Genomic DNA, 113,861 nt, shown 5'->3' with positions numbered 1-113,861 from the left:
AGCTGGACCAGATGTTCGACGACAACGGCGTGACCTACGACAAGGAAGCCGCCAACAAGATCCGCGAAGCCAACGCCTAAGCATTCTTTCGCATGATTTGGAAAAGCCCGCCAATTAGGCGGGCTTTTGTCTTTTCAGGGTTAGCTAGCTGGCGCGGTCGGCATCCGTTCGAAATGGGGGATACCGTCGTGCTTCAGGTGCCACGCAGGCGCGGAGGCTGTGAAAATTTCCATCTGGGGCTCATAGTCAGACCGATCATCCAGCGTGCCTACTTTGACCGTGAAGAAGGGTTCATGTGTCGGCTCGCCCCACAGATGGGTGCCGCAATCGCCGCAAAAGGCCCGTGACACCACTCCGCCGCTGTCACCGGTTTTCCGGTAGTGGGCCAAGTCGCCCTTGGTGACCGTCAGACCGTCCTTCGGCACCAGCACTACATAGTTTGCAGCACCGCCCGTGATCTTCTGGCAATCGGTGCAATGGCACGCCCCCGACGCCATAAAGGGCTGGGTAATTTCAAAATGAATGGCGCCGCAGGCGCATTGACCGGTTCTGTGCATCTCTCGATTCCTTCGTGTCAGAAACAACTGACACCTTCTCTAGACCTGCTATGCTGACAGCGTTCTGTCAGCAGTATGGCAGCAGGAGTCCCAAAAATGCGCCGCACCGATCGCTTGTTTCAAATCATCCAGATTCTGCGCAGCGCCCGCCGTCCCGTCACGGGACGTGAGTTGGCCGATGAGCTAGAGATTTCCCTGCGCACCCTTTACCGCGACATGGCCGAACTGATTGCCCAACGCGTCCCTGTGCAAGGCGAGGCTGGCACTGGCTATGTCCTGCGCGACGGATATGACATGCCGCCCCTGATGCTGACACCGGATGAATTAGAGGCCGCCGCCCTTGGGGCCGCTTGGGTTGCAGCGCGGTGTGATCCAGCGCTGGCGGCTGCGGCCCGTGATCTGGTGGCGAAACTCTCAGAGGCAATACCCGAAGAGCTGCGCCCTTATATTCTGGAAAGCGGAGCGCGAACGGTGTCCTTCCGTCCGAACCCGACCGAGGCGTTTGATACCTCTGACTTGCGGCTTGCGATCCGCGAGCGGCTGCGGTTGACCTTCGATTATTCTGATGCAGACAACCGACAGTCCCGCCGCACGATCTGGCCCTTGTTTATCGCCTATCTTGAAGAAGTGCGTATCGTGGTTGCGTGGTGCGAGACGCGGCAGGACTTTCGACATTTCCGAACAGACCGCATTGCCGCGCTAGAGGTGCACGATACACCCTACCCCGCCAAGCGCAGCGCCCTGATCCGCCGGTGGGAAGGCATGCAAAAGGCGTCCGGTTATCGTGCGAGAGAAATCGCACACCGGACGCCTTCCAACATTTAAGCACCCTTTAGCGGGTTGCGATGTCTTCGACCTGATCGGCCAGCGCCTCGGCCTGTTCGGCAAGATCGGACAGCGCTTTGGTGACGTCTTCAGGGATCACCGCGACCTCGACGGTTTTGGCTGGCGCGGCGCGGGCGGCGTTCAGTTCGGCCTCCAACGCTTTGATCCGGTCAGTCAAGGCGCGGACCTGATCGTTATGGCCACCGGTTTTGTCCGCAAGGATCAAGCCGGCCATCAGTAGCATACGAGCTTCGGTAATGCGGCCCACCTGCGCGACCAATGCGCTTGCCTCTACATCAAGGGCTGCTGCGGCGTTGCGCAGGTATTGCTCTTCACCGGGCTGACAGGCCACGGTGAAATTGCGGCCACCGATCATCACATCAACTTCGGGCATCAGTTTGCCTCCTGCGGGGTTTTACCATCCGCTACATCCTGCACGGCCCCTAGAAGCACCTGCATCTCTGCCGCTTCCGAGGCGCGCTCGGCCCGTAGGGATTCCAACTCGGCCTTCAAGGACGCGTCCAGGTCCACGTCCTTGCCCGCCTGTACCGCTTCGCGCAGGGTCGCGTTGTTTTCACGCAGCGCAACATTCGCCGCTTTAAGGCGTGCCACCTGCTGTTCCAGTTCTGCGGCGGCGTCCACATCGATCATCGGCGCTTCGGGAACGGCCTCTGCCGCCTCTTTCGCGGCGGCCTCTGCGGCTTTGGCAGCGCTCAGGTCCGCTTCCAGAGAAACAATGCGCGCCTCTGCGTCTTTCAAAGCCGATTGCAGACGGGTCACTTCTGCTTGGGTTTCAAGGTCGGGTGCTGCGGCGGCAGCGGGTGCTGGCGCCTTGTCCAACCCCTCAACGCCTTTGCCGATCCGGTCAAGCGCATACGCAAGTCTGCGCTGGATCTCCTCGATATCATTCATTGCGTGGTGCCTTTCTAAGAGACATTCCTGCTCTGACAGGGGCGACGAATCGCTTCTGCCGATTTCAGCGACCACTCTAACGGGTCGTGCGCGGAAATGCGCCCCCTTGCCCGTCAATAGGTTACATCCAATGCCGCAAGGATGTTGCACTCTGGCCTTGGGGTGTTATTGAGCGCAGATACGCTTCTGACAGAGGATAAGGCACGTGGATATCGAAGCCCTGCGCACAGCCAACCCCGAACACTGGATGAAGGCCACCGCCATCCGCACACTCACGCTGGATGCGGTTGCTGCCGCGAACTCGGGTCACTCGGGTATGCCGATGGGCATGGCGGATGTGGCAACCGTCCTGTTCGAAAAGCACCTGAAATTCGACGCGAAGAACCCCGACTGGTTCGACCGCGACCGTTTCATCCTGTCGGCCGGTCACGGCTCGATGCTGATGTACAGCCTGCTGTACCTCACCGGCTACGAGGATATGACCCTTGAGCAGGTGAAGAACTTCCGCCAGTGGGGCGCGATCACCGCAGGTCACCCCGAATACGGCCACGCCAAAGGCATCGAGACCACCACCGGCCCGCTGGGTCAGGGCATCTCGAACGCGGTTGGTTTCGCCATGGCCGAAGCATCGCTGCGCGGTCGCTACGGCAAGAAGATCGTTGACCACTACACCTATGTCATCGCCGGTGACGGCTGCCTCATGGAGGGCGTCAGCCAGGAAGCCATCGCACTGGCCGGTCGTCAGGAACTGGGCAAGCTGATCGTCCTGTGGGACAACAACAACATCACCATCGACGGCACCGTTGATCTGACCGACCGCACCAACCAGGTTGCACGCTTCAAGGCGTCGGGCTGGCATGTGATCGAAATCGACGGCCACGACCCCGCGCAGATCGACGACGCGATCAGCAAGGCGAAAGTCACCAAGAAGCCGTCGATGATCGCCTGCAAAACCCACATCGCACTGGGTCACGCAGCACAGGACACCAGCAAAGGCCACGGCGCCCTGACCAATGCGGACCAACTGGCCGCTGCGAAGGCGCTATATGGCTGGAACTTCGGTCCGTTTGAGATCCCCGCAGACGTGAAGGCCCAGTGGGAAGCCATCGGCACCCGCGGTCAGGCAGAGCGCGCCGCTTGGGAAGCCCGCTTTGCCGAAGCATCCGCAAGCCGTCAGGCGGAATTCACCCGCATGATGACCGGCGAGGCCCCCAAGAAGCTGTCGGCGACTATCAAGGCGCTGAAAAAGCAGATTTCGGAAGACGCGCCCAAGGTTGCGACCCGCAAAGCGTCGGAAATGGCGCTGGAAGTCATCAACCCCATCGCGCCCGAGACCATCGGTGGCTCGGCGGACCTGACCGGCTCGAACAACACCAAGACCGGTGATCTGGGTGTCTTCAGCCCCGAGGATCGCAAAGGCCGTTACGTTTACTACGGTATCCGTGAGCACGGCATGGCCGCTGCCATGAACGGTATGGCGCTGCACGGCGGCGTGCGCCCCTACGGCGGCACCTTTCTGTGCTTTGCCGACTACGCCCGTGGCTCGATGCGCCTGTCGGCGCTGATGGGCGTTCCGGTGACCTACGTCATGACCCACGACAGCATCGGTCTTGGCGAAGATGGCCCGACTCACCAGCCGGTCGAGCATCTGGCCTACTGCCGCGCGACCCCGAACACCTACCTGATCCGCCCTGCAGATGCGGTAGAGACTGCGGAAGCGTGGGAGATTGCCCTGTCGTCGAAGTCGACCCCGACCGTGATGGCATTGTCGCGCCAGAACCTGCCCACCGTCCGGACCGAGCACAAGCTGAAGAACCTGACCGCTCAGGGCGGCTATGTTCTGGCCGAAGCGGAAGGCAAGCGTCAGGCGATCATCATGGCGACCGGCTCGGAAGTCGAAATCGCGATGGAAGCCAAGAAGCTGCTGGAAGCCGAAGGCATCGGCACCCGCGTTGTTTCGATGCCCTGTATGGAGCTCTTCGACGCGCAGGACGAAGCCTACCGCAAGCGCGTGCTGCCCGCAGGCCCTGTTCGCGTGGCTGTCGAAGCTGCCGTCCGTCAGCCTTGGGACAAGTACCTGCTGGGTGAGCGCGGCCGCGAGAACAAGGCTGCATTCGTCGGGATGGAAGGCTTTGGTGCATCGGCCCCTGCCGAGACCCTCTATGAGAAGTTCGGTATCACTGCGGCCAATGTGGCCCAGAAGGTCAAAGACCTGCTCTGATCTTAGAGAACACGGTATTCGGAGAGGGCGTCCTACGGGGCGCCCTTTTCTTTTGCGCCTGCTTGCGTGGCGAGTACGAGAATCGAGTATTTGGGCAATAAGGAAGCCGGTTGCGTTGACGCAGCGGCAGATGCCGCATTGCGGCAATGTTAGCGCAGGACCGTTAGCGCAAACCTGTGCGCGCGGCATGGTTTATCGCTAACATATTGGAAATCTTAGCGATTTTCTTTTGCCCCCGAGAGAGGCTTGCGGCATATAGCGAGGCAAGATTGCTACACCTTGTCGCCTCAGGAGACCCTCCATGACCATCACCGTTGGCATCAATGGCTTTGGCCGCATCGGCCGCTGCACTCTGGCTCATATCGCTGAAAGCGCACGCAACGACGTGCAGGTTGTGAAGATCAACGCAACCGGCCCGATTGAGACCAACGCGCACCTGCTGAAGTATGACAGCGTGCATGGCCGTTTCGGCGGTGTGGTGAAGGTGGATGGCAACACGCTGGATCTGGGCCGTGGCCCGATTGACGTGATGTCGACCTACGAGCCCAAGGAACTGGACTGGGACGGCTGTGACGTGGTTCTGGAATGCACCGGAAAGTTCAACGACGGTGTGAAATCCTCGGTCCATCTGGAGCGCGGTGCCAAGTCGGTTCTGATCTCGGCGCCTGCGACCAACGTGGACAAGACCATCGTTTACGGCGTGAACCACCGCAGCCTGGTGGAAGGCGACCGTCTGATTTCGAACGGATCGTGCACCACCAACTGTCTGGCGCCGCTGGCGAAGGTTCTGAACGACGCGATCGGCATCGAGCGCGGCATCATGACCACCATCCACAGCTACACTGGCGACCAGCCCACGCTGGACCGTCGCCACAAGGACCTGTACCGCGCCCGCGCTGCGGCGATGGCAATGATCCCCACCTCGACCGGTGCGGCGAAGGCCCTGAAAGAAGTTCTGCCCGAGCTGGAAGGCCGTCTGGACGGCACCGCCATGCGCGTGCCCACCCCCAACGTCTCTTGCGTTGACCTGACCTTTGAAGCTGGCAAAGATGTGACCGTTGCCGACGTGAACGAGATCGTTCGTGAGGCAGCCGCAGGCCACATGGGCCACGTTCTGGGCTACGACCCCGAGCCCAAGGTTTCGATCGACTTCAACCACACCAGCCATTCGTCGATTTTTGCACCCGATCAAACCAAGGTTGTGGGTGGCCGGACCGTGCGCGTTCTGGCATGGTACGACAACGAATGGGGCTTCTCGTGCCGCATGGCCGATGTGGCCGCAGCCATGGGACGCCTCCTGCACTAAGGAGCGCGGCCCCGGCCATGACCAACAAACTGTCGTTGATTCTAGGCGCCCTCATCTTGGGCGCCTTTTGTTTTGACTGGATCGTGCAAGACGGCGCGGCCACTATCTTCCTTGGGAAGAAGGGAATTTTGCTTCTCGAAAAGCTGATCTTCTGGCGCTGAGGCCAGCGCGCGTCTCTTTGGTTGACTTCTCGCGTTAAATCGCCATGTTAGCGTTAACTTTGTTAGCGTTATCATACGACACTTCGCGGGAGGATACTTTTATGACCGTCAAAGTCGCCATCAACGGGTTTGGCCGCATTGGCCGCAATGTTCTGCGTGGAATCATCGAGTCGGGCCGTACCGATATCGAAGTCGTGGCCATCAACGATTTGGGCCCCGTCGAAACCAACGCCCACCTGCTGAAATACGACAGCGTCCATGGCCGCTTCCCCAGCCCTGTCAGCGTCGGTGACGGCGTGATCGATGCAGGCCGTGGCCCCATTAAGGTTACCGCGATCCGCGACCCCAAAGAGCTGCCTTGGGAAGGCGTGGACATCGCGCTGGAATGCACCGGCATCTTTACCGACCGTGACAAGGCCGCGTTCCACCTGTCGAACGGCTCCAAGCGGGTTCTGGTCTCGGCCCCTGCTTCGGGTGCGGACAAGACCATCGTTTACGGTGTGAACCACAACACCCTGACCGCAGAAGATCTGGTTGTCTCGAACGCGTCGTGCACCACCAACTGCCTGTCGCCCGTGGCAAAGGTGCTGAACGACAAGATCGGCATCACCCGTGGCTTCATGACCACCATCCACAGCTACACCGGCGACCAGCCGACTCTGGACACCATGCACAAGGACCTCTACCGCGCGCGCGCAGCGGCCCTGTCGATGATCCCGACCTCGACCGGTGCGGCGAAGGCTGTGGGTCTGGTTCTGCCCGAGCTGAACGGCAAGCTGGACGGTGTGGCCATCCGCGTTCCCACCCCGAACGTGTCGGTCGTTGACCTGACCTTCGAAGCGGCCCGCGCGACCACTGCCGAAGAGATCAACGCCGCCATCCACGAAGCTGCCGCTGGCGAGCTGAAAGGCATTCTGGGCGTCACCGACGAGAAGCTGGTGTCGATGGACTTTAACCACGACGCGCACAGCTCGATCTTCGCGACGGATCAAACCAAGGTGATGGAAGGAACCATGTGCCGTATCCTGAGTTGGTACGACAACGAGTGGGGCTTCTCGAACCGTATGGCGGATACCGCGGTCGCAATGGCCAAGTTTATCTGATCCGCTAAGGACATATATTGCTCACGACCCAAGCTATCCTTCAGGAACTGATCACGCTTTGGGTCGTGATCGACCCCATCGGCACCCTGCCCGTCTTTCTGGCTGTCACGGCCGGAATGAACCCCGAACAACGCCGCAGCACCGCATTTCGCGCCATCGCGATTTCCTTTGCCGTGCTGCTGCTGTTCATCCTTATCGGACAAATCGTACTTGAGGCTTTGGGCCTTAGCCTTGCCTCTTTTCAGATCGCAGGCGGTTTGGTGTTGTTGCTGTTTGCCCTGACCATGATCTTTGGCGACAGCAAACCCGAATCCGAGATGGCCAGTATCGACACCACCCAGACAGCGATCTTTCCGCTCGCCATGCCGTCTATCGCCTCGCCGGGCGCAATGTTGGCGGTGGTGGTCCTGACCGACAATGACCGCAACTCGATCGCCCATCAGGCGATGACAACCGGCATCATGGCAGTTGTCATGCTGGCGGCCTTGGGCATCCTTTTGGCCGCCAACCCGATTCACCGTGTAATCGGCAATGGCGGTGCATCGATCATCAGCCGGATTATGGGCATGATCCTTGCCGCCGTCGCCGTTGACGCCATGCTAAACGGGATGGTCGCAGTGGGGGCCCTAGCCCCCTTTGAGTGAGGTCAGCGGCGCAGGCGCGCAGCCAATTTCTGCTGCACGTTCGGCGTTACAAATTTGCTGACATCCCCACCCAGTCGGGCGATTTCTTTCACCAGCTTGGAGGCAATCGCCTGATGCTGCGCTTCGGCCATCAGGAAGACGGTCTCGATACTATCATCCAGCTGACGATTCATACCGACCATCTGGTATTCGTACTCAAAGTCCGAGACTGCCCGCAGACCGCGAATGATCAACTGTGCGCCCACATCATTGGCGCAATCGATCAGCAGATTCTCGAAGGGATGAGCGACGATTTCGGTGTCAGTCTCTTGGGACAGGATAGCGCATTCGGCGTCAATCATCGCCACACGTTCTTCCAGCGAGAACAATGGCCCCTTATCGCGGTTGATGGCCACACCAATGACCAATCGGTCCACTAATGCGGCTGCCCGCCGGATAATATCCACATGCCCAAGTGTAATCGGGTCAAACGTTCCGGGATAAAGTCCGATCCGCATGGCCAAGTCCCCCTTATTCATTCTGCGCCGAAGCAATATTATTGCGGCGCAGAATGCAAGGGCTCAGATCATTGGCCCATGATCATTCCTTCAAGGGCCTCTTTCTCCATCTCCAGATGTGAAAGCTGAGCTTTCACAGTGTCCCCCAGAGAGATGACGCCAATCAACTCGCCATCTTCGACCACAGGCATGTGACGGAAGCGACCATCTGTCATCGTTCTCATGACCTCATGGGTGCGCGCATCGCGACCGCAGGTTTTGAGGTTCTTGGTCATCAAGCTGTCAACGCGCGCGTCCAGAACCGACGCCCCGTTTCTGGCCAGATGACGTACAATGTCCCGCTCGGACAGGATGCCTTCGGGCTTTTTACCGTCGGACGAAACAAGCACCGTACCGATCCCGTACTTGGCAAGCACCGCTGCCGCTTCTGCGACTGTGCTTTCCGGCAAAACCGTGACGACGCTTTGATCCCCTTTGCTCTTAAGAATCTGCTGGACCAGCATTATCCCCTCCTCGAAATAATGTTTCGTTTCCACCAGCGTCCGCGCAATACGAGCGACTGTCAAGCCATCCCTTCTAATCGGCTGATCTCAGTTCGGATGCCTTCAGCCACCAATTTTGCAAAGCGATTCATGCGTTCAAGTCGCCTGTCATCTGCATGACGGATCAAATAAAAACTTCGGGTAAGACTAATGTCTGGTGCCAGAATACGCTTTATTCCCGTGGCCGAGGGAATTGCAAAGTCATGCACCACCCCCAAACCGCCGCCCGAGCGGACCCAGTTGAACTGCACAGAGACCGAATTAGAGGCCAGATTCACCCTCTCGACCCCCAATTCGGTCAGGTAATCCAGTTCTTTGTCAAAGATCATATCGGGAATGTAGCCCACCATCCGATGGCCTTGCAGATCCGCAAGACTGGTGATTTCCGGATGGCTGGCCAGATAATCCTCGGACGCGGCAAGATGCAGATGGTAGTCACTAATCTTTTGGACAGTCAGGCGCCCCGCGGTCGGACGGCTGACCCCTACAGCCATGTCGGCCTCGCGGCGGGACAGGTTGAAGACCCGCGGCAAGGCCACGATCTGCACCTCAAGGTCGGGATTATCCTCAACGATCCGGGCGCAAACCTGTGGCAGCACATAGTTCGCGCAACCATCAGGCGCCCCGATCCGGATCTGACCCGATAGCCCACCTGAGGCATTCTCGGCCGTCTCGAACGCCGCCTCCATCGCCTGCTCAACGGCAACCGCCTGTGGCAATAGACGCTGGCCCGCCTCGGTCAGGGCATAGCCCTGCGGCGAACGGGCAAAAAGCGGCGCGCCAAAGTCCTCTTCCAACCGCGTGATGCGCCGCCCCACTGTTGCAGGGTCCACACGCAACCGCTGCCCTGCGGGCGTCAGCCCCCCTGCCCGCGCCACGGCTAGAAACACCCGCAAATCATCCCACTGTGCTGCCATCGCCACGTACCTGCATTTGCGCAAAATGAATTTGGCAAACTTCCTCTTCTTGGCCGATAAATGCAAGACTATGTTCTGGGCAGAATTCAAACTCCGGGAGGATGCGATGCAAGAGCTGACCCACTACATCAACGGCGAAATGGTCAAAGGGACCTCGGGCCGTTTCACAGATGTCTACAACCCCGCCACCGGCGAAGTGCAGGCAAAAGTACCGCTGGCCACTGTTGAAGAGCTGAACAAAGCCATCGCAGATGCCGCTGAAGCACAGGTTGCATGGGCTGCCACCAACCCCCAGCGTCGCGCCCGCGTGATGATGAAGTTCGGTGCCCTGATCAACGAGCACATGGAAGAACTGGCCGAGCTGGTCAGCCGTGAGCACGGCAAAACCATCCCCGACGCCAAAGGCGACGTTCAGCGTGGTCTGGAAGTGGTCGAAGTCTGCATGGGCGCCCCCAGCCTGCTGAAGGGCGAATACATGGACGACGGCGGCCCGGGCATCGACCTTTACGCCATGCGTCAGGCGCTGGGTGTTGTGGCCGGCATCACGCCCTTCAACTTCCCCGCAATGATCCCCCTGTGGAAAATGGCCCCCGCAATCGTCTGCGGCAACGCCATGATCCTCAAGCCCTCCGAGCGCTGCCCCTCGACCTCACTGCGTCTGGCTGAACTGCTGACCGAAGCAGGCCTGCCCAAGGGCGTTCTGCAGGTGGTCAACGGTGACAAAGAAGTCGTTGACGGCATTTTGGACAACGAGACCATCCAGGCTGTTGGCTTTGTAGGCTCGACCCCGATCGCCCAGTACATCTACGGCCGCGCCGCAACCAACGGCAAGCGCGCCCAGTGCTTTGGCGGTGCCAAGAACCACATGATCATCATGCCCGACGCGGACATGGACAAAGCTGCTGACGCCCTGATCGGCGCTGGCTACGGCGCCGCAGGCGAGCGTTGCATGGCGATCTCGGTTGCTGTTCCTGTTGGTCAGGAGACCGCAGACAAGCTGATCGAAAAGCTGGTCCCCCGCGTTGAGGCGCTGAAAGTCGGGCCCTACACCGCAGGCGACGACGTGGACTACGGCCCGGTCATCACCGCTGCTTCGAAAGAGCGTATCAACAAACTGATCACCTCGGGTGTCGAGCAAGGCGCGGATCTGGTCATCGACGGTCGTGATTTCAGCCTGCAAGGCTACGAGAACGGATTCTTCTGTGGCCCGTCGCTGTTCGACAACGTGACCCCGGACATGGACATCTACAAAGAAGAGATCTTCGGCCCCGTGCTGTCGACCGTCCGCACCTCGAACTACGAAGAGGCGCTGGATCTGATCATGACCAACAACTACGGCAACGGCACCGCGATCTACACCGCAGACGGCGACACCGCCCGTGACTTTGCGCACCGCGTGAATGTGGGCATGGTCGGCATCAACTTCCCGATCCCGGTCCCGCTGTCCTACTTCAGCTTCGGCGGCTGGAAGAAATCGGCCTTCGGCGACCTGAACCAATACGGCCCCGACGCGTTCAAGTTCTACACCAAGACCAAAACCGTCACCGCCCGCTGGTTCTCCGGCATCAAAGACGGCGCCGCGCTGAACTTCAAAGCGATGGACTAAGGTTTATAAACTCTAAAAAAGAAAGGCTCCCAATATTTTGGGAGCCTTTCTCTATTTTATTGCTAAGTTAGAGTTCCCATTGAGGTTCGCCTATGGAGAAATCTGACCTCTTAAGGGTCAAGTTTGCGTTATAAGCGGGATCCCTAAATTTGTCGGTTGCCCAGGTGTCAATCATATAACGCTTCTCTCGATTGAATCTCGTAAGCTTTTCAGGCGTGTCTTCATATCCGCGAGAAATCGACTCGTAATGATACAACTCTGCGTACGGGGTCCAAACGTTTCGATAGCCAGCTGCGCCGACTTTCAGGCAAAAATCGACGTCATTGAAAGCAACAGTCAGTTCGTTTTCGTTTAGGCCGCCGACTTCCTGATAAATATCCTTCTCTACTAGCAAACATGCGGCTGTTACCGCGCTATATTCTTGTCGATTGCAAAGGCGTGTAAAGTAGCCATGGTCGCCTCGTTTACAACGTAAGTGGGTATGACCTGCAACCCCCCCCATCCCAATCACAACACCAGCATGTTGGACGGTATCGTCGGGATAATAGAGTTTTGCGCCTACACAGCCAACATCATCGCGAATTGTGAGTGAAACCATTTCAGTCAACCAGTCAGGTGAAATAACCTCAACGTCATTATTGACCAAGCCCAATACTTCACCCTTTGCCATCCGCACAGCGCGATTATTAAGCCTCGAGTAGTTAAATGGGCTGCTGTCACTCACCACTCGCACGCGGGTGTCAAAAGCCTGAATTTCTCTAAACCAGCTCAAAGTCTCTGCTTTTTGGGATCCATTATCGACAATGATTATTTCATAGTTTTCGTAGGTAGTTTTCTCCAAAATACTCTCAACAGCCACCCGAAGAACATTCACCATATCCCGCGTCGGGATGATAAGCGAAACCAAGGGAGCCTCGGTTATCGGCCAATCTACTCGGTAAGTGAATGGAAATGCGCCCTCACGGACACCAACCTTCACGCCATTTTGCCGCGTTAGGTGCTCTTCGAGTGCCAATCGCCCCGCTTCAACTGCGTATTTTTTTTCAGACCTTTCGCTGGCTTTACTTCCAGGAGAGGTGCGCCAAGAATAAAGGACTTTAGGTATGTGTCGCACCTGCTTCTCGGAGCAGTGTTCGAGGACACGCAGAAGCAAGTCGTAATCCTGCGCACCCTCAAACCCTACGCGAAAACCACCAACTTTCTCTACTATCTCCTTTCGGTACATCCCGAAATGAGAAATATGATTACACGAATATAAAAACTCTCAATTGAAATCAGGCTTAAAATGGGGGTCAAATCTTTGCCCCCCAACATCAACTTTATCTTCATCGCTATACAGAATGACCGCGTCTCGATGGCTTTGTAGTTCCCGAACAAAATAGAAGAGTGCGTCGCGATCGAGAACATCATCATGATCCAGAAGAGCTATGAAGTCTCCTGAAGCAATCTCTAGCGCAGAATTTGCAGCTCGAGAGATATGCCCATTCTGAGAACGAAACACTACTTTGATGTTTCCATTCTCTGCGAGACAATCGTCTAGAACCTTACGAACCTAAGGGTCCGTAGAGCAATCATCGACGATGCACAGCTCCCAATTAGAATAACTTTGCTCGAGAACTGAGTGAATTGCCTTCTGCAAGAGTTCAGGGTCAGGATTGTAGACCGGAACAAGAATTGAAATGCACGGATTATGGTTAAAACCTCGCATACACTTTGCTTTTTCTTCTTCTTTACTCTTGCGCAAAATCTCCCAGCGTTCAACCATAGCGCTGTACGTGAAAAGTTTTTCGGATTTCATGGGCGCGGCCAACTCATCGCGTTCAGGATCACGTTTCTTGGCAGACAGTGCAAATCTGTGTCGCATATCTTCGGGAAGCCAAGACCCACGTTTACTCAACGCTTTCAGAATCTTGAATTCAATTTTACGCTTCAGATTTTTCAAAGGACGTCTACGCGCATCACGCAACGCCTTATGCAAAGTAACAATGTCTTTATTGCGCTGAGCCAATTCGAGCTCAAGGCGATTGGCACGAGCTCGAAGGGCGTGGTTATAATTACGGAAGCGCGAAATTTCGCTGACATCGTCTATCATGGCGCTACTTTTCAATGAACTTTCAGAGCACAACCCTTGCGGAAGTGTAATCGGTAATGTCACGATGGATATCCCATGTACACCCGAAATAACACGGGCAGCCACCCGTTTCGATAACTCCACTCTACATCAGACTCGACAACGACTTAAGTGGCATCACCTAGAATTGCAGACTACCTTGCCAAAGCTACAAGCAAATCGGCCACTTTATGCCCAAAATTTGCGCTACTCCAGCGCCGTTTAGCATGCTGCGCCAATCGATCCGCGTGCGCAGCACCACGATTCTCGGCGAGATAAGCAACGGAACGACCTAATGCGGTCAACCAATTGCCGTCTCGTACAATGTGCCCCAATTCGCTCGCGGGTATAGCCTGCTCAAAACAACAGCTGTTAGAAACACAACTAAATGTACCTACGACAGCCGCTTCAAAATATTTGAGCTCACTTTTCGAGAAGGCGAACGCATTACTTTGCAATGGTGCAATATTCAGATCAACTTCAGATATCTCTGACTGCAACTCAAGCCAATTAACATATGGTTTGTGCGTGATCCGGTCGCCGAATTTCATCAAACCAACTGTAAGCTCAACATATCCAACCAATTTCAACCTCAATTCATGGTCTTCAGACATCATTTCTGAAAGAGCATCCGCCACCATCAGAAAATCATTCTGATGTGTCTTAGAGCCGCTGAAATATCCAATTGTGACCACATCTTTAGGGACATGGCCCCTGCCGAGCTTCTTCTCTAGCAATACCTCTGAGACGTCCTCCTGCGCTTTGTTCAAAAAATTCCCCAGAACATGCACCGGCCCACAAACCACTGCGGCTAGTTTCTCAGCGAGAAAACTGTTTGTCGCCATTCCTGCGTCACAATGCTGAGCGGTTGCATTCAACCGCGACACATAAGCGAACCAGCGATCCAACTCGACAGGATCATCAACCGGCAGGTTATTGTTCACAGCCGCCAAAAATGCGTACTTTGGATCAAAAACCAAATCGTCACAGTCGAAAATCAATTTCACTCCAAACAATCGAGCTTTCGCGATTAGATCTGCGACTTGTAGATCAATTGGAGTGCGAACAAGAACAAGAACATCAAGTCGAGGAAGGACTGTCAGAAGCGAACGCAATTCTTCCATTGAGAACCATGATGCGACGACATCTTCTCTCGCCGATCTCTCTATCGCTTCGATCATGTTGAATACGCGATAACGAAAGGTACTGGGCGTTGGCTTCGGATAAAAATATGCGACACGCAGTACGTTGTCGGAGGCGTGTACCGATATCCTATTCTCAAGGCTCTGTAGCCACCAAGGGTCTGTTTGGACCTTATTCATCGGCTTCACCCTAGCCCAATTGGAGCCGGCAACGTGGAGAGTTGTTCGCATTGCCGATCAATGTCCAACCCACCTGTCAAATTTCTCCAAGCTATCTGCTGACCGTCAATAAAACGGTCTTCATCGCCCAGCGTGACCACAGTCAAATGTCCATCGACTAACGTGACAATTTCAACCCCGATAAGCGCGGTAGCACTCACCGCGACCCGCGAAAGGATCCAATCCGACGAAAATGAACATTTATTTCCGAACACTCTCAACACGCAACTGCGCTTTTCAGCATGCATGCAGGCGAACTGCAAATTTCTCTCATCTAAACTTAAGCATTCTGCTGTGCCAGAAGTAGCGCTGAGGATCAAATTCAAGCGCCGAACATCACCAAACTCGGGAAAGAACCTAATCTGCCCCATTGAGCGATCAAAACTGGCCGCTCTCTTCGACGTGTCCAACTCTCTTAACCACACAGAGTATTCGGAACGTGGTGTGCCATTCTTCTTATAAAACAAGCGACGGAATAACGGCCGCACAGCGCAATCTCTGCTGACCAGAATAGGTTGAAGCATTTTCCGAGGCGCAACACCGTCTGATCGTAGAATCAGATTCTTAATTCTAACCATTTGAATGCCCGTTTAGATCGTCGAAATGCACCATAATCTATGTTTCAACCCATGGCGACTGTCAGACCTAGGTCCCCCCTAGCAAACGCTTACCACGCTCCCAAAGCGATTTTTTCTGTTTCAAATACTCCGGCTTCAGCTTTGCAAGGGCAGGCATTTCCACCAAACCATCAAAGCCTTCGGAAAATCGCCGTTCGAATGTCTCCCGATCTTCCACATGGAAGTTCGACGCGCCGTCTTCTTTGCTTCGAAACGGCTTTTCAAAATCGACTTCGACCAGAAGGGACCGCGGATCAAAAGAAAAACAGTCCTGTCCACGAGCAATAACCGTCAATTCATTATCTGCTCGGTGAGAGATATAGTTTGGATAAAAGAAATCACCAGCGTAAAGCTGGCGCACCCACGACGTGCGCGCGCATCCGAATGCGGCAATGCGGCCATTCCATTTTCCGCAGTTGTAAGCTGCAAAATTGACTTTTGCACTTTGAAACTGGGCTTCCATATAGGCAAGCCACTCTACCCCGGCAAATGCGTCCTGTGCGACATAAGAGACAAGGTCTGCATCAGCATCCTTGAATGCCGAATTGATCGTCTTGATAAAACCCTGCCGTTCAACATCCTTCAAAGCGACAAAGGCTACATCTTCAACACCTGATCGTACGGACATTAGTCGCAGCGCCTTGAATGCAGCGGTATCATCAATTGCAGGGCATAGAACCAAATGTCGACGCGCTGGCAACCGCACGATCTGCCTGCTGCGAACGTCAACGCTGATCGGCTCGATCATGGTCATGCAACACCTTGTTTTTTTGCTGCTTCGTCCTGTTCGTGTTGATAGAGGTTAAACAAATTTCGGTACTGCGCATTACCAGCCTGAAGCGCGGCATGCGTATCGAACCCAACAATGGCACCAGCCTCCAGCATGAGGACACGGTCCACATATTCCAATGTCGAAGGTCGGTGCGTTACATAGATGACGGTGACGTCGCTCAGGGCCTCAGAGACACCTGAGAGCATGCGACGTTCGGTGTTTTGGTCCAACGCACTCGTGGCCTCATCGAAAATGTAGATGCGCGAGCCTTTGAGCAGCGCGCGAGCAACACCGACCCGTTGGCGCTGACCGCCAGAAAGCGTGTTCCCGTTTGGTCCGACGATCGAGTCCAAACCATTCGGCAGGACAGATAGAACGCGGTCCAACTGCGAAAGGCGAATTGCTTCTTCCAAATCCTGTTCGGTCGCACCAGGACGAGCAGACAGGATATTTTCGCGAATTGTGCCTTGGAACAGGAAAACATCTTGGGAAATAAGTGCAATCGACGATCGAAGGCTGGCCGCAGAGACATCATGCAGGTTCTCGCCAGAAATACGCACTGCGCCCGACGTAGGCTCGACGAATTTCAGCAGAAGGTCCAGAATTGTACTTTTCCCAGCGCCGGACTGCCCGACCAACGCAATGCTCTCTCCGGCCTTAATGTCAAAGGATAGACCTTTCAGGACTTCCTCATTTTGACCGTATGCAAAGCGTACCTGATCAAAAGAAATCGTAGGAGAATTAACCTCAAGAGGCTTCAACTCACCAGGCCGCTCCTCAGGTTCAGCATCCAGCGCGTCAAACATCAATTTGGTCTGGACCAGATCATTTTGTAGCGCAACCCAAGCGTTTGAAACCCGCTCGGCGGGTTGATAAGCCATCAGGAAGGCCGTGATCAGGGCAGTGAATTCGCCAGCCGTGCGACCGTTTTCGACCACCTGCCAAGCAGCATAGACGACGAACAGGCCGATCACGAGACCCGCGATGAATTCCATCAACGGGATCGTCGCCGATTTGGTCTTTGCCATGGACATAATGCGATTTTCCATGGTCTCGACGCTTTCATTGAAACGTCCAGTGACCTTGTCTTCCAGCGAATAGCTTTTCACCGTCTTGATGCCACCGAAGGCTTCGGCACCAATCGAAATGAAGGCGGCAGTCATTCCGGCTTCTGCCGTGGCCACTTGGCGGATCCGCTTTGAAAGATGCGCGACAAGCATAGAAATCAAGGGCGTAAGAACGAGAGCGACCAATAGCATCACCCAGTCCTGCATCAACATAACGACAAACAGACCAATCAGGGTCAGCACATCGGTCAACAATTTGTTGGAGATGTTGGTTACTGCGCGGCCAGCCGCCTGCCCGTACATACGTACCAGCGTCATGAGTGATGATGGCTGATCTTGTGTCGTGTGCGCCACACTCATTTGCAGTGTCTTCTCAAACAGTTGACGCTGGTAATCAACTGCAATCGTGCGATTGAACGTGAAGGCAATAACCTGATTAAAATACTGGAAAAAGCTTTTTCCGAACGATATCCCGATCACCAGAAAGCAGACCTGCATCGCAGCTTTGTAGTCCGATGCGGAAAACACGTCGTTTACGATTTTCTTGGTCACCGCGGCCAAATTCGCTGTGAAAAACGCCACGCCGACCATGCAGACGAGCGAGATCAGATAGAGCTTCAAATTCGGTCTGATCGTTTCTTTCAAAACGCGGGTAGTGACCCGGACCGCTTCCTTGTGTTCCACGTTCTCACTCCTTAAGTCAGGTGCGTACTTTTGCGTTAGATCGCGCAAGCACCTAGCGGCCAACCCTAGTTTATTGCTGGGAAAGGCCGAAATCCGTTTTGATCTTCATTAGGGCGTCTGCTGGCAAGCCTGCGTTCCGTACGAACTTCAACTTGCCCCCCAGATTATTGCGTCTTTCCTGCATGTTCTCGCCGTGGGCAAGCGTGTAAACGCAGCCGAACATCGGCAGAGGCGCAAGGGATAGGCCGAAACCTGCGGCTTCTTCGACAACCTTGGTGTGAGACGTACGCTTCAGCAACGGAAGAGTTGATCGCAGACCCTTCGCAAAAGCAACCCTGATCAGAGCCGACGATCCACACAGCTTATAAAATGGCACCCGCCGCGCCTCAATCGTGTCGTCAGGATCTAGAAATGACATCCGGTCTTCCGATGCATCCCATAGATATCCCTTGTCCATGTAGTACCCATGACCGTTGTTATCGGTGACCACATAGGCCACCAGCTCGGCAGCCAAGACGTCGTCCGCATCAAGTAGGAAGACATATGCGTCCTTGCAAGACGCAGCCTCGGGCGAGGACAACATATACTCCAGCTTCTTGCGCTTGTCGTAGGACTTTCCGCTGCCAACGGGAAAAGGCAGGAACATGGTTTGATCGGTTTCTTCAAAAAACGCTGGCCGGTCCTGACCGCAGACAATCGCTTTCCACTCACCGGATGTCTGCGCATCAAGTGAACGCAACGTCATCGCCAGATTGTCACAGACAGTCTCCCAGTTCTTGGTTTTCTGCTTGGCAATCAGTGGAATGATGAACAGGACCATCGGTTGCTGGGGCGGCGGCAAGTCAGCAAACTTCGCACGCCAGCCATCTGCGCTGGCCAGTTTCAGCACCTGACACCACGCATATCTGAAAGTTCTCCAGACAACAGACTGTCGCAACTGGGCAAGCATGCGGGGTTCCTTGACTACTCGGCGCCTTACTAACCGTATCTTTTCCATACCGCAACGTGGTCAAACTGTCGAAACTGTGGCAACAGGACGAACAAACCGCTGCGGAAGGCAAGAAGGCGCCCAAGAATGGCAAGCACACAAGACACTCCCCTCGCCTCGACCCCATGGACCGAAACCCCCACTGTCTACTTTATCATACCGCTTTACGGGCGTGAAATGGCCCATGACTGGGATCAGGTTCTCCGCAATCTGGATGACACTTTGCAAAGCCTGCTGCGGCAAACATCGGGCGCGTGGAAGGCAATGATCTGTAGCCAGACCCGTCCCGACACCCTACCCGACGATCCCCGTATTATGTTCGAACCTTTCGACGGCCCAGAGGCCGAGCGGGCCAAAACCGAAGAGGGCTTTGACAACGCTGGCAAAAAGCAACGGATGATTGCGCGCCTGTGCCGCGAGGAAACCGGCCAAGGCTATCTGTTCCAACTGGATGCTGATGACATTCTTCATCCCGATCTGGTCGAATATATCTGCAGCGACAACAACAGCAGCGGCTACGTGATCCGAGACGGCTATATCTGCCACGCCCACACCTTCCGAATGGGCCATCTGCGCCAGCAGTCCTTGCTCCACCCCTTTGCCAAGCCGTTCTACAAGCAATGCGGATCCTGCGCCGCCCTGCGCTTTGACCCCAAAGCGGATGAGGCGGGCATGACCCATATCCAGAACCGCGGCGCTCATAAAAACCTACCTGAAACGATGGCCAGCTTTGGCTATCCGCTTGCTCCAGTCCCATTTCCTGCAGCGCTCTACATGATCGCTCACGGGGAAAACATGCGCCAGCGGCGGGGCAAGCTGGGGGGCAAGCTGCGCTATCTGCGACTGAACCGTCTTGGCAAACGAAAATCGGCGCAGATCGCGCAGAGTTTTGGGGTTAGCGCATGACCACCTCTGTCGCCATTGCCATTGCCACGCGCGGGCGGCCCAAGATGTTTCGCGACTGCCTGCAAAGCCTTGCGCGGATGCAGCTGCCTGCGGATACGGCTCTGACCTTCTTGCTGGTTGAGAATGACAAGACCCTGACCATCGCGCCTTTGGCTGAAGAGCTTGCCAGTCTGATGGGGGACGCGCACCGTGTTGAGGCGCTGCTGGAACCCGAGGCAGGCATCCCGTTCGCCCGCAACAAGGCGCTGGACCGTGCTCAGGATCTGAACTGCGATTGGCTGATCTACATCGATGACGACGAAGAGGTCGACGCCGACTGGCTTGTCGCCCTGATGCGCGGCGCGGCGCAGCAGCAGTTCGATCTGGCCGCCGGTCCCGTCGAGCAGCTTGCCCCCGACGGCACGCTTTCGAAATCCGAACAGGCGGTTTTTGACTATTTTATCGCCGAGGGCCAAAGACGCCGCAAAATTCGCGAATCGCGTTTGCATTCCGGACAGGCCGACCGGAACGATATCGCCACCAACAACTGGATCGGGCGGCTTTCTGCCTTTCGTTCGGCAAATCTGCGCTTTGATGAAGGCATGCGCTACACAGGCGGATCGGACACCGATCTGTCGCGCCGCGCCAAGGCTGCGGGCCTGAAAATCGGCTGGGTTCCCGACGCGATTGTGCGCGAAGTGATCCCCCAAAGCCGCCTGACCTATCGCTACGTCTATGACCGCTCGCGCAGTCAGACTTTGGCGAAATACCACATTCGTTATCGCAAACAGGGCCGTCATCCGGTGGTCAAACCCCTGCTTGATGCTTTCGTGAAAGCTCTCGTCGGCAGCGTCAGATTGCTGATCGGTCTGACCGGCAACACCCGCATGCGGATCAAGGCGATGCGCACCCTCGGGGTGGCGATGGGCTGGACCCAAGGGGCTCTTGGAGCAAAAAGCCAACTGTATCGGAAAATCCAAGGAGGCTGATCCCCTCTTGCATTCCGCGCGATTGCGGGCGACCATCTGAACGCTTGTTCAATTCAGGCGAACGGAGGGGAGGCCGTAGCATGGATTTTTCACTGACCGAGGAACAACAGGCCATTTTTGATATGGCCCGCGCCTTTGGCGAAGACCGCATTGCGCCCAACGCGCAGGCTTGGGAAAAGGCGGGAACGATCCCGCGCGATCTATGGGATGAGCTGTCCGAACTGGGGTTCGGCGGCCTTTATGTCAGCGAAGAGAACGGCGGCGCCGGTCTTGGCAGGCTGGATGCAACGCTGGTCTTTGAGGCCCTTTCGATGGCCTGCCCGCCCACCGCGGCGTTCCTGTCGATCCACAACATGTGCGCCCGTATGCTGGATGCCTACGCCAGCGACGATCTACGCGACCGCTACCTGCCGGACGCCCTGACCATGGCGAACTTCATGTCCTACTGCCTGACCGAGCCTGGCTCGGGCAGTGACGCGGCAGCCTTGCGCACCACTGCCAAGCTGACCGACAAAGGTTATGTGCTGAACGGCACCAAGGCGTTTATCTCGGGCGGCGGTTATTCCGACAGCTATATCGTCATGGCCCGCACGGGCGAGGATGGCCCCAAGGGCGTTTCGGCCTTTGTGGTCCCCAGCGATGCGCCAGGCCTCAGCTTTGGTGGCCTTGAAGACAAGATGGGCTGGAAGGCACAGCCCACCCGTCAGGTCCAGATGGATGACTGCCTGATCCCTGCCGCGAACCTTCTGGGCACCGAAGGCCAAGGCTTCAAATACGCAATGGCAGGCCTTGATGGCGGTCGTCTGAACATTGCCGCCTGCTCGCTTGGCGGCGCACAGACCGCCCTGAACGCAACGCTCACCTATATGGCCGAGCGTAAAGCCTTCGGCAAAACGCTGGACCAGTTCCAAGCTTTGCAGTTCCGCATTGCCGATATGGAGATCGAGCTACAAGCCGCCCGCACATTCCTGCGGCAGGCTGCTTGGAAACTGGACAATAAAACCCCCGATGCCTCGCGCTATTGTGCCATGGCCAAGAAACTGGTCACCGAAACCGGCAGCCGCGTGGCAGACCAGTGCCTGCAACTTCATGGGGGCTACGGCTATCTGGCGGACTACGGGATCGAGAAACTGGTCCGCGACCTGCGCGTCCACCAGATCCTTGAAGGCACCAATGAAATCATGCGCGTGATCGTGGCGCGCCAAATGACGGCGGGCCAATGACCGAAGACGTCCACATTCGCATCGAAGGCCGCGCGGGTCGGATCACTCTGACCCGCCCCAAAGCATTGAACGCCCTAAGCCACGAAATGGCGCAGGTCATCGCGCAAGCCCTTAAAGACTGGCAGGATGATCCGACCGTCGCTCTGGTTATGATCGATAGCGAAGGGGAACGTGCCTTCTGCGCCGGCGGCGATATCGCCGAGCTTTACCGGCAAGGAACCGAAGGCATTTTCGGCCCCGCCCGCCAGTTCTGGTCCGACGAATACCGGATGAACGCCCATTTCGCCGAATACCCCAAACCGGTGGTAAGCTTTCTGCATGGCTTCGTCATGGGCGGCGGCGTGGGCCTTGGCTGCCACGGCAGCCACCGCATCGTAGGCGACAGCAGCCGTATCGCCATGCCAGAATGCGGCATCGGCCTGATCCCCGATGTGGGCGGCACCTACCTACTTTCCAAAGCGCCCGGCCAGTTGGGGGCCTACTTCGGCCTCACAGGCGCGCGGATGACTGCACCTGACGCCGTCGCCGCAGGCTTTGCCGATGCCTATATCCCCGAAGACCGCTGGGACGCGCTCAAGACGCTGCTGTCGCAGACCGGCGACATCACCGCGATTGACAGCCACATCGCGCCCTTGCCCGATAGCCCTGTTGCACCACTGCAAGACCAGATCGACCAGCATTTCAGCGCCGCTGATGTTCCCGCGATACTGGACGGCCTCGCCGCGGCAACCAGCGACTTTGCGCAGGACACTTTGAAAACCCTCGGACACCACGCGCCGATGGCCATGTGCGCCACGCTCGCTCTTATCCGCATGGCACCCAAAGACATTCGCGAAGCCCTGACCAACGAATATCGCTACACCTACCGCGCACCGGAAGAAGGCGATTTCCTAGAAGGCATCCGCGCCCAAATCATCGAAAAGGACCGAAACCCCAAATGGCACCACGCCAGCGCCGCCGAGGTTCCGCCCGAACAGCTACAGGCCATGCTTTCCCCCCTCGGAGACAATGACCTGACCTTTTCTTCTTGATTTAAATACTCATCATCTCGCCACCCACCACGGGCGGCGCTTCAGAATAGCACTCCACCGGCTCTCAGAGAGGAGACCCACATGCGGATCGGATTTATCGGCCTCGGAAACATGGGCGCACCAATGGCACTGAATCTCATTAAGGGTGGCCATGACGTGCTTGGCTATGACGCTGCAGGCCACATCGACGCTGACATTCCTCAGGCTGACAGCGTGACCGCGGCTGTCAAAGACGCAGATGTCGTCATCACCATGCTTCCCAACGGTGCGATCTTGCGTCAGGTGACCGACCAGATTTTCGGCATCATGCAGCCGGGCGCGGTGCATCTGGATTGCTCGACCGTTGATGTGGAAAGCGCCCGCCTTGTGGCGCAGCAGGCCAACGCCAAGGGCCTCGGCGCGCTGGATGCCCCTGTTTCGGGCGGCGTCGGCGGCGCTGCGGCTGGCACGCTGACCTTCATGGTCGGCGGCTCGGACGAGGCCTTTGCCACCGCCAAATCGCTCTTTGACATCATGGGCCAGAAGGCCGTGCATTGCGGCCCATCGGGTAACGGTCAGGCGGCGAAAATCTGCAACAACATGATCCTTGGTGTCACCATGATCGCCACCTGCGAAGCCTTTGCCCTTGCGGACAAACTGGGGTTGGACCGGCAGGCGATGTTTGATGTGGTCTCGACCTCGTCGGGCGCCAGCTGGTCGATCAACGCCTACTGCCCTGCCCCCGGTGTTGGCCCGCAGTCCCCTGCGGACAACGACTACAAGCCCGGCTTTGCCGCAGACCTGATGCTGAAAGATCTGCGCCTTAGCCAGATCGCCGCACAGGACGTGGACGCGGACACCCCCATGGGTCAACTGGCCCGCGATCTTTATACCCAGTTCGTCGAAGAAGAAGACGGCAAGGGCCGCGACTTCAGCGCCATGCTGCCGCGCTTCTCGGGCCGCAGCCGCCCGTAAGCGCCGCTCACCTTTGCGCGAGGCGGGAACTGACCGCCCCGCGTGCCGCGTTGTATCCTTGAGAAATGGAAAGGATACGACCATGAAAGCCACGTCCCTTGCCCTGATTGCCGCACTGGCCGCCCTGCCCCTTGGCTCTGCCGCATGGGCGGGGCCGCGAAACGCTGGCGGCTGCCCACCCGGTCTGGCCAAAAAATCGCCCGCTTGCGTGCCCCCCGGTCAGGCGAAGAAGCACGATGATCATGTCCAGCACTATCAACGCGGCGACCGGATCGTGGTCTACCAGCGTCTAGAGCGCCCTACCCGCTACGGCCTAGATGGTCATGACGACTACGTTGTCTCGGACGGAAACGTTTATCGCATGAACCAAGAAACCGGAGAGGTGCTGGCCTTCATCGGGGCGCTTGCCAACCTGATGAACTAAGTCATCACGAAGCTGTCATCGCGGGTCTCTTGAGGCCACTGTACAAAAGCAACTCCTTCATATACATTCCAATTCAAGAATATTATGTAGGAGTCGTTCATGTTTTCCAAGAATGTTGGCGGCCTTGACCGCATCGCACGCATCGTCGTTGGCCTCGCTCTGCTGGCGGGCTTCATGCTGAATGCGGATGCCGAATACCGTTGGCTCTACCTGATCGGGATCATCCCGCTGGCAACCGGACTGATGTCCAGCTGCCCGCTGTATTCGATATTCGGCCTGAACACCTGCCCGCGCAAGTAAGGCGCTATTTGTCGAAGGGTGTGCGCCCATCCACACCCAGATGATCGGCAAATTTAAAGCAGTAGGTCCACCACTCTCCGAGTTCTTGCCGGTTGGCGGGGTTATCCCATTGACCGGCATCCCAACGCTCATGCCAAAGCTGGCGCTTATCTGCATCAGTCTTTTCGACATAAGCCGCATTCGTGCGCCGCAGCGCCTCGGCCCGCATATTCTTCGCTGTTCCGACAAAGAAATCCATCTCAGCGCTATCGCCGGGCATCGGTGTCTGCTCGCCTGTCAGCAATTCGATCAGCACCGCGCATTCCACCAGACTTTCCTCAAAGGGCTGCCCTGCTGTGGCCACCACGGGCGTCAGGCACATTGCCGCAATCAAACCAATCCGCGTCTTCATAGAAGTCTCCTTCCAGTCAATTGAAAGAAGAAATGACGTTTTGAATTGGCGAGGGTTAGGCACAAAAAGGCGGAACCGTGACAGTTCCGCCCGTATCCGTTATTCGGCTGCGACCCGTTTCTTGGGTTTGAGCATATCCACCAGATAATGCCCCGTGTGGCTGCGCGGCTCTTTCGCGACGGCCTCGGGCGTGCCACTGGCCACGACCTCACCGCCGCCATCGCCGCCTTCAGGACCGATATCGATGATCCAGTCAGCGGTTTTGATGACATCGAGGTTATGCTCGATCACCACCACGCTGTTGCCTTGCTCAACCAGTTCATGCAGCACTTCCAACAGCTTACGCACGTCTTCAAAGTGCAGACCGGTGGTCGGCTCATCCAGAATATACAGGGTGCGCCCCGTGGACCGCTTGGCCAGTTCCTTGGACAGTTTCACCCGCTGCGCCTCGCCCCCCGATAGGGTCGTCGCCTGCTGGCCGACCTTGATGTAACCAAGGCCCACCCGCATCAGCGCATCCATCTTTTCGCGGATACTGGGCACGGCGCTAAAGAACTCCTGCGCATCCTCAACGGTCATATCCAGCACATCGGCAATGGATTTGCCCTTGAAAGTGACCTCCAGCGTCTCGCGGTTATAGCGTTTCCCCTTACAGGTTTCACAGGTCACATAGACGTCGGGCAAGAAGTGCATCTCAATCTTGATGACACCATCGCCCTGACAGGCCTCACAGCGGCCACCCTTGACGTTAAAGCTGAATCGGCCGGGCTTATAGCCCCGCGCCTTAGCCTCAGGCAGACCGGCGAACCAGTCGCGGATCGGCGTGAACGCCCCCGTATAGGTCGCAGGGTTGGACCGAGGCGTCCGCCCGATGGGCCGCTGATCAATGTCGATCACCTTATCCAGATGCTCCAGCCCCTTGATGGTCTGGCACGGCGCAGGCACCTGCTTGGCCCCGTTCAACCGCATCGAGGCGGTCTTGAACAGCGTCTCAATCGTCAGGGTCGATTTTCCCCCGCCCGAGACACCGCTGACGCAGACAAACTTGCCTAGCGGGAAGTCCACCGTCACATCTTTCAGGTTGTTGCCCGTGGCCTTGACCACCTGCACCTTCTTGCCGTTCCCCTCGCGCCGCTCGGTCGGTACCGCGATCTCACGCGCGCCACTCAGGTACTGCCCCGTGACCGAGGCCGGATCCGCCGCCAGTTCCGCTGGGGTCCCTTTGGCGACCACCTGACCACCGTGGACACCTGCGCCTGGTCCAATGTCAAAAACGTAATCCGCCTCACGGATCGCATCCTCGTCATGCTCGACCACGATCACCGTGTTCCCCTGATCGCGCAGGTTCTTCAGGGTGGTCAGCAGACGGTCATTATCCCGCTGGTGCAACCCGATCGAAGGTTCGTCCAGCACATAAAGCACCCCTGTCAGACCGCTACCGATCTGGCTGGCCAGACGAATACGCTGGCTTTCGCCACCTGACAGAGTGCCCGCATTCCGCGACAGGGTAAGATACTCCAGCCCCACGTTATTAAGGAAACCCAGACGTTCGCGGATTTCCTTCAGAATAGCACTAGCGATTTCATTCTTCTGCTTCGACAGCGCCTCAGGCACAGTCAGGCACCATTCATAGGCCTGACGAATGGACATCTGCACCACCTGACCGATGTGCAGACCGCCGATCTTCACCGCCAATGCTTCATCCCGCAGACGGTAGCCGTCACAAGTCCCGCAAGAGCGGTTGTTCTGATACCGCTCGAATTCCTCGCGGATCCAGTTGGAATCCGTCTCGCGATAGCGCCGCTCCATATTCGGAATTACGCCCTCAAAGACGCGGCTTACCTGATAGACGCGGCCGCCTTCGTCATAACGGAACTCGATTTCGTCATCACCCGAGCCATAGAGGAACACCTGCTTCACATGGGCAGGCAGGTCCTTCCACTTGGTGTTCTTGTTAAACTCATAGTGCTTGGCGATGGCCTCGATGGTCTGAAGGAAATACGGCGATTTCCCTTTGCGCCAAGGGGCCAGCGCCCCGTCATAGACCTTCAGGTCCTCATCCGGCACCACCAGCTTTTCATCAAAGAACAACTCTACCCCAAGGCCGTCACACTCGGGACAGGCCCCGAAAGGCGCGTTGAATGAAAAAAGGCGCGGCTCGATCTCGGGGATGGTAAAACCGCTGACCGGACAGGCGAAATTCTCGCTGAAAGTAATGCGTTCCGGCTCGCCTTCACTGGGGGCAGTCTCAAGAATGGCAATGCCATCGGCCAAATCCAAAGCGGTGCGGAAACTGTCGGCCAAACGGGTCTCCATCCCGTCGCGCACGACAATCCGGTCTACGACCACATCAATGTCATGACGGAATTTCTTGTCCAGCGCCGGTGGCTCGTCCAACTCATAGAAGGCACCATCCACCTTCACACGCTGGAAACCCTGCTTGCGCAGCTCCAGAAATTCCTTGCGATACTCGCCCTTCCGGTCCCGCACGATGGGCGCCAACAGATAGGCACGGGTGCCCTCTTCCATGCCCATCACGCGGTCGACCATATCCTGCACCTGCTGCGCCTCAATGGGCAGGCCGGTCGCGGGGCTGTACGGAGTCCCCGCCCGCGCGAACAACAAACGCATATAGTCGTAAATCTCGGTCACCGTCCCGACCGTGGATCGGGGGTTCTTGCTGGTGGTCTTCTGCTCAATAGAAATCGCAGGGCTGAGGCCGCTGATGTGATCCACATCGGGCTTTTCCATCATATCAAGGAACTGCCGCGCATAGGCGCTCAGACTCTCGACATAACGGCGCTGGCCTTCCGCATAGATCGTATCGAACGCCAGCGAAGACTTCCCAGAGCCCGACAAACCGGTGATCACCACCAGCTGATCGCGCGGGATATCCACGTCGATGTTCTTCAAGTTATGCTCGCGCGCGCCGCGAACTTCGATGTGCTTCAACTCGGCCATTCTCGATCCCCACAAGGTGACCCACATCAAATAGGCCAGCTTGGCCGAGTCTCCAACACTTCATTAAGAACTTTTTAAGAACATCCGCACCAGAACGCCCTTTTCCTAGGGGCTTCGCAGCCGAAACAGACGCACTTCACATCGCACAACCAACTTCTTTATTGCCTAAATACTCACAATCCCGCCCGCATCACCTGCGCAAACGAAAAAGGCTCAGAGACATCCCTGCCCCTGAGCCCCGAATTCAAATCTGACTGCAAATCAAATGTGGATCGCGCGATCCCACGCATCCAGCACGCTTTCGTGCATCATCTCCGACAAGGTCGGGTGCGGGAAAACGGTTTCCATCAGATCCGCTTCGGTGGTCTCCAGCTTCTGGCCAACCACATAGCCTTGGATCAACTCGGTCACTTCCGCGCCAACCATGTGCGCGCCCAGCAGCTCGCCGGTCTTTTCATCAAAGACCGTCTTGATCATGCCTTCGGGCTCGCCCAGAGCGATTGCCTTACCGTTACCGATGAACGGGAAGCGGCCCACTTTGATCTTGTAGCCAGCCTCTTTCGCCTTCGCTTCGGTCAAACCGACGCTGGCGATCTGCGGATGGCAGTAGGTGCAGCCAGCGATGGTCTCGGGCTTCACGGGATGCGGATGACCGCCCGCGATGAACTCGGCAACCATGACCCCTTCATGCGAGGCTTTGTGCGCCAGCCACGGACCTTGGGTCGCGTCACCGATGACAAAGAGACCCTCGATGCCGGTACGGCAGTATTCATCGGTCACAGCAAAGCTGCGGTCGATCTTCACACCCAGTTCTTCCAGACCGATGCCGCCGGTGTTGGCAACGATGCCCACGGCCGAGATTACAGTGTCGAACTCTTCGGTCTCGGTCTTGCCGCCCATTTCGATGTGCGCGACGACCTTGCCGTTGCCACGGTCCAGCTTCTTGACCATGGCCTTTTCTTTGATCTTGATGCCCTGCTTCACGAAGGACTTCTTGGCGAAGGCCGCGATTTCCGCGTCCTCGACAGGCAGGATACGATCCTGCACTTCGACCACAGTCGTGTCGGCGCCAAGGGTGTTGTAGAAGCTGGCAAATTCGATGCCGATCGCTCCCGAGCCGATGACCAGCAGTTTCTTGGGCATCTTCTTGGGGGTCAGGGCGTGCTTGTAGGTCCAGACCAGATCGCCGTCGGCCTCAAGACCGGGCAGCTCTCGGGCGCGGGCGCCGGTGGCGACGATGATGTTCTTGGCAACCAGTTCTTCGGTGCCTTTGTCAGTCTTGACGCTAACCTTGCCCTTTGCGGGGATGGTCGCGCTGCCCATGATGACAGTGACTTTGTTCTTCTTCAGCAGGTGACCCACGCCACCATTCAGCTGCTTGGCCACGCCGCGCGAACGGGCGACAACCGCGTCCAGATCAAAGCCGATCTTTTCTGCCGACAGGCCGAACTCTTTGGCGCGGTGCATCAGGTGGAACACCTCGGACGAGCGCAGCAGCGCCTTGGTCGGGATACAGCCCCAGTTCAGGCAGATTCCACCCATATGCTCACGCTCGACCACGGCGGTCTTGAGACCCAGCTGCGCCGCCCGAATTGCGGCTACGTATCCGCCGGGGCCCGCCCCGATCACGACTACATCGAATTCCTTGGCGGCCATAGGCTCTCCTCCGATTCCAGAATTAGTTTGACGTTAAACTATCTGGAAAGAGGTCGCAATGAAACCGTCAGGAAACCGCCTCAGGAACCTTATTCTGGTGCTTTTCCTGCAACTCTTTCAGCAACTGGGCATAGCCGCCGTTTTCCAGAAATGCCTTTTCTGCTGCTGTGCTGCTGCGGCCAAGTGCTTCATTTCTGTAGGGAAAGCGGCCGAACTTGCGAATGATTTCACGGTGAACTTTCGCGTGCAGCAGGTTGCTCTCGCCTTCAGCGCCCATACGCTCGTGCATCAATCGGACGCAGCGGTCCTGATCGGTCTGACATTCAGAGTGCATCAAAGGCAGATAGAAGAACTGGCGCGCGGGTATGTCGATGCGCAGATCATAGCCGTAATCAATGCTCAGCTTGGCCGCCGCATGGCCCTGCACATCGCTGGTGAACGCTTTCGCCTGATTGCGGAACATGTTCCGCGGAAACTGGTCCTGAAGAATGATATAGGCCAGCGCCCCCGATGGGTACGTCAGCCACAGACCGAACGCGCCATCCTGTGCCTCTTCCCACATGGGCAGAAAGCGGTCGCGGATCTTCTGATCCAGTTCTTCGCTGCTGTTGTACCAGTCACTTGGCTTCAGTTCATCCAACCAGAATGAAAGTACGTCCTCGGGCTTCATTGTTCTATCTCCTGCTCGTATCCTACCCGAAAGGGTGTCATTCCGACGAAGCAGTGGAAAGTCACAAATTACAACAAGGATTTCAGTTCCGGATGTCGGAATCAGCCTGTTCCTGCGCCTCATGGGCGGCCTCGAACGACACCTCAACGCCCACGGCAGTCGCCGTCGGACTAAAGGGCGTGTAGGTCATAGTATCCTGCGCAGGGGGCGACGAACGCTGGGTCATCCGGTATCCCGCATATGCAGCAAGCGCATAGAAAAGAACCAGAATAATCAGGAAGAAGCCCGCCGGACCGGCTGTGTTCATCACCCAACCGGTGACCACGGGGCCGGCGATCGCGCCGAAGCCGTTGATGAAGATCATCCCAGACGAGGCCGCCGCCATATCGTCGAACTCCAGATAGTCATTCGTGTAAGCCAGCAGCAGCGCATAAAGCGGGTTCAGCATTCCGCCGATTGTGACTGCCGCCACCAGCAAAATGGTGAAATTTGAGGCAAACAACAGCCCGACAAGGCCACCAGTCCCGCCGCCCACGCAAAGCGCCAGGATCAGCACGCGGCGATCCATGCGGTCCGACAGCCAACCGATAGGGTATTGCAGCACCAATGCGCCCACAAAGAACGATGAGATAAAGATCGAAATCTCGGCGGTAGTCAGGCCCATCATGGTCCCAAAGACCGAGGCCATCCCGAACTGCGCCGCAAACAACCCGCCCGACAACAACATCCCCACGCAGCCAAGAGGCGAGATGCCGTAAAGCTTGCGCAGGGTCATCGGCTTGGTCGTCTCAAACGCCGGTGTTGGGCTGATCGACAGCAGAATGGGAGTGAAGGACACAGAAACCAGAATCGACGGGATCACAAACAGCAGATAGCCGCTAATATCGCCCACGTTCACCAGAAGCTGCGCGATGATGATGCCCACGGTCTGGACGATCATATAAAGCGACATCGCCTGACCGCGTGTCTCATTCGAGGCGGTGTTGTTCAGCCAGCTTTCCGCAGTCACATAAACCGCCGAGAAGCAAAAGCCGATCGCCACCCGCCCCAACATCCACGCCCAAGGGGTAGTGATGGCAGGATACAGGATCAGAACGCCGGAGATCAGGCTGGCCAGCGCGGCGAATACGCGCACATGGCCCACACGGCGGATCATCTCTGGCGCCAGACGCGAACCGCCAAGGAAGCCAACGAAATAGGCCGACATGACCAGCGACATGTTGAAGGTAGAAAACCCTTCATAGGCTCCGCGCAGACCGAGCAGAGTGCCCTGCATCCCGTTGCCGACCATCAGCAGCATAAGACCCAGCAATAGCGCCCATGCACTGCCCAAAACCTGAAGCATTCTGTTTCCTTCCGTCTTGTTCCTTGCGGCGTTTGCACCTCACCGGGCTACAGCAACCATATTCACACTTGATAGCACCCCGTGGATGACACGGGGCTTATGGGAACAGCAATGACGCGTCCCCATAAGAAAAGAAACGATATTCTTGCGATATTGCATGTTCGTAAACGTCCAATATCCGGTCATGCCCGACCAATGCGGCCACCAGCATCATCAGGGTAGATTTGGGCAGGTGAAAGTTCGTCATCAAGGCATCGGCCACTTTGAATTCAAAGCCGGGATAGATGAAGATATCGGTCTCGCCCTGCCATGGCGCAATAGCGCCTGTGTCGCGGGCAGCGGTCTCGATCAGGCGCAGGGCGGTGGTGCCCACGGGGATCACACGGCCACCGGCGGCTTTGGTTGCGGCGATCTCGGCGGCGGCTTCTTCGCTGACATGTCCCCATTCGGCGTGCATCTTGTGGGTGGTTACATCCTCGACCTTCACGGGCAGAAAGGTGCCTGCCCCCACGTGCAAGGTCACATGGGTGAACTGAACACCCTTGGCCCGCAGCGCCGAAAGCAGCGCATCATCAAAGTGCAGTGACGCCGTCGGGGCAGCCACCGCACCGGAATTGCGTGCCCAGACGGTCTGGTAATCCTCTTTGTCCTGCGCATCGGCTTGACGCTTGGCCGCGATGTAGGGCGGCAAGGGCATGGCCCCCGCTTCGGCCAGTGCGGCATCGAAATCATCGCCCGACAGGTTGAACTCTAGTACCGCCTGCCCCTCTTCGCGGGCCACAAGCTGCGCACTCAGTGCATCCGAAAACACAATCCACTCGCCTTCGTTCACCTTGCGCAGCGGCTTGATCAAGGCTGCCCATTGTCCATTGGGGCGCGGCTCTAGCAGCGTGACCTCGATCTTGGCACTGACGCGGCCCTGCGCACTGTCGCGCCAGCGCAACCCGAACAGGCGCGCTGGGATCACTTTAGTGTCGTTCAACACCAGCCGGTCACCGGCCTGCAACTGGTCCACCAGATCGGTCACGCGCAGATCGGAAATCCCGCTAGGACGGCTGACCAAGAGCCGCGCCGAACTGCGCGGCTTGGCGGGGCGCGTGGCAATCAGGGTCTCGGGCAGGTGGAAGTCGAAGTCGCTAAGTTTCACTGTCTGTCTTTCACTGGGTCACGCTGGGGGGCGGGCGGCGGAAAATCTCTCTGAACATGCCCGGGGTCAAGACCGAAAGCGGGTTCACCCCGACCTGCGGGGCCTCCGTCGGCCCTTGTAACGTAAAGTTAAAGCCGAACAGCCCCTCGCCCTGCCGCGACGAGAAGATATTGCCGATGCCATTGAGCATATAGATCGGCGACAGCACCCCTTGCAGGTCCAGCCGCTTGGATGCCAGATCAATGACCCCATCCAGCGACAACCCCATCGAAGGGCCAATCGCGCTGGCTTGCTGCAAGATCAACCGCTTGGGCATAAGCCGGAATTTCGCATCCACGCTTGAGAAATAGATGCCGCCGTTCGCCATCTGATCCAGCAGCCCCACCACGCTCATGGCGTTCAGCAAGGCGGTCACCGTGGGCGCGTCATAGACCCGCGTCTCTGAAATCGAGAGGACCCCGTCATAGGTGCCCGCATCATCCACCGGTGTCATGGTCAGTTGCATTACGCCGCCGTTCGCATGGGCCAGAATGCCCGCGTCGCGCATCACATCACCGCCATCGCGGCTGGTGACGTTCAGCGCCGTGCCCGGCCCGCTCGGTGCGATCCGCACGCTGAGAGGCGCGTTGCCGTTCATCTTTGCCTCGATCGTGCCGCGCGCGCCGCCCGTGGTGGCCAGATCGCCATTGGCCGAGCCAAGCCACATGGTATCGGCGAACTGAAGCCGCATGTTGCTTAGGCGGATCGGGCTGGTCTCTTTCTTCGAGGGCTTGCTCTTCGGCATTTTGCGGATATCGACCTTGCCGTCCGACAAAGAAATCAGCGGTGGCGCGCTGCCCGAATTCATCGTCAGGGTCACCGGCGAATCCAGCCAGTTTCCCGCCCGCACCCGATCAAAGACCACCTTGTTCACCTTGCCCGCCGCATCCGTATCAACCCGCCCGTTCAGCAGCAGCCCCGCCGCATCGAAAGACAGGCGCGGCACGCGCACAGGGTTGATCGTGCCCGACACAGCCAGAGTGCCCGCAGTGTCTTTGCCCTTGGACCAGCCCAAGGACTCCAGCCCCATGGACAGTCCTTTGAGGTTGCTTTTCAGCCCGAACTCGACCGGCGCGCCCTTTGGCAGGGCCAGATCCAGTTGCACCAGCCCCTGCCCCGTGATGCGCACATCCCCCAAATCGATGTTCAGTTCATCCAGTGTGCGCTCGCTCAGTTCGACCTGAGCGTTGACCCTAGGGATCTTGCCCTCGGCCAAGGTAAACGTCCCGTCAAAGGGCACCGCGCCAAAGCGACCCTTGCCATTGATCACGACCGAACCCGGGGTTGCGTGGACCTTCAGGCTTGGGGCGGCCAATGTGCGGCCCGGCACCAGCTTGGTGGTCCGCACGTCCCGCGTCAGGCCGATGATGTCATAACGCAGATCCTCTTTCGGCAGGTTCTTCATCAGCTTGAGGTCAATGCGCCCCGTCACACTGGCCTGACCATCGGCCAAGGTGACCGGCAGGTTGGCTTTGCTCATGACCTCCAGCTTGGGCGAATCCAAAAGCGAAAGCATTGAGGTCACCGTGCCTTCAAGGTTCAAATCCACAAAGGCTTCGGGATCGCGCGGCTTCAAAAGCGGTATCTCAAACCGCGTGCCTGCCGCGTCCACAGGACCACCGACCGAAGGGGTCACCGTCCCCTGATCCAGCCGGACGGCAAAGCGTTTGTCCGCCAGCGTCGCGCGGCCATAACCTTCGGTGATCGGTGGCATGGTGCCCAGAAACCGGACAGTGGCGTCCTCATAGGAAAATTCCAGATGGGGCTGCGGCTTTTGGCCGGGCGCGGCGGTCAGGTAGAACTGCACGTCCTCAAGCGTACCGCCCAAGACATTGGCCGCCACCCATTCCCGCGTCTTCGGCACCGCCCGTTCGGGCCAGTGGGCCATGACCGTTTCGACCGTCAGATCACTGCCCTCGGCCAGAATCCCGACGGACCACCCTTCAGGCAGGGCCTTCACATCCCCCCGCAATGAGATCGGCTGACCATCGACCACCAGTTCAAGCTGCCCGATCTGCAAGGCAAAGGGACGCATGTGGAACCGCAGCGCCGCATTGGCCCGCGCGATGGATACTGGCTGCGGCAACAGATCTGCAGTCTCGACCGACAGGGCCGAGATAGTGAACTGCGTCTCAAGCCCCGAGGGCCAGTTCGCCCCCTCCGGCCAGACCAACAGGGCCGAGCCCTCGACACTGCCGGAAATCCACGCGCTTTTAACCGACAACTCGTCAAAGGTCAGAACCTGCGCCTTGGGATCATAGGTGAAATAGGTGCGTGCGCTGTCGAAAGGCAACGGCACCGTGTTGTTGTTCGGGCGCAAAGCCCCTGCCCCGATCACAAGCGAGGCGCTCAGCGCGTCCAGATTGCCTCGCGCATCCACCTGCCCCCGCATCGAGCCGCTCAGCGGCGCTTCAAGCGCGCCAAGGAAGGCCGTCGCAGGCAATTGCGTTGCGATATCTTGCGCCAGCAAATCACTGATGTTGATGCCGAATTCTGCATCGTGCTGCCCTAAGGTCCGTTCATAAAACGCCTCAAGCGTGGCCGCATCCGCACCGCCCGTCAGCAGGGTCAGCGCCGTGTCTATCCGCAGGCTTTCACCCTTGCGCACAACGGTCACGCGGCCGCCATCCATAGTCCAGCTGCGCTCTGCCCGCAGGTCGGAATAGCGCAGGGTCATGGCCCGTGCCTCAACCGTGCGCAGGGCCGACAGTTCCGGCGTGGCCAGCGCAAGATCCATATTTTTCATCAGATCGGTGAATGAGATCGACCGCTCGACCGGCACATCACCCGCGCTGAAGGCCAGATCAAAAGCCCCTTCGCGGTTGCGCGTCAGGTCAACCACGATTCCGGTGACTTCGATGTGTTCGGCTGCAACCACCCGCCGCAGCAGGCTGCGCCCCGAAAGGTTCACCCGCATCTGGCCCACACGGGCCAAAACCGCGCCTTCCTTGTCCTGAATGGCAGTATCGCGCAACTCGACCCACGGGCGCAGACTGTGATCCACGGTTAGGTAAATCTCGCCCAAGGCAACACGGGCTCCGGTCCCCTGCCGCGCCAACGCCCCTTCCAGACGGGCCTCGGCCCAATCTGGCAGACGGATCTGACGGTCCAGCAAGGTCAATGCCCCGCCGACGGGGATCAGCACCAGCAGCACAAAGACCACGACCAGTGCCGTCAGCAAAGGACGGCGGCGTTTGTCTTCGCGGGCCTCGGCCTTTGGCGCATCCTGCGCAATCGCCTTTTCGGACGCCTTTATAGAGACCTGTTCCGCCTGCTCGGCGCCAGAGGCCTTGTCCCCCACGGCGGGCTTTTCGCCCTCGGTCTCTTTCTTTTCGTTCATCACGCCCTAGAGTGCCAGCAAACGGAATAACTGCAAGGTGTATGCACATGCTTGAGATCGGCACGAAAGCCCCCTCTTTTACACTCCCCCGTGATGGTGGCGAAGAAGTCGCGCTGGACAGCCTGCGCGGGCAGAAAGTTGTCCTCTACTTCTACCCCAAAGATGACACCCCCGGCTGCACAAAACAGGCCATCGCCTTTACCGAACACGCCGAGGCTTTTGCTGCGGCCAATGCGGTGGTCCTTGGCGTCTCGAAGGACACGGTTGCCAAGCACGACAAGTTCCGCGACAAGCACGGCCTGAGTGTCATCCTGCTCTCGGACGAGACCAGCGATGTGTGCGAACGCTACGGCGTTTGGAAGGAAAAGAACATGTACGGGCGCACCTACATGGGGATCGAGCGGACCACCGTTCTGATCGACGAGACCGGCAACATCGCCCGCGTCTGGCCCAAGGTCAAAGTGCCCGGACATGTGGAAGAGGTACTGGAGGCGGTGAAAGCGCTGTGACCAAAACGCTGACGGAAATGGCCACCGAGGTGCTGACCTGCGGTGATGGACGTGCAAAGACCGAGCTGTCGCGCAAGCACGCCAAAACTTGGTTTGACGCCCGCAAAGCCGGAGAGGTCATTCCCGTCGGCACCGCCAACCCGCCCCTGCAGCCAGCCCGCCCTGAAAAGCCCGAATTGCTGGACCCGCGCGATGTGCCGCGCCGCCGTCCCGGCAGTCTTCAGGGGCGGATCGCCCTACTACATGCCGTGGCCCACATCGAATTGAACGCCGTGGACCTGCACTGGGATATCATTGCCCGCTTTGGTCACGTACCCTTTCCTATCGGCTTCTATGATGACTGGGTAAAATCGGCGGATGAAGAGTCCAAACACTTCAACCTGATCTGCGACTGTCTGGAGCGTCTTGGCAGCCATTATGGCGCGATGCCCGCCCATGCCGGCATGTGGCGCGCTGCAGAGGATACCGCCGAAGACATCATGGGCCGTCTGGCCGTCGTGCCGATGGTTCTGGAGGCCCGCGGTCTGGACGTGACCCCCGGCATGATCGAGATCTTTCGCAAGGCCAAAGACGATGATGCCGTCGCTGCCCTAGAAGTGATTTATGGCGAGGAAGTCGGCCATGTGGCCTTCGGCTCCAAGTGGTTCCATTTCCTGTGCGGACGGGAAAATCTGGACCCCAAGGATGTCTTCCACGAACTGGTGCGCAAATACTTCCATGGGGCGCTAAAGCCTCCGTTTAACGAAGAAAAACGCGCCGAAGCCGGGATTCCGCCCGATTTCTACTGGCCCCTGACCGAAACCGGCGCCGTCGCGGATTAAGGTTCCGAATCCGGAACACTCCGCGCGCGGATCGGCAAAATCACGCCGAAACGGCAAGATACGGCGCTTAGGTCAAAGAACTTTCCCTAAAACTGTTGCGTGAAAAACGCGCAATGGTCTATCCCCTCAGTACTTCGTGCCTACCCGCCTGGGTAGGAGGCCGAAACGAAATGAGGGGCTTTACCAGTGAAGACCAGGGTAATGCGCGGCATTAACGCGTTGCTAGAAAACAAGGTTCCGGAACGCCGTGTCTTTCTTCGTTCGGACAACGAAACCCGATTCATCCGACTCAGCCCGTTAACCCAGATCACCGTTGCCCTTGGCAGCGCGGGTGTTCTGGCGTGGGCTGCGATTGCCACCTCGATCCTGCTGATGGACAGCATCGGTTCGGGCAACGTGCGTGCGCAGGCGCAACGGGAACAGCAAACCTATGAGATGCGCCTGAACGGCATGGCCGCCGAACGGGACAAGCGCGCAGATGAAGCCATCGCCGCGCAAGAGCGTTTCAACAAGGCACTCGAACAAATCTCGGTCATGCAGACCCAGCTCTTGGCTTCTGAAGACCGCCGCCGCGAACTTGAGACCGGCCTGAATGTGGTTCAGAACACCCTGCGTCGCACCATGAAGGAACGCGACAACGCGCGTGGCGATGCGCAGACGCTGCAAGCTTCGCTGAGCAGCGAAGGCGGCTCGGCGGCAGCCCTGCCCACCTCGTCCGAAGTGATCGGCACCGTAGACGCCCTGAGCCTCGCGCTGACCGAAACCGCCGCCGAGCGTGACAACATGGCCCAAGAGGCGCAAGTCGCCCTGCGTCAAGCCGATGAGATCGCCATGCAGCTGCAATTGCTGCGCGATCAGAATGATCAGGTCTTCCGCCAACTGGAAGACGCGATGACCGTCTCGGTCGAGCCGCTGAACAAGATGTTCCGCGCCGCAGGCATGGACCCCGACACGATCATCAAGCAAGTCCGCCGCACTTACTCGGGTCAGGGCGGACCGCTAACCCCCCTGTCCTTCGCGACCGAAGAAACCGAAGAGACCGCCGAAGTGCTGCGCGCCAACCGTCTGCTGGAACAGATGGACCGGCTGAACATCTACCGCATCGCCGCTGAAAAGGCGCCCTTCGCGATCCCTGTGAAGAACGCCTATCGTTTCACAAGTCCCTACGGAACGCGCAGCGATCCGAAGAATGGCAGCCGCCGGATGCACTTTGGTGTGGATTTCGCCGCGGCCTATGGAACGCCTCTTTACGCAACCGGTGACGGCGTAGTAATTCATGCAGGGTGGTCTTCGGGCTACGGACGTTTGGTAAAGATTCAACATGATTTTGGAATTGAGACACGGTTCGCCCACCTGTCGAAAATTAACGTGACCAAAGGACAAAGGGTATCGCGTGGTGATCGTATCGGTGATATGGGAGCCTCTGGACGCGTGACTGGCACGCACCTTCATTATGAGGTCCGTGTCGGGGGCAAACCCGTAAATCCGATGGTATATATCAAGGCTGCTAACGATGTTTTCTAAGAGCAAGATCAACGAGCCCGGCCCCAAGGCCGCCGAGACCCCGGCACCCGCACCTGCTGCGACCGCTGACAAGTCGAACGAGTTCAAGGCTCCCACCACCACCAAGGCAAAGCCCCCCGCTTCGGTTCTTTCTTCGGACCTGCATGTGGAAGGCAACATCCGCACCACTGGTGATGTACAAGTAGAAGGTACTGTCGAAGGCGATATCCGTGCCCACCTGCTGACCATTGGCGAAACCGCGACCATCAAGGGCGAAGTTGTTGCCGATGACGTGGTGATCAACGGTCGCATCGTTGGCCGTGTCCGCGGCCTGAAAGTTCGTCTGACCTCGTCGGCGCGTGTTGAGGGTGACATCATCCACAAGACCATCGCGATCGAGAGCGGCGCGCACTTCGAAGGTTCGGTTCAGCGTCAGGACGATCCCCTGTCGGCTGCTGGCGCAAAGCGCATCACCGGCCCCGAGTCGGCGGAATAATCACAGCATCGCGGATCACTCACATTTCCGCAGCGCAAATTCAAAAAGGCACCGCTTGGCGGTGCCTTTTTTCGTTTTGACCATCAACGGGGAAGCGTTATTCCGCACGCTGTTCCAGAATGCGGTAAAGGTGCCATGTGGCATGCCCCAGAATGGGCAGCACGACGAACAGACCCAGAAAGCCCGGTAGCAGCCCGATCAGCGTCACAACACCCACTGTCGCGGCCCACACCAGCATCGTCAGCGGCGCGCGCGTAACGGCGCTGACACTGGCGATCATGGCGCTGACAAAGTCGACCTCACGATCCACCACCATCGGCATTCCGACCACGGTGATCGAGAAGATCAGGAACGCGAAACCGCCCCCCACTGCAGAGCCAACCGCCAGCATCATCAGCCCGTTAGAACTAAGCAGCACGCCATATGAACTGGAGATATTGGTCATCGTCGAAAGACCCAAGAACAGCGCAAAGATCATATGGGCCAGAAAGAACCAGAACAGGATCATTATGATGATGACCGCGCTCATCCAAGGCAACTGCCGCCCGCCCTCGCCCTTTACCGCGCCGAAAATCCGGTGCCAGTCCAGCGGCCGCCCCTGTTCGATCCGGCGAGAGGTCTCATAAAGCCCCACAGCCGCGAAACTGCCAAGCAGGGGAAAGCTGATCACAGCCAGCACCAGCCAATAGGTTTGCCCCGTCCAGACGGTGATCAAAGCCATCAGCCAGCCGGTCAGCACATAGACCCCTGCAAACAGGAATCCGAAGACTGGTGCCTTGCGGAAATCGCGACACCCCCTGCCCAATGCTGTCCTGATATCCTCAAGCCTCGCGGTCCCCATCTCGGGGGCACCCAACCGCTTTTCCAGAGGCACTGCATCCATAAAACAATCTCCCCTCTCTCCTCATCAGAGAGAGGCTAGCTTAGTCCGCTACCTTACGCGAAGATGTATTTATGGATCAGCTTAAGCGCCAACAGACCAACAAGGATTAGTCCGTGGCCGAAGCCTCGGCGCGGCTCTTGCCGCTGACGTCCATCGCCAGCGTGGCGGCCATAAAGGCATCCAGATCGCCGTCCAGAACCCCTTGCGTGTCCGAGGTCTCATGCCCCGTCCGCAGGTCTTTCACCATCTGGTAGGGCTGCAGAACGTAAGAACGGATCTGGTTGCCCCAACCCGCATCACCCTTGGCTTCGTGGGCGGCGTTGATGTCGGCGTTCCGGCGATCCAGTTCCATCTGGTACAGACGCGATTTCAGGGCCTTCATGGCGATGTCACGGTTCTGGTGCTGCGACTTTTCCGAAGACGTCACAACAATGCCCGTGGGAATGTGCGTAATCCGCACCGCCGAGTCCGTGGTGTTCACGTGCTGACCACCGGCACCGGACGAACGGTATGTGTCGATCCGGATTTCGGACTGGTTCACTTCGATCTCGATGTTGTCGTCGACCACGGGATAGACCCAAACCGAGCTGAACGAGGTGTGACGACGCGCCGCCGAGTCATAGGGCGAAATCCGCACAAGACGATGCACGCCGCTTTCTGTTTTCAGCCAGCCATAGGCATTGTGACCGCTGATCTTGTAGGTCACCGACTTGATGCCCGCTTCTTCACCGGGGCTCATGGATTGCAGCTCAACCTTGTAGCCTGCCTTCTCGGCCCAACGGACATACATCCGCGCCAGAATAGAGGCCCAGTCACAGCTTTCCGTACCACCCGCGCCCGAGTTGATTTCAAGGAAGGTGTCGTTGCTGTCGGCCTCGCCGTTCAGCAGCGCTTCCAGTTCCTTCTGGGCGGCTTTCTTGGCCAGTTCCTTCAGCGAGGCTTCGGCGTCCTTGACGACATCGGCGTCGTCTTCCATCTCGCCCAATTCGATCAGCTCGATGTTATCGGCCAGCTCTTGCTGGATTTCCTTGACCGCATCAATGGCATCCACCAACGACTGACGCTCGCGCATCAGCTTTTGCGCCGCTTCGGGATCGTCCCACAGATTGGGGTCCTCGACGCGGGCGTTGAATTCTTCCAACCGGTGCGAAGCCGTCTCCCAGTCCATCCGCTGGCGCAGAAGCTCCAGAGATTTCTCGATTTCGTTGACGGTATTCTGAGTATCGGCGCGCACGAGGGTATCTCCCAGACTTGTAGGAAACCGCCCATGGGCGGATCGCCCTTTCATATGGGCGTAGGTGTCAAGAAACAAGAGGGCGCGGCGCAGGAACCCGATGGGATGCGCCGTGCCCTTCTAGATGGCTTAGATCAGTAAAGACCGCCCGCGCTGAGGGTGCCAAAATTTGCCTTCGGGCCAACGGTTGCCGTGCCACCGGACGAGTTTGTCACCTGCTTCGCCTCATCGGGCCCTTCACCACGATCAAACAGCGGCAGGTTGCTACCCATCGCAAAACCACCGTCGTAGGTCAGACCGAAGATCGGTTCTTCCCCATCGCGGAAATACTCAGCCACCACGAAATCGCCGCTGGCGTCATCAGGCAAACGCGCACCGGTAAAGCGGTCGATCTTGATAAAGTGGCCGCCGGGCGGCACGTCGAACTTGCTGCCACCGTATTTGGCCGTCGCTGCTTTCATCAACTCGGTGAAGACAGGGCCACAAAGGGTGCCGCCATAGGCGCCACGCCCCATCGGGCGCGGACTGTCATAGCCCATGTAGCAGCCCGCCACGATGTTGCTGGTAAAGCCTACGAACCAGACGTCTTTGGATTCGTTGGTGGTGCCCGTCTTACCTGCGGTAGGCACTGGCAGGTTAACCGTGCCGGATGCGGTACCGCGGGTCACGACCCCCTCCATCATCGAGGTCAGCTGATAGGCGGTGATCGGGTCCATCACCCGTTCGCGGTTGGATTCGATCCGCGGGCCATACCCGACATTGATGGCGGGGCTTACGCAATCGGGGCACGTCCGCTGTTCGTGGGTATAAATGGTGCGCCCGTAACGGTCCTGCACACGGTCCACTAGCGTCGGTTCAACCCGCTCGCCGCCATTGGCGAACATGGCGTAGGCGGCGGTCATCTTGTAAAGGGTGGTCTCTTCCGAGCCCAGCGAGTTCGCAAGGAAGCGCCCCATGTTGTCGTAGACGCCAAAACGCTCGGCGTAGCTGGCAACAACATCCATGCCCACCTCTTGCGCCAGACGCACGGTCATCAGGTTCCGCGACTGTTCAATCCCCGTCCGCAGCGGCGTGGGGCCGTAGTATTTGTTCGACGAGTTCTTGGGACGCCACAGACCCTGCGGCGTATTCAGTTCAATCGGGGCGTCGATCACGATGGTCGCAGGCGAATAGCCACTGTCCAGCGCTGCCGCATAAACGAAGGGCTTAAAGCTAGAACCCGGCTGACGCTGCGCCTGTGTCACGCGGTTGAAGACCGAGTGCTGATAGCTGAAGCCACCCTGCATCGCCAGAACACGGCCGTTCTCCACGTCCATCGCCATCAGACCGCCCTGCACTTCGGGCACCTGACGCAGGGTCCAGCGGATAAAGCTGCCGTCAGCGTCACTGGTCATCGCACGGACCAGCACCACATCCCCGACCGAGACCAGATCACCGGCCACATTGGCCTTATTGGCCAGCTTGCCATCGTCCAGACGCTTGCGGGCCCACTGCACATCCTTGGCCACGATCCAGTGACCGTCATCGTCCTCAGGGACGTCCTCGATGCCGATGCGGGCGTTTTCGCCGCTGACCGACAGAACCACCGCCGGATACCAGCGGCCGTTCAGCTCAATGTCGCGGGGGGCTTTGGTCGCGGCCAGCGCGGCGCGCCATTTCTCTTCGGTTTCAAGCTCGGCCGCATCAATGGTCAGGCGAGTGCCACGCCAGATGCCGTTACCACGGTCGTAGTCTTCCAGACCGCGACGCAAGGCGACCTCGGCCACCTGTTGCAGTTCGGGGTCAACGGTCGCACGGACCGACAGACCGCCGGTAAAGAATTCGCCCTCACCAAAGTTCTCGCTCAGCTGGCGGCGGATCTCATCGGTGAAGTAGTCACGCGGCGGCAGGGCAACGCGGAAATCCTCATAATCGCCATTCTGGACCGAGCGCAGTGGCTGGTCGCGCTCTGCATCGCGGGTGGCGGCATCAATATAGCCGTTCTCGAACATCTCGCGCAGCACATAGTTCCGGCGCTGGATCGCGTCATCATAGTCGCGCACGGGGTGCAGTTCGGCAGGCTTTTTCGGAAGGGCCGCTAGATAAGCAGCCTCACCGGGCGACAACTCGCTCAGGGATTTGTTGAAATAGGTCTGCGCCGCAGCAGCCACCCCGTAAGAGTTCGCACCCAGATAAATTTCGTTCAGGTAGAGCTCAAGGATTTCATCCTTGGACAAGGTGCCTTCGATGCGGGTCGCTAGGATCAGTTCCTTGATCTTGCGTTCAGCCTGCCGGTCGCCCGACAGCAGGAAGTTCTTCATCACCTGCTGCGTGATGGTCGAGGCACCACGCACGTTCTTGCCGCGCGAAAGCACCGCATCCCGCGCCGCCGAGGCGATGCCCATCAGGTCATAGCCCGAGTGCTTGTAAAAGTTCTTGTCTTCCGCCGAGACAAACGCAGCTTTCACCAGATCGGGGATCTCTTCAGCGGGCACGAACAGACGGCGCTCTTTGGCGAATTCGTCGATGATCTGGCCTTCGCCGGAATAAATGCGGCTGATGGTGGGCGGCTCATAATTCGCCAGCGCCTCATGGCTGGGAAGGTCGCGCCCGTACATCCAGAACACAGCACCAATCGACAGGGCAACCATGAAGATGCCCAGTGTGATAGCGCTGAAGATTGCTCCGAAGAAGGAAAAGATGAATCTCAACAAGTCGCGGCCCCCGGCTAAACGTGCCCCCTCATATAAGGCCTTGCCCTGCGGGTCAAAACACAAACGGGACAGGTTTTGTTCCTGCGCAGCCTATTGCCGGATCAGATGCCCTTCGGCAGCGTCCGCGATGGCCCATTCCAGCACAGCAGCGGTGATCGCCTGCGCTGCCATATCCCGCCATGCCGGATTGGTCAGGTTCTCTCGGTCACGGCCCGAGGACAGGAACCCAAGCTCCAGTAGGATCGAGGGGATATCGGGGGCCTTCAGCACCGAAAAGCCCGCCTCGCGGCGCGGATGTTTATAAAGGGGCGCACCCGCCTCTTTCAGGGCATCCTTCACATGATCCGCAATGCGCGTTGATCGGGGCATGGTGTCAGCGCGGGCCAGATCCATCAGCACATGGGCAACCACATCATCCTGATTGCTCAGGTCCACACCGGCCAGCAGGTCGGCACGGTTATGGCGCTCTGCCAGCTTGCGACTGGCCTCGTCCGAGGCCTCATCCGCCAGCGTATAGATCGTGGCCCCACGCGCGCCGCCCGCCTCTAGCGCATCAGCGTGCAGCGAGATGAACAGATCGGCGCGGGCCTCATGGGCGATGGTCACGCGGCTTTCCAGCGGCACAAAGTCGTCATTGTCGCGGGTCAGCACCACTTTGACCTGCCCCGTCCGCACCAGCGTATCGCGCAATTCACGGGCAAAGGTTAGCATCAGGTCTTTTTCCTCAACTCCGCCCCGCTGTGCACCGGGATCAAGCCCGCCATGGCCGGGGTCCAGCACCACGGTTAGGGGGCCCTCGCCCGTCTGGCGGCGGCGGGCCTCTTCCTGCGCCTGGACTGGCGGCTGTCCCCAATCGGGATCAGCAGGCGCACCCGATGCCTTGGCGAACGCATCCCCCGTCGTCGCCAGAAGCGAGATGATCAGCTTGGCCGTGCCCCGTTCACGATCAATGCGCAGGTCAGCGGCCTCAAGCGCCATGGGGCGGGACAGATCAAGGATCAGGCGGCTCCAACCCGGGCGATAGCCGCCGAAATGGGCCGCAGACACCGTATCAGGCGCGGTCAGACGCTCAGACGACAAGCCGGTCCAATCCACCTCACGGAAATCGACCACAAGACGGCGCGGTTCGTCCAAAGTGAAGATGCGATACGGCACCCCTTGGGACAGCCCCAGTTGCAGGTCCAACCGCTCTGGCCCGCTGTTCAGAAACGTTTGATCAGGCAGCACACGCGCACGGGCAGAGAAGTCCGCGCTCCACGCGGGCTGCAACAGCACACATAGCCCCAGAAGGGCTGCACCTAAAATTCGGATCATCTGCCCGGCCTCTGACCGATTTATTTTGCGGCAGTCTACACGGCGCGGGCTGTCGGGAAAAGCAAGTCTTGGTCACTTTTTCCTTAGAGGTATTTAGCCCTGACGCGCAGCCATAAAGGCGGTCAGACGGGCCAGCCCTTCGACCATATCTTCGGTCGAGCGGGCATAGGAAAAGCGGATGAAATGGCCGCCCCGCTCGGGGTCAAAATCCAGACCGGGTGTGACAGCGACCCCAGCTTTTTCTAGGATTTCAGCGGCGAAAGCGAGGCTGTCATCGGTGATGTCGCTGACATCGGCATAGATATAGAAGGCCCCGTCCGGCGGTGCGATCTTGTCAAAGCCCGCCTTCGGCAAGCCCTCCATCAGAAGGCGGCGGTTCTCGGTGTAGACCTGCAAGTTTGCCTGTAGCTCTTCTTCGCAATCCAGCGCGCCAAGGGCAGCCACCTGACTGGCATGGGGGGCGCAGATGAACATGTTCTGGGCAAGACGTTCAATCCGGCGCACGTGATCAGGCGGCACCACCATCCAGCCAATCCGCCAGCCGGTCATGCTGAAATACTTGGAAAAGCTGTTGATCACATAGACATCGTCGCTGATCTCCAGCGCTGTGACCGCTTTGGCGTCATATTCGATGCCGTGATAAATCTCATCGCTGATAAAGGCGATATCTTCAGCCTGCGCCGCATGGATCAGGTCGGCCAGCGCCTCTTTCCCCAGCATCGTCCCCGATGGGTTCGCGGGCGAGGCCACCATCAAACCCGCCAGCCCCTTGCCCGTGAAATCGGACGGCACCGGCTGGTAGCGGTTTTCAGGCGCAGTCTCCAGCATAACAGGCTGACAGCTCATGGCTTTCAGGATCTGGCGATAGCTGGGATAGCCCGGCGCACCGATCCCCACCTTGTCACCCGCATCAAAAAGAGCGGTGAACGCCAACAAGAACCCCGCTGATGACCCCGAGGTGATCACCACCCGCGCAGGGTCCAGATCAACCCCATACCAATCCATATAAAGCTTGGCGATGCGGGCACGAAGAGCAGGCAACCCCAAAGCCACAGTGTAGCCCAAGCTGCCGCTCTCCATGGCCGCACTCAGAGCCGTGCGGGCACCTTCAGGCGCTGCGGTGCTAGGCTGGCCAACCTCCATGTGGATGATATGGCGCCCCGCCTCTTCGGCTTTGCGGGCGGCCTCCATCACATCCATCACGATAAAGGGATCGACATCGCTTCGGGTTGAATTACGCATAGGGACCTCTCTAGGGTGAGGCCCAAGTCTTTTCAGGCGTTGAAAGGAACGTCAATGCGCCATGCCGCCCGACTGGTCATGCTATCGGTGATCCTGTCGATCTGTGCCAGCCTGCCCGCACGGGCCGTGGGCTTGCTTCGCGATCCCGATATCGAGCACGCCCTGACCCAACTGGGCACCCCTGTCCTGAACGCCGCAGGCCTTAGCCCGTCACGGGTGCAAATCCTGCTGGTGGATGATCAAAGCCTGAACGCTTTTGTCGTGGACGCGAACCACATCTTTATCCACGCAGGCCTACTGGCCCGCCTCGACAGTGCCGCGCAGCTACAATCCGTGATTGCCCACGAGGCCGCCCATATCGCCAACGGCCACATGGCCCGCCGCCTTGGCAACCTGCGCACCGCCCGCACCGCTGCGGGGCTTGGGGTTGCGCTGGCCGTGGCCGCCGCCGCATCGGGCGCAGGCAGCGCCGCCGCAGGTCTGGCCGTGGGCACCCAATCCAGCGCACAGCGTGTCCTCTTTTCCCACACCCGCGCCGAGGAAAGCAGCGCCGATCAGTCCGGCGTCCGCTATCTGGTCTCGGCCGGTGTGGACCCTGCCGCCGCATCCGAAGTGCTAGACATCTTTCGCGGACAAGAGGCCCTGAGCGTCAGCAACCAAGACCCCTACGCACGCACGCACCCCTTGACCCGAGACCGCCAGCGGGCGCTGGATGGCTATGCCGCCGCTTACGCAGACCGGCCTAAGACCGACCCGACAACCGCCAACTATTTCTTCGCCCGCGCCCAAGGCAAACTGACCGCCTTCACCCGCGCCCCCAGCTGGACCCTGCGCCGCGCCAAATCCAGCGCGACCGAGGACATCCGCCTCATGCGCGAAGCCGTGGCCCACCACCGCAAGCCGGACCCGAAAAAGGCGATTGCCACGATCGACAAACTGATCGCCTTGCGCCCCGATGATCCTTTCGTGCATGAACTTCGTGGCCAGATCCTGCTGGAAAGCCGCAACTTTGCCGCCGCTGCGAATGCCTATGGCAAAGCAGTCTCACTGGCCCCCAACAACGCACTGATCCTTGGTGGCTATGGCCGCGCCCTACTGGCGCTGGGTCAGGCGCAATATGACCGCAAAGCCCAAGAGGTGCTGGAACGGGCCCGCAGTCGCGACAGCGCCGACGCTCGCATCCTGCGCGATCTGGGGCAGGCTTATGCACGGGTCGGCCAACCCGGCCTGGCCTCGCTTGCCACCGCCGAACGTTATGCCCTGTCTGGCCGCCTGCAAGACGCGGCCATCCACGCAAACAGGGCCAGCGGGCTTTTAGCCAGGGGCTCTTCCCCTTGGCAAAGAGCCCAAGATGTGTTGACTGCTGCTAAAGCCGCGCCGAAATGAAAGGACGCCACCTGATGCTTCGCCACCTGATCTCTGCCAGTGCCCTGACGCTTGCCCTGACTGCGCCTGTTGTTGCCGAAACCGACCTATCGAACCTCACCGATGCGCAGCGCGAAGCCTTCCGCGCCGAAGTCCGCGCCTACCTGCTGGACAACCCCGACATCATCATGGAAGCGGTTGCTGTTCTGGAACAGCGCCAGCAAGCAAATGAGGCCGCAACCGACCGTGATCTGGTCCAAAGCAACGCGGACGCCATCTTCAACGACGGCTACAGCTGGGTCGGTGGCAATCTCGACGGTGATATTACTCTGGTCGAATTTCTGGACTACCGCTGCGGCTACTGCCGGAAAGCCGCTGCCGAGGTGGACCAGCTGATCGAGACAGATGGCAACATCCGCTTTATCGTGAAGGAGTTCCCGATCCTCGGAGAAGACTCGGTCACCGCCTCGCGCTTTGCCCTCTCGGTCCGAAAAGTGGGCGGCGATGACGCCTATAAAAACGCCCATGACGCGCTCATCACTTACCAAGGCTCTTTCGAAGAACCCGCCCTGCGCCGCATCGCCGAAGGCCTTGGCGTTGACGCAGACGCGGTGATCGCGGGGATGAACGCCCCCGAGATCAACAAAGTGCTGCAGGATACCCGCACGCTGGCAGGCACACTGCAAATCAGCGGAACACCCACCTTCGTGATGGACGAACAACTGCTGCGCGGCTACGTGCCGCTTGCCGCGATGCAAGAAATCGCCGCAGAGATCCGCGCCGACTGAGCCAAGTCACCTGATTAGCAAAAGACAAAGGCCAGCGCCCTCACCGGCACTGGCCTTCTTCTTGATATAAATACTCATTCACAACATCACGGCCTGCGCGATACGGATGCGGACTCATGTGTCCAGCAATGCTGCTGCGTTCTGCGCCATCGCCTTTTGCACGCGGGTTTTCGAGTATTTGGGTCAAGAAGAAGCCCTTCTTTATCGCCTAAATACTCACTTCCCACCGCAGACAAAAAAGCAGGTCTCCCCTTACTCGGCCGCCTCGGACGCCGCAGCCGCATCAATCTCGGCGGCACGCTTTTCGACTTGCTCAACGATGTGATCGACCATCTGGTCATTCGACATCTTATGACTTTGCTGACCGGCCAGATAAACCATGCCGCTACCAGCGCCGCCGCCGGTAAAGCCAACGTCGGTCATCAGCGCCTCACCGGGACCGTTGACGACGCAGCCGATGATCGAAAGGCTCATGGGTGTTTTGATGTGCTCAAGGCGCTTTTCCAGCGTCTCGACAGTCTTGATGACATCAAAGCCCTGACGGGCACAGCTGGGGCAGCTGATGATGTTCACGCCGCGATGACGCAGGCCGAGGGATTTCAGGATCTCATAGCCTACTTTCACCTCTTCCACCGGATCGGCCGAGAGGCTGACGCGGATCGTGTCGCCAATGCCCATCCACAGCAGGTTGCCAAGGCCGATGGCCGATTTGATGGTGCCCGACATCAGGCCGCCCGCTTCGGTGATGCCCAGATGGATCGGCGCGTCGGTGGCCTCGGCGATCCCCTGATAGGCGGCGGCGGCAAGGAAGACGTCGCTGGCCTTCACGCTGATCTTGAATTCGTGAAAGTCGTTGTCCTGCAGGATGCGGATATGCTCCAGCCCGCTTTCGACCATCGCGTCAGGGCAAGGCTCGCCGTATTTCTCTAGCAGATGCTTTTCCAAGCTACCTGCATTCACCCCGATCCGGATCGAGCAATTATGATCGCGCGCGGCCTTGATGACCTCTTTAACGCGGCTTTCATCGCCGATGTTGCCCGGGTTGATCCGGAGGCAGGCCGCGCCTGCCTCGGCAGCTTCGATCCCGCGTTTGTAGTGGAAATGGATGTCCGCCACGATTGGAACAGGGCTTTCCTTGACGATCTCTTTCAGGGCGATGGCGCTTTCGCGGTCGGGGACCGAGATGCGTACGATATCCGCGCCCGCTTCCGCGGCGGCCAGAACCTGCCCGATGGTGCCTTTGATGTCCGTCGTCACCGTGTTGGTCATGGTCTGGACCGAGATCGGCGCGTCCCCGCCGACGGGGACATTGCCCACCATGATCTGGCGGCTCTTGCGGCGGTAGATGTTGCGCCAAGGGCGGACGTGGTTCAGGGACATGGAACGCGGTCTCCGTAGTTCGGACATTTCACCATCAGATAAGCGCCGAAGGCCGCAGGTGCAATCACCCGCGGCCTTCGTACAAAAACTTCATAGATCAGCTGTGCCGTTATTCCGGCATCGCCTCGGGTGCCAGCACCTGCGAGGCTTCGGCCACGATACGGGCCAGATCGGTGTCGTCTTCCAGATTGGCAACCGAATAGGTTTCCGACAAGGACTGAGCATCCAGAGCCAGATTCTTGGTCACAACACCGCGTGCGCCCACGGGGCCATGGTGGGTGCCGTTGATGTCGAAATAGACTGCACCGGATTCGCCAACGCGGATCACCGGCGCCTCTTCGGTTTGCGGAACCTCGAAGGTTTCGCCGCCGTTCATGATGCCTTCGTAGATGACCGAGCCATCAACCGCGCTGACGCGCACCCATGCGGGACGCACAGCGACCACAGCCAGTTTGGGCGGGCCATCGGCCACAACCTGCGGGGTCGCAGGCGCACCAGCGGGCAGCGTATCCACGACGGGCGCAGCTGAGGCCACCATCTGGGGCAGTTCCGGCTTGGCGAAGCGGCCCACGGTCGAGGGGTCCAGCGTCGCGATAGGTGCATCGCGGGCCACCAGAACGGGCACATCCAGTGCCTCGGGACGGTAGAGGCGGTCCAGCGCTTCGGCGGGCGGGTTAAACACACCGGCTGCGTCAGCCGAGGTGATGGTCTCGGTCGCCGGATTGTTCAGGGGATCCAGATCGGACACCAGCACCGGCGTCTGTTCGACGGGCGATAGCTGCACTCGCTGAATCTCGTTGAAGACGGTCCAGCCGCCAAAACCAAGCATGCCGATCACCGCCAGCAGGGCAACGGACGAGCCGATCGCCCCGGGCTCGATCCCGGCAAAGAAGCTTTCGCGTCCGGGGACAAACGGGGTCCCGGAGGCAAGCAAAGGGTCTGTGTTCATAGCACGTGTTTTCGGTTGTGGGGCAGAGCGGGTCTTCAGTGAAGAAGCCTCGGGCGCCATGCCATGAGCGGTCGAAAATCCGCTCTCCACGCAAAAATGTCTAAAAATCGCGTCAGGATCCAAGTTCAGATAGCGCGCGTAGGAACGCACGTATCCGGCGATGAACCCGGGCGTGTCAAATACGGTCGGGTCGCAATTTTCAATTGCAGCGATATAGGACGCTTTGATGCGCAGCTCTCGCTGCACATCCAATAGGGATTTGCCGAGGGTCGCACGCTCGCCTCGTAGCATATCACCAAGGCGCAGATCGTAATCGTCAAAGCCCTTAGGGCCTTCGACCACGTCAACGTCCTCTTTACGGGTTTTTCTAAGGATACCCATCAAACTGCCCTGTAACCGCCCCAACATGGCACTCGACTCGCCTTTTGGCGAATCGAAGTACCTACTTAATAGGGCAATTATAACACAGTGCTATCGCGATCTTGTGATTCTACGCCTCAGGCGCTCATTTCGGCACGATTTAGCGCACAGTGTGACCACAGATCATCCATAGCGCGAACCAACGCGTCCATCTCGCGCGGGCCGTGTACCGGCGACGGGGTGAAGCGCAGACGCTCGGTGCCGCGGGGCACGGTCGGGAAGTTGATCGGCTGCACGTAAATGCCGTGCTTTTCCAGCAGCATATCGGACAGCATCTTGCATTTCACCGGATTGCCCACGTGGACGGGAACAATGTGGCTGCCATGGTCGATCAGCGGCAGACCCATGCCCTTCAGGCGGGTTTTCAGGATCTTTGCCTGTGTCTGATGCTGTTCGCGAATGGTTGCATCCGCTTTCAGATGGGCAATGCTGGCCGCCGCCCCTGCCGCCACAACCGGAGGCAGCGAGGTGGTGAAAATAAATCCCGGAGCGTAAGAACGGATTGCATCACACATCTTGGCGCTGGCGGCGATATAGCCCCCATGCACACCGAAGGCTTTGCCCAGAGTGCCGTTGATGATGTCCATACGATGGGTCAGGTGGTCACGCTCGGAAACGCCGCCACCGCGGGGACCGTACATGCCGACAGCGTGTACTTCGTCCAGATAGGTCAGTGCACCGAATTCTTCGGCAGCATCGCACAACTCGGCCAGCGGGCCGAAATCACCGTCCATCGAATAGACCGATTCAAAGGCCACCAACTTGGGGGCTTTGGGATCATCGGCGGCCATCAGCTCGCGCAGGTGCTGCACGTCGTTGTGACGGAACACGCGCTTGGCGCCACCGTTGCGGCGGATGCCTTCGATCATCGAGGCGTGGTTCAGCTCATCGGAATAGATGATCAGACCGGGGAATAGCTTGGGCAAGGTCGAAAGGGTCGCGTCATTCGCGATGTATGCGCTGGTGAACAGCAGCGCTGCCTCTTTCTGGTGCAGATCGGCCAGTTCGGCCTCAAGACGGTTGTGATAGACCGTGGTGCCCGAGATATTGCGGGTGCCGCCCGAGCCCGCGCCAGTGGCGTCCAGAGCTTCGTGCATAGCGGCCAAAACGACAGGGTGCTGACCCATGCCGAGGTAATCGTTGCCACACCACACAGTGATTTGCTGTTCGGTGCCGTCGGGCTTACGCCATACCGCGTGGGGGAAATTACCTTTCCGACGCTCGATATCGATAAAGGTCCTATAGCGGCCTTCTTCATGCAGACGGTTCAAAGCTGTATCGAGCTGCTGGGTGTATTCCACCGGTCTCTCCTATGTCTGGTCGTCCCTATACCGTTCAAGCAAGGGGCGTGCCTACCTGGGCCTACCGCTAATTTAGAACGGATATAGGTTACTGTTCGCGTAGGCAACAGGCTACAAGGTGCCGCACCTATTAGACTTTGATCTGTGTCAACGGCAGCGACTGGACTTCGCTTAGACCCCTGTTAGGGTCGCGGCAGACAATTCTGGAGGTAAAGATGTCTCTGTCATCCGTACTGGAAAAGATCGATCAGGACCTTGATGGGGCGCTGGAGCGCCTGATGGACCTGCTGCGCATCCAGTCGATTTCCACCGATCCCGCCTATGCCCAAAACTGTCAGGACGCCGCCGACTGGCTGGTCGCAGACCTTAAAAGCTTTGGGATAAATGCAGAAAAACGCCAAACACCCGGCCATCCGATGGTTGTCGGCCACGTAGAGGGCGACGGCCCTCATGTACTGTTCTACGGCCACTATGATGTGCAGCCCGTCGACCCGCTGAACCTGTGGCACCGCGATCCCTTCGATCCAGCAATCGAGGATGCGGACGGCGTCAAAGTGATCCGTGGCCGTGGCGCATCGGACGATAAAGGCCAGCTTATGACCTTTGTCGAAGCCTGCCGCGCGTGGAAATCGGTGCATGGCACCCTGCCCTGCCGCATCACATTCTTCTTTGAGGGCGAAGAAGAAAGCGGCAGCCCCTCACTGATTCCCTTCATGAAAGAGAACGCGGCAGAACTTGGCGCGGATATCGCGCTGATTTGCGACACGTCGATGGTCGCCCCTGGTGTGCCCTCGATCGCCAGCCAGCTGCGCGGGATGCTGAAGGAAGAGTTCACCTTGATCGGCCCCAAGATGGATCTGCATTCGGGTCACTATGGCGGCACCGCCCTGAACCCGCTGCATGCGATTTCCGCTATCGTCTCGTCCCTTCATGACGAGACCGGCCGCGTGTCGGTCGAAGGTTTCTATGAAGGTGTCCACGAGGTTTCCGACGAGTTGAAGCGCCAGTGGGAGACCTGCGGCTTTGACGAGGACGACTATCTGGGCAGCGTCGGCATGAGCAAAGCCCACGGCGAGGCGGGCTATTCCACGCTGGAACTACAGTGGGCGCGGCCTACGCTGGAAGTGAACGGCCTGTGGGGCGGCTATAATGGCGCGGGCAGCAAAACCGTGATCCCGTCGGAGGCGCACTGCAAAATCACGTGCCGTCTGGTGGGAGATATGGACCCCGTTCACGTGCGAAGCGTTGTGCGCAAGCATATCGAGGCACGCTTGCCACAGGACGCGAGCATCAAGTGGGACAATGACATTGATGGAGCCAAGGCCTCGGTCATGAACATCAACCGTCCCGAGTTCGAGGCCGCCCGTCAGGCCCTGTCTGACGAGTGGGACCGCGAGGCGGTATTTGTGGGTATGGGCGGATCGATCCCGATTGCGGGTCTGTTCAAGGACATCCTTGGTATGGACGCCATGCTGATCGGTTTTGCCCAAGACGACGACCGCATCCATTCGCCCAACGAGAAGTATAATGTGGAAAGCTTCCACAAGGGCATGCGCTCTTGGGCACGGGTGCTTGAGGCCTTGTCGCGGTAATTTGCTTGAATCGCTTGTGTGGGGCTCTGCCCCGCTCGGGCAAGCCCTCGCCCCCCGAGGTATTTGTGCCAAGATGAAAGAGGCAGCTATAGGCTGTGAGAGGTCGCCTTCGGGCGGCCTTTTATTTCGCGCCGAAGATCGTTTCTGCGTGATCGGCCATGTAGATCTGCATCCAAGGGGTGAAGTCTTGGGGGGCGGCGGCGATTTCTTGGGCGAGGTGTTCGAGGGGAACCCAGCGGGTGTCCATGACCTCATCCGGGTGCGGGGCGATTGTCAGGGGGGTCGCGCAATGGGCGATGTAGATATCGACCAATTCATGTTCGGTCAGGCCCTGCCCCACATCCGCGCGATATTCGACGGTCTGGCGAAGTTCGAGGGTCACACCGGTGATGCCCAGTTCCTCATCAAGGCGGCGCAGGGCGCAGGTTTCAGAGGGTTCCTGCCAGAGAGGATGCGTGCAGCAGGTGTTCGCCCAGAGACCCGGCGTGTGGTACTTGGAAAGGGCCCGCTGTTGCAGCAGAACCTGACCATCCCGCACCAAAAATACCGAGATCGCCGGATGGCGGAGCCCGCGCTGGTGAACCTCCAGCTTTTCGACCGGCGTCAGCACGCCGTCCACCCATGCGGGAATCATCTGTGCCATTGCATTCTCATCCGAGGCCCTTTGCATCGGGGGCGGGCATAGACGCGGGACAGCACAGGTTCAAGGGATCAGGGCGTCGCGGGGCGTTTCAATGCTGTTGGGTTCAGGCGCCAAATGCCCGCATTCAGCGCGGCAGCGACAGTAACCCACGCCAGATAGGGCACAAGCAGCATCCCTGCCAACCAATCGATCCGCCACATCACCACCATGTCCGCCGCAACCAGAAGCCACAGAAAGATGATGATTGCCATGCCCAGGCGAATGCGATGCGCACCGAAGAACACAGGGGTCCAAAGCGTGTTGAAAGCAATCTGCGCGGCCCAGAGGGCCATCCCGAGACCAAGCAAAGGGCCACCAGCCGCGACCGCTCGTCCGCCCGCCAGTGCCATCAGTATATAGAGAGAGGTCCAAACCACCGGAAAGGTCCAGTTCGGCGGCGTGAAACCGGGCTTTTGCAACGACAGATACCAATCACCGGGTTTGAAAATCACCCCGGTGGCGCCTGCTGCAAAACAAGCCAGTAGAAGCAGTGAGAAAGCGATCCAATCCATGTGGTATAAACTATATCAGACCGCAGCTGTTTCCAGCGCGATCTTGATAATAACCACATTTTCCTAAGAGGAAAAATGGCGCGGTTGACGGGGCTCGAACCCGCGACCCCCGGCGTGACAGGCCGGTACTCTAACCAACTGAGCTACAACCGCGCTATAACGCTTGCCTCGGGTCTTTTAATCAGCAGTGGCGCGGTTGACGGGGCTCGAACCCGCGACCCCCGGCGTGACAGGCCGGTACTCTAACCAACTGAGCTACAACCGCAGCTGCTGTTTGCTTGACCCTTATCAAGCGTGTGGGCGGTGTTTATGCCGAGCCACCGGTGGCGTCAAGCGAGTCTGAACAACTTTTCCGAAAAAAATTCAAACCCCTGTCACAATGGGATTTTTTCGCTTGCCACACGTAAAGAGGCACCATGCGGAGGGCGCGGTGCAGCCCCTTTATATGGGACCGTCTCAGAGGAAATGGATTTGCAGGGAAGTTCCCGCGTGCGAAACAATCGCTAGCCTATCCATGCGCGCGGGTTAAACCAGAGCGCGAATGATGATAACATTTCGGGAATTGTCAGGAAGAGAGGGGGCGACAGGCCGTAGGCATACCAAAAAACCTAGTTAAGCCGCTCACCAAACCGACGGCCTATCGCAAACTCGCACCAAATCACTGGCTAACAAACACGAGCGCCAAAGGTTAAACACCGTCCAATGACGCACAAGTAACTCTTAATCGGTATGAAGATGATCAAACAAGCCTTCTGTCGTGAAATGCACGCATTTGACGCTTTATGGCACGAAATACACCTCACGCTTCGTGAAATACCTCGCATATTCGCGAGCCGCGAAGCCGTTGTTTTCCTTATATTAACTGCCCTTACACTTCTTTTTCTCGATCCACACGGTTTTTTGGACTACGTTTCACTGCCTGTGGCGGCAATGGTGTGGATTTATGCAGAGGCAGCATTTGCGCTGGTGTATTTCACGCTATTGCTGCTGACAGTGATGCTTTGGCGCGGCCAGAAGTGTGTCATCTATCTTCCGATCTACAGCGGTATCGCGTTCTTTTTCGCGACCCTGATCATCGAAGGCTCGATCAGCATCATCTCGAAGGGGGCGTATGAGTTCCGCTTCCAGATGGACCTTTTGTTGTTCGCAATTGTCGCACAGTTGTTCGAATTCCTTTTTGTCCGCTACGTGTTGCCGGACGTGATGGCCAAGCTGAAGCAGGAAGATGCCGAGCGGGAATCCCGTCGCGCTCAGTTCAAATTGGGAGACTGGGCCTGCGCCATTGAAGAGGTCGAAACGATTGCCTCGAACCAGCACTACCTGCATTTCCAGATGCTATCGGGGGAAACCCAGATTGTACGGGCACGAATCTCGGATGCGATCGACCAGGCAGCCCCGGAACACGGCATTCAACCGCATCGGTCCTGGTGGGTCTCAGCCGAGGCCAAACCCAGTTTCCTGACCGAGGGCCGCCAGAAATCGCTGTTGACCGCCTCTGGCAAGCGTGTTCCCGTGGCAAGAGGGCGGATTGAGGCAGTGGAGGAATGGTTGCAGTCCAGCGGACCGTCGACAAATGAACGCGGGTACAAAGACGAATGATTTCGGCACTCTCGCGCGCACTTGATCGGGAATTCACGATCTACGACATTTTGGGTCGTGGCCACCACATCCAACTGCGATGGACATACCCCGCATTGATTACGCGGACCTCCATTACTTTTATCTTAACCATTACGACGATCCTCACACTCCTGGATCCCGAAGAATATCTTCAGTTCCTGAGCCTGCCCTTGTCGTTCGTGATCTGGATTTCGGGGCTAGTGATATTCGTTGCGGGCTATATGGTGCAGCTCACGCTCTGGAGCGCCCTGCCCGTTAGGACTCTGCCCTCGGTGCCGGTCTTCTTTTTTGGATTTCCGGGCTTTGTGCTGTCCACCCTCTACCATGTTGCCATGGCCGAATATCTGACCGACGGCGCGTGGAAACTGACCCTCTGGCCCCATCACATATTTCTACTGATTGCTCAGCAAGGGTTCGAAGCGATTTTCCTACGCTACGCCATGCCCGGCGCTGTCCGTGAGGTCCGCGCAAGATATGAGAACAAAGAAGACCCGCAACCAACCTCCGAGGCCCGCAGCTTTCCCATCTTGATAACGCCTCCCAGCTCTATTGAGTTTGGCGAGTTCACCCTCAGCACGGACAGGATTCTGTTTGCGCGGGCGCAGGAGCATTATCTTGAGATCCAGATGACCGATGAGACGATCACCATACGCGCCCGCATGACTGACTTTCTGGACAAAGTTGGCGATCTGGATGGCATCCAGCCGCACCGCTCTTGGTGGGTGTCCCGCAATGCGGCGCCGCTTTTGATGACGAAAGAAGGCAAGCGCGTGCTTCACGTCGCGCACCACACGGATATCCCGATTGCACGGGGACGGATCGAAAAAGTGGAATGCTGGCTGGGTTAACAGCGGCATTTCATTCGGTCTCTGTAGGGGAAGTGGTGGGTGATGAGAGACTCGAACTCCCGACATCTTCGGTGTAAACGAAGCGCTCTACCAACTGAGCTAATCACCCGATGACGGGGTATCTACAAGCAGCATTCGAGGATGGCAAGAGCAGTTGATACAAAAATTTCACTTATTTTATCACGCGCTCTTTGCCCGCGTGAAAATGAAAGATGACCCCCTGCCCATCGGGCACCTCTGACAGACGATCCATCCCGCGCCCACGCACCTGCGTACGTAAGAATCGTGAGGTAAATCCGTGTGTTATGATGACTGCAGGGCGCTGCAAACCACTTAGGAAATCAGAGGTTCTGGCCCAGAGACTGTCGAAACTCTCAGCTTCAGGGGCGCGGGCATAGAACTGTAAACTGCTTTCCGGCGTGACCGGCGCAGGCCAGCGGGTGGCGATTTCCGACAAAAGCAAACCGGCCCATAGGCCCATCCCGATTTCAGCGATCCGCGCATCTTCAGTGATCGGGCAGCCCGTCGCCTTGGAAATAGGGGATGCGGTCTGCATCGCCCTGCCTTGCGGGCTGGAAATCAGGTCAAATCTGGTGGGCGAGACACCGCAGTCCGCCAGCAGCTGCGCCATCTTATCGGCCTGCGCCAGCCCCTTTTCCGTAAGAGGGGAATCAATGCCACCCTGCATCCGCCCCTCGGCGTTTGCCTCGGTTTCTCCATGGCGCAGAATGTATAGCTCTGGCAGGGACATGGGGCCTCGGGTGATACGAAACGGGCGCGCCCTTTGCAGGGTGCGCCCTAGAATTCTGGTGGGTGATAAGAGATTTGAACTCCTGACATCTTCGATGTGAACGAAGCGCTCTACCACTGAGCTAATCACCCGTGGCGGCGGGTTTATTCGTCTTCGCCACCCTCTGCAAGACCCTTTCGGCCACCTTTTTCCACATTCTGCGGGACGCGCACTTTGCAGGTGACGACGGTGGCTTTACCGCCGGATTTGGTCCGCTTTGGCATGATGCGGCCCATTGGCGCGAGGTTCAATTCGCGCCCTTCGACCAGCTTTTCACCGATCAGTTGCAATGCCGCCTCAAGCACCTTTTTCACATCGGGACGCTTAACGTCGACCATCTCATTCACCGCATCCAGCAGGTCCTTTTTGCTGAACACAGGGCCTGCAACAGAGAGGTCGGCATCGGAAACAGTCGCAACAGTCGGAGCGGGCATAGCGGCGTCAATATCGCCGACGCGGTCTTGGTCGTAAGTGTCGTCTCTCATAATACAATCCTGTAGAAAGAAGCGTTATTTCCACCATGACGCGAACAAATCTAAAAGAAAAGGCGCAGCCACGGGGGCCACGCCTTTTCGGATCAACTTCGCGATCAACGCTTAGTGAGCAATCGCACTTGCGGCTTGCTGCTCGCTCAGACGTTTGGCAGCGGCGGCCTCTTCGGCAGCCTCATCCCATTCCACGGGCTCGGGCTGACGCACCAGCGCCTGCTCTAGCACCTGACTGACGTGAGTCACGGGGATGATTTGCAGACCCGCTTTCACGTTGTCCGGAATCTCCGGCAGATCCTTTTCGTTCTCTTGCGGGATGAACACCGTGGTGATGCCCCCGCGCAGAGCTGCCAGCAGCTTCTCTTTCAGACCACCGATCGCCAGCGCATTACCACGCAGGGTAACTTCGCCGGTCATGGCGATATCCTTGCGCACCGGAATACCCGTCAGCACAGACACGATCGAGGTCACCATCGCCAGACCAGCCGAGGGGCCGTCTTTCGGGGTGGCCCCTTCGGGCACGTGGACGTGAATATCCCAAGTGTCAAACTTGGGAGGCTTCACGCCGATCTGCGGGCTGATCGAGCGGACATAGCTGGACGCCGCGTCAATCGATTCCTTCATCACGTCGCCAAGCTTACCGGTGGTCTTCATCCGGCCCTTACCGGGCAGACGCAGGGCTTCGATCTGCAGCAGATCGCCCCCGACCGAGGTATAGGCCAGACCGGTGACTACACCCACCTGATCCTCTTTTTCGGCCAGACCATGACGGTAGCGCTTCACACCAAGGAAATCCTCAAGGTTTTCGGGGGTGACGGTAACGGTCTCCACCTCTTTCTTGATGATCTTGGTCACGGCTTTCCGCGCCAATTTGGCAATCTCACGCTCAAGGTTCCGGACGCCAGCCTCACGGGTGTAGTAGCGCACTACATCCAGTAAACCTTCGTCGGTGACCGCGAATTCGCCTTTCTTCAGACCATGACCCGCAATCTGTTTGGGGATCAGGTGACGACGGGCAATCTCGGTCTTTTCTTCCTCGGTGTAGCCGGACAGCGGGATGATCTCCATCCGGTCCAGCAGCGGCCCAGGCATGTTGTAGCTGTTCGATGTGGTCAGGAACATCACGTCGCTCAGGTCGTATTCCACCTCAAGATAGTGGTCCACGAAGGTCGAGTTCTGTTCAGGGTCCAGCACCTCCAGCATCGCCGATGCCGGATCGCCACGCATGTCCTGCCCCATCTTGTCGATCTCATCGAGCAGGATCAGCGGGTTGGTGGTTTTCGCCTTCTTCAGCGCCTGAATGATCTTGCCGGGCATCGAGCCGATGTAGGTCCGGCGGTGACCGCGGATCTCGGATTCGTCACGCACGCCGCCAAGGCTGATGCGGATAAACTCACGACCCGTGGCCTTTGCCACCGACTTACCCAGCGAGGTTTTACCCACGCCCGGAGGGCCGACGAGGCACATGATCGGGCCTTTCAGCTTTTTGCTGCGGCTTTGCACGGCCAGATATTCGACGATCCGCTCTTTGACCTTTTCCAGACCATAGTGATCGGTATCCAGAATCTCTTCGGCGCGGCCCAGATCCTTTTTGACGCGCGAACGCACGCCCCACGGGATCGACAGCATCCAGTCCAGATAGTTGCGCACAACGGTCGCTTCGGCGGACATCGGGCTCATGTTCTTGAGCTTTTTGATCTCGGCCTCGGCCTTTTCACGGGCCTCTTTCGACAGCTTGGTGTTGGCAACCTTTTCTTCCAGCTCGGCGACTTCGTTCTGTTCGTCGCCATCCCCCAGCTCGCGCTGGATCGCCTTCATTTGTTCGTTCAGATAGTATTCGCGCTGTGTGCGCTCCATCTGGGTCTTAACGCGGCTCTTGATCTTTTTCTCGACCTGAAGAACCGACATCTCGCCCTGCATCAGGCCATAGACATGCTCAAGACGGTCCGAGACCACCAGCATTTCCAGCAGCTCTTGCTTCTGCTTCACGTCGATGCCCAGATGACCGGCCACAAGGTCGGTCAGCTTGCCCGCGTCCTCGGTCTCCGAGACACTGGCCAGCGCTTCTTCAGGGATGTTTTTCTTGATCTTGGCGTAACGCTCGAACTCTTCGGCGACCGAATGCTCTAGGGCAGCAACCGCGGCTTCGTCGCCAAGGTCCTCTTCCAGCAGTTCAGCGCGGGCCTCAAAGAAGGCCTCGTTCGGCAGGTATTCCATGATTTTGACACGCGCGATGCCTTCGACCAGCACCTTCACGGTGCCATCGGGCAGCTTGAGCAGTTGCAGGACATTGGCCAGCACGCCGACCTTGTAGATGCCCTCTGTGCCCGGATCATCGATGCTGGCGTCAATCTGGCTGGACAGCAGGATCTGCTTGTCGTCCGCCATGACCTCTTCCAGCGCGCGCACCGACTTTTCACGGCCTACGAACAGCGGAACGATCATGTGTGGGAACACCACGATGTCACGCAGCGGCAGGACCGGATAAGAGGTGTTGAGAGGTTCTTGCATAATGCGTCCTTCTTCCTGGCAAGATGGCATCGGCCCCTAAGTCGGCAGCGCGTACCATCTCCACGTTTCCGACTGCTTAATTTGGGTGTTCAGAACACTCATTACAACCGGCTTTTGCTCACAATGCCCCCATGCTGCGGGAACGGCAAGGGCACAACAACCGCAGAAGGCGTAACTCTACCGCACCTTCTGCAGTATAGCACTACGACCCTTCGAACGTAGTAACTGTGCAAGCCGCGCACCAAACGCGCGGCCAAGGGATAAAAATCCGTAAAAACCTCATAAAACTGTGGTTTTTATTGCGGAAACAGGGGGCACGCCGATGGGTCTTCGGGCCTGCCCCAAGCTGTTTTATTCAGCAACCAAGCGGCCTTACAAGGTCGGGTAATCCGTATAGCCCTTGGCCCCACCGCCGTAGTAGGTACTTTGGTCGCCCGCGTTCAGGGGCGCGTCCTGATGCCAGCGCAGAACCAGGTCGGGATTGGCAATGAAGGGGCGGCCCACGGCCACCAGATCAACCCCGTCCGCCAGACGTTTGTTTGCCAGCGCTTTGTCATAGCCGTTGTTGCCCATGTAGGTGCCCTTGTAGAGGGCGCGCAGCTTTTCGAACTCGCCATCACGGGCGCCGCCCGTTTGGCCTTCGACCACGTGCAGGTAGGCCAGCTTGTATTCGTTCAGGCGTTCAAAGACCGGCGTGAAGGTGGCCAGCGGATCGCTGTCACTGACCCCGTTGGCATTCGCAAACGGCGACAGGCGCAGGCCCACATGTTCCGCGTCCCAAGCGGCGATGACCGCGTCCAGAACCTCAAACAACAGACGAGTGCGGTTGGCAACGCTGCCGCCATAACGGTCGGTCCGCTTGTTCGCGCCGTCTTTCATGAACTGGTCCAGTAGATAGCCGTTGGCCCCATGCACCTCGACCCCGTCAAAGCCCGCCTCTTTGGCGCAGCGGGTGGCGTGGGCGTAATCCTCGATCACGCGGGTTAGTTCCTCAGTGCCAAGCGCACGGGGAACCGAGGTTTCTTCAAACCCGTTTTTGGTAAAGGTCTTCACCCCTGCCCCGATGGCGCTGGGGGCCACTGGCGGCTCATTATTCGGCTGGATCGAGGTGTGCGAGATCCGCCCCACGTGCCAAAGCTGCACGACGATCTTGCCGCCTTCAGCGTGGACTGCATCAGTCACCTTTTTCCATGCGGCCACTTGGCCATTGGTGAAGATTCCGGGGGTCTGGATATAGCCTTTGCCTTCGGGGCTGATATTGGTGGCCTCGGTGATCAGCAGACCCGCCGTTGCACGCTGGCGATAATATTCCACATGCAGATCATTCACTTCGCCAGTCTCATCATCTGCACGGTTGCGGGTCAACGGCGCCATTACGATGCGGTTCGCCATCTTGATCTTGCCAGCGGTGAAGGGGGTAAAAACGGTGTCGGTCATCACAGAACTCCTGAAATCATGCACCCAGCGCGGGGCGTCTGCTTTGACCTATGAACGTAACGAGGCGCTGCAAGTTCCCCTACAGCGCCTCATTGAACACGTTGTTGTGCGAATGTGCGGCAGTGAGCGCTATTTCTTGTCCTCAGCTTCGCACTGAGCCGCCTCTGGCCAGTCGCAGACCTGAAGGTCCGCGTTGAAGTGCAGTTCTCCGGGGCACGAGAATTCATAGGCCTGCCCCCAGTCGCATTTGCAAAACTTCGTGCAATCGGACGGATGCGGCAGGTGCAGAGCAAACTCGCCGTTGTCCGCAGGGCACATCGCATCGGCGCAGGTCTTTTCTTGGGCAAAGGCAGGGCCAGACAGCGCCAGAAAAACAATCAAGAAACGCATGATCTCTCCATATTTCAGAAATACGGAGAGATTATCGCAATGACCCTGCTTCGATTAGCGCAAAACGCCTAACCTTTTAGCGCAAATCATCAAAGCGGCTCGATATCCCCTTCGGCGCGTTTGGCGTGGAAATCGGCCTCCCATGCGGCAAAGGTGCCTGCGGAGATGGCGTCGCGCATGCCCTGCATTAGGTCCTGATAGTAATGCAGGTTGTGCCATGTCAGCAGCATGGACTGGATGATTTCCTTGGCGCGGAAAGTGTGGTGGAAATAGGCGCGACTGTAGTTCCGGCAAGCGGGGCAGCCGCATTCCTCATCTAAGGGACGCGGGTCATCCTGATGGCGGGCGTTCTTGATGTTCAGCACACCGCGACGGGTAAAGACCTGCCCCGTCCGGCCCGAGCGGGACGGCAGCACGCAGTCCATCATATCAATGCCCCGCTTCACGGCGCCCACGATATCATCAGGCTTGCCGACACCCATCAGATAACGCGGCTTGTCCACGGGCAGCATGTCGGGCGCATATTCCAGCACGTCGAACATCATGTCCTGCCCTTCGCCCACGGCCAGACCGCCGACGGCGTAGCCGTCAAAGCCGATCTTCTGTAGCGCCTCGGCGCTTTCCTCGCGCTGGTCGCGGAAGACGCTGCCCTGCTGGATGCCGAACAGCGCGTGACCGGGCCGATCCCCGAAAGCATCGCGCGACCGCTGCGCCCACCGCATAGACAGACGCATCGATTCCAGTGCCTGCGCTTCGGTGGCTGGGAACGGAGTGCATTCGTCGAAACACATAACAATATCGGACCCCAGCAGGCGCTGGATCTCCATGCTGCGCTCAGGCGTGATTTCGTGCTTAGACCCGTCCACATGGCTTTTGAAGGTCACGCCTTTTTCGGTCAGCTTGCGCAGTCCGGCCAGCGACATGACCTGAAACCCGCCCGAATCCGTCAGGATGGGACGGTCCCAGTTCATGAACTTGTGCAGGCCGCCCAAACGGTCGATCCGTTCCGCCGTGGGGCGCAGCATCAGGTGATAGGTATTGCCAAGCAGGATATCAGCACCGGTCGCCCGAACGCTTTCGGGCAGCATCGCCTTGACCGTCGCCGCCGTGCCTACTGGCATGAATGCAGGCGTCCGAATTTCCCCCCGCGGCGTTTCAATCACGCCAGTGCGGGCTTTCCCATCTGTAGCCTTGAGATCAAAGCGAAAACCTGTTGCCATGGTCATACTCTCGTTTTATCGCGCCCCCAGTATAAGTCGAACCTTATGGTCCGACGACAAGGAGCCCCCTTAAATGACCGAACCCCATGACATTGCAGAAGCCGCCCCGCTGCCCCTTACGCTTGGCTGGGAAGAGTGGGTAAGTCTGCCTGATCTGGGTCTGCCGGCCTTGCGCGCCAAAGTCGACACCGGAGCGCGCACCAGTGCTTTGCACGCCTTTGACATTGAATCCTTCGGCAGTGCAACCCGTCCGCGCGTGCGCTTTACCGTGCATCCCATCCCCGGACGCGAAGATCTGGTCATCCCTTGCTCGGCCGAGATCATCGACCGCCGCGAGGTCACCAGCTCGAACGGTGAGACCGAGTTGCGGTATGTGATCCAGTCCAAACTGCTGATCAATGGAGTCGACTGGCCCGTTGAGCTGACCCTGACCGACCGCCGCACCATGGCGGCCCGCATGCTGCTGGGGCGTCAAGCTTTGGGTGAACGGGTGACCGTGGCCCCCGCTGAACGGTTCTGCCAGCCCAAGCTGAATTACGACGTCTATCACACCACCAAGATCGCCCAATCGGCCCCCCGCCGCGCCCTGCGCGTGGCTGTGCTAAGCCGCGAGACCAACTTCTCGACGGGCCGTCTGGTGGAAGAAGGCGAAGCCCGCGGCCACTCGGTGGAGGTGATCGACACCGCCCGCTGCTACATGGCGATCAATGCGCTTGCGCCCGAAGTTTACTACGACGGCAAACGCCTGCCCCGCTATGACGCGGTGATCCCGCGCATCGGTGCCAGCATCACCAGCTATGGCACAGCGATCATGCGCCAGTTCGAAACCATTGGCACCTATTGCGTGAACGGCAGCCAAGGCATCACCGCCAGCCGTGACAAACTATATGCGCACCAGTTGATGGCCAAGGCCAAGATCGGCATGCCCGTCACGGCCTTTGCCAGCTCGCCCAAGGACACCAGCAACCTGATCGGTCTGGTGGGCAGTGCGCCCCTGATCGTCAAGCTGCTGGAATCGACCCAAGGCAAAGGCGTGGTTCTGGCCGAAACCAAGAAAGCCGCCGAGTCGGTGATCGACGCGTTCCGCGGCCTGAAAGCCAACTTTCTTGTGCAACAGTTCGTGAAAGAAGCCGCAGGCGAGGATATCCGCTGCCTGGTGATCGACGGCAAAGTCGTCGCCTCGATGAAGCGCACCGGCGCCGAAGGGGATTTCCGCAGCAACCTGCATCGGGGCGGCAGCGCCACCGCAATTCGCATCACCAAGGAAGAGCGTGACACCGCCATCCGCGCCGCCAAAACCTTTGGCCTTGGCTTGGCGGGCGTGGACCTGCTGCGCTCGGACGATGGCCCGAAGGTGCTAGAGGTAAACTCGTCCCCCGGCCTTGAGGGAATCGAGAAAGCCAGCAAGAAAAACATCGCTGGCATGCTGTTCGACGCAATCGAACTGAAAGTGCGCCCTGCGCCTGTGCGCCGCAGAAAGGCTGATTCAGGCGCCGAAAGCTAAGGCACCGGCCCCTGCAATACCTCAGACTCATCGCCTCCCACTTTACGGGAGGCGGGGCATTCCCTATATGAATGCTCAGGAAATAGAACAGGACAGATGATGACCCAGGCGAATGAACAGCTGGAAGGCACGCCCCTGATCGCACCTTCGTCGACCGATCACCCCCTGCATGAGGCGATCGTCGAGGCGTGTCGCACCGTGTTTGACCCGGAAATTCCGGTGAACATCTACGACTTGGGCCTGATCTACACGATCAACATCTCGCCCGAAAACGAGGTTCATGTCATCATGACCCTAACCGCGCCCGGCTGCCCCGTTGCAGGCGACATGCCCGGCTGGATTCAGGATGCGATCGAACCGGTCCCCGGCGTGAAAAGCGCCACGGTCGAGCTGGTCTTCGACCCGCCCTGGGGCATGGAAATGATGAGCGACGAAGCCCGGCTGGAATTGGGCTTTATGTAACCCTCTTTGCGCCCTGCGCAGAAAGGACACGACATGTTCGCAATCCCCGGAAAACAGGCCGTCAGCATCTCGGATGCGGCGGCAAAGCAGATCACCAAACTGATGGCACGCGACGGCTCGCAAGGGCTGCGGATCGGCATCAAGAAAGGTGGCTGCGCCGGTATGGAATACACGATGGAGTATGTCTCCGAAGTTGATCCCAACGACGAAGTGGTCGAACAGAACGGCGCCCGCGTGATGATCGCGCCTATGGCCCAGATGTTCCTGTTCGGCACCGAAATCGACTATGAAACCAGCCTGCTGGAATCGGGGTTTAAATTCCGTAACCCCAACGTGGTGGACGCCTGCGGCTGCGGGGAATCCATCAAATTCAAAGACATCGAAGAGCTGAAGGCTGAACAGGGTCAATAAGCCCGCTTGACGCTTCCCGCCCCCTCCGCGATTGTTCGCGCAAACACAACGCGAGGGGGACGGAATGCGTCGCAAATTTGCCGCTGGCAACTGGAAGATGAACGGAACGGGCGAGGCCCTTTCGGAACTCAACGAACTCACCAACACTTATCAGAGCGCCGATATCGATATCGCGATCTGCCCGCCCGCAACGCTTGTGGACCGCGCCTCCGAGGCAGCCTCAGGCAGCGCCGTAGCCATTGGCGGTCAGGACTGCCACGCAAACACCTCTGGTGCGCACACCGGTGACATCAGCGCCGACATGCTGCGTGATGCAGGTGCAACCTATGTGATCGTCGGCCACTCGGAACGCCGCGAAGATCATGGCGAAAGCTCGGACAATGTGGCCGACAAAGCCACCGCAGCCTATGACGCGGGCCTGATTGCAATCGTCTGCATCGGCGAAAGCCTCGACACCCGCAACGCCGGCGACACCCTCGCCCTGATTGGCGAGCAACTGGCCGAAAGCCTGCCCGACAGCGCCACAGGCACCAACACCGTGATCGCTTATGAGCCGATCTGGGCCATCGGCACCGGCCTGACACCCACCCTCGACCAGATCGCCGAAGTCCACGATTTCATGCGGGACACCCTAGCCAAGCGCTTCGGCACCGAGGCCGCAGACGCCTTCCGTTTGCTCTATGGTGGTTCGGTCAAACCCGGCAACGCCGCCGAAATCTTTGCCACCTCAAACGTCGACGGCGCTTTGGTTGGCGGTGCAAGCCTGAAGGCAAGCGACTTCTCTGACATAATCGACGCGCTTGCGGGCGCCTGAGCGACATTGAGTATTTAAGCAATAAGGAAGTCATAATTTTTCACACTTCCTTATTGTAAAAATACTCGAAAAACTCCGCGCAAAGAAAAGGCGCCGTTCCAGATTGGAGCGGCGCCTTTTGCAGTGGAGGGGAACCGGGCGTTGAACCGCCCGGCATTTGTTATTTGGTTATGATTTCCGGACCCATGAAGGTTGTCGGCAGATAGGTCGACAGCCACGGGATGTAGGTCACCATGATCAGGAACACGAACAGCACGGCTAGGAAGGGCAGCGCGGCGCGCACCACCGACATCATCGGCATACCGGCCACACCGGAGGTCACGAAGAGGTTCAGACCTACGGGCGGGGTGATCATACCGATCTCCATGTTCACCACCATGATGATGCCCAGATGGATCGGATCGATGCCAAGTTCGATGGCAATCGGGAACACCAGCGGTGCGACGATCACGATGAGGCCCGAGGGCTCCATGAACTGGCCGCCGATCAGCAGGATCACGTTGACGATGACCAGGAACATGATCGGGCCAAAGCCTGCGTCCAGCATCATGCCAGCGATGTGCTGGGGGATCTGCTCGTCGGTCAGCACGTGCTTCAGGATCAGCGCGTTGGCGATGATGAACATCAGCGTCACGGTCAGCTTGCCCGCATCGAACAAGGTGTTCTTGGTGTCCTTGTGGAAGAACGCGGTAACGATGGCTTTGGGCTGCTGGATCAGCGAGAGGTTCCGCTCGCCTTCAGGACGGGCCAGCGGGCCCATGTCGCGGTAAACGAAGGTTGCGATCAGGAACGAATAGACGGCTGCCACAGCTGCGGCTTCGGTCGGGGTGAAGATACCGCCGTAGATACCGCCCAGAATGATCACGATCAGGAAGAGGCCCCAGCCGGCTTCGCGACCCGAGGTCATGACCTCGCCCCAGCCCTGCCATTCGCCTTTGGGCAAGTTGCGGACTTTGGCGATGATATAGATCGTCAGCATCAGCATGGTGCCAGCCATCAGGCCGGGGATCACGCCTGCAAGGAACATGCGGCCGACCGACACGTCGGTTGCCGACGCATAGACCACCATCACGATCGAGGGCGGGATCAGGATGCCCAAGGTACCTGCGTTGGCGATGACGCCTGCGGCAAAGTCCTTGCTATAGCCCACCTGACGCATACCAGCGATCACGATCGAGCCGATGGCCACAACGGTCGCGGGAGATGAGCCCGACAGGGCGGCGAACAGCATACAGGCAAAGACACCCGCAATCGCCAGACCACCGGGGAAGTGCCCCACCAGCGCGATAGAGAAGCGGATGATCCGCCGCGCCACGCCGCCCGTGGACATGAAGGACGAGGCCAGAATGAAGAAGGGGATCGCCAGCAGGGTGTAGTGACCAGCCATCGCTTGGAAAAAGCTTTGGGCAATCGACGACAGCGAGGTTTCCGACAGCACCAGCAGGAATACAACGGACGAGAAGCCAAGGCTGACCGCGATCGGTACGCCGACCAGCATCAGGCCGACGATCATGGCAAAGAGAATTGCGACTTCCATCGGATTATTCCTCGTAGTTCATGTGGCGCACGTCATCGACGGCGTCTTCAGCTTCGTGGCTGACGATCAGGCTGTCTGTCTGGCCGCGCATCACCTGAATGAAGGCTTGGATGAAGCGGAACAGCAGCAGGCCCATGCCGATCGGCAGCATGGCGTAGGGGATGAAACGGGGCAGCTTTTCATAGTGATCGCCGTCATTCATCAGAGGTTCGATCCAGCGCAGCCACTCGGGCATCGGCAGTTCAAGAACCTCGTACCACGCGCGGTAGCTGGTACGTTTCATCTCTTCCAGACCAGTGGGGAACCAGTGGCCGTTAGTCTGGGGCAGGTTGGCAAAGTTGGCCCAGTAGTCCCATGCGCCCTTGAACAGAAGGAATGCATAGGCGACGCAGATCGCCGCGGCGACGATCGCCAACAGACGGCGTACGGGCGCCGAGAACATGCTGGTCAGGGCGTCGACCCCGAGGTGTGCAGTGACCTTGACCGCGTAGCTGATCCCGAACAGCACCAGCCAAGCGAAAAGGAATGTGGTCGCTTCCAGACCCCAGCTGAGGCTGGCGTTGAAACCGTAGCGCAACACGACGTTCATGAAGGTGACGAGGGTCATCAGGCCCAGAAGGATCGCAATGATCGTTTCTTCCAGTGAATTGATGAACCGCCCCAGAGCCGTTTTCGGCTCGTATTTTGCGGACATGGGGACGCTCCTGAGAGGTGGTTGGGTTATGAACCAAGACCCCGGCCCCCGTAAAAGGGCCGGGGCAATATCAGATCAAAGGTGCAGCTTAGTGCTTGGCGTTGATCGCCTGAGCCGCGTCGATGTTCTCCTGACCAACGTCAGCGGTGAACTGCGACCAAACGGGCATCATTGCATCAACCCATGCCTGACGCTGTTCAGCGTTCAATTCACGGATCTCGCCGCCGGCATCCAGAACCGCCTGACGGGCTTCTGCGTCGACTTCTGCGATGGCTGCGTTACGGCTGGTGGTGACTTCTTCGACGATGGTTGCCAGCTGGTCACGTACGTCCGCGTCCAGGCTATCCCACCAGTCAACCGAAGTGACCAGCATGTAGTCCAGAACACCGTGGTTGGTTTCGGTGGTGCCGTCCTGCACTTCGAAGAACTTCTGGCCGTAAACGTTCGACCAGGTGTTTTCCTGACCGTCAACAACGCCGGTCTGCAGAGCGCCGTAAACTTCCGAGAAGGCCATCGGCTGGGGCGATACGCCGATCGCTTCCATCTGCGCCTTGATCACTTCCGACGGCTGAACGCGGAACTTCAGGCCAGCTGCATCGGTGGGCAGGGTCAGCGGCTTGTTTGCCGACATCTGCTTCATGCCGTTGTGCCAGAAGCCCAGACCCAGCAGGCCGCGCTTGACCATCGATTCCTTCATACCTGCGCCCGCTTCCGAGTTCTGGAACTCGTCAACAGCTTCCATGTTCTTGAACATGAAGGGCAGGTCGAAAATGCGGAAGACTTTGGTGAACTGTTCGAACTTCGACAGCGAGGGGGCCGCCATCTGAACGTCGCCTTGCAGCATCGCTTCCAGAACCTGGTCGTCGTTGTAGAGGGTCGAGTTAGGGTACACTTCCATGCACGCCTTGCCGTTCATCTCGTCGTTGACGCGCTGCTGCAGCAGCGATGCGGCCAGACCTTTGGGGTGCTTGTCGGTGTTGGTGACGTGGCTCAGCTTGATAACAACTTCGCCTTCATCACACTGGGCCATCGCGCCAGCGGCGCCGGTAACGGTCAGAGCAAGAGCGGTTGCTGCGGTTGCGAGAAATTTCATGGTTCTCCTCCCCATTGAAATTAAAATACCCAAGCCTCACATGAGACTTCGCAGCAGAGGTAAACGCCCAAGGCCTTAGCCCCTCAAGCGGATAATCACATTTTCGACATTGGGGCGGATTTCTTAATATTTACCGGCAGTTAAGGGTTGCACAAAACGCAACCCAGCCATGCGGCAGCGCGGCGATGTGCGAAATCCCGCACATGGGATTTTCGCCTTGTGCGAAAATCCGCACATTACTCGGAGCGGAAGTCTTCAGCACGAATCCCGTGGCGGGTCAGCTTGTCGTAGAAAGTCTTGCGCGGCAGTTTTAGTGCTTTTGCAGCAGCGGTCGCCTGCCCTGCATGCTTACGGAGAGCTTCAATAAGCAGTGACCGTTCTACTTGTGCCATCTGCTCGGCCAAACCAAGGCTTTGATCTTCGACCACATCACCCAAACGCAGGGCAAAGCGCATGGCGGCGTTCATCAAGGCACGGGCGTTGCCGGGCCAGTCCTGCGCCATCAGACGGGCGATGACCTCGGACGTGATTTCAGGGGCCGAAACGCCCGCCTGCTCGGCGGCCTGCGCCACATATTGGCGGAACAGGACGGGAATATCTTCGGGCCGTTCGCGCAGGTCGGGGATGTACACCCGCACGCCTTCAAGGCGGTAATAGAGATCGGCGTTGAACTGCCCCTCGGCCACAAGCGCGGCAAGATCACGCGTGCTTCCTGCTAGAACCCGTGCGCCCGCATTTTCCAGCCGCGTCAGCAAAGAGAACTGGGTTTCACTGGGCAAAAGCGCGACTTCGTCCAGAAAAATGCTGCCGTTCTCGGCCCGCTCCATCGCCTCGGCCAAGGCTTCGGGGTTGAGACCTGCGGCGCTGCGCTTTTCAAAGGGCTCTTTGGCGCGGGGAGACATCAGGTGGATCACCTCGGCCACTTTGTAGACACCCGTCCCGGGCGCGCCGGTGACCAGCACATCGGTCGCGGTGCCCGCAATTGTGCGCACGGTGGCACGCAGGGTCTCCATCGCTTGGGACTTGCCGAAGATCATCCGCGCCGCCGGATCGCCCGCAGTCAGTTGTGCCCGCAAGCGGCGGTTTTCCAGCACCAGCCCGCGATGGGCCAGCGCCTTTTCCAATGCGGCCAATAGATCCTTAGGCGCACAGGGCTTTTCCAGAAAGTCAAAGGCCCCTGCCCCCATCGCCTGCACCGCCATGGGAATATCGCCTTCACCGGTCAAAAGGATCACCGGCAGGTCCGCATCCACCTTGCGCACATAGTCCAGCAAGTAGAACCCGTCGCGCCCAGGCATACGGATATCCGACAGGATCACCCCGTTAAAATCCGCCTGAATCAGATCCTTGGCACCAACGAATGACCCCGCCAGCGTCGGATGCAGCCCGCCAAGATCCAGCGTTTGGCCCAAAGCCTCGCGCACGGCCATATCATCTTCGACGATCAGGACATTGGTCAGCATCAGGGGGTTTCCTCTTGCCAAGGTTGCAGTTCGACCGAGAACAAAGCGCCCTCGTCAGGGCTGTTTTCGCCCCGTATCACGCCGCCAAAGGATTGCACCAGACCGTATGAGATCGAAAGCCCAAGACCCATCCCCTCGGACGCGCCGACTTCTTTGGTGCTATAAAACGGGTCGAAAATCTTTTCGGGGGCCTCGATGCCGGGGCCGGTGTCGGCCACGGTCATCAGCACCGGATCACCTTCGGTCAGGGTGATTGTCAGGCAGCGGAACGTCTGCCCCGTCATCGCATCAATCGCGTTAGAGATAAGGTTCAGCGTGACCTGTTGCAGGCGCACATCGCCGCCGCGCACCAGCACCGGATGGGCCGGAGGAGACCAGACCAGCGCCACCCCTTCCTGCTTCATCCGCGCCTCGCTTAGTTCCAGCGCGTTCGCGATCACCTGCACCAGATCGACACGGCCCACGGGTTCACGCTCTTGCCGCGCAAAGGCCCGCAGGTTCTTGATGATCCGTCCCATGCGCCGCGCCATGTCTGAAATCCGCTCAAGGTTCTTGGCAGCATCTGCATCGCGCCCACGCTCCATGAACAGAACGGCGTTCTCGGCAAAGGTCTGGATCGCCATCAACGGCTGGTTCAATTCATGACTGATGCCTGCGGACATCTTTCCCAAAGCGCTTAGCTTTCCCGCCTGCACCAGATCGGCCTGCGCCTGCTCTAGTTCAGCGGTGCGTTGGGCCACCCGCTCTTCCAGTTGCAGGTTGGCAAGGGACAAGGCGCGGCGGCGTTCGGTCACAAGGAACAAGAGCGCCCCAAAGAACAGCAGGATCACTGCCGCCACCGTCGCCTGCAACGCCGCGATATTACGGGCCGATGCCGTATCGACCAGCGCTTCGGCCTGCATCCCGACCACCGGCAGATCGCGCACCAGATGCAGGGACTTGGCAGGCACATAGCGGCCCGCATCCAGCGCCCAATGTTCAACACCGTCGCGGGTGGTCGCTTCAAACGGCAGAAAGGGCCGCAAGGGGGCTGCGCGGTAATCGGCGTTCTGGCTTTGCCGCCCCTTCCCCCGCTGCAAGTACAGCAGTTCTTCCCGGTTCGAGATAAATACAACGCCCAAATCGTCGGTGAAGAACACCACTGGCACGCCCCCGCGCCAGTCGCGCTCAAGCCGCTCGATGTCCACGACGACCACAATCGCGCCCTTCACGGCCCCATCCTCGGCAAAGACCGGCGCGGCGTAGTAAAAGGCACGACGCTGGAACCGCGGGCTGACTGCGTGAAAACTGCCAAGCCCTCCGTCCATCGCCCGTTGGAACATGGGCATCGCGGACCAATCCACCGTATCCGCCCCATTCGCATTACCGATCAACCGCCCGCTGCGATCCAACAGCATCACATCCAAAGCCGTTGTTTTATCGGCAGATTTCACGAACAGCGTTCGCAGAGCTTCACGGTTCGACGGATCGGTCACATAGGGATGGTCCGACAGATAAACCGCCAGTTCGCGATAGCGCTGAAGCTCGGCCCGCAGGCGGTCAGCGGCCAGTTCAAGGTCAGCCCGTCCCCGCTGCGCGGTCTGCTGCAAGGCTTGGGTATAGCTGTAATGCCAGATCGCCCCGCTGATTGCGGCAGTGCCCATCAGAAACAGCAGGATCAGGACAAATCGACGTTCGAACAGAGCTTTCATATCAGCCTTCTACCAAACCTGCCCATGCAGGCGCCAGACAGCGCAATGACCATGGGGCAGACAGGGCCTAGATCATTGCGCGGACTATAGAATTCTTCTTACATGCGCCTATGACACGGATACAGCAATCGCCCACTGACCCTGCCTTTGTGCAAAACCCCTACCCGTTTTACGACTCGGCCCGCGCGCGGGCGCAGGTGCTGTGGTGGGACGAATACGCCATGCCCGCTGTCTTTAGTCATGCCGCCGTCAGCGCCCTGCTGAAGGACCGTCGTTTTGGACGCGAGGTCCCGCCCGAGAACGCTGTTCCTGCCCCCGACCACCTGACTGCCTTTTACGGGGTCGAGGCCCATTCGATGCTGGAACTTGAGGCACCCCGCCACACCCGCCTGCGCGGTCTGGTGCTGCGGGCTTTCACCAGCCGCCGGATCAAGGCGTTAGAGCCGGAAATCCGCGCCCTCTGTCACCAGTTGATCGACAATCTGCCCGCTGGGGGCTGCGATCTGCTGCCCGCCTATTGCACGCCCATTCCGGTCATCGTTATCGCCCGCCTCTTAGGCGTTCCCGAAGAGATGGCCCCGCAATTGCTGCGCTGGTCCAACGACATGGTGGGCATGTACCAAGCGGGCCGCACGCGCGCCCATGAAGACGCCGCCAACCTTGCCGCGCAGGAATTTACCGCCTTCATGGCGGATTATATCGACCAGCGGCGACGGGATGCGCGGGACGATCTGATCTCGGAACTGATCAAAGCCGAAGAGGACGGCCAGCGCCTGACCACGGAAGAGATGATCACCACCTGCATCCTGCTGCTGAACGCAGGGCATGAGGCCACGGTGCACACACTGGGGAACGGCGTGAAGACTCTGCTAGAGGAAAACGTTCCCCTATCGGCGCTGAAACCGGACACCATTTCCGGCACGGTCGAGGAAGTCCTGCGCTTCGATCCGCCCCTGCACGTCTTCACCCGCTATGCCTATGAGGACATTCACCTCTTTGGCTATGACTTCAAACGGGGCGATCAGGTGGCATTGATGCTGGCCTCGGCCAACCGCGACCCTGCCGCATGGGCTGATGCCGGAACATTCGACCCGAAACGGGCCATCAAGACGAACACCAGTTTCGGCGGCGGCATCCATTTTTGCATCGGGGCACCGCTGGCACGGCTAGAGCTACAGATCGCGCTAGAGGTCCTGTTCGACCGCCTGCCCAATCTAGCGCTGGACGGCACCCCGTCCTACGCCGATGTCTATCATTTCCACGGGCTCAGCGCCCTGCCTGTCCGCTATTAAAGCGGTTTATAGCGGCAGGGCTGTGGTGCTCTTGATCTGCTCCATCGACAGCAGCGCGGTCACGTTATGCACCCGCACCTCTGAAATCAGCGCCTGATAAAAGGCGTCATAGGCACGGGCGTTCTGCACACGCACCTTCAGGATATAGTCGATATCCCCCGCCAGACGGTGCGCCTCTTGCACTTCGGGGCGCGATTTCACCGCGTTCAGGAATGCCTCTTGCCATTCCTTCTCATGGGCGCTGGTGCGGATCAGCACAAAGAAACATGCCTCAAAACCAAGGGCTTCAGGGTCCAGAACGGCGGTCTGCGCACCAATGACGCCCGCCTCTTTCAGCTTGCGGATTCGATTCCACACAGGGGTCTTGGAAGAGCCGACTTTGCGGGCGATCTCATCCAATGACTGACTGGCATCCTCCTGCAACTCGGAAAGGATTTTCCGGTCTATCTGGTCCAGACGCACACTCATTCTCATTTTCTCCTGTTTGGGGAAACCGGCGTTCTTCCCGCCGCACGATTTGGAACAATCATTCTTATCTCCGCCGACATATAGCCAATTAGGGGGACAATTTCCTATATCTAACCCCAAGTCAAGCCAGCCACGGCACGCCAAGACAGACGGGTCCGGCCGGCGCAATTCGTTTCATCACAGGAGCTCGGCTCATATGGCCCGCAAATTCACGCCCAAGGTTGTGACCGCAAACCATCTGCTGGAAGGCGATGTCATCTACTTCACCGCAGACGACCGCTGGACCCGTAACCTCTGTGAGGCCGAGCTGATCGAAGACGAAGCTCACGCCGACGTCCGACTGCTGGATGCGAACCGTGACCAATCCATCGTCGTCGGCGTCTATCTGGCCGACGCCATCGCGGGCCCGAACGGCCCCGAGCCCACCCACTTCCGCGAGGACTTCCGCCGCACCGGCCCGTCCAACTACTTCCACGGCAAACAGGCAGAGGCAAAGGTTTAACCGATGTACAAGTACAACGAATTCGACGCCGCCTTTCTGGCCGAGCGTAACGCCCAGTTCCGCGCTCAGGTCGAGCGCCGCATCGACGGCAGCCTGACCGAGGACGAATTCCGCCCCCTGCGCCTGATGAATGGTCTGTACCTGCAACTGCACGCCTACATGCTGCGCGTGGCAATCCCCTACGGCACCCTGTCGTCGGACCAGATGCGCCAACTGGCTCTGCTGGCGGAAAAGTGGGACAAAGGCTACGGCCACTTCACCACCCGTCAGAATATCCAGTACAACTGGCCCAAGCTGCCTGATGTGCCGGATATGCTGGACGCTCTGGGCGAGGTTGGCCTGCACGCTATCCAGACGTCGGGCAATACCATCCGTAACGTGACCGCCGACCACTTTGCCGGTGCGGCTGCCGATGAACTGGCAGACCCCCGCCCCGTGGCCGAACTGCTGCGCCAGTGGTCCACCGACCACCCCGAATTCCAGTTCATGCCGCGCAAATTCAAGATCGCGATCACCGGCTCGCCCAATGACCGCGCCGTGACCAAGGCCCACGACATCGGCCTGCGCATGGTGGAAAAAGACGGCCAGATCGGCTTTGAGGTGATCGTCGGTGGCGGCCTTGGCCGCACCCCGATGGTTGGCAAGGTGATCAACCCCTTCGTCACCCACGAAGACCTGCTGCCCTATCTGGAAGCCATCGTCAGCGTCTGGAACATCGAAGGCCGCCGCGACAACAAATACAAAGCGCGTATCAAGATCACTGTACATGAACAGGGTTTGGACACCTTCCGCGCCAAAGTCGAAGAGCGTTTCGCGGTGCTCAAGCCCCAGTTCGGCGGCTTTGACCAGAAACTGCTGGCCGAGATCGAACAGCACTTCCTGCCGCCCGCCTTCAAGAACGACGAAGTCGTCGGCTTCCAGACCGCCTATGACAACGATCCGGTGTTCCGTTCGTGGATCGACACCAACATCACCGCCCACAAGCGTGATGACCATGCGATCGTGACCATCTCGATCAAGCAGCACGGCAAAACCCCCGGTGACGCCAGCGCCGAGCAGATGCGCCTGATGGCCGAACTGGCCGACCGTTTCGCCTATGGCGAGCTGCGCATCAGCCACGAGCAAAACGTGATCATGCCCCACGTCCACAAGTCGGGCCTGCCGGAACTGTTCAAAGCGCTGAAAGCTGCCGATCTGGGCACCGCGAACGTCGGCCTTGTGTCGGATATCATCGCCTGCCCCGGCATGGACTACTGCGCACTGGCCACCGCGCGCTCGATCCCGATTGCACAGCAGATCGCGACCCGCATCGAAGACCTGAAGATCGAACACGAAGTGGGCGAGCTGAAGATCAAGATCTCGGGCTGCATCAACGCCTGTGGTCACCACCACGTGGGCCACATCGGCATTCTGGGTCTGGACCGCGCTGGCGTGGAAAACTACCAGATCACTCTGGGCGGCGATCACACCGAAAACATGGTGGTCGGCGAACGGGCGGGCCCCGGTTTCAGCTACGACAATATCGTTCCCGCGATCGAGCGTCTGATCTTGGCCTATCTGGACCTGCGCAGCAGCGCAGACGAACGTTTCATTGATGCCTACCGGCGTGTGGGCCCCGCTCCTTTCAAAGCGGCGCTCTACCCCGAGGCGGAGGCAAAGGCCAATGCAGCCTGAACGAAAACCTGATCCTTTTGCCGGTCAGCCCGCGACCGCGCCCTTGGGCGTGGATGCGGATCTGGCGGCACGGGTCGCGGCTCTGAACGCAAGGTATCGCCACCACGGCGCGACCTCGGTTCTAGAGCAGGCCCTGAAAGATCCCGACGCAGGCAAGCTTGCGTTGGTGTCCAGCTTTGGCGCGGAATCGGTGGTTCTGTTGCACCTGATGTCGATCATCAACCGGCACACGCCGGTGATCTTTATCGACACCCAGATGCTCTTTGCCGAAACGCTGGCCTATCAGGCCGAACTGGCCGAACGTCTGGCACTGGAAGACATGCGCATCATCCGCGCAGCCGATCTGGATGTCGCCCGTCAGGACCCCGACGGCACCCTGCACCAGTTCGACACCGATGCGTGCTGCAACCTGCGCAAGACCATCCCGCTGGAAAACGCCTTGAAAGGCTTTGACGGCTGGATCACCGGCCGCAAGCGGTTCCAGTCCGGCACCCGCGCCGCCCTCGATTTCTTCGAGGTCGAAGACGGCACCGGCCGGATCAAGGTCAATCCTCTGGCCAAATGGGCGCCCGAGGACATCAAGAACTATATGGAAGAAAACCGCCTGCCCCGTCACCCGCTGGTGGCCAAAGGCTATCCCTCAATCGGCTGTGCGCCTTGCACCTCGCCGGTCAAGGAAGGCGAAGACCCCCGTGCCGGTCGTTGGCGCGGACAGGACAAGACTGAATGCGGCATCCATTTCGTAAATGGAAAAATGGTCCGCAAAGGAGTGAACGCATGACTGTACTCGTGACCGATGCGGGCTTCACCGCAGATGACTGGACCGGTGGCTTTGAAGATCGCGCAGATGTGGCAACCCTGCCCTCTGACGCGGACGCTGCCGCCATTGCCGATCAATTGGGCACTCTGGCGCTGATCCGCGTGGAATTTCCCTCCTTTGCAGATGGCCGCGGTTTTGGTATTGCCCGACGTCTGCGAGATATGGGCTACAAAGGGCGTCTGCGCGCCACCGGCCACGTGATCTCTGACCAATACGCCATGGCCCGCCGGTGCGGCTTTGACGAGGTCGAGATCAGTGACGACCTTGCCGCCCGCCAGCCCGAAGACCAGTGGCAGTTCCGCGCCAGCTGGCAAGCCCATGACTATCAGTCGCGCCTGCGCGCGTCCTGACACACTTTCAAAATTCCGAATACGTTGCTATATGGCACGTAGAGAAAGGGATATCCGATGACCGAACAAACCGCTGTTCAAGCCGCCGCCGCAAGCAAAGTGGTCCTGCCCGACGCGCAGACCGTGACCGAAGTCACCCACTGGACCGACCGCCTCTTCTCGTTCCGCGTATCGCGCCCCGCGTCGCTACGCTTCCGCTCTGGCGAATTCGTCATGATCGGCCTGATGGGCGATCCCGATCCCAAGACCGGCAAGCAAAAGCCCCTGCTGCGCGCTTACTCCATCGCCTCGCCCGCTTGGGACGAAGAGCTCGAGTTCTACTCGATCAAGGTGCAGGACGGCCCGCTCACCTCGAAGCTGCAGCACATCCAGCCCGGCGACCAGATCATCCTGCGCCCCAAGCCCGTGGGAACACTGGTCCATGATGCCCTGCTGCCCGGCAAGCGCCTGTGGCTCTTCGCCACCGGCACCGGCATCGCCCCCTTTGCCTCGCTCATCCGCGAGCCGCAAACCTATGAAGACTACGACCAGATCATCCTGACCCACACCTGCCGCGAAGTGGCAGAGCTGGAGTATGGCAAACAACTGGTCGAAAACGTCCGCAACGACGAACTTCTGGCCGAACTGATGGGCGAAGGCTTCGCAGACAAGCTGGTCTACTACCCGACCACCACGCGGGAAGAAAGCCCCCGTATGGGCCGCATCACCGACCTGCTGAAAGACGGCACCGTCTACAAAGACCTCGGCATCGACGGCATCAAACCCGAAACCGACCGCGGCATGGTCTGCGGCTCGCTGCCCTTCAACAAAGACATCATGGCCATCCTCGAAGAGGCCGGCCTGCGTGAAGGCGCCAACTCGGAACCCGCCGAATTCGTGGTGGAAAAAGCCTTCGTCGGCTAACCGCCACACACCAAGCCAAATACACAAAAGCCGCCGTCAGGACCCTCCCGACGGCGGCTTCTTTATTGCATAAATACTCAATTCACCACCGCAACCAGCCCGCGCCAGCGATACCGGCTTCTTCTCGACCCAAATACTCACAGCACCCCGCCAGCCGTATTCGCAAACAAAACAGTCATTCTTCCGCGATATTGTCCACTTACGCATTTGAGAAAAGGCGCACCTATGATCAGCATTCCCACGCTCACCACGTCTCGTCTGACCCTTCGTCCCATACAGGCGGCAGATTGGGATGCCTATCATCGCCTGATGACGTCCGACCGCTCCATCTTCATGGGCGGCCCATTTGACACAACCAAAGCTTGGGGCATGTTCTGCGCCGATCATGCTCAATGGAGCCTTTTCGGATGTGGGGCCCTTATGATCCAGAATACAGCCAGCGGTGAATGCCTCGGGCAAGTGGCGATCAATTCAGGACCGCTGTTTCCGGAATTCGAGTTAGGCTGGTATCTCTACCCCGAGGCCGAGGGGTATGGCTTTGCATATGAAGCCGCTGCCGCTCTGCGCGCATGGAGCCTAGATGCCGCGCATATCACTACCCTCGTGAGCTACATCGATGCGGAAAATCTCAGGTCGATCGGGCTGGCAAAGCGGCTTGGCGCGCCGCTGGATCGCGGCGCACAGCGGCCTGATCCCTCGGATCTGGGCTATCGGCATTACGGCGCATAAGGACGCGCAACAAAAACGGGCGCACCACTGAAAGGCGCGCCCGCAACTTTGAATAATCGGATTACAGACCCAAAGCTTCGCGCAGCTTCGCCAACACCTCGGCCAAAGCCTCGGGATTGTCGCGGGCTGCCCCAAGGGCCGCTTCCAAAGTGGTCTTCTGCAACGCGCCAAGCGACGAATCCTGAATAAGACCGGTCACCTTGTCGAAATCGAAACCATCGACGGTCAGCAGATCCGATAGGCCCGACACCGAAGTCCCTGCGTCCGCCGCCGCTGCATCGGCGTCCATCTCGGCGCCTTCCACAGCCTCATCGGCGATCTCACCTTCAGGGGTGCTTGCGCCATCCACCGCGTCGCTAATCGCGGCGCCCACGGCCTCTTGTGCGTCAGAGACCGCATCAGCAGCGCCCTCCACTGCCTCGCTCACGCCTTCTGCGGCCTCCTCGGCCATCTGTTCCGCGCCAGCTTGCACGTCCTCGACGGCTTGACCGACCGCAGCACCAGCATCCTCTACGGCTTGGGTCGCTGTGTCCGCTGCATCCTGAGTAGCATCGGCTGCATCGGTCACAGCATCGGCAGCGCTCTCTTCGACCGCAGGCGGCGGGGTAATGGCGGCTGCCGAATCTGCACCGGATTCCGCACCGGTCGTCATGGCGTCGTCACTCTCGGGGCCACTCGTGAAGACGAACACGCCGGCAATCAGCACAATGATCACAATCAGCGCAATCGCTACATTTCTCATAACAGGTCCTTTCCTAGCACTGTCCAATAGGGCCAACACACGCCCGAAGGATTTGTTCCACGGCGCAAGGCCCATTCCAATGGGCGACGAGAAAACTGCCACAAACCGGCATAATCCCGCGATTCACAGTTGAAAATCCGCCGATGCAGCCTTAGTTTGCGCTCTCACACATTTCCCGATGATTATCGAAGGATCATAGCCATAGCCCGCAGACCGCATAACGCGCCGCCCACCCGTGACACTGGCCCCCGCATCAACGGAGCGATCCGCGCCCCCGAGATTCGACTGATCGGTGCAGACGGTGAGAACGTCGGCGTGGTCCACCCCGCAAAAGCGATGGACATGGCCGTTGAGGCCGGACTCGACCTGGTCGAGATTTCGCCCAACGCAAAGCCGCCCGTTTGTAAGATCATGGACTTCGGCAAGTTCAAATACGAACAGCAGAAACGTGAATCCGAGGCGCGCAAAAAGCAGAAAGTCATCGAAGTCAAAGAGGTTAAGTTCCGTCCGAACACTGACACCCACGACTATGATGTCAAGATGCGCAATGTGCTGAAATTCCTGGAAAAAGGCGACAAGGTGAAGGTCACCCTGCGCTTCCGCGGCCGCGAAATGGCCCACCAGAACCTTGGCCGTGAGTTGCTGGAGCGTGTGGCCATCGATGTCAAAGAGATCGGCAAGGTCGAGAACATGCCCAAGATGGAAGGTCGCCAGATGATCATGGTGATCGGTCCGCTGGCCAAGTAATCCACCGGTCATATGATGCGATTGAGGCGCGCCCTTTTCAGGGCTGCGCCTTTTTCTTTGGCCGCGCGTCTGTGGTGGGGCCAGTGCCGTGAGTATTTATATCATGAAGAAGCTGGGGCGGGTTTAGCTGCCGCAGGCTGTGCGCTGGCCGGAAGGCGGCGCGCGCGGGGCTGGGGCCGGGTGGGAATCTCTTTCAGCAGGCCGCCGACTCCCATTGAGGCGATGTCCTGATGTGTGACCTCTAGCCCACAGGCGACGCGGGCCAGTACCCAATCGGCCCCGTTCAGAGCGGGAGCGCGGGCGCATCCGGGCAGACCGATCACCGGTGTTTGCCCAAGTTTGCCTAGAAACAACAGGTTACCCGGGTCCACAGGCATGCCGAAGCGGGTGACCATGCCGCCAGCTTGGCGCAGCCCTTCGGGTGCCACGTCATGAGGGTCCGAGGTGGCCGAATCTGTCAGGATTAGGATCAGATCACTTGTGCAGGTGGAAAGACGCTTGGAGAGGGCGTCCTCGGTATGGGCGCAGGTCAGCGTGGCCTCGAGGGTGATGCCCAAAGCGTTCAGGCGGCTTTCGATTGCGTCCTGTCCCGTCAGGCCGGGGCCACCGGGGACCTCGGTCACGATCAGGGTCGCGCTGCGCAAGACGCTTGGGGCAAAGCTGATAGCGTCTTGGGCGACAGCCGCGGCGCGGCGCAGGTCTGTAGCTGGCACCCCGTAGGCGATGATCTTGACCGTCGCGATCATGCCCCCCTGCCCCATCTGCTGATAGGGCGGGACGGTGGCGCAGGTGATCATCGGGTCAATGCTGTTCAATGCATTGATCTTGTCGCTGTCGATCAACGCCACGCCCGGACTGGGGGCCAGCAGGTTCACGCGGCCGGTGAAGGGATCGGTCAGCAGCACGCCTTGCGCTGCCACGGCTTGGGCCAGTTCTGCGGCGGCGGCATCTTCGTGCAGGTCTGTGGCGTCCAGACGGGCAACGGTGATTTCCGCATGACCCTCATCGGCCAGTTGCCGCAGGTGATCGGCCGTCAGGTGCAAGCCTTTGCGCAGGCGGCCTGAGGCCAGTTGGACCGAGTGGGCCAGAATCGCGCCCTCGGCCTCTGAGAGGGGAACAGCGCCGAACCGCATCAGCCGCGCCTCAGGCTGTGGATCACCTGCGCAAGGATCGAGACGGCTATTTCCGCCGGTCCTGATGCGCCGATGTCCATGCCAACGGGGGCATCAATACGGGCGATCTGGTCTTGCGTGATCCCCGCCGCTGTCAGGCGATCTACCCGCTTGGCATGGGTGCGGGTCGAGCCCAATGCGCCGATGTAGAATACGGGGCTTTCAAAGGCCCGCAGCAGCGCAGGATCGTCCAGTTTCGGGTCATGGGTCAACAGCACCAGTGCCGTGCGGCTGTGCATGCCGATCAGGTCCAACCCCTCGTCGGGCCATTCATTGACGATACGTGTATCGGGAAAGCGGGCGGCATTAGCAAAGCTTTCGCGGGGATCAAGGATGATCGGATCAAAGCCCGCGATCCGCGCCATCGGCACCAGCGCCTGCGCGATATGGACACCGCCCACAAGGATCATCCGCAGGGGCGGATTGTGGATGGCGACAAAGGTCGATCCATCCTCTTCCACGCCGGAACGATCCATGCGGAAGCGCTGTTCGAACCCTTCATGGGCAAGATGACCGCCGCCCTGTTCCAGATCGGTGACATAGGCCACAGGGGTGCGGGCCGCGCGGGCGGCGACCAGATCGGTCAGCACATTCGCAGAGAGCGCTCCGCCAACAGGCTCCACCAGAATGCGGATGGTGCCACCGCAGGCTAGACCCACGGCGAAAGCATCGCCATCGCTGACACCGTATTCCAGAACGCGGCTTTGGCCGTCCTCCATGGCCTCCATAGCCTCGACGATGACGGCGCCTTCGACGCAACCGCCCGAGACCGAGCCCGCCATCTCCCCGTCACCGGCAATCGCCAGCTGGCTACCCACGCGGCGCGGGGCGCTGCCCCATGTCTCGACCACGGTGGCAAGGGCGGCGCGGCGTCCGGCTGTGTGCCATGCCAGCGCACGTTCGGGGATGTCGTCGAAACGATTGTCTTCGGTCATGGGGCTCCTCCTGCGGGCGATGGTGGCACCGGCCCGCATAAGGCGCAAGAGGCGCTTTTTGCGCCTTTGGTCCTGCGAGGATTATCCCCACTGCTCTCCCAGATCGGCGCGGGTGCGGTCAATCCAGTGATCCTTCAGCCACGCACACGGGCGCGAGTAGCGGATCAGCGATCCTTTGTAGCCGACCACCGCATCGCTCATCTTCGGACGACCGTGGAAACAGACCACACGGGCGTTATCGGGCAGTACCGGATCACGTAGGTAATTCACCGGCGGCAGGCCGAGGCAGTCATATTTATAGCTGACCACCAGATCGCCGGGGATATAGGCGAAATCGCCCTTTTCCATGCCTTTATGGGAGGTATAGCGCTGTTCCGAGCCGCGGGCGGCCTCGACCACCTTATAGGTATCGGCGGCCAGATCGTCATAGAGATAGCCGTGCAGCGCCGGATCAAACCGGAAGACGCTGCCGTGGCCGGTGGGGCGGCCTTTTCGGGCCTCGACCCAGTCATGGCGCATGGCGATTTTGCCGGGGGCCATTTCCCAGATCGGGGTCAGATCACCGGTGATCACCACGTCCAGATCAAAGCCCAGAATGGGACCTTCCAGATCGGGAATCAGCCCCTGACGGAAAAGCGAGACCTTGCGCATCGCGCCTTGGCGGTTGGCCACGGCCAGCGCGGCGTCCATCTCTTTCTGGAACGGCTCATTGGGCAGGGGCAGAACGTTAATGTCGGGATGCAGCCCCTCGGCGTGTTCGGTCATGCAAAAGAACCGCACGGGCAAGCCGATGTTCCGGCGCACGCCGGAATAGAGGCGGTTCACATATTCAGGGCCGAACAATGTGCCCCATTTGATGCAGATGATGTTGGCCTGCTGCATGATCGCCCCGCAAAAGCTGTCGTTGCAGGGGCCATACCCCGACCGGCGGGGTTTGGCAAATCAGGCCGCTTTCATGGGCAGGTAATGGCGCTGCTCCATTTCTTGCCGCAGCAAGGCCGCATTGCGCGTGTTGGATTTGTAGCCCACGTCCAGAATGTCGCCCACCAGCGGGAACAGACCGACAAACCAGTCTACGCCGATGTTTTTGACCATTAACGCCAATGTCACTGGGGACACGCCCATCCGGTAGGCGGTCCAAAGAATATAACCCGCAGGCAACAGCGCGGCCGAGTCCCCTACCCCTGGCAACAGACCAAGGATCGAATCCCAGCCAAAGCGCACTTTGGTGCCCGGAATGCGGAAGGCCCGATCCATCCGGTGGGCCAACCGCTCCAGCCGCTCTAGGCGGTGAAAGTCTTCGGCCCGTGTCATGCGTGACGATGATCGGGACCAACGGTGGCAATAACCCAGACCGCATGGACGATGCCGGGGATATAGCCAAAGAGGGTCAGCAGGATGTTGATCCAGAAATGCTTGCCGATGCCCACCTGCAAGAACACACCCAGAGGCGGCAGCAGGATGGCGGCGATGATGCGAATGATATCCATTGTCTTACTCTTTCGGTTGCGTTTGCGTCTGGTTTCTCAACGCAACCGAAAGAGTTTGGTTCCATGCCCCTCAGGCGGTCAGCCCGCCAGCGGCAAACGGCTTTCCACCATTTCCACGAACCAACTGCATCCTGCGGGGATGACCTCATCGTTGAAATCATAGTCCGGATGATGCACCGGCGCCGAGTCTCCGTTGCCCACCAGAATATAGGCACCGGGCCGTTCTTGCAGCATGAAGGAAAAGTCCTCGCCCCCCATGATCAAGGGCGCCTGATCGCATTGACCTGTCAGGGCACGGGCGGCATCGGCGGCAAATTCAGTCTCGGCGTCGTGGTTCACCATCACCGGATAGGCGCGAATATAGTTCACCTCGGCGCGGCCCCCGTGGGCATCGGCGGTCTGGGTGGCCAGCTTGATCACACGCTCTTCCACCAGATCGTGAATGCTCTCATCTAACGTCCGCACGGTGCCCTTTAGCACCACCCGCTCGGGGATCACGTTGAACGCTTTGCTGCTGCTCTCGATCGAGGTGACCGAGACCACCACCTGATGGACCGGATCCACCACGCGGCTGCTGATGGTTTGCAGCGCCTGAATAACGTGAGAGGACAGAACCACCGGATCAATGGTTTCGTGAGGCTTGGCCGCATGACCGCCCCGCCCATGTAGCGTGATCTGGAACTGGTCCGTGGCCGCAAAGAACCCGCCCGCACGGATCGCGAACTTGCCCACTGGCATGCCGGGCCAGTTGTGCATCCCGTAGACCTCATCAATTGCAAAGCGGTCCATCATGCCGTCCTTGCACATCTCACGGCCACCGCCGCCGCCCTCTTCGGCGGGCTGGAAGATCACCACAGCCGTGCCCGCGAAATTCCGCGTCTCGGCCAGATATTTCGCTGCCCCCAGCAGCATCGAGGTATGTCCGTCATGCCCGCAGGCATGCATCTTGCCGGGCACGGTGCTGGCGTAGGGCTTGCCCGTGGTCTCTTCGATCGGCAGCGCATCCATGTCGGCCCGCAGACCCACAGTGCGCCCCGCTTCACGGCCCTTGATCACGCCGACAACGCCAGTGCGCCCCAGTCCGGTCACCACCTCATCACAGCCAAAGTCGCGCAGTCGCTGCGCCACGATATCCGCCGTGCGATGGACATCGAACATCAGCTCTGGGTTGGCGTGGAAATCGCGCCGCCACGCGGTGATCTCGGGATGCATTTCGGCGAAACGATTCTTCAGCGGCATGGTGCCCTCCGGTTTAGTCAGGTCAGAGAGTATGCCCCATTGAGCAGACTTCCAAGTTTTGATCAGAAAAGGACGGGTCACATCTGCGCAAAGACCGCTTTGGAATGACCGCCATCCCTGCCCCGCAGCAACAGAACGCCACCCCAGCCAAGCACGAAAAACCGGAACAATTTCCCATAAGTCATGTCAGTGTTACATATTCAAATGCTTGATCGGTTTCAATATCCCATACATCTAGAACAAAATTCCACGTTTCAGAGGTTTTCGGGATGTTTGAGCAACTCGGTCTTGGCGATATCGGCCCACGTGAGGCCAGCGTTCTTTTCGCGCTGGTTCTGGGGCTGGCATTCGGTCTGCTGGCAGAGCCGACCCGCTTTTGCTTCCGCCGTGCTGTAGCCGGTCCCGCGGGCGAGCGTCGCAGCGCCGCAGGCATCTGGCTGTTCGCTTTGGGCGCTGCACTGATTGCCACACAGGCTGCGGCACTATCAGGCCTCATCTCGTTTGAGGGACACCGCTTCCAGACCAGCGCCCTGCCCGTTCTGGCGATCTTCGCCGGTGGCCTGCTGTTCGGCATCGGCATGGTGCTGACCCGTGGCTGCATCACCCGACTGACCGTCCTAACCGCGACCGGCAACCTGCGGGCGCTGACTGTGATGGCGATCTTTGCGATCACTGCACACGCCGCGATGAAGGGCGTTCTGGCCCCCCTGCGCACCACGCTGTCGGCCTATACGCTGGATATCGGCATCAGCGGCTTTGACGCCCTGCCCGGTGGCGCATTGGTCTGGACACTGGTTCTGGCAGTGCCTGCGCTGGCCTTTGGCCTGTTTGCCGGTCTGCGCCCCCTGACCCTGATCGCAGGTGCCTTGATTGGCCTGATCGTGGCCGCTGGCTGGGTAGGTACGGGCTTTGTCCTTTACGATGACTTTGACCCCATCGCGTTTGAAAGCCTTGCCTTCACCGCCCCTGTGGCCGACGGCCTGTTCTACCTGATCGCGTCAACCGCAGTTGAACCGACCTTCGGCGCGGGCATCGTCGCCGGAGTTCTGGGTGGCGCGCTGGTGGCCAGCCTGATCGGTCGCCGCTTCCAGTGGCAGGGCTTTGAAAGCCCCGCACAGATGGGCCGTTACCTGACGGGTGGGGTGTTCATGGGCTTTGGCGGCGTGCTGGCTGGCGGCTGCACCATCGGCGCGGGCCTTGCAGGCATCCCCACCTTGGGCTTTGCCGCCGCACTGGCGCTGGTGGCCATCGCAGCAGGCGGCGCATTGGCCGCCCGCCTGATCGATCAGCCTAGTGCACTTGGTTCCGGATACGCCGGATCGCAAGATACACAATCAGTACTACCGGCAGAGTGACCAGCGCGGTGAGGGTGGTCTTCTCCATCCCCACCGTTTTGCCCAAGGGCGCCAGCACATAGCTGGCCAGCGACACCGCGTAATAGCTGATCGCCACCACCGACAGACCTTCCACAGTCTCTTGCAGGCGCAGCTGTAGATCAGCGCGCCTGTCCATGCTTTCCAACAGCGCCTGGTTCTGGGCCGAGCGGTCCACATCCACACGGGTCTGCAACAGCTGCGCGGCGCGGATCGCGCGTTCACCCATGCTGGCCAGACGGCTTTCGCTTGATTTAACCGTCCGCATGGCGGGATCGTACCGCCGCATCATGAACTCGGCAAAGGTCTGACGACCGGCAAAGCGCCCTTCGCGCAGCACCTCGATCCGCTGGTTGACGATCGCCTCATAGGCCCCTGTCGCCCCGAACCGGAACGAGGATTGCGCCTGCAGGTTCTCCAGATGCGCAGAGATCTTCAGCAGCCCTTCCAGCACCTCTTCGGGCTGCGCGTCATGCTGGGTCATGTTCGAAATCAGCGAGGTCAGCTGACCGTCAATCTGCCCAAGCTCCGAGGACATGGCACGCACGCGGGCCAGACCCAGCATCGACATGCTCTTGTAGGTCTCGATCTCGCACAGGCGCTGGACCACGCGGCCAATCCGGCGCGCACCAGTGTTGGCCGAGGGGAAGACCGCAATCCGCGTATGCCCCGCCGAGTCGATCCGGAAATCAGCAGCCACCACGGCCTCGTCATCCAGAACACGGCTGATCGCCAGACTTTCGGCGACGAACCAGTCCTCGACCTTATTTGTGATCTCTTCATCGCTGGGACGGGGCTCGATCCGGACCATGGCGCTGGTGACGCGCACACCGGGGGCCTCGGTCAGCCAGTCTTCGGGGAACACGCCGAAATCCACGGGGTCAAAGGGCCGCTCGCCCAGACCTTCCATAAAGACCGTGTAGGTCACGAATTCCGTGTGCTGTTCCCACTTGAGGTAGTATTTGCCGATCTGCCCCGACCAATGGGTCGCGTCCGGATTAGGATGCGAGGCCCCATGACGGTCCAGCAAAGCACACAGGTGCTTGCGATCCGCATCCTTGTCACGGCTAGCCGCATCCACCGGATGCTTGACCGCCAGAAAGATCGCACGGCACGGGGCGGCCAGTTGCGGAAAGGGACGCGCGTGCAGCTCATTGGCCAATGCATAGCGCAGCGGGTGGTCTTCGAAAGTGGTCATGGCAAACTCTGTACAGCTTGGGTGCAAGCTATCCGAAATCAGCCATCGATCAAGAATTTATTTAGCCTAATCATAGGGTTATTAGCATACACTGGTATGCGAAGCCCAAATTCGCCAATGTTTCCGTAAAGATGCGCCTCAGGCGCGTCATTCTGCCGCGAAATAGGTCTCGGCTACAGCGGGACGGCGCGGACGGCGACGAACGGTGAATTCGGCAAGATAGGCATCGGGAACGATACGGGCCAGCATGGCAAAGCTGGGGGGCTCGGGGAAAACCAACTCGTTCGTGGTGACACCGTCTTCGGTGATGGTCACGATATAGTCGGCACGTAGGGCACCCAAGGCGCGCTCGCGGTTGGCACGGGCACGGGACAGGTACGCAGCTGCCTGCTGGGGGGCAGCACTGTGGCGGATCTCGTTCATTCCAAGCATAGCAATCTCCATCGCATCAGTGGGATAATCGAAGCACCAAGCAACACCTCAGACACACACAGTCCAAGAGGAAAGACCAAAACCAACAACAGGTACGAAACAGACAGGCCCTTCCGAAACAAGATCGCCTTTCGAACATGTGATAGCGACCCTCTATCCTCAGGCTAGACCTTTTGGATCGAAAGAGTGTTATCAAAATTCGCAAGGTCCGTTTTGCACTCATAAGATAGCTAGATTTACACCAAGCTACTTTGAAAACACATATTTTCCAGCCCTTTACTGGGGACGGGCGGATAGAAATCGCTCCCCAATGGATAGATGTTAACAAACCTGACTCACTATCCCGTGCCATTTTAGGGCGCAGTCCAAAAAAGTCGGGCCGCCCCCGAAGGAACGGCCCGGCCTGAAATCTGGTGATTTCGGGGGAATCTCTCCCCCGAAACTATTAGCCGATCAGCGGCAGCAGGCTGTCGATCGACGCCTTCGCGTCACCGTAGAACATGCGCGTGTTCTCTTTGTAGAACAGCGGGTTCTCAATGCCCGAGTAGCCGGTACCCTGACCACGCTTCGAGACGAACACCTGCTTGGCCTTCCAGCATTCCAGAACCGGCATGCCGGCGATGGGGCTGTTGGGATCTTCCTGCGCGGCAGGGTTCACGATGTCGTTCGAACCGATCACGATGACCACATCGGTGCTGGGGAAGTCGTCGTTGATCTCTTCCATTTCCAGAACGATGTCGTAAGGCACCTTCGCTTCGGCCAGCAGAACGTTCATGTGGCCCGGCAGACGACCCGCAACGGGGTGGATCGCAAAGCGAACCTCTTTGCCCTGCGAACGCAGCTTGCGGGTCAGTTCCGACACCGACTGCTGTGCCTGCGCAACCGCCATACCGTAGCCCGGAATGATGATGACGCTGTCAGCTTCTTTCAGAGCGGTGGCAACGCCGTCCGCATCGATTGCGATCTGCTCGCCTTCGACTTCCATCGCGGGACCAGTGGTGCCGCCAAAGCCGCCCAGGATCACGCTGACGAACGAACGGTTCATCGCTTTACACATGATGTACGACAGGATCGCACCCGACGAGCCCACCAGCGCGCCAACAACGATCAGAAGGTCGTTGCCAAGGCTGAAGCCGATCGCGGCCGCGGCCCAACCCGAATACGAGTTCAGCATCGAAACCACCACGGGCATGTCGGCGCCGCCGATACCCATGATCAGGTGGTAACCGATGAACAGCGCCATCAAGGTCATCACGAACAGCGGGAAGAACCCACCGGTGCTGAAGTACCAGATCAAGCAGATCACCGAGATGATCGCCGCAGCAGCGTTCAGGATGTGGCCACCGGGCAGCTTTTTCGCCGCCGAGGTCACCTTGCCTGCCAGCTTGCCATAGGCAATGACCGAACCGGTGAAGGTCACGGCACCGATGAAGATGCCCAGGAACAGCTCAACGCGCAGGATGTTCAGCTCGACCGCTTCTTTCTTGGCGATCAGCTTGGCAAAGCCTTTCAGGGCGTCTTTGGTTTCCTGATCCATGCCGGAAACGCGGGCCATCTCGATGTGGGCGATAAAGCCGACGAAAACCGCCGCCAGACCCACCAGCGAGTGCATCGCGGCAACCAGCTGGGGCATCTCGGTCATCTGGACGCGCTTGGCGACCACGTAACCGATGGCACCGCCACCTGCGATCAGGATGATCGACAGCCACCACAGACCCGAACCGGGTCCGATCAGGGTTGCAACAACCGCCAGCGCCATGCCGACGATACCGTACCATACGGCCCGCTTCGCGCTTTCCTGACCCGACAGGCCACCCAGCGACAGGATGAAGAGGACAGCCGCGACAACGTAAGCCGCAGTAGTGAAACCGAATTCCATAACCGTCTACTCCTTACGATTTCTGGAACATGGCGAGCATGCGCCGTGTCACGAGGAAGCCGCCGAAGATGTTGATGCCAGCCATAAAGACCGACAGGGCGGCAAGGAGGATCACCAGGAAGCTGCCCGACCCGATCTGCATCAGGGCGCCCAGAATGATGATCGACGAAATCGCGTTGGTCACAGCCATCAGCGGCGTATGCAGCGAGTGGCTGACGTTCCAGATCACCTGGAAGCCGATGAAGACCGACAGAACGAACACGATGAAGTGCTGCATAAAGCTTGCAGGGGCCACCAGACCAACCGCCAGCAGCAGAGCGCCACCGATGGCCAGCAGGGTCACCTGGGTCTTGGTCTCTTTCTTGAAGGCCGCGACTTCGGCTGCACGCTTTTCTTCGGGCGTCAGCTCCTTGGCCTTCTCCTTGGGCTTCTGGGCCGCAATGGCCTTTACCTTCGGGGGCGGTGGCGGGAAGGTGATCTCGCCTTCATGGGTGATGGTCGCGCCACGGATGACGTCATCTTCCATGTTGTGGTTGGTCTGACCGTTCTTTTCAGGGGTCAGGTCGGTCATCATGTGACGGATGTTGGTCGAGTACAGGGTCGAAGCCTGCGCTGCCATCCGGCTGGGGAAGTCGGTGTAACCGATCACCACAACGCCGTTATCCGAAACAACGCGCTGATCCTTTTCAGTGATCTCGCAGTTGCCGCCCTTTTCGGCTGCAAGGTCAACAACGACCGAGCCGGGCTTCATCATCTCGACCATGTCCTTGGTCCACAGGACAGGTGCATCACGGCCCGGAATCAGAGCGGTGGTGATGACGATGTCCACTTCGGGCGCCAGTTCACGGAATTTCTTCAGCTGCGCTTCGCGGAACTCGGGGCTCGAGGGGGCCGCGTAGCCACCAGTGGCCGCGCCGTCCTGTGCCTTCTCTTCAAAGTCCAGATAGACGAATTCTGCGCCCATGGATTCGATCTGCTCGGCCACTTCGGGACGTACGTCGAACGCCAAGGTGATCGCACCCAGCGAGGTCGCGGTACCGATGGCGGCCAGACCGGCCACACCGGCGCCGACGATCAGAACCTTTGCGGGGGGCACTTTACCCGCCGCAGTCACCTGACCGGTGAAGAAACGGCCAAAGTTGTTACCCGCTTCAATGACCGCACGGTAACCGGCGATGTTTGCCATCGACGACAGCGCGTCCATCTTCTGGGCGCGGCTGATACGCGGCACCATGTCCATCGCGATGACGCTTGCACCTTTGGACTGGCAAAGCTCCATCAGCTCTTTGTTCTGGGCCGGCCAGAAAAAGCTGATCAGGGTCTGGCCTTTGGTCAGACGCTTGGCTTCAGTCTCATTGGGCTCACGTACCTTTGCGACGATGTCCACTGCTTTGAACAGTTGCGCAGCGGTGGGCAGAACCTCAACGCCAGCAGCCTTGTAGGCCTCGTCGGAAAAGCCCGCCGCCTCACCGGCGCCGGTTTCGATGGCACATTCGTACCCCAGCTTTTGCAGCTGAAGCGCCGAGTCAGGAGTCATCGCAACGCGACGTTCCCCCTCGAACACTTCTTTTGGTGTCCCGATTTTCACTTCAAAAGTCCCCCTTCAGGTTGACGTAACTTCCGCTCATTACAAGCAGGATTACGGACATTTTTGGTCTAACTTGCGCAAGATTATTTCACAAGAAGGCAATTTTAATGATTATGACGCTGTTTCCCCCATTCAGACCCAGCGTCGGGTTTTCTGACAGTATCGCGCGAAATCGGCGCGGAATTTCCGGCGCAGGCCGTTCTCTTCCGGCACAATAAAGCGCCGCTCGATGATCCATACGAACAAAGGCAGCAGTGGCAGCGACAACACCGCATCGAACCGCAGGATGAACCCCGCAAGGATCAGCACGTCGCCCAGATAGATCGGGTTGCGACTGCGGCGGAAGATGCCCCCCGTCACCAGTTTCGCGGCCTCACTATGAGGGATGACCGTCGTGCGCTGCTTGCGCATCTCGATCATCGCCAGAACCAGCAGGATCAGACCGCCCCCGATCAGCAGACCGGCAGCAAGATCGGCCCAAGGGCCGCCAAAGCTTAACCCATAGGTCAGATGCTCGCTCTGCAACTTGGCCAGAACGATGAATGACACCAGCCACACGGGTGGCATATCAATCCATTTGAACCAGGGCATGGGTTTCGCGGTCCTCCTCGTGGGCGGACTTTTGCTGCACTGCAACGAATCCGCAAGGCCGACCTTGGGCGAAGTGGCGGGATGTCGCAATTATATATCAAAAATCCGCTTTTAGGCATACCACGGCATACCGAAACACGATGTTTTTGATCATAAATGATCATATTTCCCCGTCAGATGGCCCCTTGCCAGTGGTGCAGCCCCGCGCCACCTTTCGTGTAGCAACCTGTGAGGGACCATGACCGATTTCACCGCCACCAAGCGAATGTTCCACCTGCCCGAAGGCATGACCTATCTGGACGGAAACTCTCTTGGTCCCTTGCCCTTGGCCACACCACAGCGTGTTGGCCAAACCTTGCAGGATGAATGGGCCGAGATGGTGATCACCGGCTGGAACCGCGCCGAGTGGATTCACCAGCCTGCCCGCCTCGGAGACCGGATCGGTCGGCTGATCGGCGCGCCTGAGGGGACCTGCGTTGTGGGTGACACTCTGTCGATCAAAGTCTTCCAAGCGCTGGCGGCCGCCCTCGCCCTGCGCCCCGATCGGAAGGTCGTGCTTTCCGACACCGGCAACTTCCCTTCCGACCTTTATATTGCGCAGGGACTGCTGGGGGCCTTGGGGCAGGATCTGGAACTGCGGGTCGTCGCGCCAGAAGAGGTCGCAGACCACATCACCGATGAGATCGCCGTCCTCATGCTGACCGAGGTGGACTACCGCACGGGCCGCAAGCACGACATGGCCGCCCTCACCGCTAAGGCCCATGGCGCGGGCGCAATCACCGTCTGGGATCTGGCGCACTCGGCAGGCGCCCTGCCCGTGGACGTGACCGGCGCGAAAGCCGACTTTGCCGTCGGTTGCACCTATAAGTTTCTGAACGGCGGACCCGGCGCCCCCGCCTTTATCTTTGTGGCTCCGCAGCACGCCATGCAGGCCCGCCCCATTCTGGCGGGCTGGCTGGGTCACGCCGCCCCCTTCGCGTTCGAGGCCGCCTACCGCCCCGCCGATGGCATTGCCCGCATGCGCGTTGGCACACCGCCCATTATCCAGATGGCCGCGCTAGAGGCTGCGCTGAATATCTGGGACCACGTGGATATGAATGACCTACGCACCCGCAGCATCGAGCTCTCGGAACGTTTCATCCACGCCGTCACCCAAGCCTGCCCAGACCTGACGCTGGCCTCGCCCACCGACCCCGCCCAGCGCGGTTCGCAGGTGTCATTCCATTTCCACGAAGGCTATGCTGCCATGCAGGCGGTGATCGCACGGGGGATCATCGGGGATTTTCGCGCACCGGACATCATGCGCTTTGGCATCACGCCACTATATCTAGATGAGGCCGACATCGACCACGCCGCCGCGCAAATCGCAGAAGTCATCAACAGCAAAGAATGGGATCGGCCGGAATTCAAGGTGCGGGCCGCGGTCACCTGAGGCGCTTATTCAGTCGGGAACAAGAGGCGTCTTCGTCCTGCCACACCCGAACCCTGAAAGGGGCCGCCGTCGAGACACCGCCACCACGGGCGGGCAATTCGAGTGGGCAGATACGAAGACTAACCCTGTCAATCATTACACTGACAAAAATCGCATGCGGCGGCGCTCACCCCTGACATGTGATCGTACCACTGACCCTGCTGGAAGGCGGACCCAAATTACCCCGCCAAAGTTTCCAGTACTTACTAAAAACACAGAGCAAAAACTCACCCTCTGTGCATTTGTCTGCTGCGTCTTTGCGTTGGGGAACATCGTCACTGCAGACGAGGTGAGATTTTCGCAAAATAGAAATTGCATCAACCATTTTATGGTCTCAGAAAACACGTCAAGATTGTTAATAGGGGGGAATCCGCAACCTTGATGCCTTATTTTGAGCAAAATCTCGCCCATAATGTAACAGATTATTATCAGGCCGAGACCGCATAGGGCTGACGTTGCGCTTGCCACTGGTGCAACGCGGTCCCGAACGACTCAAACAAAGGTCGCGAAACCGGATCATTTGTAGCGTTCCACTCGGGGTGCCATTGCACCGAAAGTGTAAACCCAGCTGCATCTTTGATGTAGATCGCCTCGGGCGTGCCGTCGGGGGCATGTCCGTCGATCACAACGCGGGCACCTGCGTCCTTGATCCCTTGGCCGTGCAGGGTGTTCGTCATCACCTCTTTCGCGCCCATCACCCGATGGAACACACCGCCTTCGGTAAAGGTCACCTTGTGGCGCAGGGCGAATTTCTCTTCCAGCGTGCCGTCAGGCGGCATGCGGTGGTTATCCCGTCCCGGCAAATCGCGGATCTCGGGGTAGAGCGATCCCCCCATGGCCACATTCACCTCTTGAAATCCGCGGCAGATCCCCATGACGGGCTGGCCCCGCTCGACACACGCCCGCACCAGCGGCAAGGTCACCGCATCGCGGTCACGATCTGGGGTGCCATAGTATTCGGTCCATTTCTCCCCGTATTCCTCGGGGTGGATATTGGGGCGACCGCCCGTCAGCAGGAACCCGTCGCAGACCTCTAGCAAATCCTGAATGCGCACATATGAGGGATTGGCCGGAATGATCAGCGGCACAGCCCCGCACACATGGGCCACGGCTTCTGCGTTCATCGTCCCGGCCACTTGCACGGGGTAGGATTCGTTCAACATGGCAAAGTTGCCAATGATGCCGACGACGGGTCGGGTCATGAATGCCTCCGGTCTGTCCTTCATATTCAAAAAGGTACGGCCTTTCCGCCCGCGATAAAAGTGCACAAAAGGCGCGAAGCTTGTGCGCAGGTGTGCAAGGGCGTAATCGCAAGTCCATGCCTGTGCCTTTGATGATCTTCTACGCGGTGAATCTGCTGACCTTTGTCCTCTTTGGCTGGGACAAATGGCAAAGCACCCGCAAGGGGCGGCGCATTCCTGAACGGGTACTGCTGGGATGCGCCTTCTTCGGCGGCACCGTCGCCGCCAAGGCCGCGCAACTGTTCTTTAACCACAAAACGAAAAAGCAGCCCTTCAAAAGCCGCCTGAACGTGATCCTTGGTGCGCAATTGGCGGTGCTGGCCCTATTTGCGTGGGCCTGAAGGGGCCACTTTCCGCGCCCCTCGGCACCGGTCCGAGCAATAGCGCACCTCGTCCCACACCTTCGCCCATTTTTTACGCCAAGTGAAAGGACGCCCGCAGGTGGCACAATCCTTCTGGGGCAAATCCCCCTTTTTGCGCATCCCAGCCATCGGCCGCCTCACTACGTCCTGCAAAGAAAAAGAGCGTGCCCCCACCACAGGAACACGCTCACCGTCATGAAACTAATGTGCAGGGCCATGCAGGCAAGGCCACTGCCGAATTTCGATAAGTTAGCCAGCACTCACAGGCGCATCGACCGGCGGCGTCACCTCGCCGCCCGGATCGCTAACGGCCACCGCCACCATGGCGGCAATCAGCAGCATCGCCACGCCAAAGCCCGCAGCGGCACGGATGCCCCACAAGGCAGGTGCGTGCTGCCGTTTTTGTTTTTCGAGGTTTGTGTCAGGGGCGGACATTGTCTTCTCCTTTAAATCTCGGTTCTCTGTGCCAATGTGTATCCAACGCGAGTCCCCCGCTCAGGTTCCCGCGAAAATACGAATGATAAGGATCCGAAATGAAAGACGCCGTGCACCAGACCTTCTATCTGGCCGACTACCAGCCGCCCGCCTACCTGATCGAGGATGTCACCCTGACCTTCCGCCTCAGCCCGCGTGCCACCCGCGTCCTCAGCCGCATCCACTTTGTGCCGAACCCCGACACCAGCGACCGCACCTTCTTTCTGCATGGCGAACAGCTGACCCTGATCAGCGCCAAGATCGACGGGCATGAGATCACGCCCACCCTCACCGATACCGGCCTGACAGCCGAGGCCCCCGACGCCCCCTTCACATGGGAAGCCGAGGTCGAGATCAGCCCCGAAACCAACACCGCGCTAGAAGGTCTTTATATGTCGAACGGCATGTACTGCACCCAGTGCGAGGCTGAGGGCTTCCGCAAAATCACCTACTACCCCGACCGCCCCGACGTGATGGCCCCCTTCAGCGTGCGCATCGAAGGGGAACAGCCGATCCTTTTGTCGAACGGCAACCCCACAGCGTCCGGCAAGGGTTGGGCCGAATGGCATGACCCGTGGCCCAAACCCGCCTATCTCTTTGCGCTGGTCGCCGGTGATCTGCGCGCCACCACCGGCAGCTTTACCACCCGCTCGGGCCGCGATGTGACACTGAATCTCTGGGTCCGCCCCGGTGATGAGGACAAAACCGCCTTCGGCCTGCAAGCCTTGATCGATTCCATGAAATGGGACGAGGACGTCTATGGCCGCGAATACGATCTGGACCTCTTCAACATCGTGGCCGTCAGCGACTTCAACATGGGCGCGATGGAGAATAAGGGCCTCAATATCTTCAACAGCTCGGCGGTTCTGGCCAGCCCCGAAACCGCAACAGACGCGAACTTCGAGCGGATCGAGGGCATCATCGCCCACGAATATTTCCACAACTGGACCGGCAACCGCATCACCTGCCGCGACTGGTTCCAACTGTGCCTGAAAGAGGGTCTGACCGTCTTCCGCGACCAGCAGTTCACCTCGGACATGCGCAGCGCCTCGGTAAAACGGATCAGCGATGTTCTGATGCTGCGCGCCCGCCAGTTCCGCGAGGATGCAGGCCCGCTGGCGCACCCCGTCCGCCCCGAACAGTTTCAAGAAATCAACAACTTCTACACCGCGACGATCTACGAAAAAGGCGCCGAGGTGATCGGCATGTTAAAGCGTCTGGTGGGGGATCGGGACTATTACCGCGCGCTGGACGTCTATTTCCAGCGCCACGACGGCCACGCCTGCACCATTGAAGACTGGCTACAGGTGTTCGAAGACACCACAGGCCGCGATCTGAGCCAGTTCAAGCGCTGGTATTCGCAGGCCGGCACGCCCCTCTTGCACGTAGAAGACAGCTTTGAGGATGGCACCTACACCCTGACCTTCCGCCAAGAAACCCGCCCCACCCCCGGCCAGCCGGACAAAGCGCCCTTGGTGATCCCCATCGCCGTGGGCCTGCTGTCACCCGATGGCACCGAAGTGGTCCCCACTACCTTGTGTGAAATGTCGGCAGCCACCCAAAGCTTTACCTTTGACGGCCTCACGGAAAAGCCGATCCCCTCGATCCTGCGGGAATTCTCGGCCCCTGTGATCCTGACCCGTCAGGCCAGCAACGCCGAACGCGCGTTCCTACTGGCCCATGACACCGACCCCTTCAACAAATGGGAAGCGGGCCGCGCCTTGGCCAAAGACGTGCTGATCCACATGATCACCGATGGCAACGCGCCGGACAGCGCCTATCTGGATGCGCTAAAAGCAATGGTCTCGGACGAAAGCCTTGATCCGGCCTTCCGCGCATTGGCCATCGCCCTGCCCTCGCAGGATGACATCGCGCAGACCCTGCATGCCTCGGGCGTGGTCCCCGATCCTATGGCGATCCACAACGCCAGTAAAACCCTGCGCCAAGCGACAGCCGAGCATCTGGCCGACATCCTGCCCGACCTTTATGCCGCCAATCAGGTGCACGAAGCCTACCAGCCCAACGCCGATCAATCCGGCAAACGGGCGCTGGCAGGGGCCGCGCTGTCGCTGATCGCACGCCTTGACGGGGGCAAGCAAGCGCAGGCCCAGTATGACGCGGCAGACAACATGACCCAGCAACTCTCGGCCCTCTCGGCCTTGCTGCTGGCCGATGCAGGCACTGACGCGCTGGCCGCCTTTGAGGCCCAGTGGAAAGACGACCGCCTTGTCATGGACAAATGGTTCAGCCTGCAAGTGATGATGGCAAAACCGGACGATGTGGCCGATGTGGTCACTCGCCTGACCGCCCGCCCCGATTTCGACATGCGCAACCCCAACCGCTTCCGCGCGGTCATCGGTGCGCTTGGCGGACATCTGGCGGGCTTCCACCATCCTTCGGGCAAGGGGTACGAGTTGATGGCCGACTGGCTGATCAAGCTGGACGCCCTCAACCCTCAAACCACCGCCCGCATGTCCAGCGCCTTCGACACATGGAAGCGCTTTGACGAGGACCGCCAGCAGATGATTCGTGCCCAATTGGAACGCATCATGGCCCGCGAAACCCTGTCCCGTGACACCTCGGAAATGGTGGGCCGCATTCTGGCGGCATAACCCCGCGCAAAAAAGGCAAGGCAGAACAACTGCCTTGCCACCACACCACAGCAAGAGTTCACTGGAACCAACGCCCTACACCGCGTGTTGTCATATTTGGTTTAAATATTTCTGGTGTCTGTTCCGTCATGAAAGACCGCATTAATCCCCTGATTGCAGAACGTGCGCCGTGGCTTTTCAACGAAAGCCGCCCCGGCATCCACGTGGCCCGCAGCATTTTACATAAAATGCTGTCCTACGATCGCACCATTGCGATCGGCGAGGACGTCAAGGATCTGCCCGCACTTCAGATCATGGAACATATGGCAGGCCTGCTGGCCCGCGATGTCGAGGTCTCCGGCCTGCAAAACATCCCCGCCAGCGGCGCGGCGCTGATCGTGGCGAACCACCCCACAGGCATCGCCGACGGGATCATCCTGCAACACGCCATCGCCAACATCCGCAGCGACGCGTTTTTCTATGCCAACAGCGACATCCTGCGGGTCCTGCCCCAATTCGACGAAATGATCGTCCCCGTGGAATGGCGACACGAAAAACGCAGCCACGCCAAAACCCGCGAAACGATGACCTATACCCGCCAAGCGGTTGATGCAGGGCGTCTTGGGGTCATCTTCCCCTCGGGCCGCCTTGCCAAACGCCGCGGCCTGAAACTGCACGAACGCCCTTGGATGGCCTCGGCGGCGATGATCGCCCGCAAATTCGACCTGCCGGTCATTCCGGTGAACGTGCGCGCCCGCAATTCGGCGCTGTTCTACCTCTTTGACCTGATCCACCCGACGCTGCGGGACATCACCCTGTTCCATGAAACCCTGAACAAGCACCGCCAGCCCTTCCGCATCACCGTGGGCGAGGCCATCTCGGCCAGCGCCCTGCCGGCGAAGTCGGAAGAGGGCATCCAGATGCTGCGCGAAGCCACCCTCGCCCTTGGCGGCCGGTACGCGCCCACCGTCTCTCTGGTCCAAAATTCCCGTCGCCCTTCATGGGTGAAACAGTTGGGCTAGAAAAGTTTTCGCCGAAAACTTTTCCCGCAAAACGATCTTCGGCGAAGATCGTTCCCCCCAACACCCCCTCACGCCCGTTGATCCCCCCGCACGCATGGGATAATCCCTGTGGCGAATGAGGGCGCCATGGCGCTCTGCAACCGGATTCCGATAGCCAATGAGGCCCCTATGCTTGATCTGACCTTCGAGCCCCCGAAACCCAAAGTCATCGCTGGCGCCAAATATGATTGGGAGTTGGTCATCGGCCTTGAGGTCCATGCTCAGGTCAGCTCGAACGCGAAACTCTTCTCGGGCGCATCGACCAAATTCGGCGCCGAGCCGAACAGCAACGTGGCCTTCGTGGACGCGGCCATGCCCGGCATGCTGCCCGTGATCAACGAATTCTGCGTGGCACAGGCCGTGCGCACCGGTCTTGGCATCAGCGCCGAGATCAACAAGTGGTCGGCCTTCGACCGCAAGAACTACTTCTACCCCGACCTGCCGCAGGGCTACCAGATCAGCCAACTCTACCACCCCATCGTGGGCGAAGGCGAGATCATCGTGGACATGGGCCCCGGCGTCGCCCGCCGCGTGCGCATCGAACGCATCCACCTGGAACAGGACGCGGGCAAGTCGATCCACGACATGGACCCCAACATGTCCTTCGTGGACCTGAACCGCACCGGCGTCGCCTTGATGGAGATCGTCAGCCGCCCCGACATCCGTGGCCCCGAAGAGGCCGCAGCCTACGTCGGCAAATTGCGCCAGATCCTGCGCTACCTTGGCACCTGCGATGGCAACATGCAGAACGGCAACCTCCGCTGCGACGTGAACGTCTCGATCTGCCGTCAGGGCGCCTATGAAAAGTTCATCGAAACCGGCGATTTCGGCCACCTCGGCACCCGCTGCGAGATCAAGAACATGAACTCCATGCGCTTTATCCAGCAGGCCATCGAATATGAGGCACGCCGCCAGATCCAGATCGTCGAGGCCGGCGGCTCTGTCGATCAGGAAACCCGCCTCTATGATCCGGACAAGGGCGAGACCCGCTCGATGCGCTCGAAGGAAGAAGCGCACGATTACCGCTACTTCCCCTGCCCCGACCTGCTGCCGCTGGAAATCGACGACAGCTTCATCGAGGAAATTCGCGCATCCCTGCCTGAACTGCCCGACCAGAAAAAAGCCCGCTTTGTCACCGAACTGGGCCTGTCGGAATATGACGCCTCCGTCCTGACCGCCGAGGTCGAGGCCGCTGACTATTTCGAAGCCGTGGCCGATGGCCGCGACGGCAAGCTATCGGCCAACTGGGTCATTAACGAGCTGTTCGGCCGCCTGAAGAAAGACGACAAGGACATCACCGACAGCCCCGTCTCGCCCGAGCAACTGGGCAAGATCGTGGGTCTGATCTCCTCGGACGCGATTTCGGGCAAGATCGCCAAGGACCTGTTTGAGATCGTCTACACCGAAGGCGGCGATCCCGAAGCCATCGTGGAAGAGCGCGGCATGAAGCAGGTCACCGACACCGGCGCCATCGAGGCCGCGGTGATCGAAGTGATCGAAGCCAACCCCGCGCAGGTCGAAAAGGCCAAAGCCAACCCCAAACTGGCGGGCTGGTTCGTGGGTCAGGTCATGAAAGCCACCGGCGGCAAGGCCAACCCCAAAGCGGTCAACGATCTGGTCATGGCCAAATTGGGCCTCTGATCAATCGCGAAAGCTGAAAATGCGAAAGGCGCTCCGAAAGGGGCGCCTTTTTTGTGTAGACTTCATTCAATTTATCAGACTTTCCACAAACATTGAAACGATCCGAATATCAAAAGCCATATGATCATATATAATATTAGAATATTGTCACGACGCGCAGCAATCGGCTTGGCACTCAAATCTCCGGCTCCCAAGATAATACCACTTAGTGATCCAGAGCGTTTACGGGCACGGAACTACTTTACCTGTCGTCTTACAAACGATGACAGAGATGAGGCTTTTGTAGCCGAAAGCTTATCGCAAAAGGGGCTCCAAGGCCTCTGGTTCGACAAACGCAATGAACGCGCCGAAGTGTCTCTGCAAAACAAATTTCTACCATCTCTTAATTTCGAAGTCATTCACTACGCACAAGAACTCGAAATACGTTATATTTCTTCGCTAGATTTTCTTTGGTCAACTTTAACACTCAAAGCGCGGCGCGAGCTGGCAAAGCACCGCTTCAAGATCTGGGCATTTTCTAAAGCAAAACTTCCAAGAGAAGATCGGATGGAAGTTCTTGTTTGGGCATATCATTGGACCCTTAAAAAGCGGGATTTCCGACCAACATTCACGACGCATAGTTTTTTGCTCGAGAAACACGGAAAGCTGTTCTACTATCATCCTCAAAAAGAGGAGCTCACCAAGTATTATCGAATTGTATTTGAATCACTTGTTGAGTCTGGCGAATTTAATCGCGAACCAAATAGCAGCCTCGTACGCTTAACGCCTAAAGCCTTAGCGACATTGGAAAATTATGAAGAATCTGATCGAAGGCATCTAGATAACCTTAGGCAGCAACGCATTCTAGGCCAGCCAAAGTCTTGCCTGAGATGCCTCTTGTTGCGGCGTACCCCTACCCCCGCCGCGCCAGCCAGATCTCGGACAGGGCCAAGGCCAGCAGCACCGCTGCGGCGACAATAAACAGCCAGCCGCCGACCACTCCGTAAAACAACGTGCCGCCGATCCCGCCCAAGGCGAAACACAGCAGGGACAGCGCATGTAGTTTCAGCTTGGGCAGCGCCTCGCGGCGGGTCTCGCCTGCGATGGTCATGGCCGATAGCTCGATCCCCAGATCGGTGGCCATGCCCGACACATGGGTCGTGCGCACCCGCGCCTTTGAGATCATCGTCGTCACTGCGTTCTGTAGCCCCATCAAAAAGCTCAGCGACACCACCAGATGCGCCTGATCCATGCCGCCACGCAGTTGCATCGCGCCCAGCGCCAGCAGCATCAGCGCCTGTGCGCAGATCACCCACGCATAGATCGCCCGATGGCCCCGACGCTCGCCTTGATGTACGGCGATGCCTGCACAGACCGCGCCGGTGATAAAGGCCGCCACCAGACCGGCGAAGGACAGGGCCAACGCCACCTGTCCCACCACCAAAGTATCCGCCATGGCCGAGATGTTGCCGGTCATATTCGCGGTAAACGTTCCGGCAACCAGAAAGCCCACGGCGTTCAGCGCCCCTGCAATGGTCGACAGCAGCCCCGCCAAGGACAGGTCCAGTGTTTCGGTGCGCGCGCCTCCCGTTCGGATCAGCATGCTTGGCCCCCGCCTTGCCGTTCTTTCTTTGAACTATGCGCCATCTACCGGCCCGCGCAAGCACTCCAAACGGCGACACGGTAAGGGCAATTACGCGTTCTGCCCGCTCAACCCTTGACCTTACCGCGCCCAACATCAAAAGCTGAGCATAACGAATCCCGCCAGTGCGCCCAGCGCTGACACAAATCCGCCCGCGGCCAATCCGCCGCCATTCGTGAAGAGAGTTTCCATGAAATTCCGTTTCCCCATCGTCATCATCGACGAAGACTTCCGCTCCGAGAACTCCTCCGGTTCCTCGATCCGCGCTCTGGCCAAGGCCATCGAGGAAGAGGGTTTCGAGGTTCTGGGCGCCACCAGTTACGGGGACCTTAGCCAGTTTGCACAGCAGCAGTCGCGGGCCAGCGCCTTTGTGCTGTCGATCGACGACGAGGAATTCACCCCCGGCCCCGATCTGGACCCCGCCGTTCTGAACATCCGCAACTTCATCGAAGAGGTGCGCTGGAAGAACGCCGATGTGCCGATCTATATCTATGGCGAGACCAAAACCTCGCGCCATCTGCCGAACGACATCCTCAAGGAACTGCACGGCTTCATCCACATGTATGAAGACACGCCCGAGTTCGTCGCCCGCCACATCATCCGCGAGGCGAAAAGCTACCTTGAGGCGATCCAGCCCCCCTTCTTCCGCGAGCTTCTGGACTACGCCGAGGACGGCTCGTATTCATGGCACTGCCCCGGTCACTCGGGCGGGGTGGCCTTCCTGAAATCGCCCATCGGCCAGATGTACCACCAGTTCTACGGTGAGAACATGCTGCGCGCCGACGTGTGTAACGCGGTCGAGGAACTGGGCCAGCTCTTGGACCACAACGGCGCAATTGGCGCGTCCGAGCGGAACGCGGCGCGGATTTTCAACGCCGATCACTGCTTCTTTGTGACCAACGGCACCTCGACCAGCAACAAGATGGTCTGGCACCACACCGTCGCCCCCGGTGATGTGGTTGTGGTGGACCGCAACTGTCACAAGTCGATCCTGCACTCGATCATCATGACTGGTGCGATCCCTGTGTTCATGAAGCCCACACGCAACCACTGGGGCATCATCGGCCCGATCCACAAATCGGAATTCGAGCCTGAAACCATCAAGGCCAAAATCCGCGCCAACCCCCTGCTGGAAGGCGTGGACCCCGAGACCGTGAAGCCCCGCATCATGACCCTCACCCAGTCCACCTACGACGGGGTGCTCTACAACACCGAAACCATCAAGAGCATGCTGGATGGTTACGTGGACAACCTGCACTTTGATGAGGCATGGCTGCCCCACGCCGCCTTCCACCCCTTCTACGGCACCTATCACGCGATGGGCCGCAAACGGGACCGCACCAAGCATTCAGTGACCTACGCCACCCAGTCGGTGCACAAGCTGCTTGCCGGTATCAGCCAAGCCAGCCACGTATTGGTGCAGGACGCCGAAGACACCAAGCTGGACCGGCACCTCTTCAACGAGGCGTATCTGATGCACACCTCGACCTCGCCCCAGTATTCGATCATCGCCAGCTGCGACGTGGCCGCCGCGATGATGGAGCCTCCGGGCGGCACCGCGCTGGTTGAGGAAAGCATCGACGAGGCGCTCGATTTCCGCCGCGCCATGCGCAAGGTGGATCAGGAATTCGGTGATGACGATTGGTGGTTCACTGTCTGGGGCCCCGAAGAGCTGGCTGAAGAGGGCATCGGCCGCTCCAAAGACTGGGAGTTGAAGAAAACCGACAGCGACGCGGTCAACGACAGTGACGGCGAGGACAGCTGGCACGGCTTTGGCGACATGGCCCGCGGCTTCAACATGCTGGACCCGATCAAGGCCACCATCATCACCCCCGGCCTCAACATCGACGGCCGCTTTGAAGACACCGGCATTCCTGCCTCGATCGTGTCAAAGTATCTGGCCGAGCACGGCGTGGTGGTCGAGAAAACCGGCCTCTACAGCTTCTTCATCATGTTCACCATCGGCATCACCAAAGGCCGCTGGAACACGCTGGTGGCCTCGCTGCAGCAGTTCAAGGACGACTACGACAAGAACCAGCCCATGTGGCGGATCATGCCCGAGTTCTGCGCCAAGCAGCCCCGCTGGGAACAGATGGGCCTGCGCGACATGTGCCAGCACGTGCATGCGCTCTATTCGAAATACGACGTGGCCCGCCTCTCGACCGAGATGTACCTGAGCGACCTGCAACCGGCGATGAAACCCGCCGACGCCTACGCCCACATCGCCCGCCGTACCACCCAGCGCGTGCCGATCGACCAGTTGGAAGGCCGTATCACCACCTCGCTGGTCACCCCCTACCCGCCGGGCATCCCCCTGCTGATCCCGGGTGAGGTCTTCAACAAGAAGATCGTCGAGTACCTGCAATTCAACCGCGAATTCGCCGCCAAATGCCCCGGCTTTGAGACCGACATCCACGGCCTTGTACAAGAGCGCGACGAAGACGGCGTCATGCAATACTTCGCGGACTGCGTCGCAGAATAAACGTCACACAATTCGAAACAATAAAGGCCTCCGCGATCCATTGCGGGGGCCTTTGTTATTTTCTGGAAAATTAATACAAAAAGCATTGAAGCTATAAATTCGAACCCTCTATCTTTTCCAATTATATTAAAGGCCAATCACACGCTGAAATTGGAAAGCGAAATGCACATAATTCTTCTCGGTCTCCTTATTGCGTCATTGCTTATTGCACTCAAAATCAGCCGCGCCCACGCATCAAAATTCGATGCCGCACCACCAAGATTCAAGCCATCGGAGCGGGCACCAACACCCCTAGAATCCAAAGAACAAGGCGAAGCTGATCGCCCCGTCTTCGATGCCACTCAGCGCGTTGAGGCTACCCCAAAACCAACCCTAAAGGGCCGCGCTTGGGTGACAGACGGTGACACGATTACAATCAATAATACGCAAATACGCCTCTTCGGCATTGATGCGCCGGAATTAAACCACCCATATGGACAGAAGGCGAAATGGGCCTTGCACCGCCTATGCAAAGGTCAAAATATTCGCGCCGAGATTACAGACACCGACAGGCATGGCCGCACCGTTGCAAAATGCTCTCTACAAGATGGCACTGACCTATCAGCCGAGATGGTAAAACTAGGCATGGCGATCGATTGGCCGAAATATTCAGGTGGCGTTTATTCCAGCCTCGAAACGCCGAGCATTCGGAAAAAACTGTTCCTCGCGAACGCTCGGCAAACCGGTCGCATGGATCTCTGGGCCAAATACGAAAACAGGCAAAAAAGTACCTAGCGCGAAAAATGCGAGGTTAGGCTTCAGTCAGCCGCCACCTCCAAAAAAACACCAAACAACTCCGGCGCCTACCGCAAATCGGCACGCGCCGGACTGCCACGTCAGAGCGGTGTCGACGTATAATTCACCAGATCAAAGGTGATATTGACCCCCATCGCACAGGGCGAGACCCCGCAAGGACGGATCGCCTCGGCCAGACGTTTACCCAACTCTTTGGCATAGTCCCCGTCGCGATAGTCCTTGGGCAGCATCGACAGGCGCAGCAGCACATGGCTGTGGTGATAGACCTCGATCACATGCAGCCGCCCCTTACAGGCCCCCGCGCCGCTGTCGAAGCCTGCAATCACATCCTCGATCGCCGCCAGCATTTCCGCCCCGGGAATGTTCTGGTCCGCCGTCACATATAGATCCGCCTGAGGCATCCTGCCCTCTCCTCCATGTCCTACCGCAGATAGGCAACGCGCCTCCCTGATCGGCTTCCTCATGACATAAATACTCACAATCCCGACAGCTTCAAAAGGGTCCGAACGTCAGTACAAAAGCCATACGTTTGCCATACGCGTTCTGGCCCCTACATTTTCAGCCTTTTCAGAGCCTTACCAGATTTTCGCAAAAATTCGCCTAACAGTTCTGCCCAATCGGTCAGCGCGGCCCTGCCGTTCACAACCTTTCGAACGTTCTCCCCCTTGGCTGAGGCCGCCCGGACCCGTATAGAGCGCCCTGCGGCTTTGAAAGGAAGGACCTCATGGCTCAGTACGAATATCGCGTGATTCCCGCACCCACCAAGGGCCAAAAGGCTCAGGGCGTGAAAGGCGCAGAGGCTCGTTACGCCTTCGCAATCGAAGATCTTATGAACCGCATGGGCGCCGACGGCTGGGAATACCAGCGCTCGGACACCCTGCCGATGGAGGTCCGCGAGGGCCTCACCGGCACCACAACCAAATTCCAGACCCTCTTGGTTTTCCGCCGTGCCACCGGCGTCGAAGCCACCAAGGCAGCGCCTGCCACACAGGCAGCCGCACCGGCCCCCGCGCCCGCAGCGGCCCCCGCGCCCGCAGCGGCCCCCGCGCCCGCAGCGGCCCCCGCGCCCGCAGCGGCAACGACTGAAAAGGTCGAAGGCACATCGGACGCCGCCGCAACCGCAGCAGGCGAAACCCTTCTGGCTGCTACGAAAATCACCAGCGTTCAGGCGACTGGATCCAAGCTTGGCAGCGCGAAAGCTGCGGCTCCTGCGACAAAGCAAGCAGCCGCTGAAAAGCCTGAAAAAGAAGACAGCTTTGAACCGGACGAGCCTGTTTTGCCCAAGGAAAGCAGCCCCAATTCGGTGCTTCTCAGCCGCGCACAGCGCATCTTCTCGCGCTCGGACCGATTGGACTGATCAAGAACGAAAAGCCGCCGCGGCACCCCGCGGCGGCCCCTTTTAAACTGACAGGTTCAGGGAAAGCGCATGGATTTTCGCGATCAAATCCGGCCCCAACACCTCATGCACCATCCGGTGCTGCTTGATCCGGCTCAGCCCCTGAAAATGGTCCGAGGCAATGCGCACGTTAAAGTGGCTTTCGCCGCCTTCCTGATACCCGCCATGGCCGCGATGACTCTCGCTATCGTCAACCACCTCCAGTATTCTCGGGCCGAAAGCCTCTTGTAAGCGCTGCTCCATTTCACGGCCGACTGGCCCCAATTGTCCTGACATTTTTTCAGATTACCTCTTCAATCCGCCGACAGTCGGTTTAAAATCACCCGTCCGAGTCGAAAAGGGAATGCCCCATGAAACAGAATGACCCCTTTGGTTTCGATATGTCTGTGTCTTCCGCCAAGAAGAAGAACCCGCGCGGCCGCCGGGGGATGTCTGGTGCGCAAGAGACCTCGACCCGCGTCTGCGAAAAGCCTGGCTGTGAAGAGGCCGGCAAATACCGCGCGCCCCGGGCACCCGACGTGTTGGACGAATACCTGTGGTTCTGTAAAGACCACGTACGTGAATACAATCAACAATGGAGCTTCTTTGACGGCCAGACCGAGGCCGAACTGAACGCTCAGCAATCCAAAGACCGCGTTTGGGAACGCAAAACCAAAGCGTTCACCGACCCCGAGGCCCGCGCATGGGCTCGCCTTGGCATCGAAGACCCCCATCAGGTTCTGGGCGAGAACGCCACCAAGAACCCTGGCAAATCGATCACCGGCCACACCCGCAAGCTGCCGCCGACCGAACGCCGCGCGATCGAGATTCTGGAAGCCAAGGACCACTGGACAAAGGCCGAAATCCGCAAGGCCTATAAGGCTCTGATCAAGGTTCTGCACCCTGACATGAACGGCGGCGACCGCTCGGACGAAGACAAGCTGCAAGAGGTGGTTTGGGCATGGGACCAGATCAAGGACAGCCGCAGCTTTAAATAAGCCGCCCTTTTAAACGCTGATCAGCGCCGCCTTTCGAGGCGGCGTTTTGCGTTTGTGCTGCAGGCCTCAAGGGGACGTGTTGGCAATTTGCCGCGCCAAGACCGATGAAAGTAACGCTCCATCCGCATGAAATTCGACTTTCCCTTGTGGACCCTTGCGATATGTTGCACCACGCAAGAGAGAATTTTCAGCGAAGGGTGAGGCTATGGCCGACGGTGCAAACAGTGGGATGGTGAAACCGACCGAGCAGATCTCGGTCCGTGATGTCTTTGGCATCGATACCGACATGGTCGTACACGGCTTCGCCGATGGCTCGGACCGCGTGCCCGAGACCGACAGCACCTACAAGTTCGACCCTGACACCACGCTGGCCATTCTGGCAGGGTTCGAGAAGAACCGCCGCGTAATGATCCAAGGCTATCACGGCACCGGTAAATCCACCCACATCGAGCAGGTCGCTGCCCGTCTGAACTGGCCGCTGGTCCGTGTGAACCTTGACAGCCACATCAGCCGGATCGACCTGATCGGTAAGGATGCGATCAAGCTGAAAGACGGCAAGCAGGTGACCGAGTTCCACGAAGGCATCCTGCCTTGGGCGCTGCGCACCAACACTGCCATCGTATTCGACGAATACGATGCGGGCCGTCCCGACGTAATGTTCGTGATCCAGCGTGTTCTGGAGACCGACGGCAAACTGACTCTTCTGGACCAGAACGAGATCATCAAGCCGCACCCCTATTTCCGCCTGTTCGCCACCGCGAACACCGTGGGCCTTGGTGACACCACCGGCCTTTACCACGGCACCCAGCAGATCAACCAGGCGCAGATGGACCGTTGGTCGCTGGTCGCGACACTGAACTATCTGTCGATTGATGCGGAAACCAATATCGTTCTGTCGAAGTGCCCCCACTACAACACCGAGGCCGGTCGCAAGAAGATCAAGCACATGGTGACCGTGGCGGACCTGACCCGCAAAGCCTTTATGTCGGGCGATCTGAGCACCGTCATGAGCCCGCGGACAGTGATTGCCTGGGCCCAGAACGCCGAGATTTTCCGCAACGTGGGCTATGCCTTCCGCCTGTCGTTCCTGAACAAATGCGACGAGCTGGAGCGCCAGACCGTTGCCGAGTTCTACCAGCGTCTGTTCGACGAGGAACTGCCCGAAAGCGCTGCCAGCATCTCGCTGGGGTAAGCGGGTCGCGCTGGCGCGCGACGGCCTCCGGCGGAGGTATTTTTGCCAAGATGAAAGAAAGGGCGTCCTGCTTGGGACGCCTTTTTCTATTGGGGATAGCCCGATTGGCGAGGCACGATTCGCCGTTTGACGGGGCGCGATACACCTTTTTGTAACAGGGGTATGTAATAGGTGAATTGACCGACGGGGATTGGCGGTTCTACGCTTGAGGTATGAAACGGATAGCCAGAAGTTCTCTCAAGGGTGCGGCGTTCGTGATGTTTCTCGGTACAGCCGCCCATAGCCTTCCGCTTTGGCCGCATCAGCGGGCAGAGCTCTTTGCCACCTGTGTCGGACGCCTTGAGGCGCTGGCCCTGGATCACTCCAATGCCACCGCGCGGGACGTGGATGCGTTGCGCGACCAGCGGGCCGATTTCCAGATGCTGCTGGATGCGACCTTGCCGGCGGCGCTGGATGAAGGAGTGCCCCAGAAGATGCCAAAGCTCTGGCGGGCCGGGGGCTGGTCCGAGGTAACCCATCTTTTGGGCGAGATGCAGTATTCCGTCGATAGTGGCCGCGTGGACCGTGCCCGCGTTCAATTGGAGCGGCGCATATTGGAATGCGAGAAGGTGCTGCTTTCATGAAGGGGGATGGGTCTTGGCCTATGGTCAAGCCGCCTCAGGAAGACTAGGTTGCGAGGAATACTCGTTTAACCGCAGGCAGGCCCCATGAAAAAGTCCGATAATCCGGCTGATCCCTTCAAAAAGGCACTGGCCGAGGCGACCCGTGTTCTGGCGGATGATGCCGAGCTGAATGTCAGCTTCTCGGTCGATCCGGCGGGCATGTCCGGCGATTCCATGCGGCTGCCGCAAATCTCGCGCAGGATGACCCGTGATGAGGTGCTGTTGGCGCGGGGGACGGCCGACGCGCTGGCGATGAAGCGGCGCTATCACAATGCCGAGACCTTTGCCCGCTATGTGCCGCAGGGCCAGATGGCGCGTGATCTGTATGAAGCGATGGAGAATGCCCGCTGCGAGGCGATGGGTGCGCGGGATATGCCCGGCACCGCTGGCAACATCGATGCGAAGATTGCCCATGATGCCAAAGTGCGCGGCTATGATCAGGTGACCGAGGCCAAGGATATTCCGTTGGCGGCGGCGGCTGGCTATCTGGTGCGCGAGCTTGCCACGGGCCGCAAGATGCCTCCTGCAGCGGCCAATGCGCTGGAACTGTGGCGCGGGTTCCTTGAGGGACAGGGCGCAAAGGCTCTGGGCGATGTGGATGAGGTTCTGGACGATCAGGCGAACTTTGCCCGTCTGGCGCGGCGGTTGATCTCGGAACTGGGATATGGCGATCAGTTGGGGGATGACCCCGACGAGATGGATGACCAGTCCGACGAAGAGAGCGCGCAGGAAGAGGAAGAACAGGAGGACGCGGAAAACCCCGATGCACAGGGGGATGACGACGAATCCCAAGACGCCGAGGCGCAGCCCGATCAGGCCCAAGATCAGCAGATGGATCAGGCGCAGGCCCAGATCAGTCAGGATGACAT

At 59.0% G+C, this 113,861-nt stretch carries 107 protein-coding genes, 4 tRNA genes and 2 pseudogenes (2 of these 113 running past the window's edge); 49 read left to right on the top strand and 64 right to left on the bottom strand.

Annotation, left to right across the window (positions count from 1 at the left end; translation table 11 throughout):
- A protein-coding gene (grxD, locus tag CLV74_RS01375; protein ID WP_106262411.1) for a Grx4 family monothiol glutaredoxin crosses the window boundary here: on the top strand, positions 1-80 show its 3' end. 283 nt of this gene lie to the left of the window's left edge; only the last 80 of its 363 coding nucleotides appear in the window; the start codon falls outside the window, past its left edge; it ends in the stop codon at positions 78-80.
- A gap of 60 nt (positions 81-140) precedes the next feature.
- Here grxD and CLV74_RS01370 read toward each other — a convergent pair whose 3' ends face one another.
- On the bottom strand, positions 141-557 hold the full coding sequence (locus CLV74_RS01370; protein WP_106262410.1) for a GFA family protein: 417 nt from the start codon (positions 555-557) through the stop codon (positions 141-143).
- Between the two features lie 96 nt (positions 558-653).
- Here CLV74_RS01370 and CLV74_RS01365 point away from each other — a divergent pair, with 96 nt between their 5' ends.
- Positions 654-1,382, top strand: coding sequence for a helix-turn-helix transcriptional regulator (locus tag CLV74_RS01365; RefSeq protein WP_106262409.1), 729 nt, complete (start codon positions 654-656; stop codon positions 1,380-1,382).
- Between the two features lie 7 nt (positions 1,383-1,389).
- Here CLV74_RS01365 and CLV74_RS01360 read toward each other — a convergent pair whose 3' ends face one another.
- Positions 1,390-1,776, bottom strand: coding sequence for a cell division protein ZapA (locus CLV74_RS01360; RefSeq protein WP_106262408.1), 387 nt, complete (start codon positions 1,774-1,776; stop codon positions 1,390-1,392).
- On the bottom strand, positions 1,776-2,294 hold the full coding sequence (locus CLV74_RS01355; RefSeq protein WP_106262407.1) for a hypothetical protein: 519 nt from the start codon (positions 2,292-2,294) through the stop codon (positions 1,776-1,778). Before CLV74_RS01355 ends, CLV74_RS01360 begins: the two co-directional genes overlap by 1 nt.
- Positions 2,295-2,499: 205 nt before the next feature.
- On the opposite strand from CLV74_RS01355, the gene tkt reads away from it, so the two are divergent.
- The 5 genes from tkt to CLV74_RS01335 all read left to right on the top strand — a co-directional run bounded on the left by tkt (position 2,500) and on the right by CLV74_RS01335 (position 7,729).
- Positions 2,500-4,515, top strand: coding sequence for a transketolase (tkt, locus tag CLV74_RS01350; RefSeq protein WP_106262406.1), 2,016 nt, complete (start codon positions 2,500-2,502; stop codon positions 4,513-4,515).
- 301 nt (positions 4,516-4,816) lie between these two features.
- Positions 4,817-5,821, top strand: coding sequence for a type I glyceraldehyde-3-phosphate dehydrogenase (gap, locus tag CLV74_RS01345; protein WP_106262405.1), 1,005 nt, complete (start codon positions 4,817-4,819; stop codon positions 5,819-5,821).
- Positions 5,822-5,838: 17 nt separating this feature from the next.
- Complete coding sequence (locus CLV74_RS22710) at positions 5,839-5,982, top strand: hypothetical protein (protein ID WP_170107961.1); 144 nt, start codon at positions 5,839-5,841, stop codon at positions 5,980-5,982.
- Between the two features lie 101 nt (positions 5,983-6,083).
- Positions 6,084-7,085 carry a type I glyceraldehyde-3-phosphate dehydrogenase gene (gap, locus tag CLV74_RS01340; RefSeq protein ID WP_106262404.1) on the top strand — a complete coding sequence of 334 codons (1,002 nt, stop codon included), beginning with the start codon at positions 6,084-6,086 and terminating at the stop codon, positions 7,083-7,085.
- Between the two features lie 17 nt (positions 7,086-7,102).
- Positions 7,103-7,729: a MarC family protein gene (locus tag CLV74_RS01335; RefSeq protein WP_106262403.1), complete on the top strand. Its 627-nt coding sequence runs from the start codon at positions 7,103-7,105 to the stop codon at positions 7,727-7,729.
- 2 nt (positions 7,730-7,731) lie between these two features.
- Here CLV74_RS01335 and coaD read toward each other — a convergent pair whose 3' ends face one another.
- The 3 genes from coaD to CLV74_RS01320 all read right to left on the bottom strand — a co-directional run bounded on the left by coaD (position 7,732) and on the right by CLV74_RS01320 (position 9,685).
- The gene (gene coaD, locus CLV74_RS01330) at positions 7,732-8,226 is read right to left on the bottom strand and encodes a pantetheine-phosphate adenylyltransferase (RefSeq protein WP_106262402.1); all 495 of its coding nucleotides are present in this window, start codon (positions 8,224-8,226) and stop codon (positions 7,732-7,734) included.
- A 68-nt stretch (positions 8,227-8,294) separates the two neighbouring features.
- On the bottom strand, positions 8,295-8,729 hold the full coding sequence (locus CLV74_RS01325; protein ID WP_106262401.1) for a CBS domain-containing protein: 435 nt from the start codon (positions 8,727-8,729) through the stop codon (positions 8,295-8,297).
- Positions 8,730-8,788: 59 nt separating this feature from the next.
- On the bottom strand, positions 8,789-9,685 hold the full coding sequence (locus CLV74_RS01320) for a LysR family transcriptional regulator (protein WP_106262400.1): 897 nt from the start codon (positions 9,683-9,685) through the stop codon (positions 8,789-8,791).
- A 106-nt stretch (positions 9,686-9,791) separates the two neighbouring features.
- Here CLV74_RS01320 and CLV74_RS01315 point away from each other — a divergent pair, with 106 nt between their 5' ends.
- Entirely contained in the window at positions 9,792-11,291 is a 1,500-nt protein-coding gene (locus CLV74_RS01315; RefSeq protein WP_106262619.1) for a CoA-acylating methylmalonate-semialdehyde dehydrogenase, read from the top strand.
- Between the two features lie 67 nt (positions 11,292-11,358).
- Here the strand turns inward: CLV74_RS01315 and CLV74_RS01310 are convergent, their stop codons facing one another.
- From CLV74_RS01310 to CLV74_RS01285, 7 genes and pseudogenes are all read right to left on the bottom strand, one after another.
- Complete coding sequence (locus CLV74_RS01310) at positions 11,359-12,444, bottom strand: glycosyltransferase family 2 protein (RefSeq protein WP_211298999.1); 1,086 nt, start codon at positions 12,442-12,444, stop codon at positions 11,359-11,361.
- A 111-nt stretch (positions 12,445-12,555) separates the two neighbouring features.
- A pseudogene (locus CLV74_RS23090) lies at positions 12,556-13,155 on the bottom strand (glycosyltransferase).
- 401 nt (positions 13,156-13,556) lie between these two features.
- Complete coding sequence (locus CLV74_RS01300; protein ID WP_146134880.1) at positions 13,557-14,723, bottom strand: glycosyltransferase family protein; 1,167 nt, start codon at positions 14,721-14,723, stop codon at positions 13,557-13,559.
- Positions 14,724-14,728: 5 nt separating this feature from the next.
- Positions 14,729-15,172, bottom strand: a complete 444-nt coding sequence (locus CLV74_RS22500; RefSeq protein ID WP_146134879.1) for a hypothetical protein — start codon at positions 15,170-15,172, stop codon at positions 14,729-14,731.
- Positions 15,173-15,407: 235 nt separating this feature from the next.
- Entirely contained in the window at positions 15,408-16,133 is a 726-nt protein-coding gene (locus CLV74_RS01295) for a hypothetical protein (protein ID WP_106262397.1), read from the bottom strand.
- Positions 16,130-17,902, bottom strand: coding sequence for an ABC transporter ATP-binding protein (locus CLV74_RS01290; protein WP_106262396.1), 1,773 nt, complete (start codon positions 17,900-17,902; stop codon positions 16,130-16,132). Before CLV74_RS01290 ends, CLV74_RS01295 begins: the two co-directional genes overlap by 4 nt.
- 70 nt (positions 17,903-17,972) lie before the next feature.
- Positions 17,973-18,851: a hypothetical protein gene (locus tag CLV74_RS01285; RefSeq protein WP_146134878.1), complete on the bottom strand. Its 879-nt coding sequence runs from the start codon at positions 18,849-18,851 to the stop codon at positions 17,973-17,975.
- 126 nt (positions 18,852-18,977) lie between these two features.
- On the opposite strand from CLV74_RS01285, the gene CLV74_RS01280 reads away from it, so the two are divergent.
- From CLV74_RS01280 to CLV74_RS01250, 7 genes and pseudogenes are all read left to right on the top strand, one after another.
- A complete protein-coding gene (locus tag CLV74_RS01280) occupies positions 18,978-19,796 on the top strand; it encodes a glycosyltransferase family A protein (protein ID WP_106262394.1) in 819 nt (272 codons plus the stop codon).
- Positions 19,793-20,764, top strand: a complete 972-nt coding sequence (locus CLV74_RS01275; protein WP_106262393.1) for a glycosyltransferase family 2 protein — start codon at positions 19,793-19,795, stop codon at positions 20,762-20,764. The genes CLV74_RS01280 and CLV74_RS01275 overlap by 4 nt, the downstream gene beginning before the upstream one ends.
- Positions 20,765-20,844: 80 nt before the next feature.
- Positions 20,845-21,987, top strand: a complete 1,143-nt coding sequence (locus CLV74_RS01270; RefSeq protein ID WP_106262392.1) for an acyl-CoA dehydrogenase family protein — start codon at positions 20,845-20,847, stop codon at positions 21,985-21,987.
- Positions 21,984-23,018: an enoyl-CoA hydratase/isomerase family protein gene (locus CLV74_RS01265; protein WP_106262391.1), complete on the top strand. Its 1,035-nt coding sequence runs from the start codon at positions 21,984-21,986 to the stop codon at positions 23,016-23,018. Before CLV74_RS01270 ends, CLV74_RS01265 begins: the two co-directional genes overlap by 4 nt.
- Before the next feature lie 75 nt (positions 23,019-23,093).
- Positions 23,094-23,972: pseudogene (mmsB, locus tag CLV74_RS01260) on the top strand (3-hydroxyisobutyrate dehydrogenase); the annotation flags it as partial.
- Between the two features lie 82 nt (positions 23,973-24,054).
- A complete protein-coding gene (locus CLV74_RS01255) occupies positions 24,055-24,396 on the top strand; it encodes an excinuclease ABC subunit A (protein WP_106262389.1) in 342 nt (113 codons plus the stop codon).
- Positions 24,397-24,495: 99 nt separating this feature from the next.
- Positions 24,496-24,696: a YgaP family membrane protein gene (locus CLV74_RS01250; RefSeq protein WP_106262388.1), complete on the top strand. Its 201-nt coding sequence runs from the start codon at positions 24,496-24,498 to the stop codon at positions 24,694-24,696.
- A gap of 4 nt (positions 24,697-24,700) precedes the next feature.
- Here CLV74_RS01250 and CLV74_RS01245 read toward each other — a convergent pair whose 3' ends face one another.
- From CLV74_RS01245 to CLV74_RS01215, 7 genes are all read right to left on the bottom strand, one after another.
- Positions 24,701-25,087, bottom strand: coding sequence for a hypothetical protein (locus tag CLV74_RS01245; protein ID WP_106262387.1), 387 nt, complete (start codon positions 25,085-25,087; stop codon positions 24,701-24,703).
- A 99-nt stretch (positions 25,088-25,186) separates the two neighbouring features.
- Entirely contained in the window at positions 25,187-28,048 is a 2,862-nt protein-coding gene (gene uvrA / locus CLV74_RS01240) for an excinuclease ABC subunit UvrA (protein ID WP_106262386.1), read from the bottom strand.
- Positions 28,049-28,309: 261 nt separating this feature from the next.
- Complete coding sequence (lpdA, locus tag CLV74_RS01235) at positions 28,310-29,704, bottom strand: dihydrolipoyl dehydrogenase (RefSeq protein ID WP_106262385.1); 1,395 nt, start codon at positions 29,702-29,704, stop codon at positions 28,310-28,312.
- A 67-nt stretch (positions 29,705-29,771) separates the two neighbouring features.
- Positions 29,772-30,374: a DUF924 family protein gene (locus tag CLV74_RS01230; protein ID WP_106262384.1), complete on the bottom strand. Its 603-nt coding sequence runs from the start codon at positions 30,372-30,374 to the stop codon at positions 29,772-29,774.
- Positions 30,375-30,456: 82 nt separating this feature from the next.
- Entirely contained in the window at positions 30,457-31,719 is a 1,263-nt protein-coding gene (locus CLV74_RS01225) for an MFS transporter (protein ID WP_106262383.1), read from the bottom strand.
- A 97-nt stretch (positions 31,720-31,816) separates the two neighbouring features.
- A complete protein-coding gene (gene queA / locus CLV74_RS01220; protein ID WP_106262382.1) occupies positions 31,817-32,866 on the bottom strand; it encodes a tRNA preQ1(34) S-adenosylmethionine ribosyltransferase-isomerase QueA in 1,050 nt (349 codons plus the stop codon).
- Between the two features lie 10 nt (positions 32,867-32,876).
- Positions 32,877-36,245, bottom strand: coding sequence for a YhdP family protein (locus tag CLV74_RS01215; RefSeq protein ID WP_106262381.1), 3,369 nt, complete (start codon positions 36,243-36,245; stop codon positions 32,877-32,879).
- Between the two features lie 47 nt (positions 36,246-36,292).
- On the opposite strand from CLV74_RS01215, the gene bcp reads away from it, so the two are divergent.
- The 4 genes from bcp to CLV74_RS01195 all read left to right on the top strand — a co-directional run bounded on the left by bcp (position 36,293) and on the right by CLV74_RS01195 (position 39,574).
- A complete protein-coding gene (gene bcp, locus CLV74_RS01210) occupies positions 36,293-36,754 on the top strand; it encodes a thioredoxin-dependent thiol peroxidase (RefSeq protein ID WP_106262617.1) in 462 nt (153 codons plus the stop codon).
- 17 nt (positions 36,755-36,771) lie between these two features.
- Entirely contained in the window at positions 36,772-37,575 is an 804-nt protein-coding gene (locus tag CLV74_RS01205; protein WP_106262618.1) for a ferritin-like domain-containing protein, read from the top strand.
- A 186-nt stretch (positions 37,576-37,761) separates the two neighbouring features.
- Positions 37,762-39,099: a M23 family metallopeptidase gene (locus tag CLV74_RS01200; protein WP_106262380.1), complete on the top strand. Its 1,338-nt coding sequence runs from the start codon at positions 37,762-37,764 to the stop codon at positions 39,097-39,099.
- Positions 39,089-39,574 (top strand): bactofilin family protein, encoded by a 486-nt coding sequence (locus CLV74_RS01195; protein ID WP_106262379.1) that lies wholly within the window; start codon positions 39,089-39,091, stop codon positions 39,572-39,574. The genes CLV74_RS01200 and CLV74_RS01195 overlap by 11 nt, the downstream gene beginning before the upstream one ends.
- A gap of 97 nt (positions 39,575-39,671) precedes the next feature.
- Here the strand turns inward: CLV74_RS01195 and CLV74_RS01190 are convergent, their stop codons facing one another.
- From CLV74_RS01190 to CLV74_RS01170, 5 genes are all read right to left on the bottom strand, one after another.
- Positions 39,672-40,457: a DUF2189 domain-containing protein gene (locus tag CLV74_RS01190; protein WP_106262378.1), complete on the bottom strand. Its 786-nt coding sequence runs from the start codon at positions 40,455-40,457 to the stop codon at positions 39,672-39,674.
- Between the two features lie 106 nt (positions 40,458-40,563).
- Positions 40,564-41,691, bottom strand: coding sequence for a peptide chain release factor 2 (gene prfB / locus CLV74_RS01185; RefSeq protein WP_106262377.1), 1,128 nt, complete (start codon positions 41,689-41,691; stop codon positions 40,564-40,566).
- Between the two features lie 134 nt (positions 41,692-41,825).
- Complete coding sequence (locus tag CLV74_RS01180; protein ID WP_106262616.1) at positions 41,826-44,384, bottom strand: penicillin-binding protein 1A; 2,559 nt, start codon at positions 44,382-44,384, stop codon at positions 41,826-41,828.
- A gap of 90 nt (positions 44,385-44,474) precedes the next feature.
- Positions 44,475-45,698, bottom strand: a complete 1,224-nt coding sequence (locus CLV74_RS01175; RefSeq protein ID WP_245888413.1) for an N-acetylmuramoyl-L-alanine amidase — start codon at positions 45,696-45,698, stop codon at positions 44,475-44,477.
- A gap of 93 nt (positions 45,699-45,791) precedes the next feature.
- Positions 45,792-46,940, bottom strand: a complete 1,149-nt coding sequence (locus tag CLV74_RS01170; protein ID WP_106262376.1) for a pyridoxal phosphate-dependent aminotransferase — start codon at positions 46,938-46,940, stop codon at positions 45,792-45,794.
- Between the two features lie 54 nt (positions 46,941-46,994).
- On the opposite strand from CLV74_RS01170, the gene CLV74_RS01165 reads away from it, so the two are divergent.
- On the top strand, positions 46,995-48,326 hold the full coding sequence (locus CLV74_RS01165; protein WP_106262375.1) for a M48 family metalloprotease: 1,332 nt from the start codon (positions 46,995-46,997) through the stop codon (positions 48,324-48,326).
- A gap of 14 nt (positions 48,327-48,340) precedes the next feature.
- Positions 48,341-49,093 carry a DsbA family protein gene (locus CLV74_RS01160; protein ID WP_106262374.1) on the top strand — a complete coding sequence of 251 codons (753 nt, stop codon included), beginning with the start codon at positions 48,341-48,343 and terminating at the stop codon, positions 49,091-49,093.
- A 252-nt stretch (positions 49,094-49,345) separates the two neighbouring features.
- Here the strand turns inward: CLV74_RS01160 and ispG are convergent, their stop codons facing one another.
- The 3 genes from ispG to hemA all read right to left on the bottom strand — a co-directional run bounded on the left by ispG (position 49,346) and on the right by hemA (position 53,143).
- Positions 49,346-50,473 carry a flavodoxin-dependent (E)-4-hydroxy-3-methylbut-2-enyl-diphosphate synthase gene (gene ispG / locus CLV74_RS01155; protein WP_106262373.1) on the bottom strand — a complete coding sequence of 376 codons (1,128 nt, stop codon included), beginning with the start codon at positions 50,471-50,473 and terminating at the stop codon, positions 49,346-49,348.
- A gap of 109 nt (positions 50,474-50,582) precedes the next feature.
- Positions 50,583-51,803: a RodZ domain-containing protein gene (locus CLV74_RS01150; protein WP_106262372.1), complete on the bottom strand. Its 1,221-nt coding sequence runs from the start codon at positions 51,801-51,803 to the stop codon at positions 50,583-50,585.
- Between the two features lie 116 nt (positions 51,804-51,919).
- Positions 51,920-53,143, bottom strand: coding sequence for a 5-aminolevulinate synthase (gene hemA / locus CLV74_RS01145; RefSeq protein ID WP_106262371.1), 1,224 nt, complete (start codon positions 53,141-53,143; stop codon positions 51,920-51,922).
- A gap of 215 nt (positions 53,144-53,358) precedes the next feature.
- Between hemA and CLV74_RS01140 the strand changes: the two genes are divergently transcribed.
- Positions 53,359-54,735, top strand: a complete 1,377-nt coding sequence (locus tag CLV74_RS01140; RefSeq protein ID WP_106262370.1) for a dipeptidase — start codon at positions 53,359-53,361, stop codon at positions 54,733-54,735.
- A 121-nt stretch (positions 54,736-54,856) separates the two neighbouring features.
- Here CLV74_RS01140 and idi read toward each other — a convergent pair whose 3' ends face one another.
- The 4 genes from idi to CLV74_RS01120 form a co-directional block, all read right to left on the bottom strand.
- On the bottom strand, positions 54,857-55,378 hold the full coding sequence (idi, locus tag CLV74_RS01135) for an isopentenyl-diphosphate Delta-isomerase (protein ID WP_106262369.1): 522 nt from the start codon (positions 55,376-55,378) through the stop codon (positions 54,857-54,859).
- Between the two features lie 68 nt (positions 55,379-55,446).
- Positions 55,447-55,929, bottom strand: coding sequence for a tryptophan-rich sensory protein TspO (gene tspO, locus CLV74_RS01130; protein WP_106262368.1), 483 nt, complete (start codon positions 55,927-55,929; stop codon positions 55,447-55,449).
- A gap of 76 nt (positions 55,930-56,005) precedes the next feature.
- Positions 56,006-56,082 (bottom strand) — tRNA-Asp (locus CLV74_RS01125).
- A 35-nt stretch (positions 56,083-56,117) separates the two neighbouring features.
- Positions 56,118-56,194, bottom strand: a tRNA-Asp gene (locus CLV74_RS01120).
- A 464-nt stretch (positions 56,195-56,658) separates the two neighbouring features.
- On the opposite strand from CLV74_RS01120, the gene CLV74_RS01115 reads away from it, so the two are divergent.
- Positions 56,659-57,528, top strand: coding sequence for a LytTR family transcriptional regulator DNA-binding domain-containing protein (locus CLV74_RS01115; RefSeq protein ID WP_106262367.1), 870 nt, complete (start codon positions 56,659-56,661; stop codon positions 57,526-57,528).
- Positions 57,525-58,397 carry a LytTR family DNA-binding domain-containing protein gene (locus tag CLV74_RS01110; protein ID WP_106262366.1) on the top strand — a complete coding sequence of 291 codons (873 nt, stop codon included), beginning with the start codon at positions 57,525-57,527 and terminating at the stop codon, positions 58,395-58,397. Before CLV74_RS01115 ends, CLV74_RS01110 begins: the two co-directional genes overlap by 4 nt.
- 33 nt (positions 58,398-58,430) lie before the next feature.
- Here the strand turns inward: CLV74_RS01110 and CLV74_RS01105 are convergent.
- The 8 genes from CLV74_RS01105 to tgt form a co-directional block, all read right to left on the bottom strand.
- Positions 58,431-58,506: transfer RNA gene (locus CLV74_RS01105), tRNA-Val, on the bottom strand.
- A gap of 63 nt (positions 58,507-58,569) precedes the next feature.
- Entirely contained in the window at positions 58,570-59,148 is a 579-nt protein-coding gene (locus tag CLV74_RS01100; protein ID WP_106262365.1) for a histidine phosphatase family protein, read from the bottom strand.
- Positions 59,149-59,204: 56 nt separating this feature from the next.
- Positions 59,205-59,279, bottom strand: a tRNA-Val gene (locus tag CLV74_RS01095).
- Between the two features lie 12 nt (positions 59,280-59,291).
- Complete coding sequence (locus tag CLV74_RS01090) at positions 59,292-59,672, bottom strand: HU family DNA-binding protein (RefSeq protein ID WP_106262364.1); 381 nt, start codon at positions 59,670-59,672, stop codon at positions 59,292-59,294.
- A gap of 111 nt (positions 59,673-59,783) precedes the next feature.
- Complete coding sequence (gene lon, locus CLV74_RS01085; protein WP_106262363.1) at positions 59,784-62,186, bottom strand: endopeptidase La; 2,403 nt, start codon at positions 62,184-62,186, stop codon at positions 59,784-59,786.
- A 372-nt stretch (positions 62,187-62,558) separates the two neighbouring features.
- Positions 62,559-63,623 carry an alkene reductase gene (locus tag CLV74_RS01080; RefSeq protein ID WP_106262362.1) on the bottom strand — a complete coding sequence of 355 codons (1,065 nt, stop codon included), beginning with the start codon at positions 63,621-63,623 and terminating at the stop codon, positions 62,559-62,561.
- A gap of 129 nt (positions 63,624-63,752) precedes the next feature.
- Complete coding sequence (locus CLV74_RS01075) at positions 63,753-64,013, bottom strand: chitin binding peritrophin-A domain-containing protein (RefSeq protein WP_106262361.1); 261 nt, start codon at positions 64,011-64,013, stop codon at positions 63,753-63,755.
- A gap of 89 nt (positions 64,014-64,102) precedes the next feature.
- On the bottom strand, positions 64,103-65,233 hold the full coding sequence (gene tgt, locus CLV74_RS01070) for a tRNA guanosine(34) transglycosylase Tgt (RefSeq protein ID WP_106262614.1): 1,131 nt from the start codon (positions 65,231-65,233) through the stop codon (positions 64,103-64,105).
- Between the two features lie 73 nt (positions 65,234-65,306).
- On the opposite strand from tgt, the gene rimK reads away from it, so the two are divergent.
- The 4 genes from rimK to tpiA all read left to right on the top strand — a co-directional run bounded on the left by rimK (position 65,307) and on the right by tpiA (position 68,424).
- Positions 65,307-66,737 (top strand): 30S ribosomal protein S6--L-glutamate ligase, encoded by a 1,431-nt coding sequence (gene rimK, locus CLV74_RS01065; RefSeq protein ID WP_106262360.1) that lies wholly within the window; start codon positions 65,307-65,309, stop codon positions 66,735-66,737.
- 99 nt (positions 66,738-66,836) lie between these two features.
- Complete coding sequence (locus tag CLV74_RS01060) at positions 66,837-67,199, top strand: SUF system Fe-S cluster assembly protein (protein ID WP_106262359.1); 363 nt, start codon at positions 66,837-66,839, stop codon at positions 67,197-67,199.
- 33 nt (positions 67,200-67,232) lie between these two features.
- On the top strand, positions 67,233-67,610 hold the full coding sequence (locus CLV74_RS01055; RefSeq protein ID WP_106262358.1) for a HesB/IscA family protein: 378 nt from the start codon (positions 67,233-67,235) through the stop codon (positions 67,608-67,610).
- A 64-nt stretch (positions 67,611-67,674) separates the two neighbouring features.
- A complete protein-coding gene (gene tpiA / locus CLV74_RS01050) occupies positions 67,675-68,424 on the top strand; it encodes a triose-phosphate isomerase (RefSeq protein WP_106262357.1) in 750 nt (249 codons plus the stop codon).
- Positions 68,425-68,584: 160 nt separating this feature from the next.
- Here tpiA and CLV74_RS01045 read toward each other — a convergent pair whose 3' ends face one another.
- From CLV74_RS01045 to CLV74_RS01025, 5 genes are all read right to left on the bottom strand, one after another.
- Positions 68,585-69,961 carry a TRAP transporter large permease gene (locus tag CLV74_RS01045; RefSeq protein ID WP_106262356.1) on the bottom strand — a complete coding sequence of 459 codons (1,377 nt, stop codon included), beginning with the start codon at positions 69,959-69,961 and terminating at the stop codon, positions 68,585-68,587.
- A 4-nt stretch (positions 69,962-69,965) separates the two neighbouring features.
- Positions 69,966-70,655, bottom strand: coding sequence for a TRAP transporter small permease (locus CLV74_RS01040; protein ID WP_106262355.1), 690 nt, complete (start codon positions 70,653-70,655; stop codon positions 69,966-69,968).
- 88 nt (positions 70,656-70,743) lie between these two features.
- On the bottom strand, positions 70,744-71,748 hold the full coding sequence (locus tag CLV74_RS01035; protein WP_106262354.1) for a DctP family TRAP transporter solute-binding subunit: 1,005 nt from the start codon (positions 71,746-71,748) through the stop codon (positions 70,744-70,746).
- A gap of 236 nt (positions 71,749-71,984) precedes the next feature.
- Complete coding sequence (locus CLV74_RS01030) at positions 71,985-73,211, bottom strand: sigma-54-dependent transcriptional regulator (RefSeq protein ID WP_106262353.1); 1,227 nt, start codon at positions 73,209-73,211, stop codon at positions 71,985-71,987.
- Positions 73,211-74,902 carry a sensor histidine kinase gene (locus CLV74_RS01025; protein ID WP_106262352.1) on the bottom strand — a complete coding sequence of 564 codons (1,692 nt, stop codon included), beginning with the start codon at positions 74,900-74,902 and terminating at the stop codon, positions 73,211-73,213. The genes CLV74_RS01030 and CLV74_RS01025 overlap by 1 nt, the downstream gene beginning before the upstream one ends.
- A 110-nt stretch (positions 74,903-75,012) precedes the next feature.
- Here CLV74_RS01025 and CLV74_RS01020 point away from each other — a divergent pair, with 110 nt between their 5' ends.
- Positions 75,013-76,194 (top strand): cytochrome P450, encoded by a 1,182-nt coding sequence (locus tag CLV74_RS01020; RefSeq protein WP_106262351.1) that lies wholly within the window; start codon positions 75,013-75,015, stop codon positions 76,192-76,194.
- Between the two features lie 6 nt (positions 76,195-76,200).
- On the opposite strand, the gene CLV74_RS01015 is transcribed toward CLV74_RS01020, so the two are convergent.
- Positions 76,201-76,662: an Lrp/AsnC family transcriptional regulator gene (locus CLV74_RS01015; protein WP_106262350.1), complete on the bottom strand. Its 462-nt coding sequence runs from the start codon at positions 76,660-76,662 to the stop codon at positions 76,201-76,203.
- Positions 76,663-76,858: 196 nt separating this feature from the next.
- On the opposite strand from CLV74_RS01015, the gene CLV74_RS01010 reads away from it, so the two are divergent.
- From CLV74_RS01010 to CLV74_RS00985, 6 genes are all read left to right on the top strand, one after another.
- The gene (locus tag CLV74_RS01010) at positions 76,859-77,164 is read left to right on the top strand and encodes a DUF2849 domain-containing protein (protein WP_106262349.1); all 306 of its coding nucleotides are present in this window, start codon (positions 76,859-76,861) and stop codon (positions 77,162-77,164) included.
- Between the two features lie 3 nt (positions 77,165-77,167).
- The gene (locus CLV74_RS01005; protein ID WP_106262348.1) at positions 77,168-78,838 is read left to right on the top strand and encodes a nitrite/sulfite reductase; all 1,671 of its coding nucleotides are present in this window, start codon (positions 77,168-77,170) and stop codon (positions 78,836-78,838) included.
- A complete protein-coding gene (locus tag CLV74_RS01000) occupies positions 78,828-79,619 on the top strand; it encodes a phosphoadenylyl-sulfate reductase (RefSeq protein ID WP_106262347.1) in 792 nt (263 codons plus the stop codon). Before CLV74_RS01005 ends, CLV74_RS01000 begins: the two co-directional genes overlap by 11 nt.
- On the top strand, positions 79,616-80,008 hold the full coding sequence (locus tag CLV74_RS00995) for a DUF934 domain-containing protein (RefSeq protein ID WP_106262346.1): 393 nt from the start codon (positions 79,616-79,618) through the stop codon (positions 80,006-80,008). The genes CLV74_RS01000 and CLV74_RS00995 overlap by 4 nt, the downstream gene beginning before the upstream one ends.
- Positions 80,009-80,065: 57 nt before the next feature.
- Positions 80,066-80,911: a ferredoxin--NADP reductase gene (locus tag CLV74_RS00990; protein WP_106262345.1), complete on the top strand. Its 846-nt coding sequence runs from the start codon at positions 80,066-80,068 to the stop codon at positions 80,909-80,911.
- 225 nt (positions 80,912-81,136) lie between these two features.
- Positions 81,137-81,640 carry a GNAT family N-acetyltransferase gene (locus CLV74_RS00985; RefSeq protein WP_106262344.1) on the top strand — a complete coding sequence of 168 codons (504 nt, stop codon included), beginning with the start codon at positions 81,137-81,139 and terminating at the stop codon, positions 81,638-81,640.
- A gap of 61 nt (positions 81,641-81,701) precedes the next feature.
- On the opposite strand, the gene CLV74_RS00980 is transcribed toward CLV74_RS00985, so the two are convergent.
- The gene (locus CLV74_RS00980; RefSeq protein WP_106262343.1) at positions 81,702-82,382 is read right to left on the bottom strand and encodes a hypothetical protein; all 681 of its coding nucleotides are present in this window, start codon (positions 82,380-82,382) and stop codon (positions 81,702-81,704) included.
- A 156-nt stretch (positions 82,383-82,538) separates the two neighbouring features.
- Here CLV74_RS00980 and infC point away from each other — a divergent pair, with 156 nt between their 5' ends.
- Positions 82,539-83,129 (top strand): translation initiation factor IF-3, encoded by a 591-nt coding sequence (gene infC, locus CLV74_RS00975; protein ID WP_425430961.1) that lies wholly within the window; start codon positions 82,539-82,541, stop codon positions 83,127-83,129.
- Between the two features lie 101 nt (positions 83,130-83,230).
- Here infC and CLV74_RS00970 read toward each other — a convergent pair whose 3' ends face one another.
- The 6 genes from CLV74_RS00970 to CLV74_RS00945 all read right to left on the bottom strand — a co-directional run bounded on the left by CLV74_RS00970 (position 83,231) and on the right by CLV74_RS00945 (position 87,965).
- Entirely contained in the window at positions 83,231-84,262 is a 1,032-nt protein-coding gene (locus CLV74_RS00970; RefSeq protein ID WP_106262342.1) for a molybdopterin-binding protein, read from the bottom strand.
- Positions 84,262-85,236 (bottom strand): XdhC family protein, encoded by a 975-nt coding sequence (locus CLV74_RS00965; RefSeq protein ID WP_106262341.1) that lies wholly within the window; start codon positions 85,234-85,236, stop codon positions 84,262-84,264. Before CLV74_RS00965 ends, CLV74_RS00970 begins: the two co-directional genes overlap by 1 nt.
- An 81-nt stretch (positions 85,237-85,317) precedes the next feature.
- Positions 85,318-86,121 (bottom strand): glycosyl transferase, encoded by an 804-nt coding sequence (locus CLV74_RS00960; RefSeq protein WP_106262340.1) that lies wholly within the window; start codon positions 86,119-86,121, stop codon positions 85,318-85,320.
- 57 nt (positions 86,122-86,178) lie between these two features.
- Positions 86,179-86,550: a DUF4112 domain-containing protein gene (locus CLV74_RS00955; protein ID WP_106262339.1), complete on the bottom strand. Its 372-nt coding sequence runs from the start codon at positions 86,548-86,550 to the stop codon at positions 86,179-86,181.
- On the bottom strand, positions 86,547-86,726 hold the full coding sequence (locus CLV74_RS00950; RefSeq protein ID WP_106262338.1) for a YqaE/Pmp3 family membrane protein: 180 nt from the start codon (positions 86,724-86,726) through the stop codon (positions 86,547-86,549). Before CLV74_RS00950 ends, CLV74_RS00955 begins: the two co-directional genes overlap by 4 nt.
- Positions 86,727-86,804: 78 nt before the next feature.
- Positions 86,805-87,965, bottom strand: a complete 1,161-nt coding sequence (locus tag CLV74_RS00945; protein WP_106262337.1) for a M20 aminoacylase family protein — start codon at positions 87,963-87,965, stop codon at positions 86,805-86,807.
- Between the two features lie 269 nt (positions 87,966-88,234).
- Between CLV74_RS00945 and CLV74_RS00940 the strand changes: the two genes are divergently transcribed.
- Complete coding sequence (locus CLV74_RS00940) at positions 88,235-89,320, top strand: YeeE/YedE thiosulfate transporter family protein (protein ID WP_106262336.1); 1,086 nt, start codon at positions 88,235-88,237, stop codon at positions 89,318-89,320.
- On the opposite strand, the gene CLV74_RS00935 is transcribed toward CLV74_RS00940, so the two are convergent.
- The 5 genes from CLV74_RS00935 to CLV74_RS00915 all read right to left on the bottom strand — a co-directional run bounded on the left by CLV74_RS00935 (position 89,256) and on the right by CLV74_RS00915 (position 95,026).
- Positions 89,256-90,536: a DUF3422 family protein gene (locus CLV74_RS00935; RefSeq protein ID WP_106262335.1), complete on the bottom strand. Its 1,281-nt coding sequence runs from the start codon at positions 90,534-90,536 to the stop codon at positions 89,256-89,258. The genes CLV74_RS00940 and CLV74_RS00935 overlap by 65 nt on opposite strands.
- A 147-nt stretch (positions 90,537-90,683) precedes the next feature.
- Complete coding sequence (locus CLV74_RS00930; protein ID WP_146134877.1) at positions 90,684-90,968, bottom strand: hypothetical protein; 285 nt, start codon at positions 90,966-90,968, stop codon at positions 90,684-90,686.
- A gap of 445 nt (positions 90,969-91,413) precedes the next feature.
- Positions 91,414-92,847: an NAD(P)(+) transhydrogenase (Re/Si-specific) subunit beta gene (locus CLV74_RS00925; RefSeq protein WP_106262333.1), complete on the bottom strand. Its 1,434-nt coding sequence runs from the start codon at positions 92,845-92,847 to the stop codon at positions 91,414-91,416.
- 13 nt (positions 92,848-92,860) lie between these two features.
- Positions 92,861-94,435 carry a Re/Si-specific NAD(P)(+) transhydrogenase subunit alpha gene (locus CLV74_RS00920; protein WP_106262332.1) on the bottom strand — a complete coding sequence of 525 codons (1,575 nt, stop codon included), beginning with the start codon at positions 94,433-94,435 and terminating at the stop codon, positions 92,861-92,863.
- A gap of 132 nt (positions 94,436-94,567) precedes the next feature.
- Positions 94,568-95,026: a methyltransferase family protein gene (locus tag CLV74_RS00915; protein WP_245888412.1), complete on the bottom strand. Its 459-nt coding sequence runs from the start codon at positions 95,024-95,026 to the stop codon at positions 94,568-94,570.
- Positions 95,027-95,264: 238 nt separating this feature from the next.
- On the opposite strand from CLV74_RS00915, the gene kynU reads away from it, so the two are divergent.
- Positions 95,265-96,458 (top strand): kynureninase, encoded by a 1,194-nt coding sequence (kynU, locus tag CLV74_RS00910; protein ID WP_106262331.1) that lies wholly within the window; start codon positions 95,265-95,267, stop codon positions 96,456-96,458.
- Between the two features lie 467 nt (positions 96,459-96,925).
- Here kynU and CLV74_RS00905 read toward each other — a convergent pair whose 3' ends face one another.
- Entirely contained in the window at positions 96,926-97,699 is a 774-nt protein-coding gene (locus tag CLV74_RS00905) for a gamma-glutamyl-gamma-aminobutyrate hydrolase family protein (protein WP_106262330.1), read from the bottom strand.
- A 116-nt stretch (positions 97,700-97,815) separates the two neighbouring features.
- Between CLV74_RS00905 and CLV74_RS00900 the strand changes: the two genes are divergently transcribed.
- Positions 97,816-98,079, top strand: a complete 264-nt coding sequence (locus CLV74_RS00900; RefSeq protein WP_106262329.1) for a DUF1294 domain-containing protein — start codon at positions 97,816-97,818, stop codon at positions 98,077-98,079.
- Here CLV74_RS00900 and CLV74_RS00895 read toward each other — a convergent pair.
- Positions 98,062-98,229 (bottom strand): DUF2256 domain-containing protein, encoded by a 168-nt coding sequence (locus CLV74_RS00895; RefSeq protein WP_211298998.1) that lies wholly within the window; start codon positions 98,227-98,229, stop codon positions 98,062-98,064. The two genes, CLV74_RS00900 and CLV74_RS00895, sit on opposite strands and share 18 nt — an antisense overlap.
- Positions 98,230-98,349: 120 nt before the next feature.
- Positions 98,350-98,535, bottom strand: a complete 186-nt coding sequence (locus CLV74_RS00890) for a hypothetical protein (protein WP_106262328.1) — start codon at positions 98,533-98,535, stop codon at positions 98,350-98,352.
- 98 nt (positions 98,536-98,633) lie between these two features.
- Here CLV74_RS00890 and pepN point away from each other — a divergent pair, with 98 nt between their 5' ends.
- The 3 genes from pepN to gatB all read left to right on the top strand — a co-directional run bounded on the left by pepN (position 98,634) and on the right by gatB (position 103,867).
- Complete coding sequence (pepN, locus tag CLV74_RS00885) at positions 98,634-101,186, top strand: aminopeptidase N (protein WP_106262327.1); 2,553 nt, start codon at positions 98,634-98,636, stop codon at positions 101,184-101,186.
- 128 nt (positions 101,187-101,314) lie between these two features.
- Positions 101,315-102,187 carry a lysophospholipid acyltransferase family protein gene (locus CLV74_RS00880; RefSeq protein WP_106262326.1) on the top strand — a complete coding sequence of 291 codons (873 nt, stop codon included), beginning with the start codon at positions 101,315-101,317 and terminating at the stop codon, positions 102,185-102,187.
- A 168-nt stretch (positions 102,188-102,355) separates the two neighbouring features.
- Positions 102,356-103,867 (top strand): Asp-tRNA(Asn)/Glu-tRNA(Gln) amidotransferase subunit GatB, encoded by a 1,512-nt coding sequence (gene gatB, locus CLV74_RS00875; RefSeq protein ID WP_106262325.1) that lies wholly within the window; start codon positions 102,356-102,358, stop codon positions 103,865-103,867.
- Positions 103,868-104,759: 892 nt separating this feature from the next.
- Here gatB and CLV74_RS00870 read toward each other — a convergent pair.
- Entirely contained in the window at positions 104,760-105,449 is a 690-nt protein-coding gene (locus tag CLV74_RS00870) for a YoaK family protein (RefSeq protein WP_106262324.1), read from the bottom strand.
- A 229-nt stretch (positions 105,450-105,678) separates the two neighbouring features.
- Here CLV74_RS00870 and CLV74_RS00865 point away from each other — a divergent pair, with 229 nt between their 5' ends.
- Both CLV74_RS00865 and CLV74_RS00860 read left to right on the top strand, forming a co-directional pair.
- On the top strand, positions 105,679-107,970 hold the full coding sequence (locus tag CLV74_RS00865; RefSeq protein ID WP_106262323.1) for an arginine/lysine/ornithine decarboxylase: 2,292 nt from the start codon (positions 105,679-105,681) through the stop codon (positions 107,968-107,970).
- Between the two features lie 162 nt (positions 107,971-108,132).
- Positions 108,133-108,744 carry a thermonuclease family protein gene (locus CLV74_RS00860; RefSeq protein ID WP_106262322.1) on the top strand — a complete coding sequence of 204 codons (612 nt, stop codon included), beginning with the start codon at positions 108,133-108,135 and terminating at the stop codon, positions 108,742-108,744.
- A gap of 101 nt (positions 108,745-108,845) precedes the next feature.
- Here the strand turns inward: CLV74_RS00860 and CLV74_RS00855 are convergent, their stop codons facing one another.
- The gene (locus CLV74_RS00855; RefSeq protein ID WP_106262321.1) at positions 108,846-109,166 is read right to left on the bottom strand and encodes a hypothetical protein; all 321 of its coding nucleotides are present in this window, start codon (positions 109,164-109,166) and stop codon (positions 108,846-108,848) included.
- Between the two features lie 323 nt (positions 109,167-109,489).
- Between CLV74_RS00855 and CLV74_RS22975 the strand changes: the two genes are divergently transcribed.
- On the top strand, positions 109,490-110,122 hold the full coding sequence (locus CLV74_RS22975) for a DUF4177 domain-containing protein (protein WP_211298997.1): 633 nt from the start codon (positions 109,490-109,492) through the stop codon (positions 110,120-110,122).
- Positions 110,123-110,164: 42 nt separating this feature from the next.
- On the opposite strand, the gene CLV74_RS00845 is transcribed toward CLV74_RS22975, so the two are convergent.
- Positions 110,165-110,404, bottom strand: a complete 240-nt coding sequence (locus CLV74_RS00845) for a BolA family protein (RefSeq protein WP_425430963.1) — start codon at positions 110,402-110,404, stop codon at positions 110,165-110,167.
- Positions 110,405-110,511: 107 nt separating this feature from the next.
- Between CLV74_RS00845 and CLV74_RS00840 the strand changes: the two genes are divergently transcribed.
- From CLV74_RS00840 to cobT, 4 genes are all read left to right on the top strand, one after another.
- Positions 110,512-111,138: a DnaJ domain-containing protein gene (locus CLV74_RS00840; protein WP_106262318.1), complete on the top strand. Its 627-nt coding sequence runs from the start codon at positions 110,512-110,514 to the stop codon at positions 111,136-111,138.
- Between the two features lie 205 nt (positions 111,139-111,343).
- Positions 111,344-112,330, top strand: coding sequence for a cobaltochelatase subunit CobS (gene cobS, locus CLV74_RS00835; protein WP_106262317.1), 987 nt, complete (start codon positions 111,344-111,346; stop codon positions 112,328-112,330).
- Between the two features lie 257 nt (positions 112,331-112,587).
- The gene (locus CLV74_RS00830) at positions 112,588-112,953 is read left to right on the top strand and encodes a hypothetical protein (protein WP_146134876.1); all 366 of its coding nucleotides are present in this window, start codon (positions 112,588-112,590) and stop codon (positions 112,951-112,953) included.
- 84 nt (positions 112,954-113,037) lie between these two features.
- On the top strand, positions 113,038-113,861 hold the 5' end (the start) of the coding sequence (gene cobT, locus CLV74_RS00825) for a cobaltochelatase subunit CobT (protein ID WP_106262315.1). It continues 1,069 nt past the right edge of the window; the window shows 824 of its 1,893 coding nt (coding positions 1-824); its start codon is at positions 113,038-113,040; the stop codon falls past the right edge of the window.

Source organism: Donghicola tyrosinivorans (assembly GCF_003003355.1).
GTDB lineage: Bacteria > Pseudomonadota > Alphaproteobacteria > Rhodobacterales > Rhodobacteraceae > Donghicola > Donghicola tyrosinivorans.
Note: the sequence above shows the minus strand (reverse complement) of the source record. Positions and strands in the feature narration are given on the sequence as shown.

What these genes read in the sequence shown, in the direction of transcription:
- CLV74_RS01370 (WP_106262410.1), bottom strand. Translation starts at nt 557, where the DNA reads ATGCACAGAACCGGTCAATGCGCCTGCGGCGCCATTCATTTTGAAATT.
- CLV74_RS01365 (WP_106262409.1), top strand. Translation starts at nt 654, where the DNA reads ATGCGCCGCACCGATCGCTTGTTTCAAATCATCCAGATTCTGCGCAGC.
- CLV74_RS01360 (WP_106262408.1), bottom strand. Translation starts at nt 1,776, where the DNA reads ATGCCCGAAGTTGATGTGATGATCGGTGGCCGCAATTTCACCGTGGCC.
- CLV74_RS01355 (WP_106262407.1), bottom strand. Translation starts at nt 2,294, where the DNA reads ATGAATGATATCGAGGAGATCCAGCGCAGACTTGCGTATGCGCTTGAC.
- gap (WP_106262405.1), top strand. Translation starts at nt 4,817, where the DNA reads ATGACCATCACCGTTGGCATCAATGGCTTTGGCCGCATCGGCCGCTGC.
- CLV74_RS22710 (WP_170107961.1), top strand. Translation starts at nt 5,839, where the DNA reads ATGACCAACAAACTGTCGTTGATTCTAGGCGCCCTCATCTTGGGCGCC.
- gap (WP_106262404.1), top strand. Translation starts at nt 6,084, where the DNA reads ATGACCGTCAAAGTCGCCATCAACGGGTTTGGCCGCATTGGCCGCAAT.
- coaD (WP_106262402.1), bottom strand. Translation starts at nt 8,226, where the DNA reads ATGCGGATCGGACTTTATCCCGGAACGTTTGACCCGATTACACTTGGG.
- CLV74_RS01325 (WP_106262401.1), bottom strand. Translation starts at nt 8,729, where the DNA reads ATGCTGGTCCAGCAGATTCTTAAGAGCAAAGGGGATCAAAGCGTCGTC.
- CLV74_RS01320 (WP_106262400.1), bottom strand. Translation starts at nt 9,685, where the DNA reads ATGGCAGCACAGTGGGATGATTTGCGGGTGTTTCTAGCCGTGGCGCGG.
- CLV74_RS01315 (WP_106262619.1), top strand. Translation starts at nt 9,792, where the DNA reads ATGCAAGAGCTGACCCACTACATCAACGGCGAAATGGTCAAAGGGACC.
- CLV74_RS01300 (WP_146134880.1), bottom strand. Translation starts at nt 14,723, where the DNA reads ATGAATAAGGTCCAAACAGACCCTTGGTGGCTACAGAGCCTTGAGAAT.
- CLV74_RS01295 (WP_106262397.1), bottom strand. Translation starts at nt 16,133, where the DNA reads ATGACCATGATCGAGCCGATCAGCGTTGACGTTCGCAGCAGGCAGATC.
- CLV74_RS01285 (WP_146134878.1), bottom strand. Translation starts at nt 18,851, where the DNA reads ATGCTTGCCCAGTTGCGACAGTCTGTTGTCTGGAGAACTTTCAGATAT.
- CLV74_RS01280 (WP_106262394.1), top strand. Translation starts at nt 18,978, where the DNA reads ATGGCAAGCACACAAGACACTCCCCTCGCCTCGACCCCATGGACCGAA.
- CLV74_RS01275 (WP_106262393.1), top strand. Translation starts at nt 19,793, where the DNA reads ATGACCACCTCTGTCGCCATTGCCATTGCCACGCGCGGGCGGCCCAAG.
- CLV74_RS01270 (WP_106262392.1), top strand. Translation starts at nt 20,845, where the DNA reads ATGGATTTTTCACTGACCGAGGAACAACAGGCCATTTTTGATATGGCC.
- CLV74_RS01265 (WP_106262391.1), top strand. Translation starts at nt 21,984, where the DNA reads ATGACCGAAGACGTCCACATTCGCATCGAAGGCCGCGCGGGTCGGATC.
- CLV74_RS01255 (WP_106262389.1), top strand. Translation starts at nt 24,055, where the DNA reads ATGAAAGCCACGTCCCTTGCCCTGATTGCCGCACTGGCCGCCCTGCCC.
- CLV74_RS01250 (WP_106262388.1), top strand. Translation starts at nt 24,496, where the DNA reads ATGTTTTCCAAGAATGTTGGCGGCCTTGACCGCATCGCACGCATCGTC.
- CLV74_RS01245 (WP_106262387.1), bottom strand. Translation starts at nt 25,087, where the DNA reads ATGAAGACGCGGATTGGTTTGATTGCGGCAATGTGCCTGACGCCCGTG.
- uvrA (WP_106262386.1), bottom strand. Translation starts at nt 28,048, where the DNA reads ATGGCCGAGTTGAAGCACATCGAAGTTCGCGGCGCGCGCGAGCATAAC.
- lpdA (WP_106262385.1), bottom strand. Translation starts at nt 29,704, where the DNA reads ATGGCCGCCAAGGAATTCGATGTAGTCGTGATCGGGGCGGGCCCCGGC.
- CLV74_RS01230 (WP_106262384.1), bottom strand. Translation starts at nt 30,374, where the DNA reads ATGAAGCCCGAGGACGTACTTTCATTCTGGTTGGATGAACTGAAGCCA.
- CLV74_RS01225 (WP_106262383.1), bottom strand. Translation starts at nt 31,719, where the DNA reads ATGCTTCAGGTTTTGGGCAGTGCATGGGCGCTATTGCTGGGTCTTATG.
- CLV74_RS01215 (WP_106262381.1), bottom strand. Translation starts at nt 36,245, where the DNA reads ATGAACGAAAAGAAAGAGACCGAGGGCGAAAAGCCCGCCGTGGGGGAC.
- bcp (WP_106262617.1), top strand. Translation starts at nt 36,293, where the DNA reads ATGCTTGAGATCGGCACGAAAGCCCCCTCTTTTACACTCCCCCGTGAT.
- CLV74_RS01205 (WP_106262618.1), top strand. Translation starts at nt 36,772, where the DNA reads ATGGCCACCGAGGTGCTGACCTGCGGTGATGGACGTGCAAAGACCGAG.
- CLV74_RS01195 (WP_106262379.1), top strand. Translation starts at nt 39,089, where the DNA reads ATGTTTTCTAAGAGCAAGATCAACGAGCCCGGCCCCAAGGCCGCCGAG.
- CLV74_RS01190 (WP_106262378.1), bottom strand. Translation starts at nt 40,457, where the DNA reads ATGGATGCAGTGCCTCTGGAAAAGCGGTTGGGTGCCCCCGAGATGGGG.
- CLV74_RS01175 (WP_245888413.1), bottom strand. Translation starts at nt 45,698, where the DNA reads ATGATCCGAATTTTAGGTGCAGCCCTTCTGGGGCTATGTGTGCTGTTG.
- CLV74_RS01170 (WP_106262376.1), bottom strand. Translation starts at nt 46,940, where the DNA reads ATGCGTAATTCAACCCGAAGCGATGTCGATCCCTTTATCGTGATGGAT.
- CLV74_RS01165 (WP_106262375.1), top strand. Translation starts at nt 46,995, where the DNA reads ATGCGCCATGCCGCCCGACTGGTCATGCTATCGGTGATCCTGTCGATC.
- CLV74_RS01160 (WP_106262374.1), top strand. Translation starts at nt 48,341, where the DNA reads ATGCTTCGCCACCTGATCTCTGCCAGTGCCCTGACGCTTGCCCTGACT.
- ispG (WP_106262373.1), bottom strand. Translation starts at nt 50,473, where the DNA reads ATGTCCCTGAACCACGTCCGCCCTTGGCGCAACATCTACCGCCGCAAG.
- CLV74_RS01150 (WP_106262372.1), bottom strand. Translation starts at nt 51,803, where the DNA reads ATGGGTATCCTTAGAAAAACCCGTAAAGAGGACGTTGACGTGGTCGAA.
- CLV74_RS01140 (WP_106262370.1), top strand. Translation starts at nt 53,359, where the DNA reads ATGTCTCTGTCATCCGTACTGGAAAAGATCGATCAGGACCTTGATGGG.
- idi (WP_106262369.1), bottom strand. Translation starts at nt 55,378, where the DNA reads ATGGCACAGATGATTCCCGCATGGGTGGACGGCGTGCTGACGCCGGTC.
- tspO (WP_106262368.1), bottom strand. Translation starts at nt 55,929, where the DNA reads ATGGATTGGATCGCTTTCTCACTGCTTCTACTGGCTTGTTTTGCAGCA.
- CLV74_RS01115 (WP_106262367.1), top strand. Translation starts at nt 56,659, where the DNA reads ATGAAGATGATCAAACAAGCCTTCTGTCGTGAAATGCACGCATTTGAC.
- CLV74_RS01110 (WP_106262366.1), top strand. Translation starts at nt 57,525, where the DNA reads ATGATTTCGGCACTCTCGCGCGCACTTGATCGGGAATTCACGATCTAC.
- CLV74_RS01100 (WP_106262365.1), bottom strand. Translation starts at nt 59,148, where the DNA reads ATGTCCCTGCCAGAGCTATACATTCTGCGCCATGGAGAAACCGAGGCA.
- CLV74_RS01090 (WP_106262364.1), bottom strand. Translation starts at nt 59,672, where the DNA reads ATGAGAGACGACACTTACGACCAAGACCGCGTCGGCGATATTGACGCC.
- lon (WP_106262363.1), bottom strand. Translation starts at nt 62,186, where the DNA reads ATGCAAGAACCTCTCAACACCTCTTATCCGGTCCTGCCGCTGCGTGAC.
- CLV74_RS01080 (WP_106262362.1), bottom strand. Translation starts at nt 63,623, where the DNA reads ATGACCGACACCGTTTTTACCCCCTTCACCGCTGGCAAGATCAAGATG.
- CLV74_RS01075 (WP_106262361.1), bottom strand. Translation starts at nt 64,013, where the DNA reads ATGCGTTTCTTGATTGTTTTTCTGGCGCTGTCTGGCCCTGCCTTTGCC.
- tgt (WP_106262614.1), bottom strand. Translation starts at nt 65,233, where the DNA reads ATGGCAACAGGTTTTCGCTTTGATCTCAAGGCTACAGATGGGAAAGCC.
- rimK (WP_106262360.1), top strand. Translation starts at nt 65,307, where the DNA reads ATGACCGAACCCCATGACATTGCAGAAGCCGCCCCGCTGCCCCTTACG.
- CLV74_RS01060 (WP_106262359.1), top strand. Translation starts at nt 66,837, where the DNA reads ATGACCCAGGCGAATGAACAGCTGGAAGGCACGCCCCTGATCGCACCT.
- CLV74_RS01055 (WP_106262358.1), top strand. Translation starts at nt 67,233, where the DNA reads ATGTTCGCAATCCCCGGAAAACAGGCCGTCAGCATCTCGGATGCGGCG.
- tpiA (WP_106262357.1), top strand. Translation starts at nt 67,675, where the DNA reads ATGCGTCGCAAATTTGCCGCTGGCAACTGGAAGATGAACGGAACGGGC.
- CLV74_RS01045 (WP_106262356.1), bottom strand. Translation starts at nt 69,961, where the DNA reads ATGGAAGTCGCAATTCTCTTTGCCATGATCGTCGGCCTGATGCTGGTC.
- CLV74_RS01040 (WP_106262355.1), bottom strand. Translation starts at nt 70,655, where the DNA reads ATGTCCGCAAAATACGAGCCGAAAACGGCTCTGGGGCGGTTCATCAAT.
- CLV74_RS01035 (WP_106262354.1), bottom strand. Translation starts at nt 71,748, where the DNA reads ATGAAATTTCTCGCAACCGCAGCAACCGCTCTTGCTCTGACCGTTACC.
- CLV74_RS01030 (WP_106262353.1), bottom strand. Translation starts at nt 73,211, where the DNA reads ATGCTGACCAATGTCCTGATCGTCGAAGATGATATGGCCGTGCGCGAG.
- CLV74_RS01025 (WP_106262352.1), bottom strand. Translation starts at nt 74,902, where the DNA reads ATGAAAGCTCTGTTCGAACGTCGATTTGTCCTGATCCTGCTGTTTCTG.
- CLV74_RS01020 (WP_106262351.1), top strand. Translation starts at nt 75,013, where the DNA reads ATGACACGGATACAGCAATCGCCCACTGACCCTGCCTTTGTGCAAAAC.
- CLV74_RS01015 (WP_106262350.1), bottom strand. Translation starts at nt 76,662, where the DNA reads ATGAGTGTGCGTCTGGACCAGATAGACCGGAAAATCCTTTCCGAGTTG.
- CLV74_RS01010 (WP_106262349.1), top strand. Translation starts at nt 76,859, where the DNA reads ATGGCCCGCAAATTCACGCCCAAGGTTGTGACCGCAAACCATCTGCTG.
- CLV74_RS01005 (WP_106262348.1), top strand. Translation starts at nt 77,168, where the DNA reads ATGTACAAGTACAACGAATTCGACGCCGCCTTTCTGGCCGAGCGTAAC.
- CLV74_RS01000 (WP_106262347.1), top strand. Translation starts at nt 78,828, where the DNA reads ATGCAGCCTGAACGAAAACCTGATCCTTTTGCCGGTCAGCCCGCGACC.
- CLV74_RS00995 (WP_106262346.1), top strand. Translation starts at nt 79,616, where the DNA reads ATGACTGTACTCGTGACCGATGCGGGCTTCACCGCAGATGACTGGACC.
- CLV74_RS00990 (WP_106262345.1), top strand. Translation starts at nt 80,066, where the DNA reads ATGACCGAACAAACCGCTGTTCAAGCCGCCGCCGCAAGCAAAGTGGTC.
- CLV74_RS00985 (WP_106262344.1), top strand. Translation starts at nt 81,137, where the DNA reads ATGATCAGCATTCCCACGCTCACCACGTCTCGTCTGACCCTTCGTCCC.
- CLV74_RS00980 (WP_106262343.1), bottom strand. Translation starts at nt 82,382, where the DNA reads ATGAGAAATGTAGCGATTGCGCTGATTGTGATCATTGTGCTGATTGCC.
- CLV74_RS00970 (WP_106262342.1), bottom strand. Translation starts at nt 84,262, where the DNA reads ATGCGGTTCGGCGCTGTTCCCCTCTCAGAGGCCGAGGGCGCGATTCTG.
- CLV74_RS00965 (WP_106262341.1), bottom strand. Translation starts at nt 85,236, where the DNA reads ATGACCGAAGACAATCGTTTCGACGACATCCCCGAACGTGCGCTGGCA.
- CLV74_RS00955 (WP_106262339.1), bottom strand. Translation starts at nt 86,550, where the DNA reads ATGACACGGGCCGAAGACTTTCACCGCCTAGAGCGGCTGGAGCGGTTG.
- CLV74_RS00950 (WP_106262338.1), bottom strand. Translation starts at nt 86,726, where the DNA reads ATGGATATCATTCGCATCATCGCCGCCATCCTGCTGCCGCCTCTGGGT.
- CLV74_RS00945 (WP_106262337.1), bottom strand. Translation starts at nt 87,965, where the DNA reads ATGCCGCTGAAGAATCGTTTCGCCGAAATGCATCCCGAGATCACCGCG.
- CLV74_RS00940 (WP_106262336.1), top strand. Translation starts at nt 88,235, where the DNA reads ATGTTTGAGCAACTCGGTCTTGGCGATATCGGCCCACGTGAGGCCAGC.
- CLV74_RS00935 (WP_106262335.1), bottom strand. Translation starts at nt 90,536, where the DNA reads ATGACCACTTTCGAAGACCACCCGCTGCGCTATGCATTGGCCAATGAG.
- CLV74_RS00930 (WP_146134877.1), bottom strand. Translation starts at nt 90,968, where the DNA reads ATGCTTGGAATGAACGAGATCCGCCACAGTGCTGCCCCCCAGCAGGCA.
- CLV74_RS00925 (WP_106262333.1), bottom strand. Translation starts at nt 92,847, where the DNA reads ATGGAATTCGGTTTCACTACTGCGGCTTACGTTGTCGCGGCTGTCCTC.
- CLV74_RS00915 (WP_245888412.1), bottom strand. Translation starts at nt 95,026, where the DNA reads ATGCCCTGGTTCAAATGGATTGATATGCCACCCGTGTGGCTGGTGTCA.
- kynU (WP_106262331.1), top strand. Translation starts at nt 95,265, where the DNA reads ATGACCGATTTCACCGCCACCAAGCGAATGTTCCACCTGCCCGAAGGC.
- CLV74_RS00905 (WP_106262330.1), bottom strand. Translation starts at nt 97,699, where the DNA reads ATGACCCGACCCGTCGTCGGCATCATTGGCAACTTTGCCATGTTGAAC.
- CLV74_RS00900 (WP_106262329.1), top strand. Translation starts at nt 97,816, where the DNA reads ATGCCTGTGCCTTTGATGATCTTCTACGCGGTGAATCTGCTGACCTTT.
- CLV74_RS00895 (WP_211298998.1), bottom strand. Translation starts at nt 98,229, where the DNA reads ATGGCTGGGATGCGCAAAAAGGGGGATTTGCCCCAGAAGGATTGTGCC.
- CLV74_RS00890 (WP_106262328.1), bottom strand. Translation starts at nt 98,535, where the DNA reads ATGTCCGCCCCTGACACAAACCTCGAAAAACAAAAACGGCAGCACGCA.
- pepN (WP_106262327.1), top strand. Translation starts at nt 98,634, where the DNA reads ATGAAAGACGCCGTGCACCAGACCTTCTATCTGGCCGACTACCAGCCG.
- CLV74_RS00880 (WP_106262326.1), top strand. Translation starts at nt 101,315, where the DNA reads ATGAAAGACCGCATTAATCCCCTGATTGCAGAACGTGCGCCGTGGCTT.
- gatB (WP_106262325.1), top strand. Translation starts at nt 102,356, where the DNA reads ATGCTTGATCTGACCTTCGAGCCCCCGAAACCCAAAGTCATCGCTGGC.
- CLV74_RS00870 (WP_106262324.1), bottom strand. Translation starts at nt 105,449, where the DNA reads ATGCTGATCCGAACGGGAGGCGCGCGCACCGAAACACTGGACCTGTCC.
- CLV74_RS00865 (WP_106262323.1), top strand. Translation starts at nt 105,679, where the DNA reads ATGAAATTCCGTTTCCCCATCGTCATCATCGACGAAGACTTCCGCTCC.
- CLV74_RS00860 (WP_106262322.1), top strand. Translation starts at nt 108,133, where the DNA reads ATGCACATAATTCTTCTCGGTCTCCTTATTGCGTCATTGCTTATTGCA.
- CLV74_RS00855 (WP_106262321.1), bottom strand. Translation starts at nt 109,166, where the DNA reads ATGCCTCAGGCGGATCTATATGTGACGGCGGACCAGAACATTCCCGGG.
- CLV74_RS22975 (WP_211298997.1), top strand. Translation starts at nt 109,490, where the DNA reads ATGGCTCAGTACGAATATCGCGTGATTCCCGCACCCACCAAGGGCCAA.
- CLV74_RS00845 (WP_425430963.1), bottom strand. Translation starts at nt 110,404, where the DNA reads ATGGAGCAGCGCTTACAAGAGGCTTTCGGCCCGAGAATACTGGAGGTG.
- CLV74_RS00840 (WP_106262318.1), top strand. Translation starts at nt 110,512, where the DNA reads ATGAAACAGAATGACCCCTTTGGTTTCGATATGTCTGTGTCTTCCGCC.
- cobS (WP_106262317.1), top strand. Translation starts at nt 111,344, where the DNA reads ATGGCCGACGGTGCAAACAGTGGGATGGTGAAACCGACCGAGCAGATC.
- CLV74_RS00830 (WP_146134876.1), top strand. Translation starts at nt 112,588, where the DNA reads ATGTTTCTCGGTACAGCCGCCCATAGCCTTCCGCTTTGGCCGCATCAG.